General features: G+C 66.6%; 102 protein-coding genes, 1 tRNA gene and 1 pseudogene (1 of these 104 cut by a window edge). 38 read left to right on the top strand and 66 right to left on the bottom strand.

The genetic code is table 11. The annotated features are described in order from the left end of the window. Nucleotides 1-5 precede the first annotated feature (5 nt). Complete coding sequence (locus Rhe02_RS15830; RefSeq protein ID WP_203908977.1) at nt 6-1370, bottom strand: pyridoxal phosphate-dependent decarboxylase family protein; 1365 nt, start codon at nt 1368-1370, stop codon at nt 6-8. After that, the gene (locus Rhe02_RS15825) at nt 1357-2127 is read right to left on the bottom strand and encodes a methyltransferase domain-containing protein (RefSeq protein WP_203908976.1); all 771 of its coding nucleotides are present in this window, start codon (nt 2125-2127) and stop codon (nt 1357-1359) included. Before Rhe02_RS15825 ends, Rhe02_RS15830 begins: the two co-directional genes overlap by 14 nt. Nucleotides 2128-2159: 32 nt before the next feature. Between Rhe02_RS15825 and Rhe02_RS15820 the strand changes: the two genes are divergently transcribed. Next, nucleotides 2160-4025: a PQQ-dependent sugar dehydrogenase gene (locus Rhe02_RS15820; protein ID WP_239123847.1), complete on the top strand. Its 1866-nt coding sequence runs from the start codon at nt 2160-2162 to the stop codon at nt 4023-4025. Here the strand turns inward: Rhe02_RS15820 and Rhe02_RS15815 are convergent. From Rhe02_RS15815 to Rhe02_RS15800, 4 genes are read right to left on the bottom strand one after another with little or no spacing between them, the layout of a single operon-like run. Further along, nucleotides 4022-4555 (bottom strand): SRPBCC family protein, encoded by a 534-nt coding sequence (locus tag Rhe02_RS15815; RefSeq protein WP_203908993.1) that lies wholly within the window; start codon nt 4553-4555, stop codon nt 4022-4024. The two genes, Rhe02_RS15820 and Rhe02_RS15815, sit on opposite strands and share 4 nt — an antisense overlap. After that, nucleotides 4555-4866, bottom strand: coding sequence for an ArsR/SmtB family transcription factor (locus Rhe02_RS15810; RefSeq protein ID WP_203908975.1), 312 nt, complete (start codon nt 4864-4866; stop codon nt 4555-4557). Before Rhe02_RS15810 ends, Rhe02_RS15815 begins: the two co-directional genes overlap by 1 nt. 32 nt (nt 4867-4898) lie before the next feature. After that, on the bottom strand, nt 4899-6104 hold the full coding sequence (gene ligD, locus Rhe02_RS15805) for a non-homologous end-joining DNA ligase (RefSeq protein ID WP_203908974.1): 1206 nt from the start codon (nt 6102-6104) through the stop codon (nt 4899-4901). 9 nt (nt 6105-6113) lie between these two features. Further along, complete coding sequence (locus tag Rhe02_RS15800; protein ID WP_203908973.1) at nt 6114-7145, bottom strand: DNA polymerase IV; 1032 nt, start codon at nt 7143-7145, stop codon at nt 6114-6116. An 80-nt stretch (nt 7146-7225) separates the two neighbouring features. On the opposite strand from Rhe02_RS15800, the gene Rhe02_RS15795 reads away from it, so the two are divergent. Genes Rhe02_RS15795 through Rhe02_RS15785 form a run of 3 tightly spaced genes read left to right on the top strand, consistent with a single transcriptional unit; the run spans nt 7226 to nt 9934 of the window. Continuing rightward, nucleotides 7226-8416: a GNAT family N-acetyltransferase gene (locus Rhe02_RS15795; protein WP_203908972.1), complete on the top strand. Its 1191-nt coding sequence runs from the start codon at nt 7226-7228 to the stop codon at nt 8414-8416. Nucleotides 8417-8430: 14 nt separating this feature from the next. Then, nucleotides 8431-8820 carry a DnaJ family domain-containing protein gene (locus Rhe02_RS15790; protein ID WP_203908971.1) on the top strand — a complete coding sequence of 130 codons (390 nt, stop codon included), beginning with the start codon at nt 8431-8433 and terminating at the stop codon, nt 8818-8820. Between the two features lies 1 nt (nt 8821). Next, nucleotides 8822-9934, top strand: a complete 1113-nt coding sequence (locus tag Rhe02_RS15785) for a geranylgeranyl reductase family protein (protein ID WP_203908970.1) — start codon at nt 8822-8824, stop codon at nt 9932-9934. On the opposite strand, the gene Rhe02_RS15780 is transcribed toward Rhe02_RS15785, so the two are convergent. Further along, nucleotides 9931-11142, bottom strand: coding sequence for an LCP family protein (locus Rhe02_RS15780; protein ID WP_203908969.1), 1212 nt, complete (start codon nt 11140-11142; stop codon nt 9931-9933). The genes Rhe02_RS15785 and Rhe02_RS15780 overlap by 4 nt on opposite strands. Nucleotides 11143-11503: 361 nt before the next feature. Further along, nucleotides 11504-12025 (bottom strand): annotated as a pseudogene (locus Rhe02_RS15775) (M23 family metallopeptidase); the annotation flags it as partial. A 134-nt stretch (nt 12026-12159) separates the two neighbouring features. On the opposite strand from Rhe02_RS15775, the gene Rhe02_RS15770 reads away from it, so the two are divergent. Then, nucleotides 12160-13443 (top strand): hypothetical protein, encoded by a 1284-nt coding sequence (locus Rhe02_RS15770; RefSeq protein WP_239123846.1) that lies wholly within the window; start codon nt 12160-12162, stop codon nt 13441-13443. Here the strand turns inward: Rhe02_RS15770 and Rhe02_RS15765 are convergent. From Rhe02_RS15765 to Rhe02_RS15745, 5 genes are all read right to left on the bottom strand, one after another. Then, the gene (locus tag Rhe02_RS15765; RefSeq protein ID WP_203908967.1) at nt 13428-13781 is read right to left on the bottom strand and encodes a hypothetical protein; all 354 of its coding nucleotides are present in this window, start codon (nt 13779-13781) and stop codon (nt 13428-13430) included. The genes Rhe02_RS15770 and Rhe02_RS15765 overlap by 16 nt on opposite strands. Nucleotides 13782-13837: 56 nt before the next feature. Next, nucleotides 13838-14320 (bottom strand): hypothetical protein, encoded by a 483-nt coding sequence (locus tag Rhe02_RS15760; protein WP_203908966.1) that lies wholly within the window; start codon nt 14318-14320, stop codon nt 13838-13840. Between the two features lie 74 nt (nt 14321-14394). After that, nucleotides 14395-14664, bottom strand: a complete 270-nt coding sequence (locus tag Rhe02_RS15755; RefSeq protein ID WP_203908965.1) for a hypothetical protein — start codon at nt 14662-14664, stop codon at nt 14395-14397. Nucleotides 14665-14668: 4 nt separating this feature from the next. Beyond that, nucleotides 14669-15301, bottom strand: a complete 633-nt coding sequence (locus Rhe02_RS15750; RefSeq protein WP_203908964.1) for an acVLRF1 family peptidyl-tRNA hydrolase — start codon at nt 15299-15301, stop codon at nt 14669-14671. Continuing rightward, nucleotides 15301-16335 carry an aminotransferase class V-fold PLP-dependent enzyme gene (locus Rhe02_RS15745; protein WP_203908963.1) on the bottom strand — a complete coding sequence of 345 codons (1035 nt, stop codon included), beginning with the start codon at nt 16333-16335 and terminating at the stop codon, nt 15301-15303. Before Rhe02_RS15745 ends, Rhe02_RS15750 begins: the two co-directional genes overlap by 1 nt. A gap of 25 nt (nt 16336-16360) precedes the next feature. Here Rhe02_RS15745 and Rhe02_RS15740 point away from each other — a divergent pair, with 25 nt between their 5' ends. Beyond that, nucleotides 16361-17026 carry a DNA alkylation repair protein gene (locus Rhe02_RS15740; protein ID WP_239123845.1) on the top strand — a complete coding sequence of 222 codons (666 nt, stop codon included), beginning with the start codon at nt 16361-16363 and terminating at the stop codon, nt 17024-17026. Here the strand turns inward: Rhe02_RS15740 and Rhe02_RS15735 are convergent. From Rhe02_RS15735 to Rhe02_RS15660, 16 genes are all read right to left on the bottom strand, one after another. Beyond that, complete coding sequence (locus Rhe02_RS15735; RefSeq protein ID WP_203908962.1) at nt 17013-17336, bottom strand: hypothetical protein; 324 nt, start codon at nt 17334-17336, stop codon at nt 17013-17015. The two genes, Rhe02_RS15740 and Rhe02_RS15735, sit on opposite strands and share 14 nt — an antisense overlap. Continuing rightward, a complete protein-coding gene (locus Rhe02_RS15730) occupies nt 17336-18253 on the bottom strand; it encodes a pre-toxin TG domain-containing protein (protein ID WP_203908961.1) in 918 nt (305 codons plus the stop codon). The genes Rhe02_RS15735 and Rhe02_RS15730 overlap by 1 nt, the downstream gene beginning before the upstream one ends. Further along, entirely contained in the window at nt 18250-19437 is a 1188-nt protein-coding gene (locus Rhe02_RS15725) for a hypothetical protein (protein ID WP_203908960.1), read from the bottom strand. Before Rhe02_RS15725 ends, Rhe02_RS15730 begins: the two co-directional genes overlap by 4 nt. Next, nucleotides 19382-20026 (bottom strand): DUF6789 family protein, encoded by a 645-nt coding sequence (locus Rhe02_RS15720; RefSeq protein WP_203908959.1) that lies wholly within the window; start codon nt 20024-20026, stop codon nt 19382-19384. The genes Rhe02_RS15725 and Rhe02_RS15720 overlap by 56 nt, the downstream gene beginning before the upstream one ends. An 85-nt stretch (nt 20027-20111) precedes the next feature. Further along, nucleotides 20112-20831: an HAD family hydrolase gene (locus Rhe02_RS15715; protein WP_203908958.1), complete on the bottom strand. Its 720-nt coding sequence runs from the start codon at nt 20829-20831 to the stop codon at nt 20112-20114. Between the two features lie 76 nt (nt 20832-20907). After that, nucleotides 20908-21531, bottom strand: coding sequence for a LysE/ArgO family amino acid transporter (locus Rhe02_RS15710; RefSeq protein ID WP_203908957.1), 624 nt, complete (start codon nt 21529-21531; stop codon nt 20908-20910). 126 nt (nt 21532-21657) lie between these two features. Next, nucleotides 21658-22470, bottom strand: a complete 813-nt coding sequence (locus Rhe02_RS15705; RefSeq protein ID WP_239123844.1) for an N-acetyltransferase — start codon at nt 22468-22470, stop codon at nt 21658-21660. Between the two features lie 285 nt (nt 22471-22755). Beyond that, nucleotides 22756-23139, bottom strand: coding sequence for a metal-sulfur cluster assembly factor (locus tag Rhe02_RS15700; protein ID WP_373320637.1), 384 nt, complete (start codon nt 23137-23139; stop codon nt 22756-22758). Continuing rightward, nucleotides 23091-23531: a Fe-S cluster assembly sulfur transfer protein SufU gene (gene sufU / locus Rhe02_RS15695; protein ID WP_203908955.1), complete on the bottom strand. Its 441-nt coding sequence runs from the start codon at nt 23529-23531 to the stop codon at nt 23091-23093. The genes Rhe02_RS15700 and sufU overlap by 49 nt, the downstream gene beginning before the upstream one ends. Nucleotides 23532-23533: 2 nt before the next feature. Further along, nucleotides 23534-24805 (bottom strand): cysteine desulfurase, encoded by a 1272-nt coding sequence (locus Rhe02_RS15690; RefSeq protein WP_203908954.1) that lies wholly within the window; start codon nt 24803-24805, stop codon nt 23534-23536. After that, entirely contained in the window at nt 24802-25560 is a 759-nt protein-coding gene (gene sufC, locus Rhe02_RS15685; RefSeq protein ID WP_203908953.1) for a Fe-S cluster assembly ATPase SufC, read from the bottom strand. The genes Rhe02_RS15690 and sufC overlap by 4 nt, the downstream gene beginning before the upstream one ends. Continuing rightward, a complete protein-coding gene (locus tag Rhe02_RS15680) occupies nt 25557-25874 on the bottom strand; it encodes a non-heme iron oxygenase ferredoxin subunit (protein ID WP_203908952.1) in 318 nt (105 codons plus the stop codon). The genes sufC and Rhe02_RS15680 overlap by 4 nt, the downstream gene beginning before the upstream one ends. Further along, entirely contained in the window at nt 25871-27013 is a 1143-nt protein-coding gene (gene sufD, locus Rhe02_RS15675) for a Fe-S cluster assembly protein SufD (RefSeq protein WP_203908951.1), read from the bottom strand. Before sufD ends, Rhe02_RS15680 begins: the two co-directional genes overlap by 4 nt. Then, on the bottom strand, nt 27013-28425 hold the full coding sequence (gene sufB, locus Rhe02_RS15670; protein ID WP_203908950.1) for a Fe-S cluster assembly protein SufB: 1413 nt from the start codon (nt 28423-28425) through the stop codon (nt 27013-27015). Before sufB ends, sufD begins: the two co-directional genes overlap by 1 nt. Beyond that, complete coding sequence (locus tag Rhe02_RS15665; RefSeq protein ID WP_203908949.1) at nt 28418-29104, bottom strand: helix-turn-helix transcriptional regulator; 687 nt, start codon at nt 29102-29104, stop codon at nt 28418-28420. The genes sufB and Rhe02_RS15665 overlap by 8 nt, the downstream gene beginning before the upstream one ends. Nucleotides 29105-29248: 144 nt before the next feature. Then, nucleotides 29249-29836, bottom strand: coding sequence for a hypothetical protein (locus Rhe02_RS15660; protein ID WP_203908948.1), 588 nt, complete (start codon nt 29834-29836; stop codon nt 29249-29251). 476 nt (nt 29837-30312) lie between these two features. On the opposite strand from Rhe02_RS15660, the gene Rhe02_RS15655 reads away from it, so the two are divergent. The 4 genes from Rhe02_RS15655 (at nt 30313) to Rhe02_RS15640 (ending at nt 33934) form a co-directional block, all read left to right on the top strand. Then, the gene (locus Rhe02_RS15655) at nt 30313-30825 is read left to right on the top strand and encodes a SigE family RNA polymerase sigma factor (RefSeq protein WP_203908947.1); all 513 of its coding nucleotides are present in this window, start codon (nt 30313-30315) and stop codon (nt 30823-30825) included. Continuing rightward, nucleotides 30822-32207 (top strand): PD40 domain-containing protein, encoded by a 1386-nt coding sequence (locus Rhe02_RS15650; protein ID WP_203908946.1) that lies wholly within the window; start codon nt 30822-30824, stop codon nt 32205-32207. The genes Rhe02_RS15655 and Rhe02_RS15650 overlap by 4 nt, the downstream gene beginning before the upstream one ends. A 64-nt stretch (nt 32208-32271) precedes the next feature. Then, nucleotides 32272-33150, top strand: coding sequence for a COX15/CtaA family protein (locus tag Rhe02_RS15645; RefSeq protein ID WP_203908945.1), 879 nt, complete (start codon nt 32272-32274; stop codon nt 33148-33150). Nucleotides 33151-33217: 67 nt separating this feature from the next. Next, the gene (locus tag Rhe02_RS15640) at nt 33218-33934 is read left to right on the top strand and encodes a hypothetical protein (protein ID WP_203908944.1); all 717 of its coding nucleotides are present in this window, start codon (nt 33218-33220) and stop codon (nt 33932-33934) included. Nucleotides 33935-33975: 41 nt separating this feature from the next. Here Rhe02_RS15640 and Rhe02_RS15635 read toward each other — a convergent pair whose 3' ends face one another. The 3 genes from Rhe02_RS15635 to Rhe02_RS15625 form a co-directional block, all read right to left on the bottom strand. Continuing rightward, on the bottom strand, nt 33976-34875 hold the full coding sequence (locus Rhe02_RS15635; protein WP_203908943.1) for an ATP-grasp domain-containing protein: 900 nt from the start codon (nt 34873-34875) through the stop codon (nt 33976-33978). A 40-nt stretch (nt 34876-34915) separates the two neighbouring features. Next, the gene (locus Rhe02_RS15630; RefSeq protein ID WP_203908942.1) at nt 34916-35236 is read right to left on the bottom strand and encodes a hypothetical protein; all 321 of its coding nucleotides are present in this window, start codon (nt 35234-35236) and stop codon (nt 34916-34918) included. A gap of 167 nt (nt 35237-35403) precedes the next feature. Beyond that, nucleotides 35404-36282, bottom strand: a complete 879-nt coding sequence (locus Rhe02_RS15625) for a heme o synthase (RefSeq protein WP_239123854.1) — start codon at nt 36280-36282, stop codon at nt 35404-35406. Between the two features lie 140 nt (nt 36283-36422). On the opposite strand from Rhe02_RS15625, the gene tkt reads away from it, so the two are divergent. Genes tkt through pgl form a run of 6 tightly spaced genes read left to right on the top strand, consistent with a single transcriptional unit; the run spans nt 36423 to nt 44492 of the window. Continuing rightward, the gene (gene tkt / locus Rhe02_RS15620; protein WP_203908940.1) at nt 36423-38519 is read left to right on the top strand and encodes a transketolase; all 2097 of its coding nucleotides are present in this window, start codon (nt 36423-36425) and stop codon (nt 38517-38519) included. Nucleotides 38520-38523: 4 nt separating this feature from the next. Further along, nucleotides 38524-39642: a transaldolase gene (gene tal / locus Rhe02_RS15615; RefSeq protein ID WP_203908939.1), complete on the top strand. Its 1119-nt coding sequence runs from the start codon at nt 38524-38526 to the stop codon at nt 39640-39642. Beyond that, a complete protein-coding gene (locus Rhe02_RS15610) occupies nt 39635-41215 on the top strand; it encodes a phosphoglucose isomerase-related protein (RefSeq protein WP_203908938.1) in 1581 nt (526 codons plus the stop codon). The genes tal and Rhe02_RS15610 overlap by 8 nt, the downstream gene beginning before the upstream one ends. After that, complete coding sequence (gene zwf / locus Rhe02_RS15605; RefSeq protein ID WP_203908937.1) at nt 41212-42729, top strand: glucose-6-phosphate dehydrogenase; 1518 nt, start codon at nt 41212-41214, stop codon at nt 42727-42729. Before Rhe02_RS15610 ends, zwf begins: the two co-directional genes overlap by 4 nt. A gap of 6 nt (nt 42730-42735) precedes the next feature. After that, a complete protein-coding gene (locus tag Rhe02_RS15600) occupies nt 42736-43728 on the top strand; it encodes a glucose-6-phosphate dehydrogenase assembly protein OpcA (RefSeq protein WP_203908936.1) in 993 nt (330 codons plus the stop codon). Beyond that, on the top strand, nt 43725-44492 hold the full coding sequence (gene pgl / locus Rhe02_RS15595) for a 6-phosphogluconolactonase (protein ID WP_203908935.1): 768 nt from the start codon (nt 43725-43727) through the stop codon (nt 44490-44492). The genes Rhe02_RS15600 and pgl overlap by 4 nt, the downstream gene beginning before the upstream one ends. Here the strand turns inward: pgl and secG are convergent. The 11 genes from secG to uvrA all read right to left on the bottom strand — a co-directional run bounded on the left by secG (nt 44476) and on the right by uvrA (nt 57853). Continuing rightward, nucleotides 44476-44775 carry a preprotein translocase subunit SecG gene (gene secG / locus Rhe02_RS15590; protein WP_203908934.1) on the bottom strand — a complete coding sequence of 100 codons (300 nt, stop codon included), beginning with the start codon at nt 44773-44775 and terminating at the stop codon, nt 44476-44478. The two genes, pgl and secG, sit on opposite strands and share 17 nt — an antisense overlap. Before the next feature lie 55 nt (nt 44776-44830). Continuing rightward, on the bottom strand, nt 44831-46513 hold the full coding sequence (locus tag Rhe02_RS15585; protein ID WP_203908933.1) for an ABC transporter substrate-binding protein: 1683 nt from the start codon (nt 46511-46513) through the stop codon (nt 44831-44833). A 112-nt stretch (nt 46514-46625) separates the two neighbouring features. Continuing rightward, on the bottom strand, nt 46626-47405 hold the full coding sequence (tpiA, locus tag Rhe02_RS15580; protein WP_203908932.1) for a triose-phosphate isomerase: 780 nt from the start codon (nt 47403-47405) through the stop codon (nt 46626-46628). Between the two features lie 5 nt (nt 47406-47410). Further along, on the bottom strand, nt 47411-48577 hold the full coding sequence (locus Rhe02_RS15575; protein WP_203908931.1) for a phosphoglycerate kinase: 1167 nt from the start codon (nt 48575-48577) through the stop codon (nt 47411-47413). Beyond that, a complete protein-coding gene (gene gap / locus Rhe02_RS15570; protein ID WP_203908930.1) occupies nt 48577-49581 on the bottom strand; it encodes a type I glyceraldehyde-3-phosphate dehydrogenase in 1005 nt (334 codons plus the stop codon). The genes Rhe02_RS15575 and gap overlap by 1 nt, the downstream gene beginning before the upstream one ends. Nucleotides 49582-49663: 82 nt before the next feature. Then, nucleotides 49664-50644 carry a DNA-binding protein WhiA gene (whiA, locus tag Rhe02_RS15565; RefSeq protein ID WP_203908929.1) on the bottom strand — a complete coding sequence of 327 codons (981 nt, stop codon included), beginning with the start codon at nt 50642-50644 and terminating at the stop codon, nt 49664-49666. Between the two features lie 44 nt (nt 50645-50688). Next, nucleotides 50689-51615 carry a gluconeogenesis factor YvcK family protein gene (locus Rhe02_RS15560; protein WP_239123843.1) on the bottom strand — a complete coding sequence of 309 codons (927 nt, stop codon included), beginning with the start codon at nt 51613-51615 and terminating at the stop codon, nt 50689-50691. 3 nt (nt 51616-51618) lie between these two features. Then, nucleotides 51619-52494: an RNase adapter RapZ gene (rapZ, locus tag Rhe02_RS15555; RefSeq protein WP_203908988.1), complete on the bottom strand. Its 876-nt coding sequence runs from the start codon at nt 52492-52494 to the stop codon at nt 51619-51621. Nucleotides 52495-52549: 55 nt separating this feature from the next. Next, complete coding sequence (uvrC, locus tag Rhe02_RS15550; RefSeq protein ID WP_203908928.1) at nt 52550-54436, bottom strand: excinuclease ABC subunit UvrC; 1887 nt, start codon at nt 54434-54436, stop codon at nt 52550-52552. Between the two features lie 30 nt (nt 54437-54466). Continuing rightward, complete coding sequence (locus Rhe02_RS15545) at nt 54467-54922, bottom strand: Rieske (2Fe-2S) protein (protein WP_203908927.1); 456 nt, start codon at nt 54920-54922, stop codon at nt 54467-54469. Nucleotides 54923-54958: 36 nt separating this feature from the next. Next, nucleotides 54959-57853 carry an excinuclease ABC subunit UvrA gene (gene uvrA, locus Rhe02_RS15540; protein ID WP_203908926.1) on the bottom strand — a complete coding sequence of 965 codons (2895 nt, stop codon included), beginning with the start codon at nt 57851-57853 and terminating at the stop codon, nt 54959-54961. A 116-nt stretch (nt 57854-57969) separates the two neighbouring features. Between uvrA and Rhe02_RS15535 the strand changes: the two genes are divergently transcribed. Next, entirely contained in the window at nt 57970-59013 is a 1044-nt protein-coding gene (locus Rhe02_RS15535) for an LCP family protein (protein WP_203908925.1), read from the top strand. Here Rhe02_RS15535 and rsgA read toward each other — a convergent pair. Continuing rightward, the gene (gene rsgA, locus Rhe02_RS15530; protein WP_373320636.1) at nt 58958-60022 is read right to left on the bottom strand and encodes a ribosome small subunit-dependent GTPase A; all 1065 of its coding nucleotides are present in this window, start codon (nt 60020-60022) and stop codon (nt 58958-58960) included. The two genes, Rhe02_RS15535 and rsgA, sit on opposite strands and share 56 nt — an antisense overlap. A gap of 130 nt (nt 60023-60152) precedes the next feature. Beyond that, nucleotides 60153-61214, bottom strand: a complete 1062-nt coding sequence (gene gsmA / locus Rhe02_RS15525; RefSeq protein ID WP_203908924.1) for a sporangiospore maturation cell wall hydrolase GsmA — start codon at nt 61212-61214, stop codon at nt 60153-60155. Between the two features lie 87 nt (nt 61215-61301). On the opposite strand from gsmA, the gene typA reads away from it, so the two are divergent. From typA to Rhe02_RS15495, 6 genes are all read left to right on the top strand, one after another. Beyond that, nucleotides 61302-63170, top strand: a complete 1869-nt coding sequence (gene typA / locus Rhe02_RS15520) for a translational GTPase TypA (RefSeq protein ID WP_203908923.1) — start codon at nt 61302-61304, stop codon at nt 63168-63170. Nucleotides 63171-63329: 159 nt separating this feature from the next. Further along, a complete protein-coding gene (locus Rhe02_RS15515; RefSeq protein WP_203908922.1) occupies nt 63330-64097 on the top strand; it encodes a hypothetical protein in 768 nt (255 codons plus the stop codon). Between the two features lie 132 nt (nt 64098-64229). Beyond that, complete coding sequence (locus tag Rhe02_RS15510; RefSeq protein WP_203908921.1) at nt 64230-64838, top strand: lysoplasmalogenase; 609 nt, start codon at nt 64230-64232, stop codon at nt 64836-64838. Next, nucleotides 64831-65625 carry a serine hydrolase gene (locus Rhe02_RS15505; protein ID WP_239123842.1) on the top strand — a complete coding sequence of 265 codons (795 nt, stop codon included), beginning with the start codon at nt 64831-64833 and terminating at the stop codon, nt 65623-65625. The genes Rhe02_RS15510 and Rhe02_RS15505 overlap by 8 nt, the downstream gene beginning before the upstream one ends. Nucleotides 65626-65629: 4 nt before the next feature. Beyond that, on the top strand, nt 65630-66775 hold the full coding sequence (locus tag Rhe02_RS15500) for a mandelate racemase/muconate lactonizing enzyme family protein (protein ID WP_203908919.1): 1146 nt from the start codon (nt 65630-65632) through the stop codon (nt 66773-66775). After that, a complete protein-coding gene (locus Rhe02_RS15495; protein ID WP_203908918.1) occupies nt 66772-67428 on the top strand; it encodes a C40 family peptidase in 657 nt (218 codons plus the stop codon). The genes Rhe02_RS15500 and Rhe02_RS15495 overlap by 4 nt, the downstream gene beginning before the upstream one ends. Here the strand turns inward: Rhe02_RS15495 and Rhe02_RS15490 are convergent. Beyond that, on the bottom strand, nt 67402-68415 hold the full coding sequence (locus Rhe02_RS15490; protein WP_203908917.1) for a TerC family protein: 1014 nt from the start codon (nt 68413-68415) through the stop codon (nt 67402-67404). The two genes, Rhe02_RS15495 and Rhe02_RS15490, sit on opposite strands and share 27 nt — an antisense overlap. 227 nt (nt 68416-68642) lie before the next feature. Between Rhe02_RS15490 and Rhe02_RS15485 the strand changes: the two genes are divergently transcribed. The 3 genes from Rhe02_RS15485 (at nt 68643) to Rhe02_RS15475 (ending at nt 70187) form a co-directional block, all read left to right on the top strand. Next, complete coding sequence (locus tag Rhe02_RS15485; protein WP_203908916.1) at nt 68643-68936, top strand: antibiotic biosynthesis monooxygenase family protein; 294 nt, start codon at nt 68643-68645, stop codon at nt 68934-68936. Nucleotides 68937-68996: 60 nt separating this feature from the next. Next, the gene (locus Rhe02_RS15480) at nt 68997-69656 is read left to right on the top strand and encodes an alpha/beta hydrolase (RefSeq protein ID WP_239123841.1); all 660 of its coding nucleotides are present in this window, start codon (nt 68997-68999) and stop codon (nt 69654-69656) included. A gap of 72 nt (nt 69657-69728) precedes the next feature. Continuing rightward, a complete protein-coding gene (locus Rhe02_RS15475) occupies nt 69729-70187 on the top strand; it encodes a hypothetical protein (protein WP_203908915.1) in 459 nt (152 codons plus the stop codon). 48 nt (nt 70188-70235) lie between these two features. Here Rhe02_RS15475 and Rhe02_RS15470 read toward each other — a convergent pair whose 3' ends face one another. Beyond that, nucleotides 70236-71087 (bottom strand): winged helix-turn-helix transcriptional regulator, encoded by an 852-nt coding sequence (locus tag Rhe02_RS15470; protein ID WP_239123840.1) that lies wholly within the window; start codon nt 71085-71087, stop codon nt 70236-70238. Nucleotides 71088-71139: 52 nt separating this feature from the next. On the opposite strand from Rhe02_RS15470, the gene Rhe02_RS15465 reads away from it, so the two are divergent. The 3 genes from Rhe02_RS15465 to Rhe02_RS15455 are packed head-to-tail and all read left to right on the top strand — an operon-like array spanning nt 71140 to nt 73540. After that, nucleotides 71140-72330, top strand: coding sequence for an MFS transporter (locus Rhe02_RS15465; protein WP_203908914.1), 1191 nt, complete (start codon nt 71140-71142; stop codon nt 72328-72330). A gap of 56 nt (nt 72331-72386) precedes the next feature. Further along, on the top strand, nt 72387-72854 hold the full coding sequence (locus Rhe02_RS15460) for a hemerythrin domain-containing protein (protein ID WP_203908913.1): 468 nt from the start codon (nt 72387-72389) through the stop codon (nt 72852-72854). Beyond that, entirely contained in the window at nt 72854-73540 is a 687-nt protein-coding gene (locus tag Rhe02_RS15455; RefSeq protein WP_239123839.1) for a hemerythrin domain-containing protein, read from the top strand. The genes Rhe02_RS15460 and Rhe02_RS15455 overlap by 1 nt, the downstream gene beginning before the upstream one ends. 226 nt (nt 73541-73766) lie before the next feature. Here Rhe02_RS15455 and uvrB read toward each other — a convergent pair whose 3' ends face one another. Further along, the gene (gene uvrB, locus Rhe02_RS15450; RefSeq protein WP_203908912.1) at nt 73767-75893 is read right to left on the bottom strand and encodes an excinuclease ABC subunit UvrB; all 2127 of its coding nucleotides are present in this window, start codon (nt 75891-75893) and stop codon (nt 73767-73769) included. 1066 nt (nt 75894-76959) lie between these two features. Here uvrB and Rhe02_RS15445 point away from each other — a divergent pair. Both Rhe02_RS15445 and Rhe02_RS15440 read left to right on the top strand, forming a co-directional pair. Beyond that, nucleotides 76960-79044, top strand: a complete 2085-nt coding sequence (locus Rhe02_RS15445) for an NPCBM/NEW2 domain-containing protein (RefSeq protein ID WP_203908911.1) — start codon at nt 76960-76962, stop codon at nt 79042-79044. A 79-nt stretch (nt 79045-79123) separates the two neighbouring features. Continuing rightward, nucleotides 79124-80584 (top strand): hypothetical protein, encoded by a 1461-nt coding sequence (locus Rhe02_RS15440; protein WP_203908910.1) that lies wholly within the window; start codon nt 79124-79126, stop codon nt 80582-80584. Here the strand turns inward: Rhe02_RS15440 and coaE are convergent. Further along, a complete protein-coding gene (coaE, locus tag Rhe02_RS15435; protein ID WP_203908909.1) occupies nt 80577-81179 on the bottom strand; it encodes a dephospho-CoA kinase in 603 nt (200 codons plus the stop codon). The genes Rhe02_RS15440 and coaE overlap by 8 nt on opposite strands. Next, the gene (locus tag Rhe02_RS15430; RefSeq protein ID WP_203908908.1) at nt 81172-81432 is read right to left on the bottom strand and encodes a hypothetical protein; all 261 of its coding nucleotides are present in this window, start codon (nt 81430-81432) and stop codon (nt 81172-81174) included. The genes coaE and Rhe02_RS15430 overlap by 8 nt, the downstream gene beginning before the upstream one ends. Nucleotides 81433-81542: 110 nt before the next feature. On the opposite strand from Rhe02_RS15430, the gene Rhe02_RS15425 reads away from it, so the two are divergent. Further along, a complete protein-coding gene (locus Rhe02_RS15425) occupies nt 81543-81809 on the top strand; it encodes a hypothetical protein (RefSeq protein ID WP_203908907.1) in 267 nt (88 codons plus the stop codon). A gap of 50 nt (nt 81810-81859) precedes the next feature. On the opposite strand, the gene rpsA is transcribed toward Rhe02_RS15425, so the two are convergent. Beyond that, entirely contained in the window at nt 81860-83344 is a 1485-nt protein-coding gene (rpsA, locus tag Rhe02_RS15420) for a 30S ribosomal protein S1 (protein WP_203908906.1), read from the bottom strand. A gap of 122 nt (nt 83345-83466) precedes the next feature. Here rpsA and Rhe02_RS15415 point away from each other — a divergent pair, with 122 nt between their 5' ends. Further along, on the top strand, nt 83467-84345 hold the full coding sequence (locus Rhe02_RS15415; RefSeq protein ID WP_203908905.1) for a class I SAM-dependent methyltransferase: 879 nt from the start codon (nt 83467-83469) through the stop codon (nt 84343-84345). On the opposite strand, the gene Rhe02_RS15410 is transcribed toward Rhe02_RS15415, so the two are convergent. Together Rhe02_RS15410 and Rhe02_RS15405 are read right to left on the bottom strand one after the other, a co-directional pair. Further along, entirely contained in the window at nt 84342-84764 is a 423-nt protein-coding gene (locus Rhe02_RS15410; protein ID WP_203908904.1) for a PIN domain nuclease, read from the bottom strand. The two genes, Rhe02_RS15415 and Rhe02_RS15410, sit on opposite strands and share 4 nt — an antisense overlap. Continuing rightward, a complete protein-coding gene (locus Rhe02_RS15405; RefSeq protein ID WP_203908903.1) occupies nt 84761-84970 on the bottom strand; it encodes a type II toxin-antitoxin system VapB family antitoxin in 210 nt (69 codons plus the stop codon). Before Rhe02_RS15405 ends, Rhe02_RS15410 begins: the two co-directional genes overlap by 4 nt. A 106-nt stretch (nt 84971-85076) precedes the next feature. Between Rhe02_RS15405 and Rhe02_RS15400 the strand changes: the two genes are divergently transcribed. Further along, complete coding sequence (locus Rhe02_RS15400) at nt 85077-85367, top strand: hypothetical protein (protein ID WP_203908902.1); 291 nt, start codon at nt 85077-85079, stop codon at nt 85365-85367. Here Rhe02_RS15400 and Rhe02_RS15395 read toward each other — a convergent pair. From Rhe02_RS15395 to Rhe02_RS15375, 5 genes are all read right to left on the bottom strand, one after another. Then, nucleotides 85364-87127 carry a cation:proton antiporter gene (locus tag Rhe02_RS15395; RefSeq protein WP_203908901.1) on the bottom strand — a complete coding sequence of 588 codons (1764 nt, stop codon included), beginning with the start codon at nt 87125-87127 and terminating at the stop codon, nt 85364-85366. The two genes, Rhe02_RS15400 and Rhe02_RS15395, sit on opposite strands and share 4 nt — an antisense overlap. Nucleotides 87128-87438: 311 nt before the next feature. Next, on the bottom strand, nt 87439-88284 hold the full coding sequence (locus Rhe02_RS15390; RefSeq protein WP_239123838.1) for an alpha/beta fold hydrolase: 846 nt from the start codon (nt 88282-88284) through the stop codon (nt 87439-87441). A gap of 59 nt (nt 88285-88343) precedes the next feature. Further along, nucleotides 88344-88928, bottom strand: coding sequence for a TetR/AcrR family transcriptional regulator (locus tag Rhe02_RS15385; RefSeq protein ID WP_203908995.1), 585 nt, complete (start codon nt 88926-88928; stop codon nt 88344-88346). 65 nt (nt 88929-88993) lie between these two features. Next, nucleotides 88994-91651, bottom strand: coding sequence for a glycoside hydrolase family 3 N-terminal domain-containing protein (locus tag Rhe02_RS15380; RefSeq protein WP_239123837.1), 2658 nt, complete (start codon nt 91649-91651; stop codon nt 88994-88996). A gap of 186 nt (nt 91652-91837) precedes the next feature. Next, complete coding sequence (locus Rhe02_RS15375) at nt 91838-92827, bottom strand: ArsR/SmtB family transcription factor (protein WP_203908899.1); 990 nt, start codon at nt 92825-92827, stop codon at nt 91838-91840. A gap of 466 nt (nt 92828-93293) precedes the next feature. Between Rhe02_RS15375 and Rhe02_RS15370 the strand changes: the two genes are divergently transcribed. Beyond that, the gene (locus Rhe02_RS15370; protein ID WP_203908898.1) at nt 93294-94391 is read left to right on the top strand and encodes a nucleotidyltransferase family protein; all 1098 of its coding nucleotides are present in this window, start codon (nt 93294-93296) and stop codon (nt 94389-94391) included. A gap of 121 nt (nt 94392-94512) precedes the next feature. Here the strand turns inward: Rhe02_RS15370 and polA are convergent, their stop codons facing one another. The 8 genes from polA to Rhe02_RS15330 form a co-directional block, all read right to left on the bottom strand. Continuing rightward, nucleotides 94513-97200 (bottom strand): DNA polymerase I, encoded by a 2688-nt coding sequence (polA, locus tag Rhe02_RS15365; protein WP_203908897.1) that lies wholly within the window; start codon nt 97198-97200, stop codon nt 94513-94515. Nucleotides 97201-97209: 9 nt separating this feature from the next. Next, nucleotides 97210-98526 (bottom strand): amino acid permease, encoded by a 1317-nt coding sequence (locus Rhe02_RS15360; RefSeq protein WP_203908896.1) that lies wholly within the window; start codon nt 98524-98526, stop codon nt 97210-97212. Between the two features lie 41 nt (nt 98527-98567). Continuing rightward, the gene (locus tag Rhe02_RS15355) at nt 98568-99278 is read right to left on the bottom strand and encodes an ABC transporter ATP-binding protein (protein WP_203908895.1); all 711 of its coding nucleotides are present in this window, start codon (nt 99276-99278) and stop codon (nt 98568-98570) included. Then, nucleotides 99268-100050 carry an ABC transporter ATP-binding protein gene (locus Rhe02_RS15350; protein ID WP_203908894.1) on the bottom strand — a complete coding sequence of 261 codons (783 nt, stop codon included), beginning with the start codon at nt 100048-100050 and terminating at the stop codon, nt 99268-99270. The genes Rhe02_RS15355 and Rhe02_RS15350 overlap by 11 nt, the downstream gene beginning before the upstream one ends. Next, nucleotides 100040-101200 (bottom strand): branched-chain amino acid ABC transporter permease, encoded by a 1161-nt coding sequence (locus Rhe02_RS15345; protein ID WP_203908893.1) that lies wholly within the window; start codon nt 101198-101200, stop codon nt 100040-100042. Before Rhe02_RS15345 ends, Rhe02_RS15350 begins: the two co-directional genes overlap by 11 nt. Beyond that, on the bottom strand, nt 101197-102153 hold the full coding sequence (locus Rhe02_RS15340) for a branched-chain amino acid ABC transporter permease (protein WP_203908892.1): 957 nt from the start codon (nt 102151-102153) through the stop codon (nt 101197-101199). Before Rhe02_RS15340 ends, Rhe02_RS15345 begins: the two co-directional genes overlap by 4 nt. Nucleotides 102154-102256: 103 nt before the next feature. Then, a complete protein-coding gene (locus Rhe02_RS15335) occupies nt 102257-103414 on the bottom strand; it encodes a branched-chain amino acid ABC transporter substrate-binding protein (protein WP_203908891.1) in 1158 nt (385 codons plus the stop codon). Nucleotides 103415-103590: 176 nt separating this feature from the next. After that, nucleotides 103591-104205, bottom strand: a complete 615-nt coding sequence (locus tag Rhe02_RS15330) for an ANTAR domain-containing response regulator (protein ID WP_203908890.1) — start codon at nt 104203-104205, stop codon at nt 103591-103593. A 108-nt stretch (nt 104206-104313) separates the two neighbouring features. Between Rhe02_RS15330 and Rhe02_RS15325 the strand changes: the two genes are divergently transcribed. The 3 genes from Rhe02_RS15325 to Rhe02_RS15315 form a co-directional block, all read left to right on the top strand. Then, a tRNA-Leu gene (locus Rhe02_RS15325) sits at nt 104314-104399 on the top strand. Nucleotides 104400-104431: 32 nt separating this feature from the next. Then, nucleotides 104432-105184 carry a transcriptional regulator gene (locus tag Rhe02_RS15320; RefSeq protein ID WP_203908889.1) on the top strand — a complete coding sequence of 251 codons (753 nt, stop codon included), beginning with the start codon at nt 104432-104434 and terminating at the stop codon, nt 105182-105184. A 76-nt stretch (nt 105185-105260) separates the two neighbouring features. Continuing rightward, a protein-coding gene (locus Rhe02_RS15315; protein WP_203908888.1) for a M14 family metallopeptidase crosses the window boundary here: on the top strand, nt 105261-105407 show its beginning. It continues 2949 nt past the right edge of the window; only the first 147 of its 3096 coding nucleotides appear in the window; it begins with the start codon at nt 105261-105263; the stop codon falls past the right edge of the window.

Raw genomic sequence — 105407 nt, 5'->3', positions numbered from 1 at the left:
TTGCTTTAGCGCGCGCCAGAATTACAGCGCAAGATGGCTGCCACCGATTTGTCCACATCGGAGTCGGTGGTGGCCGCGCTGGAGACCGAGATGCGCATCAGACGACGCCCGTGCCAGGTGGTCGCGCCCATCCAGCAGGTGCCGTCGCGCTGAATGGCGTCGATGACCCGCTCGGTGCGCTCGTCGTCGCCGAAGCTGACCAGAACCTGGTTCAGCACCACGTCATTGGCCACCTCCAGCCCGGCATCGCGCAGTTTGTCGGCGAAGCGGCGGGCCAGCCGGCAGCAGCGCTCTATGAGTTCGGCGACCCCATCGCTGCCCAGCTCGCGCAGGGCGGCCCAGGTCGCGAAGCCACGCGCACGGCGGGAGGACTCCAGCGTGTAGTCGGCCGCGGCCGCCATCTCACCCGTCCCCACCAGGTAGGCAGCGGTGTAGGAGACCGCGGCCGCGTGCACCTGCGGGCGGGAGCAGAAGGCGAAGCCGGAGTCGTAGGGCACGTTGAGCCATTTGTGGCCGTCACAGGCCCATGAGTCGGCCAGCTCGATGCCGTCGACCAGCTCCCGCAGCTGTGGGCTGGCCGCCGCCCACAGGCCGAAGGCGCCGTCGACGTGGACCCATCCTCCGCGCTCATGGACCAGATCGCAGGCGGCGCGCAGGTTGTCGCACGCGCCGGTGTTCACGTTGCCCGCTTGCAGGCAGACGATCGCCGGACCGTCGGGCAGCGCCCGGGTCAGCGCGTCAATGTCGATGGCGCCGTTGCTATCGGCGGCGACCTGGGTCAGACCGGCCGTGCCGAAGCCGAGCAGGCGCAACGCCCGGTCGATGGTGGCGTGCCGCTCGGCGCTTGCCAGCACCGGCACCCGTGGCGCACCGCCGAGCCCGTCGGTCTCGACATCCCAGCCCAGCTGGGCAAGCACCTGGTGACGCGCAGCGGCCAGGCCGACCGTGTTGGCCGCCTGCCCGCCGGTGACGAAGCCGACCGAAGCCGTATCCGGTATGCCGAGCAGCTCTTTGAGCCAGGTGCCCGCCGCCTGCTCCGCGGCCACCGCCGCGGGGGCGAGCAGGCCGTTGAACGCGTTCTGATCCCAGGCCACGGCAAGTATCTCCGCCGCTGTGGCGGAGCGCAGGGAACCTCCCACCACGAAGCCGAAGAAGCGCGGCCCGGTGGTGGCCACTATTCCGCCCTGGGCCGCGTGCACCAGCTCGTCGAGCACCTTGACCGGGTCTGTGCCGCGCTTGTTCAGCGTCCCGCCGAACGCAGCGCGCAGCGCGGCCGCATCGGCGGGGCGGCCGACCGGGGCCTGCCCCACCCACGCCCGATAAGCGATCGCGTGCTCCGCGGTCCGGCGAAAGAGCTCACCCCACGTCACTACCCGAACCTACTTGAGCGATAACCATCACGAGCGCGAACGTCGCAAAGAAGGCTCCGGACTCCAGCCGGGCGAGCCACTTCGACGCGTCAGCCTCGGATATCGCCCCCTGGGTCACCGCGCGTTCGGAGTTGCGGCGCAGGCCGAGCAACTGCTCGGCGGAGCCGAAGTCGTCGAAGACGACCGGGTTGACGATCACCTGGCGGGCGGTCAGCCCGGCCTGCGTGGCGAGCCGCGGCAGCCGCCGGCCGATGTCGGGGTTGCGCACCTGGCCGGCCAGGAACCGGCTGAACGCCCGGCTGAGGTCGACCTGCTCGTCATCGATGACTAAGGTGTCCCAGTCGGGCTCGGCCATGCCCACCAGGCCACCGGGGCGCACGATGCGCGCCAGCTCGCAGACCACGGCCTGCGGATCTTCGACGTGCTGCAGGATCCGGTCGGTACGGGCTCTGTCCACGCAGGACGGATCCAGGTCGAGCTGGTGGGCGTCGCCGGAGCGCACGTCCACATTGGAGTTCGTCGCGTAGCGCCGTTGCGCTACGTCGATCATCTCCGGGTTGCTGTCCAGCCCGATCACCTTGCCGCCCGGGGCGACCAGCTCCGCCATCGAACCGATGTCGGCGCCGGGGCCGCATCCGACGTCAGCGATGACCAAACCCGGCTCCAGGCGGAGTTCTTCCAGCAAGCGCCGCTTATAGCTGCGGCCCGCACGCGACCGTGCCGCCGCGTCCAGGTACTCGACGTGTGAGACCAACATCCGTCAAGCAGAACACATCTATACTCATCAACGTGACTCAATCTCTTCGGCGGCCCGTCGTGGCCGGGATGGTGGCGCTGCTCATCGCCGCGCTCGTCACCGCCTCCCCGGCCACCGCCGCGCCGGTGCTCTATGAGGCCGAGAATGCCACCATCATCAACGGACTCGTCGAGAGCAACCATGCCGGATTCACCGGCACCGGCTTTGTCAACGCCGCCAACGCTGTCGGCTCGGCGGTCGAATTTTCCGTGCAGATGCCGGCGGCCGGCAGCCGCAACCTGCTGTTTCGTTACGCCAACGCGTCAAGCGCCAACCGGCCCGCGAGCCTGAGCATCAATGGCGTCAACCACTCCACCGTCCTGTTCGCCCCGACCGGCGGGTGGACCACGTGGATCTCGGCGGCGGTCAACGCCGTCGCGCTGAGCAACGGCACCAACCTGGTGCGCATCAGCGCCAGCACCTCCAACGGGCTGCCCAACCTGGACTCGCTCACCGTCGATGACGGCGTCGGCGGTGGTGAGCAGCCCATCGAGGACCCGATTCCGCAGAATCCGATCGCCTCGGGCCTGGGCCTGGTGCTCACCGAATATGCGACCTTCCCCCAGTCGCAGCCCGTACCCACCCCGACCGACCAGCGACTGGTCCGGCGGGCCCGGATCAACGCGCTGGGGGAAATCCCCGGGACCACGGGACGGCGTTTCGTCCCCGACCTCAACGGCAAGCTCTACGTCCTGCCCGCCGGTGGCGGCACCCCGGCCACCTATCTGGATGTGCGGCAGGTCGTGGGCGCGAACTTCTTCTCCGGTCGCGGTTTGGGCAGTGGCTTCGGTTTCGTCGCCTTCCACCCTGAATTCGCCACCAACGGCCGGTTCTACACCGTGCACAGCGAGGCTTTCAGCGGTGGCCTGGGCATGCCGACGGATTGGACCCAGACCGGCGCGGTCGTGCACAGCATCCTCACCGAGTGGACGGCCACCAACCCGGCCGCGGCCACCTTCAGCGGAACCCGCAGACCGTTGCTGCGCCTCGGTTTTGGCACCTACATCCACGCCATCCAGCAGATCGACTTCAACCCCAACGCGACCCCCGGCAGCGCCGACTACGGAATGCTCTACCTGGCCGTCGGCGAGGGCGGGCGGGGGCTGAACACCACCCAGCCGCAAGCGCGCAACCTGCCCTTCGGCAAGATCTTGCGGATCGATCCGCGCGGCACCAACAGCACCAACGGCCGCTACGGCATCCCGGCGTCGAATCCCTTTGTGGGCCAGGCGGGAACGCTCGGCGAAATCTACGCCCTGGGCATGCGCGACCCGCACCGCTTCAGCTGGGACCGCGGCGGCACCGGCCGCATGTTCCTCGGCCACATCGGCGAGCACAGCATCGAAAGCGTCTACGACGTGCGCGCCGGGGACAATTTCGGATGGAGCCAGCGCGAGGGCAAGTGGGTCTACCGCAACTCCGACCCTTGCAACGTCTACACCTTGCCCGCCAACGACTCCACGCTCGGCTTCACCTACCCGGTGGCCGCCTACGACCACAACCCGCCCACCGACTGGAATTGCAGCAGCGACCTGGGCCGAGCCATCGCGGGCGGCTTCGTCTATCGCGGCAGTGCCCTGCCCGCGTTGCAGGGCAAGTACTTCTTCGGCGATCTGGTGCAGGGCTGGGTCTTCTACACCAATGAGTCGGCGATGGTGCGCGGCAGCGCCACCCTGGCCCCGATCTACCAATTGAAAATCTTCACTTCGTCGGGTACCCAGACAAGCATGCCCACGCTGGCCGGAGACGCTCGGGTCGACCTGAGGTTCGGCACCGACCGCGCGGGCGAGCTCTACGTGCTGTCCAAGGCGAACGGCAAGATCTGGAAGGTGACCGGGGTCCAGGGCAGCGCGCCCTAATCCTGTTCCTTCAGCTCACGCTCGTAGGCCTCGTTCAGCTCATTCCATCCAAAGTGGACAGCATCTGCTCCGCGGATCGGCCCGACCGGGTCGCCGTCGAGCAGATGCTGTGCCACATCGAGGCAGAGGTGCCAGCCGGCGGCCACCTTCGGCAGCCACTCGCGGCCCTGCACGGTGTGCCGCAGGGTCAGCCGCGTTCCCGCCCCCGCGGGTTCCAGCTCCCAGCGCAACAGGTCTTCTCCCCACGTGTACTCGAGAAGTCGTGGCGGCTCAGCACGAATCACCTGCGCCGCCGTGACATCAACGGTCTCACCATCGATCATCGTCAACGCGGCATTGCCCAGCTCGCTAAGGTCGCGGTCGGTGGTGAAGGGCGCCCATTGGCTCAGCTGGCCCGGCTCGGTCAGCGCGGCCCAGACCTTCTCCGGCGGATGCCGGAAGTCGCGCACGAAGACCAGCATCCACTTGTAGTCGCGAATATCGTGGCTGACATCGGCCAGGGGCGAAGGCGTAAAGGACGAACGATCCATCACTGCTCCAGGTTGTCGAGGTGACGCTCAAGCGCATCAAGATGCCGATCCCACAGGCGGCGGTAGGGCTCCAGCCACTCGTCGATCGCCTTGAGCCGGCGCGGCTCTATCCGGTAGATGCGCTGCTGCGCCGCTATTCGCGAGGTGACGAAACCAGCCTCGCGCAAAACCTTCAGGTGCTTGGAAAGCGCGGGCTGGCTCACCTCAAGCGCCTGCACCAGCTCATTGACGCTGGTGTCACGCAGGCGCAGCAGGTCGAGGATCCGACGCCGGGTCGGCTCGGCCACCACAGCGAACGCGTCAACGGGCACTCCCCTAATATGCCTCTCGCGTTATATGCCTGTCAAGGCTTAAACCCTGCCCACGGGTCGTAGTCGACCTCCAGCTCTTCCTGCGGCGGGCGCTCGGCCTCCGGCACGTGCTGCAGGTTCACGCGAATGCGGTACCACAGAGAGCTTCGCCCACGCATCCCGTCGACCAGCACGTCGGCCGGTTGCAGCAGCTGCGCCACCTTGGGGTGCTTGGCTTTCCAGCTTTCGAACCCCGCCATCGCCTCCGGCCTGGTCTTGGCACGGGCAATTTCGATGAGCGGCATCGTCGACTCGCGGCGGCCCGTGCCCTTCTTGGGCGGCTTCTCGGCCGGGCCAAGCCGCTTTGCCAGCTGGAGCAAAGGCTCCAGCGACCCGTGCGAGGACTCGATCCCGCGCCACGGGTCGCCGATGTCGGCAAAGCGGCGCTGCACCGTGCTCAGGGTGTGCTCCTCCATCCGGCAACCCGGCACCTCTTCCCAGGTCAGCGGCGTGGAGACACGGGCATCCGGGGTCGCTCGCACCGAGTAGGCCGAGGCGACCGTGCGATCCTTGGCGTTCTGGTTGAAGTCGACGAACACGCCCTCCCGCTCCTCCTTCCACCACTTGCTGGTGGCCAGGTGCGGCGCTCTGTTCTCCACCTCGCGGGCCACCGACTCGGCGGCCAGCCGAACGTCGTGATAGGACCATTGCGGCTCGATGCGCGTGTAGATGTGGAAGCCCCGCGAGCCGGAGGTCTTCGGCCACGCGGTCAGGCCGTGGTCCTCCAGCACGGCCTTGGAGACCAGAGCCACCTCGACGATCTGCTCCCAGGTCACCCCGGGCATCGGGTCGAGGTCGATGCGCAGCTCGTTGGGGCGATCCAGGTCCTCGGCCAGCACCGGATGCGGGTTGAGGTCTATGCAGCCCAGGTTGACCACCCACGCCAGCGCGGCCGCGTCGCGCACCACCACCTCGGCCGCGGAGCGCCCGGAGGCGTAGTGCAGCTCGGCAACCTCAATCCATTCCGGCCGGCTGTCGGGCGCCCGTTTCTGGAAGAACGCCTCCTGATCGATGCCCTTGACGAAGCGCTTCAGAACCATCGGGCGGCCGTAGACGCCGCGCAGCGCGCCATCGGCCGTGGCGAGGTAATAGTTGACCAGATCGAGCTTGGTATGGCCTGCTTGCGCAAAGACCACCTTGTCCGGATTGGTGATGGTCACCTCGCGCCCTGCTACTTCCAACACCTTCGACTTCGACACAGGAACAGCCTATTCCGATGAGCTGTCGAACTCGGCGCGGACGCCGAGGAGTCTGACCGCTCGCCGGGTGGTGAACTTCTCCAGGGCTGCGAGCGCCGCGAGCTCCAGGGCCGCAATGTCGTTGGTCGGCTCGGGCAGCGCCTGGCCCCGGGTGCGGGTGGTGAACGGCACGAAGCGAACCTTCACCACCACCCGGGCGACCGGGCGCTGCTGGGCCGCCGCGTCCGCCCCAACGCGCTGCGCGAGCACGACCACCTCGCTTCGCACCTTCTCCCATTCCTCGATGTCCTGCTGGAACGTGGTCTCCCGGCTGCACGACCGCGGGATCCAGCGCTCCGCGCTCACCTGGGAACTGCTCTCGCCGCGGCCCAGACTCACCAGCCACGGCCCGATCGCGGGCCCGACGTGTTTGGCCAGCTCCGCCGGATCCGTTTCGGCGAGCTGGCGTACCGAGAAAATATTAAGGGCTGCAAGCTTTTTGGCGGTCTTGCCGCCGATCCCCCAGAGCGCCTCGGTGCTTCGGTCGCCCAGCACCTCGAACCAGGTCCGGCCGCTCAGCTCGAAGATTCCGGCCGGCTTGCCAAAGTCGGTGGCCAGCTTGGCCTGCAGCTTGTTGTCCCCGATGCCGACCGAACAATGCAGCGAGGTCGCCTCCAGCACCCGTCGCTGGATGTCGAGCGCGAGCGTGCGCGGATCGTCGCCGTCGTAACCCACGAACGCCTCGTCCCAGCCGAGCACTTCGACCACACAACCCGTGGCGCGCAACGACTCCATCACCTTGGCCGACACCGCCTCGTAGGCCTGGGCGTCCACCGCGAGGAACACCGCTTCCGGGCATTTGCGAAGCGCCAGCCGCAGCGGCATTCCCGAGTGCACCCCGAACTCGCGAGCCTCGTAAGAGGCGGTGCTGACCACGCCCCGCTTGGCCGGATCGCCGTCACCACCGACGACGACCGGTCTGCCCCGCAGCTCGGGACGGCGCAGCACCTCGACAGCGGCGATGAACTGGTCCATGTCGACGTGCAGCACCCAGCGGGTCACCTCCCCATTCTGGCCCTAACCGACCTGGCCGATTCCTAAATTGTTTTCGCTACCGGAAAGGGCGGTGACAGGATAGGCGGATGCGCTACGAGGTAAGACCGCTGACATCGCAAGATCAGGCCGCCGCCTGGAAGCTCGGCAGCCTCGCCTTCGGCTATCACGACCGCCCGATGCCGGAGGACTGGAATTCCGATTCCCCGGGGCGCTACACCCTGGGCGCTTTCGACGATTCCGGCCGCCTCGTGGCCAAGGCCGTCGATCGGGCGCAGCAGCAGTGGTTCGGCGGCCGGGCCGTGCCCACCAGCGGGGTGGCCGGGGTGGCGGTGGCACCGGAGCTGCGGGGCAAAGGCTTGGCCCGCTTGGTGCTCACCCGCCTGCTCGGCGACGCGCGGGACCGTGGCGCGGCGATCAGCACGCTGTTTCCCACCGTCCCGTTCCCCTACCGCCGCCTGGGATGGGAGGAAGCGGGCTGGCTGACCTACCTCGCCCTGCCCACCTCGGCCCTGTCCGGCATCCGGCCCGCACCCGGGATAGCGCTGCGGCCCGCCACCGAGGGCGACATGCCCGCCATCTTCGAGCTCTATCGCGACGTGGCCCGCGCCGGAAACGCACTGATGGAACGCTCGGGCCCGCTGTGGAACAGGACAGCGACCGAAATCCTGGAATCCTTCGACGGGATGACCGTCGCCGTGACCACCGATGGCGAGGTCGTCGGCTACGCCAGCTGGGAGCGAGGCCCCGGCTACGACTCGAGCGGCAAAATCACCGCCTACGAACTCATCGGCAGCACCCACGACGCAACGAGCACCCTGCTGGCCATGTTCGCGGGCTGGGCGAGCGTCGCGCCGACCGCGGTGCTGCGACTGTCCACATCAGACCCGGCGCTGTACGAGGTCGCCACCTCCAGCATCCGGATCGAGTCGCAGCAGCCGTGGATGATCCGCGTGGTCGACGCCGCCGCGGCGATCGCGGCCCGCGGCTGGCCGAGCCACCTCAAAGGCAGCGTCGACCTCGACCTGGCCGACGTCGAATGCCCCTGGAACGAAGGCCGGGTAAGGCTTGTGCTCGACAGCGGGCAAGCCGCCCTTGAGCCCGGCGGCAGCGGCGAGGTGCGGATGACCTCGCGCGGGCTCGGCGTCTGGTACGCGTCCGCGGCCAGCCCGGCCGTCCTGCGCCGCGCGGGCTTCCTCAGCGGCGGCGACGCCGAAACCGACAGCTTTCTCATGGCCGCCACCGCCGGCCCAGCCCCCACCCTCCTCGACTACTTCTGACATAAAATCTCCTTATGCAGGACCGGTACGAGTCGCCGATCGATCGCCAGATCCGGGAGGCGCAGGAACGCGGGGAGTTCGACAACCTGCCCGGCTTCGGCAAGCCGTTGCCGGGCAGCGGGCAGCCACTGCACGACGACTGGTGGCTCAAGGAAATGGTGCACCGCGAGCAGATCGGCAGCGGAGGTCTGCCGACCACGCTGCGGTTGCGCAAGGAGTGCGAAGACGTGGCTGATCTGGTGGCGACGCGCAAGTCGGAGGCACAGGTGCGCGCCTACCTGGCCGACCTCAACGAGCGCATCCGCAAAGCCATGCGCGGCCCGGTCGACGGCCCGCCGATTGTGCTCAAGCCGCTGGAAGTGGAGCAGGTTGTGCAGGAATGGCGAAACCGCCGGGCCGGCTGACATGCATGACGTGGCCATCGTCGGCGCCGGGCCGGCGGGCGCGGCCGCCGCGCTCGCCGCGGCCCGCGCGGGAGCGAGGGTCGTGCTGCTGGACAGGTCGGATTTCCCGCGGGACAAGGCGTGTGGCGATGGCATCGCCCCGCAGGCACTGGCCGTGCTGCGCGAGCTGGGTGTGTCCGATGTGGAGGATGGGTTCCCGCCGATTCCGGCGCTGAGCATCACCGGGCCGTCCGGCGCCCATGCCGCGGCGGCGCTTCCCGAGCCGGTAAGGGTGATCCCGCGTGAGATCTTCGACGCGCGGCTGGTCGCGGCGGCGCTCGCGGCGGGCGCGACCCTGCATCGCCATCAGGTGCGCAGCCTGCGAAGCGAGCCCGATCGAGTCATCATCGACGGGCAGATCGAGGCGAAGGTGGTCATCGGCGCCGACGGCGCTTCCTCGGTCGTGCGCCGCCATCTCGGCCACGAGCCCAACCCGGCCGGGCACCTCGCCATCGCGATCCGAGGCTACGCCCCGCATCCGCAGGGCCGGCTGGAACAGCAGATCATCATGAGCGAACGGAACTGGCCCGCTTACGGGTGGTCGTTTCCGATCGGCGACGGCCGGCGCAACGTGGGGTACGGACAGATGTTGCGCGGTGCGCCGGTCAGCCGGGCCCATCTCCTGGACCGCCTGGCCGACCTGTTACCCGGGGTGGATCTGGCCGCCACCACGGGGCTTCGAGCCCACCACCTTCCGCTTTCCACCCGCCGCCCGCCAGCTGGACGGGGTCGCGTGCTGCTGGCCGGCGACGCGCTCTCGCTCATCAATCCCTTTACCGGCGAAGGAATCTTCTACGCGGTGGTGTCCGGAGCGCTCGCCGGTGCGGCGGCCGCGCAGGGCGGGCCGCAGGCGGGGGCGGTCTATCGCGCCGCGTTGCGGCGGCGGTTGCACCGCCATCTTCGGCACACCGCAGCTGTGGCGAGGCTTTCCTCGTACCCACAAATAATCGACGCGGGGATAAGGGCGGCCGGAACCGATCGGCGGGTGTTCAGCTCCTTCGTCGAGCTGGGCCTGGGTGATGGCCTGCTGACCCTGCCGGTGCTCGGCTCGGTTGCGCGATCGCTGCTGCGCTAGCTGTCCCGGTTGATCCAATCGGAGTTAAGGAAGAGGAAGTCGTCGATCTTCCCGGTGCGCAGCGCCTGGAACATTTCCTTGCTCTGCTCCGACAGCGCTTCGGCTGAGGTCCCCGAGACGGGTGCGGGATTGTACTTACCGGCGTTCGTCTTGATCATGGTGACGTTGTTGGCCGCGACGTCCTTGAGCGTCAGGAACCAGTCCGCGAGCTCTTCGTTGTTCGTCCACATGTTCACGGCGCCGCCGACCGCCTTGACGAAGCTGAGCGCCTTGGGCAGGTTGGTGGTCAGGCCCTGTGCCTTGGCCTCCTGCACCAATGCTTTGATGAACTGCTGCTGATGACGCTGGCGACCGTAGTCACCGTCACCCAGCTCCATCCACTCCCGCTGACGCGTGTAGTCGAGCGCCTCCTCCGGCGTCAGCCGCCGGGTGCCCTTCTCAAAAACGCGCCCCTTGCACGCCTTGATCGGATAGGCCACCCCATTGCCGTCGAAAAGCGCTGGGACGCAATGACTTCCGTCGGGATAGAAACCGTAGTGCACCGAAGTCACGCGCTCATCGATGTACATGGTCACCCCGCCGAGCACCTTGACCGCGGCGGTGAAGCCGGTGAAGTTCACCGTCGCCGCCGCGTTGAAGGTGATGCCGGTGACGTCCTTGATGGTGCGCATCAACAGGTCCAGGCCGCCCGCCTGGCCCGGCCCGCCACCCCTCGCATCGCCGAAGCCCGCGGTGTAGGCCTGGTTGAGCTTGCCCGAACCGCCGCCGTATCCCGTCTTGGGGTACTTGGGGATCTTCACCCATAGATCACGCGGCAGCGAGACGAGATAACCGCGATCGTGGCTCGCCGGCACATGCAAGATCATGATTGAGTCGGCGCGGGTGGGCTCCAGCTTGCGCTCGTCGACCCCCTCCACCCGGCCGTCGTCGATGCCCACGAGCAGGATGTTGAGCGCTCCGACCAGGGCATGGCCCTTGACCACCGAGTCATTGTCGGTGCCGGGATTGATATCGATCTGGCCCACGTTGCTGACAGCACTGCTGAAAAGCACCTTTATCGTGATCAGCCCTCCGCCGCTGACCACGATGAGAACGGCGCCGATGATGACGGCCAGACGCATCCACAAGGGATCGCGTGCTTTCCTCGTTTTGTCCGGGATTGGTTCGTCGGTTTCAGGTGGACGATCGATCACGGACGCAGCGCTCATGCCGCCCAGCCTAACCGCTGGCAGGCGGCGGCGGGTACCACGCGGAGGGCCGGCGGCAGACTAGACCTGCCACCGGCCCTGCGCAAGCCCCAGAGGGCTAACAGGTTGGCACGCCGGGCAGGACAGCGGCCGGGTGGTCGATGTAGATGTTGGTCATGTAGCCGGGCGGTGACTCGAGCCGCGCCCACCAGCTGTTGGTGTAGCCCTCGGCAGTCACCGTGTCACCCTGCTTCTGGCAGAGCACCTTCACCTGCGTCGGCCCGCCCAGGACCCCGACGATGGAAGCCGCGACCCGGGCGTCGCTGCGCACGTTCACGCCACTGCCCCAGGTCATGAAGAAGGTGCCGCCGTTGGTGCACGCGTTGTCGCTGGTGTACGACTTGGCGCCGTAGCTGCCCGGATACGGCGCAAGGGAAACGCCGTTGAACCGGATGGTCTGGCCGACTCCATTGAGCAGCTGCTCATAGTGGATGTGGGCGCCGGTGGAGTTACCGGTGCTTCCGGTCACTCCGATCTGCTGGCCTTGCGAGACCGCCTGGCCGTTGGCCACCGAATAGGCGGACAGGTGGAAGTAGTAGGTCTTCCACCCACCGCCGTGCTCGATGGCGATGTAGTTTCCAGCTCCACTGGGCTGGGAGTAGCGGTAGGCGGTGCCTCCGGCCGAAGCCAGCACCGGGCTGCCGTTGGTGGTGCCCCCATCGTTGCGGATGAAGTCGAGGGCCAGTCGCACCTCGGCGCTGTGGTGGCTATAGGTCCAGCGCTGGCCGCAGCGGTACGGTGCCTTGAAGTTGGGCGCCGCCATGGCTGGTGCTGGCGCGCCGACCACGACCACACCGGCCGTGAGCGTCACCAGGGCAGCGACTATCGATCGCCGAACTCGCATGGGTTTCCTTCCCTAGGAGGTGCGATCACCATAAGAGTCGAAATTCATGAATTTTTGTATGCTTCGGTCCCTGCCGAAAATGCCCGGTGAGCCCCGCTCCCCAAGCAATGGCCGAGCGGGTTAGATTGCCAGGCATGCGGCTCCCCCTCGCCGTCATGCTGAGCATGACCACCGTGCTGCTGACCGCGCTGCTGGCCCCCGCTCCCGCGCAGGCCGCACCGGTCACCAAGCGGCTGGCCGTGGTAATCATCCAAAATGGAGACACCGATACCGAGCGCACGCAGCTGGCCGACACCACTTACCTGCGCAACATGTTCTTCGGCAGCTCCGGCTCGCTGGCCACCTGGATGCCCACGGTCACCCACGGCCTGCTCAGCTACACACCGGCCGGCGACGGCGTTTTCGTCGCCCCGCCGACCGCCGCGCTGACCGGCGCCGACAAGGCGGCATGCCATAGCGATCTGGCCCGCACCGACGCCCAGAACCACCTCACCTCGCTCGGCGTGACCTGGGACTCGCTTGCCGTCGTCTACGACATCTACGGGTGCGGATGGGGCGGGCTTGGCCAAATGCCGGGGCGTGTCACCTGGTACCCGCCAAGGCCGTCACTGTCGGCGATCGTTCACGAATTCGGGCACAACCAGGGCTACCCGCATCAGAGCAAGCGCGACTGCCCGGCCGGAAACCTGGCCTCCTGCAAGGCAAACGACTACAGCGGCAACACCCCGATGGGCTCGGGCGGCTCGGGCCGCGGCTACTCCTCGGTCGAGCTGCTGCATTCGGGCTGGCTGGAGGCGGGCTGGTATCAGCAGGTCAGCACGCCGGGCACGTTCACCCTCAAACCGTTGTACGCCCCCATTTCCACCACCGGGGTGCGCGTACTGGAGTACAAAGTGAGCAGCCGCCTGAGCTATGTGGTGGAAACCCGCGCCCAGGGGACGGCGGTGGACACCTCGGTGACCAATCCCGGCGTGCGGGTCTACGCCGTGACCAACCGTGACTACAAGAACGCCTACATGATCAATCCCGGAAACGCCCGCTATGTCCCGGCGTCCACTGTGCTCACCGATTCCGCCAACAAGATCACTATTACTGTCCGCTCATCATCGGCGTCGGGGGCGACCGTCGCGGTAGCCGCCATCGCCGCCGCCGCGACAACCCGTGCCAGCACTGTGCGCTCGGCGTCGCCGTCACCCTCGGTGTCGCCGGCCGAGTCGCTGCCGCCATCGCCGGAAGCCGAACCGTCGCCGATAGACAGCGACGGCGTCATCGCGGACATCACCGCGGACAAACCCCGCTCGCAGAACAGCAGCATCTATGCGGTCATCGCGGTCGGGCTGATCCTCGCGCTCGCGCTCGCCGCTGCCACCACGTTCCTGCTACGCGATCGCCACCGGCCGCGTCACCGGATGCGGTGACGGCGGATCAGCACGGTCACCGCGACCGCGGCGCTGAACACGGCGAACACCCCGAAACCGGCTATCCCCTGGGCATGCCAGGACACTTGCCAGAAGCCGCTTTCCAGCAGCAGGGCGACACCGGTCGACACGATGGCCATCGTGAAAAAGGCGATCGGTGTGCCATAGCGGACAGGCTTGGGCGGCGGGGTGGTCTTGCCCTCCAGCCTGTCCAGCACGATGCGCATCGCGTTGTCGATCCGCACGGTCTCCACAACATCGGTGGCCAGGATCTGCTCAAGCTGATCCGGCTGGAGGTTCACGGTCGGCCAGCGATCCGGATCATCCTGTTGTCGCATGTCCATCACGCTCCTTGGCCGGCCGGCCCTCGGGGGAGGACCGGCCGGCGCCGCAATCATTCGGAGTCGCCGCCGAGACGGTGCTTACGCCTGCGGTATTTTTCCCAAAGCTCCAGCGGCACGAAGATCAGTGTGATGACCGCCGCGCCCACAATCGCCCACAGGATCACTTGCCCTGGTGCGAGATGTTGCACACCAAGGCTTTCCTTCCACGTCGGGTCCAGGCCGAGCAGCGGGAAGCCCTCCCAGAACAGGAACCACAGCAGCGGGCCAAGGCCCATGGCGACGCCGTATGCCGTGAAGTGGCCCGCTTTGGAGAACACGATGCCCAGCAGGGCGGCGAGGATCAGATAGACGATGACAGCTGTCTGCTGAGCTCCCTGGCCCGGGACGTGGTCCCAGAGATAGGTCCACCCGCCCTCGATCGCGTCGAGAACCTGCCTCCAGAACACGGCAAGCAGCACAATGGCAGCGACTATGAGCAGCGCGATCACCAGACCACGCATAATCTTCGTCCCGCCACCTTCACCTTCGGCCACGGGGACCTCCAATATCGAGTTCGAGGGGTGTAAAGCGCATCGATCATCGCACCAGTACCCAGTGCGGTCGACAGCTAAGCGGCTTTAATCTCCCGTCGCATGGAATAGGTGACAGCGAAGAGGCGATGCGGCTCGCCGTGCATCAGCACAGCGTGACGGTCGTAAGCCTGCCAGCCGTCGGCGCCCGCCCGATTGAGGTGCCTGATGTCGTCAAAGCGCTCGTCTGTCCCCCATCGCTCCGAGCCGTCGGGGTGATGGAACGCGGCGTCCCAGTCCATATGCCGGTCCGTGCCAAGGGTTCCAGCCGATCGATATTCGAGCCTTGCGTACTCCCACCGAGTCATTGGTTCAGGGTACGAGATGTATGCGGATCATCTTGGCGGCCGACAGCGCCTCCTCCAGCACACTAAGACGCGGTTCGGGCACGTCGAGTAGGCGATCGTGGCGTTTGGCCAACAGCGGAGCCAGTCGCGGATCCGACAGAATCGCATCTACGCTTGCGCGGTCGCCACCGCAGACCAGAGCGTCCAGCTCGGGCTCGGCGGGCAGCAGGATCCGCGCCGCGATGTCGGCCGCCTCCCGGACCCCGGCCATGGCCTGATTGCCGCGCCGCCGCGCATAACGCTGCTGCGACCAGCCCCCGGCCGCGGTGCGTCCCTGAATATAGAAGCGCTCCACTTTGGAGCTGATCAGCTCGTCGCCCTGGGCGACCCCCACCGCCACCGCGCCCTTGCGGGCCAGCAGCAGGCCCAGCCTGCGCGGCAGTTTGAGCTGCTCCAGCAGTTCGTCGACGGTCTGCACCGGGGGCACGCCCGGCGGCGGGATCAGGGTCGCCTCATCGCCATTGGCCGCGCTCAGCAGCAGCCCGACCTCCACCGCGCCGTCGTGGCGCTGATAGAAGCCGTCCAGCCAGCCGCCGAGCCGATGCGGCGAGATCTCGGCCCAGCGCCCGCCACCCGCCGCGGGCTGCACCTTGACCATCACGCGAGGGCGTTCAACGCCGCGTCCACATCGGACTCAGTGCTGTAGACATGGAACGAGGCCCGCACCACGCCCTTGCGCACGGCAGCTCGAATCCCGGCCGCGGCGAGCTTCTCCTCCGCGCCCGGCACATTGACCGTGACGATCGCGCTGTTCGACGGCGGCTGGCCCAGACCGGTGAGAAAGCGGTTGGCCAGAGCCACATTGTGGCGGTGGATTGCCTCGACCCCGATCTGCTCAATCACTTCCAGCGCCGGAGCTGTCCCCACCCACGGATGCCAGGCCGGTGACAGGTCAAAGGCCCGCGCGTCGGAAGCCAGCCGCATCGGCAGCCCGTAGTAGGCGCCCGCCCCCTGATCGGAGGCGAACCAGCCGGCCACCAGCGGCCGAAGCTTCTCCCTGAGCGCTGGGGCCAGATAGCAGAAACCGGTGCCGCGCGGCGCCATCATCCATTTGTAGGCCCCGGCCACCACCACGTCGGCCAGCGTCGCGGTGAAGGGCAGCCAGCCGCAGGCCTGGGTCGCGTCGACCACCACGGTCGCGCCACACGCCCGTGCCGTTTCGCTGATCGCCGCAAGATCGGCTATCTCGCCGTCGGCCGACTGCACCAGCGAGAACGCCACTACGTCAACGTCGGAGTCGAGATGTTCGGCCAGCTTGGCCACCGGCGCTGTCCGGACAGTCACCCCCCGATCGGCATGAACAGCCCACGGGAACACATTCGAGGTGAACTCGATGTCGGGGACCAGCACCGTGGCGCCATCGGGCAGACCAGCGGCCACCGGCGCCAGCATCTGTGAGACCTGAGCGCCCACCGCGACGTCGGCCACCTCCAAGCCGTACAGCCGGGCGAAAAGGGCGCGCGAGGTCGCCACCGATCGGCCCCAGCCCTCCCAGCTGCCCTTGCCGGACCGCCAGTCGGCCAGGGCCGCCTGCAGCGCCTCCCACGCGGGCTGCGGCGGCAGGCCGTAACTCGCCGTGTTGAGCCAGCCCGGCTCGATCCTCCATAGGTGCCGCGCCTCAGCGATCTCCATAACGCGAGTATGTCAGGCTTGGCCGGTGACCTTGCGAGCCAATCTCGTTCTGGTGGACCGTATGCGGCAGGCCGCCGATCCGCAGCGCGCCGTGTCGATGTCGGCCTACATGCGCGACCAGTTCCCGTTCCTGGGCATCCCCAGCCCACAGGTCCGCCAGCTGATCCGGGAAACGCCATTGGCCAAGCCGACCGAGGCGCAGCTGCGCGAGGTCGCCCTGGATCTGTGGCAGCTGCCGGAACGCGAGTTCCAGTACGTCGCCTGTGTGCATCTGCGCCGTTACGTCAAGGTGTGCGGACCCGGATTCATCGACGTGGCAAGGCAGCTCATCGTCACCAAGCCGTGGTGGGACACGGTCGACACCCTCGCCTCGCACACCGTCGGGCCGCTCGTGCGGGCCCACCCCGAGCTGGTGGCCACCATGGACAGCTGGATAGACGACGAAAACATGTGGCTGGCCCGCACGGCTCTGATACACCAATTGGGATACAAGTCCGCCACCGATTCGGTTCGCCTTTTCGGGTACTGCCAACGGCGCGCAGATCATCCAGACTTCTTCATCCGCAAGGCAATCGGATGGTCGCTACGCGAATACGCGAAGACCAACCCGGAAGCGGTGCGTGCCTTCGTCCACGCGAACGAAGGCACGCTTTCCGGGTTGTCCGAGCGCGAAGCGCTCAAGAACCTCTAGCCTCGGCGGCCATCCGGGCCAGATCGCGCAACAGGTCGAGCACCGCGGGCCGGTTGGGCAGCGTGCCCGGCAGGTCCGTGTCGGCTTCCTGTACCAGCCGAGTCGTGATCTTGTCGAACGCCTCCGCACGCGCCGCCGGCGGAAGGTCGGCCAACCCGAGCCAGCCGATGTTCTCGTCGACGATCTCGCGCAGGTGCTGGCGCGCCGTTTCGTCGCTCAGGTCGCGGGCGAGCGACTCCAGCGTCCAGTCGAACAGCCAGCCCTGCGCGGACCAGCGCTTGTCGGGGGTGACCGCGATCGTTCCAGACATCAGTTGCCTACCAGAAATGCTCGTGGGCCGAGGCCGTTGTCGGTGATGAACTTTTGCACCTTAGCGATCTGGTCCGGGGTCCATTGCGACACGTCCACCGGAACGTAGTCCGCCTTGGCGAGATGATCGATGATCTTGGTTTGCAGATTCGGCCACTGCGCGTCGAAGTGCTGCTGAGGAAAGTTGCCGACGGCGTCGTAGGTCTTGCCGGTCGCGTTGTCCACCCAGTCCACGCTCGGGTCGGTGGACCGCGACAGAGTGGTTCCGGTCGCCTCCTCCACCCGCACCGCAGTATCGGCCTCGCCGGCCCGATACCGGCCCGTGGCGGGATCCATCCCGAGATCGCGCTTGTGTGCCTCGGCGGCCTGCGCCGCCCGCTCGGCCTCCCTCGCCCGCTCGGCATCACGGGCCGCTTCGGCCGCCCGCTCGGCTTCGCGGGCCGCTTCGGCCGCTCGTTCCGCCTCCCGCGCGTTTTCGGCGGCCCGCGCGGCATCGCCCGCCGCGTCCACCGCGTCGGCTGCCCGGTCAATGCCTCGCCCCACATCAGCGATGTCGTCGATGGCACGGCTGCCTTTGGAGATGGCCGCCGCCACTCCGGCCGCGCCACCGATCACCGGCACTATCCCCAGCAGCCGCTCCCACCAGGCCAGCTCCTGGCCGGTAACGAGATCCCGGCCGGTGATGGCCTCGATGATGCCCTTGACCGTGCCCACCACCGGTACGAAGTCCAGCGCCACGCTGAGCATGACTCCAAACAGGACAGACAATCCAACCAGCGCCGCAAGCGCGGCCGCAGCGGTGTTGTAGCAGTCGGACATGCTGCCGCAGTTGTCCGCGAAAGCCGCGCTGGGCAAGAGAAAGACAGCGGTCAGCGACCCCGCGGCCGCACCGGCCAGCAATCGTGCGCCGAGTCTCATTGCTCCTCCCCTTCCTCGCGCACATGCGGGCTGAGCAACGTCATCAGCACGGCCGCGATGATGGCGAGCAACAGGAACGGGAAGAAGCTCGTGCCATCCAGGAACAGCGGGACCAGGATGGCACCGAGCAGGTACATCGGAATCATCACCACGATCAGCCGCACGATGCGCGGGATGCGCGCCATGAACCGGGCGTAGCCGCCGAGGTTCAGCGGCAGCAGCGGGCTGGCGATCAGCTGGGCCAGGAACAGCACGGCGAAGGCAAGAACCGCCTGCCACATCGCCGCGTAGAGTCCAGCGAGCACCGCTGTCAGGATCGCGGCACGCACCAAAAGCCTTACCACCAAGCGCATTCTGCTGAGCAGAGGCACGATCGGCTGGTCGGTGCGGAAGCTGTTCTCCAGCTGGGTCATCCGGTCGCCGTCCGAGCCCGCAGCGCCGATCGGGTTGGCCAGCATCAGCTGAGCCACCGCCCGGCCGATCGCGGCCAGGATCGCCAGCGACACGATGAGCCGGCCCTGCACCTGGGTGGTGGCCATGGCCGCCACCGTGGGCCGGAAGTCGGCCCACACGAAGACCGGGCGCACCAGCAGCGGCGCCGACTGGGTCCAGACCCAGACCAGCAGGCCGCTGATGATGACCAGGGCACCGAGCCCGACCAGAGCGCGCAGCGCTCGTGGGGTTTGCGAAGGGAGCCGGAACTCGGCCGCGAAAGACTTGGCGGCCACCGGAACTCCGACGGCAAGCATGGCGAACAGCGCGTAGGTGAGCAGCATCGAACCGTACTGGGCCAAGGAGTCGAGCAGGAAGGTCTGGCCAAAGCGGTCCCACTGCGGATGGTCGCCCAAGGCCAGATCGCCGAGCACGAAACCCAGGGTCAGGTAGAGCCCGAGCCCTCCGCTCAAGGTGCCGATCACCGCCACGGCCACGATCACCCACAGCGCCTCGGTGAACACATAGTCGAAGCCGGGATGAAAGACGCCGATGATCAGGCCCAGCAGGAAGACGAAGATCGGGGCAACGAACCCGATCACCGGCTTCGCGGCCAGGTAGAGCCCGTCCACCGCGGAGACGGCCAGGCCGGTGGAAAACCGGCGAAGCCCCAGCGGTATCCCGACCCAGATCGCGTCAGCCGCTTTCGACAGAGGATCGTTGCCATGTTGCGGAAGAGGGGTTGCGGTCATCTTCTCCCCATCTGGAGCTACCAAGAAGGGACTTCGCCAGCCAGCCCAGCACGCTTCCGTAGACCAGGTGACCGGTGATGCTCACGGATAGAAATTCATCAAGTGCCTTGAGCCCGAGCCATCCCGGATAGACCGAGACCATAAAGGTTTCCAGCACCAGAGCCCAGACGATCCCGGCCCAGATGCCCTTACGTCCAAACGCGACAGTGAAGGCGACACCGAAGGCGATCCCGTTGCACACGTGAAAGGCGGTGCCGAGTACGAACGTCGCCGTTGACGTCTGCTCGGTCTCGGCCAGCGCCAGGCCGAACAGCCGCCACGCTTCGAACGGCTTGAGTTTGAGCCCGGCGAATTCGACCAGCGCCAGGCGCGCCGCGTCATAGGCAAGCGTGGCAACGAAACCGGCGATCGCGCCGATGACGATCCGGCGGGTGATCTTCGCCCGGCGCGCGGCGGGCAAGCGCCGGATCACCACGGTCGCCACGGTGACCCCGCCTACGACAAGAGCGAGGAAGGTCCAGCGCAGGGAAAGGCCGGCCAGAATATAGACCAGCAGCGCCGCGCCGCTGCCCAGAAAGACCGCAGCCACCAGCCACTCCGGGCGAACCGGTCGCCTCCCACCCCCAGCCACGCGATCACGCTAGATAGCGATGGGCCGATATCGCCGCGGTGTGTCAGCTAGACGACACCAGTGCCATCAGCCGATGTCCGTCCGCCACCGTCCAGTCGGCGTCGGGGTGCGGCTGGGACGCCATGAGAATGGCGCCACCCGCGCCGGCCTTGCGGGCGCAGGCGATGTCCTTGGTCACCTGATCGCCCACCATCCAGCACGCCGAAACCGGGACATCGATCTCACGGGCCGCCGCCCAGATCATCTCGGGATGCGGTTTGCACACCCCGATTTCATCGCTGTAGATCTGTGCGGCGATGGCCGAACCGACGCCCAGCCGGTCAAGCGCGTCGCGGTGAGCCCGCCCGCAGCGGGTGTTGCTGACCACCGCGACCGGCATGCCGATCCCGAGCGTCCACTCCAGCAGCCCGGCCATGCCCTCGACCAGCCGCCAGCTTGGGCGCATCGCCCACAGGTAGCTAAGGTCAGCGGCGTTGGCCAGCACTGCCTCGCGTGCCGCCTCCGGCCAGACATCGGCCACCAGCTCGCCCCAGAGCTGGGCATGGCTGAGCTCCAGGTGCTCCGAGCTGTTGTCGCGCAACTCGTCGCGCAGCTTGTCGGCCCGCCTCAGCTCGGCGAGGATCTCCTCCTCGCTCAGCACTCCGCGGATGAGCTGATGCACGCGAGCCACCAAGCCGGGCATCATCTCATCGGCGTAGGTGCGGGGCGAATCAACAATCACCCCACCAAAATCGAGAAGCAGGGCGCGAGGTGTGGGGAGCACCAGCTCACCCTATAGCCGCAGGCCGCCGATGTGGACCCCCTGCGCCCCCGCTGTTCTCGCCGGCCCGTGGCTCAAGCTACGAAAGCAGCACATAAATCGCAAGACCACCGATCATCACGCTGGAGCCGATGGCCGTGCCGAGTTTGCCCTTAGGGCTGCGCAACACCCGGCCCACCACCGCTCCTCCCCCGGCCAGCAGCAGCTGCCAGCTGGCCGAGGCGACGACCACGGCCGCCACCCAGACCGCCCCCTCGCCCCCGTCGTAGCTGCCGGAGCTCTGCCAGCCGAGCACCAATGCTCCAAAGTAGAGAATCGTTGCCGGGTTGAGCAGGGTCAGTCCGAGCAGCGCCGCGAAGGCCCGGCCCGGGCTGGTCAGCTCGGGTACCTCCCGGGCCTTGGTGGGATCGCGATAGTGCTTGATCGCCGAGGCCGTCGTCCGGAACGCCATGAAAAGCAGGACCGCAACGGCGATCCAGCGCAGCGGGGTCGATATCGGCTCGATCCACCGGGCGAGCGAGGCGCCGCCGAGCACCGCCACCAACGCGTAGATCCCGTCGGCCACCGCAGGGCCAAGGGCCGCCGCCGACGCGATCCTCCACGGAGTCCGCGCGCCGAGGCTCATCAGCAGCGCGCCGATCGCCCCGAGCGGAATCGCGACGCCGTAGCCGGCCACCAGGCCGGCCAGCAACGCGGCCGTCATGACAGGTCCGTCTGAACCGTTCCCTTCGGCTCCACCGGCTGCTGTCGCGAGGCACCCGTCGCCGCGGCGTTCGGGGGCGTCATGCGAAAGCAGTCAGGTGTCATGCCTGCACCCTAACCAGGCAGATCATGCAGCGCGAGCGGTTTTGTGGCGCACCCAGACGTTCGGCTCGACGTAAACCGCGTAGTTGTGTTCGACGTTGACGACCACCGGCGCGAGCGCCTTGGCCACATAGACCTTCCCCGAGGTGTCGAACGGCAGCCCGGTCCAGTCACGCCAATCGGCGAGCGTTCCCGGAATCACCATCGAGCGCGGCGCCACCCGGTCAATCCGCCCGCCCGCGCGCACATGCACCCGCAGCCAAGGATCCACCGGCAGCCCGTCTGCCCGTGTCTGGAACGCATACTGTTCCATCGGAAGATCAAGATCAGATTTGCCATTTGGTCGTACCGGAGCAACAAGCTCGCGGAACCCCAGCCGACCCGCATTGTCGCGCAGCGCCGCCAAAATCGTTCCGGACAGGCCCAGCCCGTGCGCGTCCGGCCGGATCGAAATCTCGATCGCGGAAATCATGTTCGGAGTGTCCCCGGCCAGCTTCGTGCGCAACGCGCGCCGGATAGCCCCATCCCAGCCGTCATCGGGCAGCTCTTCGCCGTCGGCAAGGTGGAACGGCGCGGAAAACGCCTTGGCCAACTGCTTTCCCACGGAGTCCTCGACCATCAGAATGCAGTCGGCGAACTGCTCCGCAAGCGCGTAATAGGTATTGCCGATCGGGTCATGCCTCATGAACTCCGGCCACGGCGACTCCATCTCCCACATCGTCTCGAGCAGGTCGGGCCGGTCGGCAAGCACAGAGATCTTCAGTTCCACACCCGCCATCCTTCCTCGTCCCCCACAAAATGTCGCCAGGTTTAGCCGGGGCTGCGCAGGCGCGGCCACGGCACCCGCGCCTCTGCATCAGCAGGGGCAAGCAGTCCGTGGCACCTACACCTCTGCATCAGCAAGGCGGGGCAGAGAAGTAGGTGCCGAGCTGCGCCGGGGGCCGGGGTCGCGGAGACGTGGGGCGGAGGGTGGGTAGGTGTGGCGGGGCATGGGGCGGCGCGGGGGCGGCAGAGGTCGATGCCGGCGGCAGCGGTTGGCTCGGGGACGAGCTGGCATGTCCGGTGGGGCGACATCCGTGGGAAGGCTGCTTCCCACGGATGCGTGAGCACGCCGCGGGTGGAGCTAGACGTTGAAGCCGAGCGAGCGGAGCTGATCGCGGCCGTCGTCGGTGATTTTGTCCGGGCCCCACGGTGGAATCCAGACCCAGTTGATGCGGAAGTCGGAGACCAGGCCACCGCCGGGGCCTCCGGTGAGCGCTGCTCGGGTCTGGTCCTCGATGACATCGGTCAGCGGGCAGGCGGCCGAGGTCAGGGTCATGTCGAGGGTGGCGATGTTCTCCTCGTCGATGTGCACGCCGTAGACGAGGCCGAGGTCGACGACGTTGATGCCGAGTTCTGGGTCGACCACGTCCTTCATCGCCTCGTTGACGTCATCGATCGATGTCTTCGCTTGCTCGGTCATGATTTTTCCTCCACCCGGGCGACGGCGTCCTTGAGCGCCATCCATGACAGCAACGCGCATTTGACGCGCGCAGGGTACTTTGCCACGCCGGCGAAGGCGATGGCGTCGCCGAGCACGTCCTCGTCGGGCGTGATCTGGCCCTTGCCGCCCATCAGCTCGACGAAGGCGGCGTGGACGGCCATCGCCTCGGCGACGCTGCGGCCGACGAGCAGCTCGTAGAGCACGCTGGCGGAGGCCTGGCTGATGGAACAGCCCTGGCCCTCGTAGGAGACGTCGACGACCCGGTCGCCCTCCAGCTGGACCCGCAGGGTGACCTCGTCCCCGCAGGTCGGGTTGACGTGATGGACCTCGGCGGCGAACGGGTCCCGGAGCCCCCGGCCCTGCGGGTGCTTATAGTGATCCAGGATGATGTCTTGGTAGAGTTGATCGAGCTGCATGGCTAGCTGAACATCCTCTTCGCCTGATCGAGCCCGCGCACCAGAGCATCGATCTCTGCCGTGGTCGTGTAAAGGTAGAACGAGGCGCGCGTCAGCGCGGGCACCCCGAAACGGTCGCAGGCGGGCTTGGCGCAGTGGTGCCCGACCCGCACCTGAACGCCGAGGGAGTCAAGCACCTGGCCTACATCGTGGGGATGGATCTGGCCCAGCGTAAAGGAAATGGTGGCCCCACGACCGACCGGAACCTTCGGGCCATAGATCTTCAGACCCTCCACTGTGGACAGTGCATCGAGCGCGTAAGCGGTCAGCTCCTTCTCGTGCCAGGCGATGGCCTCCATCCCGATGGAGTTCAGGTAGTCGACCGCCGCGCCGAGGCCGACCGCTTCCGCGATCGGCGGCGTTCCGGCCTCGAAACGCGCCGGAGCCTTGGCATAGGTGGTGCCGGTCATCTTGACGGTCTCGATCATCGAACCGCCACCGAGGAACGGCGGCATCGCGTTGAGCAGCTCCTCGCGCCCCCAGAGCACACCGATGCCGGTGGGGCCCAGCATCTTGTGCCCGGTGAACGCGATGAAGTCCACGTCGTAGTCCACCACGTCGAAGCCGCGGTGCGGCACCGTTTGTGAGCAGTCGAGCATCAGCAGCGCCCCGACTTCGCGGACGCGGGCCGTTATCCGGGCGGTGGCGTTGATGGTACCCAGAATATTTGAAGTGTGAACGAGCGAAACTATCTTGGTGCGCTCGTTGACGAGCTCGTCCAGATTGGACTCATCCAGCCGGCCGTGCTCGGTGAGGCCGAACCAGCGCAGTGTGGCGCCGGTGCGCTCGCAGATGAGCTGCCACGGCACGATGTTGGAGTGGTGCTCCATCTCCGAGATGACAACCTCATCGCCCGGCTTGAGCTGGCCGCCGATCGAGTTCGCCACGATGTTGAGCGCCTCGGTGGCGTTCTTGGTGAAGATCACCTCGTTGGCGCTGGGCGCGTTGATGAAAGCGGCCACCTTCGCCCGCGCGTTGTCGTAGGCCGCGGTCGCCTCCGCGCCAAGCGCGTGCACAGACCGGGCCACGTTGGCGTTGTGGTAGGCGTAGTGCAACGCCATCGCCTCGATGACCTGTTGCGGTTTCTGTGAGGTGTTGGCGCTGTCGAGGTAGACCAGCTTCTCGCCGTAGACCTCCCGGCCCAGGATGGGAAAGTCGGCGCGCACCCGCTCCACATCGAAGCGCGGCACATCGCCATATTGCGGCATGCCTTCCGGGATGGTCACAGCGGTCATCGCAGTGCGCCGTACCTTTCGTAGCCTTCGGCTTCCAGTTTGTCGGCGAGCTCCGGGCCGCCCTCTTCGACGATGCGGCCGCCGACGAAGACGTGTACGAAGTCTGGCTTGATGTAGCGAAGGATTCGCGTGTAGTGGGTGATGAGCAGGACGCCGATGTCGCTGTTGGCGTGCACCCGATTGACGCCCTCGCTGACGACCCGCAGCGCGTCGACGTCCAGGCCGGAGTCGGTCTCGTCGAGGATGGCGATCTTCGGCTGGAGCAGCTCAAGCTGCACGATCTCGTGCCGCTTCTTCTCGCCGCCGGAGAAGCCCTCGTTGACGTTGCGCTGGGCGAAGGCCGGGTCCATGCCCATCTTTTCCATGGCGCCCTTGAGCTCCCCGCCCCAGGTGCGCAGCTTGGGCGCTTCGCCGTCGATGGCAGTTTTCGCGGTGCGCAGGAAGTTGGCCACGGAAACGCCTGGAACCTCGACCGGGTACTGCATGGCGAGGAACAGGCCGGCTCGCGCCCGCTCGTCGACGGTCATCGCCAGCACGTCGGCGCCGTCGAGGGTCACCGTTCCGGCCGTGATCTGGTACTTGGGGTGGCCCGCGATCGAGTACGCCAGCGTCGACTTACCGGAGCCGTTCGGGCCCATGATCGCGTGCGTCTCGCCTGAGCGGACGGTCAGGTTCACCCCGGACAGGATCGGCTTGAGCTGACCCTCGGGCAGCTTCACGGAGACCTGGAGATCGCGAACTTCAAGGACACTCATTGCTTAGCTCCATTTACATCGACGTATATTTCGCCGTCACGGATTTCCACTGGGAAAACTTGGACCGGGTAGATGGCGGGAAGCCCGGTCGGCTCGCCGGTGCGTAGGTCGAAACGCGAGCCGTGCAGCCAGCATTCCAAGGTGCACCCGTCAACTTCGCCGTCGGAAAGCGGGACAGCCGCGTGCGAGCACTGGTCATAGATGGCGTAGAACTCGTCCTCCGCGGTGTGCACCACCGCGACCGAGACGCCGTCGACCTCGACCGCCATCGCCTTGCCCTTGGGCAGGTCCTCGACCTGCGCGACCGGCTTCATGCGCCGGCCTCCGCCAGCCGGGCCTCGATGGCCACGCCGAGGCGGTCGCGCAGCTCCTCGACCGGGATCTTGCCGAGCAGCTCGGCGAAAAACCCTCGCACCACAAGCTTTCGCGCCTCGTCCTCACGGATGCCACGCGACATCAGATAGAACAGATGCTCGTCGTCGAAACGGCCGGTGGCCGAAGCGTGCCCGGCGCCGGTGACTTCTCCCGTTTCGATTTCCAGATTTGGTACCGAATGAGACTGCGCCCCATCCGAAAGCACCAGATTCCGGTTGATCTCGTAGGTGTCAGTCCCGGTCGCCTCGGCGCGGATGAGCACATCGCCCACCCAGACCGTGCGCGCGTCATCGCCTTGCAAGGCACCGCGATAGCCCACGTAGGAACGGCAGTCCGGCACCGAGTGGTCGACCAGCAGCCGGTGTTCCAGGTGCTGACCGGCCCCGGCGAAGTAAAGGCCCCACGCCTCGACGTCGCCACCGCGCCCGGTGTAGTCCACGCTCGTGTACTGCCGGACCAGGTCGCCGCCCAGGGAAACGTGCACGTGCACGACCCGCGCGTCGCGACCCACCTGGAACCGGACGTGTTGCGCCTGAACGGCGTCGCGCTCCCAGTCGGCCACCGTGACAAAGGTCAGCTGGGCCCCATCGCCGACGACCACTTCGACGTTGTCGGCCAGTGTCGCCGAGCCCTTCTGCTCAAGTACCAGAACGGCTTGCGCGTGCACCCCGACCTTGACGAAGGTGCGGGCGAAGGCCAGGCCCTCTCCCCCGCCGATCACGTTGATGATGGCGGGGCTCTCCACCACTCCGTCGACCTCGATAAGCGTGACGCCGGAAGCCTTTTCGAAGGCCAGCGCGCTGATCCGGTCGAACGGGGTGAGCACCGGGCCGGCACTGTCCACAGTGGACACCTTGACCCCGGCGGGCAGGTCGTACTCGTACGACAGCTTCGCCGACGCGTCCTCGGTGGTCGTGGCCAGCCCGCGCAGGCGCTTGAGCGGAGTGAAGCGCCACTCCTCCTCGCGCCCGTGGAGCGCGGGAAAATCGGCGACGTTGAAGGACCGCAGTGCCTGGGACTTGGTCTTCGGCGGAATACTGTCCTTGAGAACAGCGTTCCGCTGAACTTCGGTGGTCATTAGCCGACTGCGCCTTCCATCTGCATTTCGATCAAGCGGTTGAGCTCGAGCGCGTATTCCATCGGGAGTTCCTTGGCGATCGGCTCGATGAAGCCACGCACGATCATCGCCATCGCCTCGTCCTCGGACAGACCACGGCTCATCAGATAGAAGAGCTGGTCGTCGCTGATCTTCGAGACGGTCGCCTCGTGCCCCATCGACACGTCGTCCTCGCGGATGTCGACGTAGGGGTAGGTGTCCGAGCGCGAAATCGTGTCCACCAGAAGCGCGTCGCACTTCACGGTCGACTTCGAGTGGTGCGAGCCCTCAAGAACCTGGACCAGACCCCGGTACGACGTCCGGCCGCCGCCACGCGCGATCGACTTCGAGATGATCGTGCTGCTGGTGTGCGGCGCGGCGTGCACCATCTTGGCGCCCGCGTCCTGGTGCTGGCCCTCGCCGGCCATCGCCACGCTCAGGACTTCGCCCTTCGCGTGCTCACCGGTCATGTACACGGCCGGGTACTTCATGGTCACCTTGGACCCGATGTTGCCGTCGACCCACTCCATCGTGGCACCCTCGTGGGCCACAGCGCGCTTGGTCACCAGGTTGTACACGTTGTTCGACCAGTTCTGGATCGTCGTGTACCGGCAGCGCGCGTTCTTCTTGACGATGATTTCGACCACCGCGGAGTGCAACGAGTCGGATGAATATATGGGTGCGGTGCAGCCCTCGACGTAGTGCACGTATGAGCCCTCGTCGACGATGATGAGCGTCCGCTCGAACTGGCCCATGTTCTCGGTGTTGATGCGGAAGTAGGCCTGCAGCGGGATCTCGACGTTCACCCCCGGCGGCACGTAGATGAACGAGCCACCCGACCACACGGACGTGTTGAGCGCGGCGAACTTGTTGTCGCCCACCGGGATCACCGTGCCGAAGTACTCCTTGAAGAGCTCCGGGTGCTCCTTGAGCGCGGTGTCGGTGTCGAGGAAGATGACACCCTGCTCCTCGAGGTCCTCGCGGATCTTGTGGTAGACCACCTCGGACTCGTACTGCGCGGCCACACCCGCGACGAGCCGCTGCTTCTCCGCCTCGGGGATGCCGAGCCGGTCATAGGTGTTCTTGATGTCCGCGGGCAGGTCCTCCCAGGAGGCGGCCTGCTTCTCGGTCGAGCGGACGAAGTACTTGATGTTGTCGAAGTGGATGCCGGACAGGTCGGCGCCCCACGACGGCATGGGCTTACGGCCGAACAGCCGCAGGCCCTTGAGCCGTAGATCGAGCATCCACTCGGGTTCGCTCTTCTTCGCGGAGATATCCCGCACGACCGCTTCAGAGAGACCGCGCTGGGCGGCCGCGCCTGCGACGTCCGAGTCGGCCCAGCCGTACTCGTAGGTGCCAAGCCCGGCAAGCTGGTCCTGAGCTGTCTCAGTCATTGCTTTTCCTCACTATCGGCAGACCTGGGATGTGCGTTGTGCACACCCCGTCTCCATGGGCGATCGTTGCGAGACGTTGCACGTGGGTGCCGACCAGGCGCGAAATCACCTGGGTCTCGGCCTCACAAAGCTGCGGGAACTCGGCGGCGACATGTGCCACCGGGCAATGGTGCTGGCAGAGCTGGCCGCCTGAGGCGATCGTCGACGCGCTGGCAGCGTAACCTTCCGCGGTCAGGGCGCTGGCCAGCGCCTCTGCCCGAGCGAGAGGATCGTCACCCGCGTCGCGCATCGCGGCTTCGCACCGCTCCTCCAGCTCGGCGACCTGCGCCGCGGCGAAGGCTGCGACCGCGTTGGCCCCACCCTGGCCGGCTATCCAGCGCAGTGCGGTCGCGGCGAGGTCGTCGTAGGTGTGCTTGCCGAAGCCGTCACGAGCCGCGTCGGTCAGCACATAGATCTTGGCCGGGCGTCCTCGCCCTCGCGGACCGCGCTGGCGGCGCTCCCGCTCGGTGACCATGCCTTCAGCGAGCATGGCGTCGAGGTGACGCCGGATCGCCGCGGGGCTGAGCCCGAGATGGGTGCCCAGCTCGCTGGCAGTGGCGGCGCCCTGAGACAGCAAGGCGATGACCCGATCCCTGGTGCGCAGATCGGGCGCCTCGTGCAGCACGGCGCTCTTTTTCACTACACCAGTGTGACTTAATTCCGGACGGCAGGGCAAACCACCTCGCCGGTGATCCAGCCCACCTCAAGTTAGGCTACCCTAACAAAATAGGCCACGGACGGCATCTCTGCCGTCCGTGGCCCTTTTTCGGGGGGTGGGTTTGGCTTACTTCCAGAGGGCGGAAACCAGGGTGGTCGCGTCATCCATCTGGGTGGCGTACCGGTCGGGGAAAGCGGACACCTGAACCTTTTGGGCCACATCGCCGGCGTTCTTGGTCTTCCAGCTGTCGTGGGGGTGCAGCTCGACCATCCGGTCGAGGAACGCGTCGGTGGCGTAGGCCGGGTTGACCAGCTCGGTGGGCTTACCCCAGCCCGAGGACGGGCGCTGCTGGAACAGGCCCAGGCTGTCGTAGTCAACGGCCTTGTTGTAGTTGTGCAGGTTCGTTTCCACGATGGTGGTGGCCACGGCGATCTTGGCGGCCTTCTCGTCCATGCCGCGGGCCTTGACCTGGTCGACGACGGCGCGGGCACAGGAGACCTGGTAGCCGTCGACCTTGCCGAGGTGGTCGCCGTTGAGCTTGGGCGTCACGTCCTTGGCAATGTTCTTGTCGGCGTCGGTCACGCCCTGCGCGGCGCACGGCACGGTGGGAATTGAAGCAGCATGCGCGGGTGCGGAGTGGGCTAGCTGTACTCCGAAAGTCACGGTGGCTGCGGCGATGGCGGTCACGATGGCGGCTCGGGTGTACTTAAGCAAAACTTGCTCCTTTGCAAGGTTCTGCCCAACCCCACAACGCTGGAGGACCGGGCAGAAGATGACGGGAATTTGTTTCCCGCTGTCTGCCCTCCAGTCTTCCGGGCCAGGGGGTACTCCCACCTCTGTCGCAGGTCAGCAGTCACCCCTGACGAAAGTTAGGGATACCCCTGCGAAGGTGCGAAGGAAATAGAGAACCCACGCGGCTCCGGATTCCCGGGTCGGCTGGACAAGGGCCGAAACTGCCACGTGGGTTCTTGGTAGCTGTTGAGTCGCCAACCGCTTCACACGGTTCTCGACCAGGCTTTCTGTCAAGGACAGCGGCTAACGAACAGCCACCTCATGAGTCCCGTTGCTATCCAACTTAGGATCACCTCCTTTCGCCGTGTACAGGGAACGTTAGTCACCTCACCCACAGATCGACAAGCGATTACCCACCCCGGCACAACCGAGCGCACCTGAGCCCCCATCCTTCAGGTGTGCGAGCTGATGACGAGCGCGACTACATCCAGTACGTGCAAAGCCGCATCATCGCCCTGCGACGGACCGCGTTCCGCCTCTGCGGGGACTGGCACCACGCCCATGACCTGGTGCAAAGCGCGCTCATCCTGCTCTACCGGCATTGGCGTCAGGCAGCGGCCGCGGAGTCGCTGGACCCGTACGTCCGCAAGATCCTGGTCAACGTCTACCTCGAGGAGCAGCGGCGCTGGTGGGCGCGCAAAGTCCGGCCCAGGCCCGAGATCTCCGCGCCGCCCGAGCCGGGCGTGGCCGCCGCGCATGAAGGGCTGGACCTGCGCGCGGCTCTGAACAGGCTGTCCGCGGGCCAGCGCGCCGTGATCGTGCTGCGCTACTGGGAGGGGCTCGACGTGAACGAGACCGCCTCGGCGCTGGGCTGCTCCCCCGGCACGGTCAAGAGCCAGACCTCCTACGCGATAGCCGCGTTGCGGCGGCTGCTGCCCAACTATGTCAGCGAGAGGCTGGAAGTGAAATGACCGACTACGAGCTGACCACGATGTTGCACGAGCTGGACCAGCCGGAGCCGCCCTTCCCGCCGCGCCACCTCGAACAGACCCTGGTGCTGGCCCGCGCCAAGGCCCGCCGCCACCGGTTCACCCAAACCGTGACCTCATTGGCGATCCTGACCCTGCTTGGCGTCGCGGGGTTTGTCCTACCCGGACAGATCCCGTCCGGCGGCGGAGGCGCACCCGGCGCCTCGATCGTGCTTCCCGAACAGATTGCCGGGTACGACGTGCTGACCGCCGATGTCGCGAAGCATCCGGCCGGGCAGGCGCTCATGCTGTTCAACTCGGGCAGCTGGGAGACCTTCACCACGGCGCAGGCGCTAACCCTGCACACCGATGGCTCCAGCTACCGCAAGGTGGAGGCGATGAAAGGCCCGCGCGGCCCGGTCAACCGGCAGGCGTTGCTCTCCCCCGATGGCAACTCGGTGCTCATGGCCGAGGAACTCCGCGCTACCAACGCTTTCACCCTCCTCGACCTAACCACCGGCGAGTCGCGGCAGCTCCCGTTGCCGCAACCGGCCGGTGTCATGCTGCACGCCTGGTCGCCCGACGGGAAGTCGGTGGCTTTCAGCCAGCTCCCGTGGAGTTCTGATGAGCCCTCCAACGCGCTCGAGCTGGCCCTGCGCGGCGGCGGCGTGCTGAGCATCCTCGACCTGCCGACCGGCCGCAGCACCACCTTCCCGGAGGTGGTGCCCGCCGCGGCCGCCTCCTTCGGGCCGGGCGGCGACCAGCTCGCTGTCCAGGTGCGCGACCAGATCTGGGTGCTGAACCTTCCCGACGGCAAACGTCGCCAGTTCGGGATCCACCCGCCCGAGCCGGGACTGGGCATCCAGCCCGGGGTCGCCTGGTCGCCGGATGGGCGCTGGCTAGCCCTGATCGCCTGGCGCGACAACGGAACCCAGGCGCTGCAACCGATGACGCAGGAGTGGGCCGATACCTACGGCAAACTCACCTTCGTCGACGCCACCGGGGCGGGCCGGCTCGCGCCCGACCCTATTCAGGCAGGCGACATGCTGGGCTGGCGCACCCCGGCCAGTGTGCTGACCCTCGATCAGCGGACAGGGCAGATACGGGAGTTCTCGCTCGACACCGGTGAGGTGAAAGCGTTGAGCGCCTTCGAAAAACCGCACACCTGCGAGCTTTGGACGCAACGATGCGGCTTCTCCAAAGTCCAGGTCGCCACCGAACTCCTCGGCTCGATGACCATCAAACCGGCCGAGGTGCCCCAGCGCGGGCCGGCGCCGGGGTGGCTGCAGCTGGTCACCGCCGCGGCCACCGTCCTGCTCGGGTTCGTGGTCTTCAGGGTGGTGCGGCGCGTCACTTCCGGCGTGCGCGCAGAGGCTTTGCCGTGAACGAGCGCTCGTCTTAGGGCGTACAGAGTTCGGTCGCCATTTCTGACCTCGCTATGCTCGCCAGGTGCTCGTCCGCAGTCTGACCCTGGCCAATCTGATCGCCAACGTCGCCATCGTCATCACCGGCGGCGCGGTTCGCCTCACCGGCTCGGGGATGGCCTGCCCCACCTGGCCCGAATGCGTTGAGGGTTCCTACGTGCCGACCTCCGCTGCGCCGCAAAACGTCGGCATCGAATTCGGCAACCGCCTGCTGTCCATCATCGTGGGCATGATCGCGGTCGGCACCGTGCTCGCGCTCTGGCGGCGGCCACAGCGCGCGCTCGCGCTCTGGGTGCTTGGCGGTGTCCTGTTCCAGGGTCTGCTCGGCGGCCTGACCGTGCGCTTTCACCTGAGCCCCTACTTCGTCGGGCCGCACTTCCTGATCTCGATGGCGCTGATCGCCGTGGCCTATCGGCTGTGGCGGCAGACCAACCCGTCCTTTGCTCCGGCCGAGCCGCGTTTGCGGCCGCTGGCGTGGGCGCTCACCGCCGCCAGCGCGCTGGTGGTGCTCATCGGTGTCGTGGTCACCGGCAGCGGCCCGCATTCGGGAGACGCTGAGGCCGTGCGCACCGGGCTCGATCCGGAGATGATCTCGCAGCTGCACGTGGACGCCGTGTTCCTCCTCTTCGGGCTGACCATCGCCATGTGGTTCGCGGCCCGAGCGGTCAAGGCCCCAAGCGTCGCACGGGCGACCTTTGTCCTGTTTGGAGTCTCGCTAGCCCAAGGCGCCATTGGCTTTGTGCAATATTTCACCGGGCTTCCCTGGGTACTGGTCGGCTTCCACCTCGCCGGAGCTTGCGCGGTTTGGCTCGCCACGCTTGGCGTTCACCGGACCACGGCCGCGCCGGGCGCGCTCCCATCGGCGTCCCAAGCCGATCCGGCCCGCGAGATGGTCACCGTCTGATAACTGGCACATTCCGATCCGGTACCCAGACAGCCTGCTCGGGCCTTGGCAGCGCCATGATGTGCTGGTGTCCTCCCCACTGCGTCGCGTGCCTCAGGCACGCCCTGCCGATGTCCTCGCGGGTGCGGTGACCGAGACCTTCACCACTTCCGGCTCCCTGGACTACTGGGCCACCGTGCGGCAAGCCGAATCCGCCGCGCCTTTGGCCGAAGAGCTCGCCACGATGGTGCGCACCGGGCGGTCGCGGCCTGCGCTCGCTCCGCTCGCCACCGCCATCCAGCTTCTTCTATCCACTTTGGACTGTGCCGACGACACCGCGGGCACCCTCGACGATCTGCTCAACCTGCTGCTCGCCGTGCACGCCGAAGCGTGCCGCCAGGTGCCCACCCCCGGCCTGTCCGACTGGCTGCTCAACGTGCAGTTCGAAGCCGGGCGCTGGTGCCCGATAGACATCTCCGAGTACGGCCCGGCGCTGTCCCGCGCCGAGCTGGAACGTTACCGCGCCGGGGTTCGCAGGCGGTGGGCTGCGGACCCCGGCGACCTAAGCGCCCGCGACGCGGTGGAACGCTTGGCCCGCTGGGAACACGACACCACCACCCTGATCGAAGTGATCGGCGGCGACCTGCGCCACGCCGCCCAATACGGCCGCCTCGCCCGCGCCCTGGCCGACATCGGCGAGAAAACCTCGGCCCAAGAATGGGCCCGCCGTGGCCTAGCCGCCCACCCCGAAGACCCACCCGGCGCCGGCCTCCGCAGTTTTCTCTCTAATTCTGGCGCGTGCTAAAGCAACGCGCAGGCAGCGCCGCTTCAAAGCCGGCGTCGCAACTACAGCAATCCTGCTATCGCTGCAGCGAAGCGGGCGGGGGCGCCGTCGCTGTGCTCGAGGAAGAGTGAGGGTTCGGTTAGCTCGACTTCTAGCAGCACCGGGTTGCCGTCGGGGTCGGGGATGAGGTCTATTCGGGCGTAGAGCAGGCCGCCTGGCAATGTCATCAGGACGGCTTCGGCTACGGCGAGCTCTTCCTGGCTGGGGACGCGGGCGCTGATGGTTTCCGGCTTGTAGAGCCCCTCGACGCCGACGTCCGGGCCTTCGAGCATGGGGCCTTTGCGGATGGCGTGGCTGAAGATGAGGCGGCCGCTGGCCGGGTCGGCGAAGTAGAGCAACGCGGTCTCGCCGTAGGTGTCGACGGCGGAAAGGTAGGGCTGCACCATGACCACGCGCCGGTCGCGCTGCAGGCGGCTGACATGGGCGATGGCCTCGTCGCGGTGACCGGGGCCGTAGCGGCCGGTGTCCTTGCTGCCCGCGCTGATCGAGGGTTTGATGACGTATTCGCCGTCGGCGGTGGGCGGCAGCCACATCTCGCTGGGGGCGATGAAAGTGGTTGGGGTGACTGGGACTCCGGAGGCCGCCAGCTCGCCGAGATAGCGCTTGTCGGTGTTCCACTCCACGACGTCGACACTGTTGGCCAGACGCGGCACCCGCCGGGCCCATCGCACGAACTCGTCGCGCCGCGTCGCATAGTCCCACGGCGAGCGGAGCACGGTCGCGTCGAAGGACGGCCAGTCGACCGCCGGGTCGTCCCAGACGGCGGCGACGGCTTCGATGCCCAGCGCCGCCAAGGCGGGGATGACCAGCTGGTCGTCGGGCTCCAAGGCTGGATATTCAGCGCAGGTAACGAGAGCGACCCGGGCGTTAGCCCGGGTCGTGGATGGGGAAGGGGTTGTCACAAGATCACGATATCAGCGTGTTGCTTCGCAAACGCCGATATCACCGAGACAACGTCCGCTTGGACATGGAACGCCAAAGATCGTTGGTTGGGCGCATCAGCTCCACCAGCTCACGCTCCCACTCGTTCTCAACGGTGACTCCAGCTTTTTCGCAGGCCTGCCGCGCCACGGTGGTGCTTTCGGCGAACTGGTCGCCCCACTCACCGTCTTTTCCCACCAGCACGATTCGTGCTCCACGCCGGCCCACGTATTCGATGACGGCCTTCGCACCCCCGTGCGCGCCGACGAACTCCTTCAGACCAGTGACGAGACCGGCGTTGGGATGTTCAATCGTCGCCGTCGTATCAGAACCATCTGCCATAGGAAGCACCCTAGTCACACCAAGGACTATCGGCCCGCCACCGCGAAATGAATTGTGACCCCGGTTACCCGGAGAGCGGGTTGTTTGTCCGAATAAATGGGTATTTAAGTGGCACGATTTCTAGCCGAAATCTAGCGAAAGGACAAACAGGGCGTGTCGTGCCTCTATCAGATAAACACGTCCACAGCGGCTGCAACGAACACGATAGTGAGATAAGCCGTGGACCAGTGGAAAAGGCGCATGGGCTTGACGGGCTCGCCGAGCTTGGTGCGCGAGTAGAGTCCGTGCGCCTCGAGGATGAACATGCCACCGCAGATCAGCGCCGGGATGCCATAGATCGTCGACATTCCCAGCGGCCAGGCGGCCAGGGAGACCGCGACGGTGAGCCAGGAGTAGATGACGGCATCCCGGGCCACGTGCATGGGGGTCGCCACCACCGGCAGCATCGGGATCCCGGCCCGCGCGTAGTCGTCCTTGAATTTGATGGCCAGTGCGTAGAAATGCGGCATCTGCCAGAAGAACACGACGCCGAAGAGGAGCCAGGCGAGCGGAGCGAGCGTGCCGGCGACGGCGGCCCAGCCGATCAGGACCGGCATGGCCCCGCAAACACCGCCCCAGAAGGTGTTGTGCTTCGTCGTGCGCTTGAGCCACGCGGTGTAGATGAGGTCGTAATAAACGATCGCCGCGACGGTCAGACCCGCCGCGAGCGGGTTGGTGAACGCGGTCATCAGGGCGGTGGCGACAACGGCGAGGATCAGGCCGAAGATGAGCGCGTTTCGCGGCGCGATGGTGTGGGTCACCAAGGGCCGGCGTGACGTGCGTCCCATCAGCGGGTCGATGTCGCGATCGAGGTAGCAGTTGATGGCGCTGGAGCCACCGGCCGCCAGCGACCCCCCGACCAACACGACGGCCATCAGCCACGGCGACGGCAGGCCGCCTTCGGCGAGCATCATCGCGGGCACGGTCGTCACGAGCAACAGCTCGACGATGCGCGGCTTGGTCAGCGAGACGTAGGCGCGCACGCGCGGAAAGCGTTGCTCGGAAATAAGAAGTTCGGGGGTTTCTGTGGCCGTGTCTAGGGCCGTAGCCGTGCTCACCTGCACAGGCTACGGCAGCGCAAACACCGTGAGCGTTTAGGGGCGGGTTCACACATGGGTGGTGCGCGCAGTGGGTAGGGTCAACTAGCGTGGAGCAACTCACTTGGTCCGATCTCGACCGCCGTGCTGTAGACACCGTTCGCGTGCTCGCGATGGATGCTGTGGAGAAGGCCGGCAACGGCCATCCAGGCACCGCGATGAGCCTGGCCCCCGCCGCCTACCTGCTGTTCCAGCGGGCCATGCGGCACGACCCGGCCGACCCGGACTGGCCGGGGCGCGACCGCTTCGTGCTGTCGTGCGGGCACTCGAGCCTCACCTTATACATTCAGCTCTTTTACTCCGGTTACGGTCTGCAGCTCGAGGACCTGAAGGCGTTGCGGCAATGGGGCTCGCTGACGCCGGGCCACCCGGAGCACGGTCACACGCGCGGTGTCGAAACCACGACAGGCCCGCTCGGGCAGGGGCTGGGCAACGCGGTCGGGATGGCCATGGCGGCCCGCCGCGAGCGCGGTCTGATGGACCCGGACGCGGCGCCCGGCGCCAGCATCTTCGACCATCACATCTTCGCGTTCGTCTCAGACGGCGACATCGAGGAGGGCATCTCCCACGAGGTCTCCTCGATCGCGGGTCACCAGAAGCTGGGCAACCTCATCGTCATCTACGACGACAACGAGATCTCGATCGAGGACGACACCAAGATCGCCAAGTCCGAGGATGTCGTCGCCAGGTACGCCGCCTACGGCTGGCACACCGAGAAGGTCGACTGGACCAAGACCGGCCAGTACGTCGAGGACGTCGACGAGCTGTGGGCCGCGATCCAGCGGGCGCGCGAGGCCACCGACCGGCCGAGCTTCATCGGCCTGCGCACCATCATCGGCTGGCCCGCGCCGAACAAGCAGAACACCGGCAAGATCCACGGCTCGGCGCTGGGCAAGGAGGAGCTGGCGGCCACCAAGGAGGTTCTCGGCTTCGACCCTGAAGCCAGCTTCGAGGTCGCCCCCGAGGTGCTTGAGCACGTGCGCGGGGCGGTCAAACGCGGCCGCGAGGAGCACCAGCGATGGGACGAGCAGTTCCAGCGCTGGGCCGAGGCGAACCCGGAGGGCGCTGAGCTCTTCGCGCGGCTGTCCACCCGTACCCTCAAAAAGGGTTGGCAAGACGTGCTTCCCACCTGGCCGTCAGATCCCAAGGGCATCGCCACCCGGGCGGCTTCCGGTGAGGTGCTCAACGCTCTCGCGCCGGTGTTGCCTGAGCTGTGGGGCGGCTCGGCCGACCTTGCCGAGTCGAACAACACCACGATGAAGGGTGAGACTTCGTTCGTGCCGGTCGAGTTCTCGACGAAGGAGTTCTCCGGCAACGAATACGGCCGGGTGCTTCACTTCGGCATCCGCGAGCACGGCATGGGCGCCATCCTCAACGGCATCGTCCTGCACGGCGGCACCCGCCCCTACGGCGGCACCTTCCTTGTCTTCAGCGACTACATGCGCCCGGCGGTGCGCCTCGCCGCGCTGATGAAGCTCCCGGTCATCTACGTGTGGACGCACGACTCGATCGGGCTGGGCGGGGACGGCCCCACCCACCAGCCGATCGAGCACCTTTGCGCGCTGCGGGCCATCCCCGGCCTGGACGTCGTGCGCCCGGCGGACGCCAACGAGACGGCGCATGCTTGGCGTATGGCGCTGACCCACACGGACAGGCCGACCGCGCTCTGCTTGACCCGGCAGAACGTGCCCACGCTCGACCCGAAGTCGATCACCGACTTCGCCAAGGGCGGTTACGTTCTCGCCGAGGCGAGCGAAGGCCGGCCGCAGGTCATCATCATCGCCACCGGTTCCGAGGTCTCCCTGGCGCTGCAGGCGCGGGAGCGCCTGGAAGGCGAGGGCCATCGGGTGCGGGTGGTGTCGATGCCGTGCCGCGAGTGGTTTGACGCCCAGGAGGAGAGCTATCGGCACAAGGTGCTGCCGCCGGAGGTCAAGGCACGCGTGAGCGTGGAGGCGGGCATCGCGATGCCGTGGCGCGACCTGGTCGGCCCCTACGGCGAATGCGTCAGCATCGAGCACTACGGCGCGAGCGCGCCGGACAAGGTGTTGTTCGAGAAGTTCGGCTTCACGCCGGACAATGTGGTCGCCGCGGCTAGGGCGACGCTTTCCCGTACGGCTCAAATTCAGGGTGAAGCGACAGGGAACTGAGACCATGACTGACAAACTTGCCGAGCTTTCCGCCGCGGGCGTGGCGATCTGGCTCGATGACATCTCCCGTGAGCGCCTGACCGAGGGCGGTTCACAGACCAATTTGGACAAAGTTCGCCGCGAGAACCATGTCGTGGGCGTGACCAGCAACCCGACCATCTTCCAGCTCGCCATCGCCAACAGCGACGAGTACACCGAGCAGCTCAACGACCTGGCGACCTGCAAGATCGGGGTCGAGGAGGCGATGCGCCTGATCACCGCGTTTGACGTGCGGAAGGCCTGCGACGTCATGCGGCCCGCCTTCGACTCGTCGTCCGGAATGGACGGACGGGTCTCCATCGAGTGCGACCCGCGCAAGGCGGACAACACCTCCGCCACCACGGCCGAGGCCAAACAGCTGTGGTGGCTGGTGGACAGGCCCAACCTGTTCATCAAGATCCCGGCTACCAGGGCCGGCCTGCCCGCCATCACGGCCACCCTGGCCCAGGGCATCAGCGTCAACGTGACACTCATCTTCTCGCTCGACCGCTACCGCGAGGTGATGGACGCGTGGCTTTCCGGGCTGGAGCAGGCGCAGCAGAACGGTCACGACCTGTCCAAGCTCCAATCGGTGGCGTCGTTCTTCGTGTCGCGAGTGGACACCGAAATCGACAAGCGTCTCGAGAAGATCGCCACCCCGGAGGCGCTTGCGTTGCGGGGCAAGGCAGCTGTCGCCAACGCCCGCCTTGCCTATGAAGCGCACCAGAAGGTCCTGCAGAGTCCGCGTTGGGTCAGTCTGCGGGGGTTGGGCGCACAGCCGCAGCGCCCGCTGTGGGCATCGACGGGAACGAAGAACCCCGACTACTCCCCCACCCTGTACGTCGACGAGCTGATCGCGCCCGGTGTCGTCAACACGATGCCGGAGAAGACGCTGTGGGCGGTGGCGGAGAAGGCCAGCATCTCGCCCGACACGATCACGCCCAACGTGGCGGCCGCGCATGAGACGATGGCGGCACTCAAGGCGGTTGGGGTGGACTATGACGACGTCGTCGAGGTCTTGGAGCGCGAGGGCGTGGAGAAGTTCTCCACCAGCTGGCAGGAGCTTTTGACCCAGGTGCAGTCCGCATTGGAGAGCCATGTCTGAGGTCTGGTCGGCGGCCGGGTTGACCGTTCAGGTCGCCGAGCCCGCGCAGGAAGTCTACGAATCGCTTGTGGCGCAAGACGCCCCGGCGAAGCTGGCGGCCAAGGACCCTACGCTGTGGGGTCCCGACGCCCAGCCCGAGGCCGCTGTCCGCCTCGGCTGGGTGGACACCTTCGAACGCAGCCGGGCACTCATTCCTCAGCTGGCCGAGCTGCGTGACGAGCTGGCCGATCTGGACCACGTGGTGCTCGCCGGGATGGGCGGCTCCTCGCTGGCGCCCGAGGTGATCACCCGTACCCTGGGCAAGGCGTTGACCGTGCTCGACACCACCGATCCCGGGCAGGTCCGGGCGGCGCTGGGCGACCGTCTGGAAAGGACGGTGGTGGTGGTCGCCAGCAAGTCGGGTTCCACCATCGAGACCGACAGCCACCGCCGCGCCTATTGGCAGGCGTTCCTCGACGCGGGTCTGACCCCAGCCGAAGCCGGCCGGCACTTCGTCGTGGTGACCGATCCCGGCTCGCCTCTTTCCGCTGTGGCGCAAGAGATGGGGGCCTTCGTCATCCTCGCCGACCCCGACGTGGGCGGCCGCTACTCGGCGCTGACCGCCTTCGGTCTGGTGCCCAGCGCCCTGGCCGGTGTGGACATCGCCGAACTCATCGACCAGGCGGCCGAGTTCGCCCCGTCGATCGGGCAGGCCGAAGAGAACCCGGCGCTCGCGTTGGGCGCGGCCCTGTCCCGGGCACACTATGCGGCCCTCGCCGATGACGGCTCCGGCCTGACCGGCCTCGGCGACTGGGCCGAGCAGCTCATCGCCGAGTCGACCGGCAAGGAGAGCAAGGGCCTGCTGCCGGTGGTCATCGAGACGCCGACCAGCCCGATCGCGAAGACCGACCACACCGCGATCGTGACGATGGGCGGATCCCTTTACGCCAAAACGATTCCGGGCAGCGGGGTGCAGCCCGACATCTCCGTCAACGGCCCGCTGGGCGCGCAGTTCCTGTGCTGGGAGGCGGCCACCGCCTTCGCCGGAAAAGCGTTGTCCATCAACCCGTTCGACCAGCCGAACGTGACCGAGTCCAAGGAGAACACCGCGCGCATCCTCGAAAGTGGACTGCCCTCGGCGGAGCCGGACTTTGTCGACGGCGCGGTCATCGGTTACGGCGTGGGCGGCAGCCTTGAGGCGGCGATCCGGCTTCTCTTCACCGATCAGGGTTACGTGGCCATCATGGCCTACCTCGACCGCTTCGCCGATGCGGAGATCGCCACCCTGCGCGAGCTTGTCGCGACCGAGTCCGGCCTGCCCACCACCTTCGGCTGGGCTCCGCGGTTCCTGCACTCGACCGGCCAGTTCCACAAGGGCGGCCCCCAGGTGGGCGCGTTCCTGCAGATCACCGGAACGCCTGCCGAAGACCTTGCGGTGCCGGGCAAGCCCTACACCTTCGGCCAGCTGCAGGCCGCCCAGGCCGCCGGCGATCGCCTGGCCCTGGCCAGCCGGCAACGGCCCCTGCTCCACCTGCACCTGACCGACCGCAACGCGGGAATTAAACAGCTGCTCGGAGCTCTGAAGTCGTCATGACGAATCCGCTCCGGGATCCGCAGGATCGCCGCCTTCCCCGGGTACCAGATCCCTGCGCGCTGGTCATCTTTGGCGTGACCGGAGACCTGGCCCGCAAGAAGCTGCTTCCCGCCGTGTACGACCTGGCCAACCGTGGGTTGCTGCCGCCCGGTTTCGTGGTGCTCGGCTTCGCGCGGCGCGACTGGGGCGACGGCGATTTCGAGGAGCTGGCCCGCAAAGCCGCCCAGGAACACGCGCGCACCCCGTGGCGCGAAGAGGTGTGGGGCCGGCTGTCGGGCAACATCCGCTTTGTCGGCGGCTCGTTCGACGACGACAACGCCTTCGACCAGCTGGCCCAGACCCTCGACGAGCTTCGCGACACCCACGGCATCCCCGGCAACGCCGCCTTCTACCTGTCCATCCCGCCGACGGCGTTTCCCGTGGTGCTCAAGCAACTTGAGCGCACAGGCATGGCCGACAACGAGAAGTCGGGTGGCTGGCGGCGGGTGGTGGTGGAGAAGCCCTTCGGCACAGATCTGGGCTCCGCCAAAGCCCTCAACGACCTCGTCGACGACGTGTTCACCGGCGAAGATGTCTTCCGCATCGACCACTACCTGGGCAAGGAGACCGTCCAGAACATCCTGGCGCTCCGGTTCGCCAATGCGCTGTGGGAACCGTTGTGGAACACCAAGTACGTCGACTCGGTGCAGATCACCATGGCCGAGGATGTGGGCATCGGCAGCCGGGCGGGCTTCTACGAGAGCACCGGCGCCGCCCGCGATGTGCTGCAGAACCACCTCCTTCAGCTCCTGGCGCTGATCGCGATGGAGGAGCCGACCACCTTCGAGTCCACCGAGATCCGCGCCGAGAAGCTCAAGGTTTTGCGCGCTGTGGTGTGCCCCGAGGACATCGCGGCCGACACCGTGCGGGGCCAGTACACCTCGGGCTGGGTGGCGGGCGAGCGCGTGCCGGGCTACAAGGAAGAGCCGGACGTGTCCCAGGAGTCCACCACCGAGACCTATGTCGCGGTGAAGCTGGGTGTGCAGAACAGGCGCTGGGCCGGGGTGCCGTTCTACATCCGGGCGGGTAAGCGGATGCCGCGGCGGGTGACCGAGCTGGCGGTGCTGTTCAAGAAGGCGCCGCACCTGCCGTTCCGCTCCGACGACGCCGAGCTACTGGGACACAACCAGCTCATCGTGCGGGTCCAGCCCGATGAGGGCCTGATGCTCAAGTTCGGCTCCAAGGTGCCGGGCACGGCGATGGAGTTGCGCGACATCACCATGGACTTCGCCTACGGCGAGACGTTCACCGAGGCGAGCCCGGAAGCCTACGAGCGCCTCATTCTCGATGTGCTCATCGGCGACCGGACGCTGTTCCCCGACGCGGCCGAGGTCGAGGAGGGCTGGCGCGTGGTCGATCCGCTGGAGGCGGCGTGGGCCGGCACCACTCCATCTGCTTATCGCGCAGGCGAATGGGGGCCTCGCGAGGCCGACGTCATGCTGGCGCGGCACGGCCACACCTGGCGAAGGGCCTGAGACGAGATGCTTGCGCTGTGGGACACCAAGGGTTCAGAGGTCGTCAAAAAGCTTGCCGCGGAAAGGCGGAACACCGGCGGTGGGGCCAGCGGGCTGGCGCTGACCGTGGTGGCGATCGTCGATGACGCACGTATCCGTGAGGTCGAGGAGGCGGCCACCATCGCCGCTTCGGCGCACCCGTGCCGGCTGCTGGTAATCAGCCGCGGCCCCGTTTCCGGACCGGATCCGGAGACAGCCAACGCGAAGGACAGGCTCGACGCCGAAATCATCGTCGGCGGGCGGCTCGGCCCGTGCGAGGCGGTCATCATGCGCATGCACGGCCGGCTTGCCCTGCACGCCGAGTCGATCGTCATGCCGCTGCTGGCGCCCGACGTGCCGGTGGTGACCTGGTGGCACGGCCCACCGCCGGAGCGGCTGGCCTTCGACCCGCTTGGCGTGGTGGCCGAGCGGCGGGTCACCGACATCTCCCAGTGCGCAGACCCGGCTGCTTCGCTCATGCAGCGCGCTGTCGACTACGCGCCCGGCGACACCGACCTCGCCTGGACGAGGCTGACCGGCTGGCGCGCACTGCTCGCCAGCGCGCTGGACACGGGCAGCACAGAGGTTCGCGACGCGATGGTGACCGGTTCCGTCCAGGACCCGGGAACGGCGCTGCTGCGCGGCTGGCTCACCAGCCGGCTCGGCATCGGCACCAGGCTCGCCGAGGCACCGGCACTGACCGCGGTGGAGCTGGAGCTCGCCGATGGCAGTCACATCGGCGTGCGCACCCTGGGGGACGGCACAGCCCTGGTCTCCCGCACCGGGGTGGGCGACCGGATCCTGCCACTGATCAAACGCCGCCTCGGCGACGATCTGGCCGAGGAGCTGCGCCGCCTCGACCCCGACCAGCCCTACGGCTGGGCGTTGCAGGCGGCCACCGGCATCGCTGATCTCAACGACCGCCCTGCCGTGCGCACCCACGTCTGGCAGGACCCTGCCCTGGTGGGAGTCCGCCGATGACCGTCGACGTGGTGGTGCATGCGGATGCGCAGCTGCTCACGGAGGCGGCTGCGGCTCGGCTCATTGTGAAGCTGATTGACGCCCAGGCCGCCCGCGGCGAGGCGGCGCTGGTGCTGACCGGCGGCCGGATAGCTGCTGCCATCTACCGGGCGATCGGCGGCAACCCGGCGCGAGATGCCGTCGACTGGTCAAAGGTCGACATCTGGTGGGGTGATGAGCGTTTCCTGCCGTCCGGGGACCCCGAGCGCAACGAGACCCAGGCGCGCGCGGCGCTGCTGGACACGGTGGCGCTCGATCCGGCGCGGGTGCACCCCATGCCCGCAAGCGATACGGCGGGCGGCTCAGATCCGGAGCTGGCCGCCTCCCGGTACGCCGACGCGCTCGCGCGTGCGGCCGCGCCGGGCTCCGCCCAGCTGCCCCACTTCGACGTGCTGCTGCTCGGCATCGGCGAGGACGGGCATGTGGCCTCGGTGTTTCCGGAACATCCGGTCGCCTACGAGACGCGCCCGGTCAGCGCGGTGCGGGGCAGCCCGAAACCGCCACCGATCCGCATCACGATGACGCTGCCCACCATCAACACGGCCGAAGAGGTGTGGCTGCTCGCGTCGGGAGCAGACAAGGCCAAAGCGGCGGGAATGGCGCTGGCCGGCGCCGGGGCGGTGCAGGTGCCCGCCGCCGGCGTGCGAGGAGTGGAACGGACGGTCTGGCTCCTGGATCGGGCCGCCGCCTCCGAGGTTCCGCTGAAATCTAGAACGTTGCGCTGATCGCGGCGCGGAGCGCTTCCGGCTCTGCGCCCTCGGCAAGCTCCAGCTTGAGCCACAGGCCCAGGCCGACGATGCAGGCGAACCACACGATGCCCACCAGCACGGTGTAGCGATCGAGGTTCTTCTCGGCCACCGACGAGCCGGCCAGGCTCGTGGACACGCCACCGCCGAACATGCTCGACATGCCGCCACCCTTGCCCCGGTGGAGCAGGACCAGCAGTGTCAGCAGAGCGCTCGTGATGACCAGAAGGACGATCAACACGTACGCAAACCAGTTCGGCATGATCAAATTCCTCGACTGAAGTTGGGGCAGGCTGGACAAGGATACCTGGTCGATTTTAGGACGGTGACCCACCCGGGTTCAAAAGGCCTAGAGCAGCCAGATCGGGCATTCCAAACCCGGCGTGGATGAACGCCCCGGACACGTTGGAACCGTGCAGGCGGATCGCGTTGCTGTAGAGGATCGGGATGCTGGCGGCCTTCTGGGAGATCTTGCTGTCCAGCTCGCCCCAAAGCTTCCACTGCCGCTCGATGATGCTTTCCTGCATCGCGTCGTCGATCCCCTTGTCGATCTCGGGATCGGTCAGATAGGCGTAGTTGGAACCACCCCGGGTCAGCGGCCCGGTGGCCACCTCGGAGCTCTTGAACAGCGGCGGGATCACCGCGGAGCCGTTCGCCCAGTCGGGGATCCAGCCCGCGTACGACATGTCGATCTCCGACTGGATCTCGAACGTCTTCAGCTTGTTGAAGTACTCACCCGGCGGGATCGGCCTGAAGATGACCTGGATGCCGATCAGCACGTAGGCGTCGGCCACCGTCTTGACGTAACGGTTGTTGGTGGTCGGGCTGTCCGAGAAGGCGATCGTGATCTTGTCCGGGCAGGGCTGGCCGGCGTCCTTGGCCTGCTTGATCAGCTCTTCGGCTCGCTTGATGTCGCCGTCGCCACCATTGGTCTTGGTCCCGTAGTGGTCGAACGGCTGGTAGGCACGCAGCGTCGGCGGGATCATCGTGGTGGCCAGCTCGCCCAGCAGCGAGCCGCCCATCGCCTGGCGGAACTTGCGTTTGTTGAAGGCGAAGCTCAACGCCTGACGGCACTTCTCATTCGTGATCTTCTTCGTATTGATGCTCATGTACCGCACGGCGTTGGACGGGCCGACCGCGGTGCGCTCCTGCAGGGTCGTGTCCGTCATGACCTGCTGGACGAAGTTGGGCGCGACGTCCTGGTTGAGCGCGATGGTGTCACGCGCCTCGCCCTGGTTTTCGATCAGCGCGTTGGTCAGCGCCGGGACGTTCTTCTCGACCTTGAGGACGATCTGGTCCGGGTAGGCCTTGCGGATCTTGTCTGTGTCGCGGGCCCAGAACTCGTTGCGGACCAGCGTCATCTCGGTCTCGGTGCGGCTGCCCGGCTTGACCTTGTACGGCCCGCTGGCCAGCGGCGCGAGGTTGAACTCCGCGTCGGGCCGCTCAGCACCCGGCTTGACCGGGGCGAAGACGGGCAGGCTGACCGCGTAGTTGAAGTCGCCGACCGGCTGCTTCAACCGGTACTGGATGGTCTTGGTGTCGATGCACTGCACCGAGTCCAAGCCTTCGTTCGTGCCGATGTAAGGCCCGCCGTAGGGCTTGGCGTTGTCCTTGAGATAGGTGCGCGCGTAGGGCAGGCCGTCGGAGAGCGAGTAGTAGTTGCGCTCGGCGCCGAACTTCACGTGCTGGCAGGTGATCGCCGAACCGTCTGCCCACTTGACGCCGTCACGCAGCCGGAACTCCCAGACCGTGTTGTTCTCACTGGGACGGCCGAGGTCGGTGGCCAGATCGGAGGCAAGCTCGCCGCTGGCCTTGCCCGGCTCCGACTTGAACGTCGTCAGCGTGCGCGAGATCAACCGGCTCACATTGGCATCCAGCGCGGCGCTGATGCGCTGCGGGTCAAGGCGGGAGGGCAGCGCGTTCACCGCGACCCGCAAGGTGCCTCCCTGCTGCATGCCCGGGGGCTCATCAGCGGCAGAGTTGCAGGCAGCTGCGGTCATGGCGAGGACGGCAGCTACACCTAACGAGGCAAGACGCGAGGGGTGACGCATGGGAACACACTCTAGGTGGCCTACCCGCTCTTGGAGAAGCGGGGTAGGCCACTTACCTTCGCTATTTACCGAGGCGGCAGATTTTTGCGAACTCTTCGGAGTCGAGGCTCGCCCCGCCGACCAAGGCGCCGTCGATGTCGGCCTCGTTCATGATTTCACCAACGTTGCTGGCCTTGACCGAACCGCCATAGAGGATCCTTACCGCCTGGGCGACGGTCTCGCCCTGCGTCTCGGCCAGCCGGGCCCGGATCGCCCCGATGACCTCCTGGGCGTCGGCCGGGGTCGCGGTCTTGCCGGTCCCGATGGCCCACACCGGCTCATAGGCGACAACAACCTTTTCCACCTGGGTACCGGTCAAGCCGGCCAAGCCGCCGTCGAGCTGGCTGAGCGTGTGCTCGACATGGTTTCCTGCCTCGCGCACCTCGAGCCCCTCGCCGATGCACAGGATCGGGGTGATGTCGTTGGCCAGCGCCGCCTTGACCTTCGAGTTGACCAGCTCGTCGGACTCCGAGTGGTACTGGCGGCGCTCGGAGTGCCCGACCACCACATAGGAGCAGCCGAGCTTGGCCAGCATCGGGCCGGAGACGTCGCCGGTGTAGGCGCCGGACTGGTGCGGCGAAAGATCCTGCGCCCCATAGGTCAGCAGCAGCTTGTCGCCGTCGACCAGGGTTTGCACGCTGCGGATGTCGATGTAAGGCGGAAGGATGACCACGTCCACGTCGGTGAGCTCCTTCTCGCTGAGGCTGAAGGCGAGCTTCTGCGTAAGCGAGATGGCTTCGAGGTGGTTGAGGTTCATCTTCCAGTTGCCGGCCATGAGCGGCCGGCGTTCTGCTGTGGTCATAACTGTTATGCCTCCAGTGCGGACAGACCCGGCAGGACCTTACCCTCTAGATACTCGAGGGACGCTCCGCCACCCGTGGAGATATGGCCGAAAGCTTCGTCTTGCAGGCCAAGCGCGCGCACGGCCGCCGCGGAGTCGCCGCCGCCGACGACGGTGAAGCCGTCTACCTTGGTGATCGCCTCGGCCACGCCGCGGGTGCCCGCGGCGAACGGCGCGAGCTCGAACACGCCCATCGGGCCGTTCCAGAACACGGTCTTCGCCCCGGCGAGCGCGTCGGCGAACTCCTGCACCGAGCGCGGCCCGATGTCCAGGCCCAGCCACCCCTCCGGAATCGCTTGCGCGTCAACGGTTTGCGTCTGCGCGTCGGCGGCGAACCTGTCCGCCACCACGATGTCGGTGGGCAGCACGAGCTTGTCACCGGCCCGCTCCAACAGATCGGCGCAGGTCTGCACCATCTCTTCCTGCAGCAGCGAACCGCCCACCGAGTGGCCCTGCGCCTTGAGGAAGGTAAAGCACATCCCGCCACCGATGAGCAGTCTGTCCGCTTTGGACAGCAGCGCCTCGATGACCGCGAGCTTGTCCGAAACCTTGGAGCCGCCCAGCACCACGACATAGGGGGTGGCCGGATCTTCGGTCAGCTTCTTGAGTACGTCAACCTCTTGCGACACCAGGAAACCCGCGAAGTGCGGGAGCCGGGAGACGACGTCGTATACGCTGGCGTGCTTACGGTGCACGGCCCCGAACGCGTCATCGACGTAGACGTCGGCGAGCGCGGCGAGCTGGTCGGCGAAAGCTCCCCGCTCCGCTTCGTCCTTGCTGGTCTCGCCCGGGTGGAAGCGCAGGTTCTCCAACAGCGCGACCTCACCCGCGGCCAGCTCCGGCGCGGTCATGTCACCGGTGAAGGCCACCGGTGCCCCGAGCAGCTCCGTGAGCCGGTCGGCGACTGGCTTGAGGGAGTATTTCGGGTCGGGCGCGCCTTTGGGCCGGCCCAGGTGCGAGATGACCACCACGGACGCCCCGGCGTCGCGCAGCGCCTGGATGGTCGGCAGCACCGCGCGGATCCGGCCGTCATCGGCGATGACGCCCGGTTGATCCTTCAGGAACGGGACGTTGAGGTCGGCGCGCAGAAGCACGCGCCGACCCGCGACGTCCTCAGTCGAGAACACCCGCATCAGAGGCTGGCACCCACGTACTTCACCAGGTCGACCAGACGGTTGGAGTAGCCCCACTCGTTGTCGTACCAGCCGACGACCTTCACCTGGTTGCCGATGACCTTGGTCAGGCCGGCGTCGAAGATGCAGGAGGCCGGGTCGGTGACGATGTCGGCCGACACGATCTCGTCCTCGGTGTAGACGAGGATGCCCTTCAGGTCGCCCTCAGCGGCCGCCTTGATGGCCGCGTTGACCTCTTCGACCGAGGTCTCGCGGCCCGCGGTGAAGGTCAGGTCGGTGGCCGAGCCGGTCGGGATCGGCACCCGCAGCGCGAAACCGTCGAGCTTGCCCTTGAGCTCGGGCAGCACCAGGCCGATGGCCTTGGCGGCACCGGTCGAGGTGGGCACGATGTTCAGCGCCGCGGCCCGCGCCCGGCGCAGGTCGCTGTGCGGGCCGTCCTGCAGGTTCTGGTCCTGCGTGTAGGCGTGGATGGTGGTCATCAGACCCTTTTCGATGCCCACGGACTCGTTGAGCACCTTCGCCATCGGCGCCAGGCAGTTGGTCGTGCAGGAGGCGTTCGAGATGATCGTGTGGGCGGACGGGTCGTACTTGGTGTGGTTGACACCCATCACGACCGTGATGTCCTCGCCCTTGGCCGGGGCGGAAATGATGACCTTCTTGGCACCGTTGTCCGCATGCACCCTGGCCTTGTCGGCACTGGTGAAAAGGCCGGTCGACTCGATGACGACGTCGGCGCCCAGGTCGCCCCAGGGCAGCTTGCCCGGGTCGCGCTCAGCGAAAGCCTTGAAAGACTTGCCGTTGACCGTGATTTCGTCGTCGGTGGCCTTCACCTCGTAGGGCAACCGGCCCAGGATCGTGTCGTACTTGAGCAGATGCGCCAAGGTGGCGTTGCTCGTCAGGTCATTTGCCGCAACCAGCTCGATGTCGGCTCCGGACTTGAGGAGCGCCCGATAGAAATTCCGACCGATGCGGCCGAAGCCGTTGATGCCAACCCGGATGGTCACAGGTTCCATCTCCTCGCTAAGCGCCGGCAGCTTGCCGGCGGCCGATAAAGATAAGCCGGCGCCGTCGCCGTATCCCCCGACCCTACACGGAGAGCATTTCCGCAGTAACAGCAGCTTCCGTGTCGGGAATGCCCAGGTCACGGGCGCGTTTGTCGGCCAGTGCGAGCAATCGCCTGATCCGGCCCGCGATGGCGTCCTTGGTCAATGGCGGGTCGGCCAGACCACCCAGCTCTTCTAGGGATGCCTGTCGATGCTCGAGGCGCAGTCGACCCGCGCTCGTGAGGTGGTTCGGCGCGTCCTCGGAAAGGATCTCCAAGGCGCGGGTGACCCGCGCTGCTGCCGCCACCGCCGCGCGCGCCGAGCGGCGCAGGTTGGCATCATCGAAGTTGGCCAGCCGGTTGGCGGTCGCGCGAACCTCGCGGCGCACCCGCCTTTCCTCCCACGCGAGCACACTGTTGTGGGCGCCGATCCGGGTGAGCAGAGCGGCGATCGCGTCGCCGTCCTTGACCACCACCCGATCGACCCCGCGCACCTCGCGCGCCTTGGCCGAGATGCCCAGCCGCCGCGCCGCGCCCACGAGCGCAAGCGCCGACTCCGGCCCCGGGCATGTGATCTCCAGAGCGCAGGACCGGCCCGGCTCGGTCAGCGAGCCGTGCGCGAGGAACGCCCCACGCCAGGCCGCGACCGCGCAGCAGACCAAACCGTTCACAACGTTTTGCGGCAACCCGCGCACCGGACGGCCGCGCACGTCGAGCAGGCCGGTCTGGCGGGCCAGCGCCTCGCCGTCCTTGACGATGCGCACGATGTAGTGACTGGCCTTGCGCAGCCCCCCGGAGGCGAGGATGTGAACCTCGCTCGGGTAGCCGAACAGGTCGGCGATCGCCGTGCGCAACCGGCGGGCGACCGCGCCGGTGTCGAGCTCAGCCTCGACGACCACCCGACCCGAGACGATGTGCAAGCCGCCGGCGAAACGCAGCAGCGCGGCCATCTCAGCCCGCCTGCAGCACGGTTTGGGCACGTCGACCCGGCTCAGCTCGTCTTTCACCGCTGCGGTCATCGCCATCGTGTCGTCACCTCGGGGCCGGGTCTACGGAAGTTCGTCTGTGCTTAACGAGCGGTGCCCAATAGTGGCACCAGCGCATGGCCCATTCGGACCGGATCGTGTCTTGCTGTTCCATCTTGGACGGCCACCGAAGCCAACGCGATCCTGGCTCCTAGAGACGCTGCCGCCCTGGCAACCGGATCGGGATCTGGCACGACGTGGCTGTCGACAAGAACAATATCTACCCGCAGATCCGGGAGATATCGGGCCAGGGCCCCCAGGTGATCCGGAAGGGACAGACCTGCGGTTTCGTTGTCAGCAGCCAGGTTCAAGGTGACCAAACGGCGGGCCGGGCTGGCCACGATCGCCGTCCCGAGTTCCGGGACGAGCAGATGCGGAATGACGCTGGTGTACCAGCTGCCGGGCCCGAACACGAGCCAGTCCGCCTCCGCGATCGCCTTGAGCGCCTCGGGACAGGCCGCCGGCGCCGCTGGAGCGATCCTGACCTCCAGCACCCGGCCGTTGGCGACCGCGACCTCGTGCTGTCCCCGGATCGTGGTCACCTTCCCGTCCTCTTCGAGGTCGGCCTCGATGCCCAGCGGCTCGCACGCCATCGGCAGCACGCGCCCCACGGCGCCCACCATCCCCGCCGCGTGATCCAGCGCCAGCACCGGGTCGCCCACGAGCTCCATCAGCCCGCAGAGCACCAGGTTGCCGACCGGATGCCCGGCCAGCGCGTCATCGCCCGGGAACCGGTATTGGAACAGGGCCGCGTTGCCCACGCTGAGCTGGTCGGGCCCGGCCAGCGCGGCAAGCGCCTGACGCAGGTCGCCAGGGGGCAGGACGCCGCGGTCGTGGCGCAGCCGGCCGCTGGAGCCGCCGTCATCCGCAACGGTGACCACCGCCGTGATCTCCATGGGGAGACCACTGGACCGCAACGCCCGCAAACAGGCGCCCAGACCGTGCCCACCGCCGAATGCCACTACCCGCAAGAGCTACTCCCGTCCCAGATCCCGATGCTGTGCGTGTGCCACCACCCGCTGCTCACGTAGCCTGCGCGCCAACTCCTCGGCGATGGCCACGCTGCGGTGCTTGCCACCGGTGCAACCGACGGCGACGGTCAGATATCGCTTGCCTTCACGTTCGAAACCAGGCGCGGTGGTGACCACCAGCCGCGCGTACGTTTCGACGAAACTACTCGCTCCACGCTGGCCAAGCACATAGCCACTGACAGGTTCGTCACGCCCGGTCAGATCGCGTAGCTCGGGAACCCAGAACGGATTGGGCAGGAACCGTGCGTCGAGGACGAAATCGGCATCCGGCGGAAGCCCGTATTTGAACCCGAAAGAGAGCACGGTCACCCGCAACTTGAGCGCTTCGGGGCTCGCGAAGAGCTCCTCCACCCTGGTCCTGAGCTGGTTGACGTTGAGGTGCGAGGTGTCGATGAGCACATCGGCCTCCTCGCGCGCCTCGGCCAGCAGCGCCCTTTCCGCGGTGATGCCGTCGGAAAGACGTCCCGTGCCCTGCAGCGGGTGGGACCGGCGCACATTTTCGAACCGCCTGATCAACACCTCGTCGTCAGCGTCGACAAACACGACACGCGGCTCGAAACCGCGCTCGCGCAGCTCCCGGATGGCTCCGGAGAGATCGGTGGAAAACGCACGGCTTCGTACGTCGAGCACCATTGCCGTCTGCTTCGCCGGGCCGCCGGCTTTCGCCGCCAGCTCGGCCATCTGCACCATCAGCGCCTGAGGCAGGTTGTCGACGACGTAATAGCCGACGTTTTCCAATGCCCTGGCCACGGTGCTGCGACCGCCACCGGAAACCCCGGTGACGATCACAAGATCTGTGCCTAGTGCTTCTTCCTCCACGTCTTCCTCGACGGGAGTAGCTGCCGCAAAGAGGTCCGCCCCCACCTGCGATATCTTAATCAGCTGGTTTTACGGGCTGGTTCGTGAGTGCGTCCAGAACCATCTGGGCCGTCCGTTTGCCGATGCCGGGCACTTCGGCGATCTCCTCCAGACTGGCCGCGGCAAGGCGTTTGACCGAGCCGAACTGGCGCAGCAGGGCCTTGCGGCGGGTGGACCCGATGCCCGGCACACTGTCCAAATCGGAGGCGGTCATCCTGGCCGAGCGGCGCTGGCGGTGGAAGGTGATGGCGAAACGGTGGGCCTCGTCGCGTACCCGCTGAAGCAGATAAAGCCCCTCCGAGGTGCGCGACATGATCACGGGCATCGGGTCGTCGGGCAGCCACACCTCTTCCAGGCGCTTGGCCAGCCCACAGACCGCCACGTCGGTGACCCCCATCGTGGTCAGCACCTCTGCCGCGGCGTTGACCTGCGGGCCACCGCCGTCGACGACGACAAGCTGCGGCGGATAGGCGAATTTGCGCGGCCTCCCGTCTTCCTCGGTCTTCTCCTCGTCGGTGAGCAACCTGTGGAACCTACGCCGGATCACCTCGCCGATCGCGGACACGTCGTCCGTCGCGCCCTTGATGACAAATCTTCGATAGTCGCTCTTCCGGGCGACACCGTCTTCGAAAACCACCATGCTCGCCACCACGTCGGTGCCCTGGATCTGAGAGATGTCAAAGCATTCGATGCGCAGCGGGGCCGATGCCAGACCGAGCGCGTCCTCAATCTCCTCCAGCGCCCGGCCCCGCGCGGTGAGATCGCCCGCGCGGCGCAATTTGTGCTGTGCCAAGGACTGTCCGGCGTTGCGGCCCACCGTCTCCATGAGCGTCTTCTTGTCGCCGCGCTGCGGCACCCGGATCGCCACCTTCGACCCGCGCCTGTCGCACAGCCACTCGGTCAGCGCCTCCACGTCATCGGGCAGCTCAGGCACGAGAAGCTCGCGTGGCACATCCGACGCCACGGCTTCGTCTCCATAGATCTGGCTGCAGAAGTGGTGCACCAGGTCGCCGATGGTCAGCTCCTCAGTCTTCTCCACGATCCAGCCGCGCTGGCCACGCACCCGCCCGCCGCGCACATGAAAAACCTGTACCGCGGCCTCCAGCGGATCGTCGGCAAACGCCACCACGTCGGCGTCGGTGCCGTCACCGAGCACAATGGACTGCTTCTCCAGCGCCCGGCGCAACGCCACCAGATCGTCGCGTAACCGGGCCGCCAGCTCGTATTCCTGTTCCTTGGCGGCGGCATACATCTGCTTTTCCAGCCGCCGCTCCATCGCGTCGGTCTTGCCCGCCATGAAGTCGCAGAACTCGTTGACGATCGTGCGGTGTTCCTCCACGCTGACCCGGCCCACGCACGGGGCCGAGCACTTGCCGATGTCGCCGAGCAGGCACGGCCTTCCGATTTGGCCGGCCCGTTTGAAGACGCCGGCCGAACAGGTGCGGGCGGGAAAGATGCGCAGCAGCAGATCGAGTGTCTCGCGGATGGCCCAGGCATGGGAGTAGGGCCCGAAATAGCGCACACCTTTGCGTTTGGCGCCCCGCATCACCTGCAGGCGCGGGTAATCCTCGTCGAGGGTGACCGCGAGGTAGGGATAGGACTTGTCGTCGCGATAGCGCACATTGAACCGAGGGTCGAACTCCTTGATCCAGGAGTATTCGAGCTGGAGCGCCTCGACCTCGGTGCTCACCACGGTCCAGTCGACACCGGCGGCCGTGGTCACCATCTGCTGCGTGCGCGCGTGCAGGGTCCACGGGTCGGCGAAGTAGGAATTCAGCCGGCTGCGAAGGCTTTTCGCCTTGCCGACGTAGATGATCCGCCCGGAGGCGTCACGGAACCGGTAGACGCCCGGCGCGTCAGGAATCGAGCCTGAAGCAGGACGATAGGTGAGCGGATCAGCCACGTCGGCAAGCGTAGTACGCGACTACGACGCTCAGGCGAGGCTGATGTTCTCGCCCTCGATCTTCAGATCAACCTTCGGCAGCGACCGGTTGGCCGGACCGTTGAGCACCCGGCCGTCCTTGGCGGAGAACTCGCTCTGGTGGCACCCACACTTGATCGTGTCGCCCTTGATGTTGGTCAGCACACACTCCTGGTGGGTGCAGATGGCGCTGAAGCCGATGAACTTGCCGGCGGTGGGCTGGGCCACGATCACCCCGTCGGCGCCGAAGGATACCGCGCTCCCAACGGGGATCTTGCTCTTGGTGGTCAACGGGGCCGGGGAGGTCGGGGGCTTGGCGCCGCCGGTCGTCGGGGCGGCGCCCGGCGTTGTGCCGGACGAGCTGGGTGGCGGCTGATCATCCCCGCCACAAGCGGCGAGCACCCCCGTGAGGCTGACAGCGCCGGCCCCGGCGATCAGGGCACGGCGGGACGAATGTGGGTCGTTCATCCTGGAACCTTCCATGTTCGGACGTTGGTTGAACGGTCACACTTTAGCCTTAGCTCTCGTCTTTTTTGCAGCCGTGACCGTTGCCGAAGATCTCTGCACCATTGCCCGCAAGTACTGCCCGGTGTGGCTGTCATCGATCTCAGCCAGCTCCTCCGGGGTGCCCGTGGCGATCACCATGCCGCCCTTGTGCCCGCCCTCCGGACCCATGTCGATCAGGTAGTCGGCCGACTTGATCACATCAAGGTTGTGCTCGATGACGATCACCGTGTTGCCCTTGTCAACCAGCCCCTGCAGCACCAGCAGCAGCTTGCGGATGTCCTCGAAGTGCAGACCGGTCGTGGGCTCGTCAAGCACGTAGACCGTGCGCCCGGTTGAGCGCTTCTGCAGCTCCGAAGCGAGCTTCACCCGCTGGGCCTCACCACCGGACAGCGTCGGCGCGCTCTGCCCGAGCCGGACATAGCCAAGGCCGACGTCGACCAGGGTTTTGAGGTGGCGGTGGATGGCGGGGATCGCCTCGAAGAAGCCGGAGGCCTCCTCGATCGGCATCTCCAGCACCTCCGCGATGGTTCGGCCCTTGTAGTGAACCTCCAAGGTCTCCCGGTTGTACCGGGCGCCCTTGCATACCTCACATGGCACGTACACATCGGGCAGAAAGTTCATCTCAATCTTGATCGTTCCGTCGCCCGCGCAGTTCTCGCAGCGGCCGCCCTTGACGTTGAAGGAGAACCGGCCCGGCCCGTAGCCGCGCACCTTCGCCTCGGTGGTCTCGGCGAACAGCTTGCGGATGTTGTCGAACACCCCGGTGTAGGTGGCCGGATTGGAGCGCGGGGTGCGCCCGATCGGGGACTGGTCGACCCCCACCACCTTGTCGACGTGTTGCAGCCCGGTGACCCGGGTGTGCCGGCCGGGGACCATGCGGGCGCCGTTGATCTGGTTGGCCAGCACGGTATAGAGGATGTCGTTGACCAGAGTCGACTTGCCGGAGCCGGAAACCCCGGTGACCGCGATGAACTGCCCGAGCGGGAAGCTCACCGTCAGGTTGCGCAGGTTGTGTTCCCGCGCCCCCACCACGGCCAGCTCGTGGCCGGAGATGCGGGGCCGCCGCTGCTGCGGGACCGGGATGTGCTTGCGCCCGGCCAGGTAGGCGCCGGTCACCGACTCCTTGTTGGTCAGCAGCTTCGCGTAGGAGCCGCTGTGCACGATCTTGCCGCCGTGCTCCCCCGCGCCCGGGCCGATGTCGACCACCCAGTCGGCGGTGCGGATGGTGTCCTCGTCGTGCTCCACCACGATCAGGGTGTTGCCCAGATTCTTCAAGCGCACCAACGTCTCGATGAGCCGGTGGTTGTCGCGCTGGTGCAACCCGATCGACGGCTCGTCGAGCACGTAAAGCACGCCCACCAGGCCCGAGCCGATCTGGGTGGCGAGCCGGATCCGCTGCGCCTCACCGCCGGACAGCGACCCGGATGGCCGGTTAAGGGAGAGGTAGTCGAGGCCGACGTCGAGCAGGAACTTCAAGCGGGCGTTGATTTCCTTGAGCACCCGCTCGGCGATGAGCCGCTGCCGGTCGCTGAGCTCCAGCTCGCCCAGCACCACGGCGGCTTCGCCCACCGAGAGCGAGCACAGCTCCGAGATGCTTTTGCCGCCCAGGGTCACCGCGAGCACCTCGGGCTTGAGCCGGGAACCGCCACAGGCCGCGCAGGGCACCTCGCGCATGTAGCCCTCATACTTCTCGCGCGACCACTCGCTGTCGGTGTCGGCGTGGCGGCGCTCCAGCCAGGGCACCACTCCCTCGAAACCGGAATAGTAGGACCGCTCCCGGCCGTACTTGTTGCGGTAGCGCACATGCACCTGGTTCTCCGCGCCGTGCAGGATCACCTTCTGCGCCCGAGCCGGGATCTTGCGCCACGGGGTGTCCATGTCGTAGCCCTGCTCCTCGCCGAGGGCCTCGAGCAGGCGGCCGAAATACTCCATGGTGTGGCCGTTGGCCCAGGGCGCGATCGCCCCTTCCGCGAGGGTCTTCTCCGAGTCGGGGATCAGCAGCTCGGGATCGACCTCCTTCTTCGTCCCCAGACCGGTGCACTCCGGGCACGCGCCATAGGGCGAGTTGAAAGAGAAGACCCGGGGCTCCAGGTCTTCGATGCCCAGCGGATGGTCATTGGGACAGGCAAGGTTCTCCGAGAACTTGCGCTCGCGGTGCTCGTCGTCTTCGGGCAGGTCCACGAAGTCGAGCAGGACGATGCCGCCGGCCAGCCCGAGCGCGGTTTCCACCGAGTCGGTCAGGCGCTGCTTGGCGCTCTTCTTGACGGCGAGCCGGTCGACCACCACCTCGATGGTGTGCTTCTGCTGCTTGTTGAGCTTGGGCACCTCGGTCAGCGGGTGCACCACCCCGTCGACCCGGGCCCGCGCGAAACCCTTGGACTGCAGCTCGGAGAAAAGGTCGAGATATTCACCCTTTCGGCCGCGGATCACCGGGGCCAGCACCTGGAACCGGGTGCCCTCCTCCATCGCGAGCACGCGGTCGACGATCTGCTGCGGCGTCTGCTTGCTGATCAGGTGACCGCAGGTCGGGCAGTGCGGCTCTCCGACCCGGGCGAAAAGCAGGCGCAGATAGTCGTAAACCTCGGTGATCGTGCCGACCGTCGAGCGCGGGTTGCGCGAGGTGGACTTCTGGTCGATCGACACCGCCGGGGAAAGGCCCTCGATGAAGTCGACGTCGGGTTTGTCCATCTGGCCAAGGAATTGGCGCGCATAGGAGGACAGCGACTCCACGTAACGCCGCTGCCCCTCCGCGAAGATCGTGTCGAACGCCAGGCTCGACTTGCCCGACCCGCTCAGACCGGTAAAGACGATGAGCGCGTCGCGCGGAAGATCCAGGCTGACATCGCGCAGGTTATGTTCACGCGCACCACGAATGATCAGACGGTCGGTCACGGCGCAAGCCTAGCCGTGGGGTATGACAAGACGCTTTGGCCTGCCTTTCGAGGGCTCGCTGTCCGGTCGGCGACAGCTTTTCGTGCCAGAGATCCAAACGTGATTGAATCCGCCTCATGTCCGACCCCGAACCCTCAGCATTGCCGATTAAGCTGGTCGCGCCCGATGGCAAGAAGCAACCGCGCTTTCGCCACCTTCTGTATGTGGTGAGCATTCTTACCGGGATCATGTTGCTGCTCTGTGGGGGGATCGCAGGCGGGCTCTGGCTCTACGCCGGCTCGATCGAAGACAAGATCGACCGGGTGGACGCCTTCACCGGCATCCCCGACGCGGCACGCCCCTCCAAGATCACGCCGCAGGCGATGAACATCCTCCTTTTGGGCAGCGACTCCCGCGCCAACCGGGTGGAACAGGACAGCGGTGACACCGGCGCCCGCAGCGACACCATCATCGTGGTGCACCTTCCGGCCGACCGGCAGCGGGCGCAGCTGATCTCGATCCCGCGCGACACCTGGACCACGATTCCGGGACACGGCAAAGCAAAGATCAACGCCGGGTACGCCCTGGGCGGCACCCCGCTGACCGTGCGCACCGTGGAGGAGTTCACGAAGGTCCGCATCGACCACGTGATCCTGATCGACTTCGCCGGCTTCAAGGAGGTCATCGACGCGATCGGTGGCATCGAGATCGTGGTCGAGCAGACCTTCAAGTCGATCCACAAGCCCTACCGCACCTTCCAGGCGGGAGCCCAGCACCTCAACGGGGAAGAGGCGCTGGACTATTCGCGCCAGCGGTACCAGTTCAAGGACGGCGACTTCCATCGGATCGAAAACCAGCAGCAGGTGATGAAGGCCGTGATGGAAAAGGCCGCCTCCCGCGATCTGCTCACCGATGCGGCCAAGCTCAACGCGTTCGTCCGGGCGACGGCCGACTCGCTGACCGCCGACCATGAGCTTTCTGTCTTCGATCTCGCGCTCGAGCTGCGCCACCTGCGAAGCGCCGACCTGACCTTCCTCACCAGCCCGTCCAAGGGGACGGGCATGGAGGGAAGTCAAAGCGTGGTCTACACCGATCCGCAGCAGGCCGGCGAGCTCTACGCCGCGGTCAACTCCGACCGTGTCGGTGCCTGGCTGTCCGCCAATCCGCAATTCGCGAATTAGAGCGGGCCATCCGGTTTCGCTGCCGTCGCTGTTCGAACTCAAGCTCGCGCAGCAGCTTCAGCCAGCTTGCCCAGCGCCGGTGGGCCAGCTCGCCGGTGGCCAGCGCGGCGGCGATGGCGCAGCCGGGCTCGCCTTCGTGGTGACAGTCGTGGAAACGGCATAGCGTGGCCAGCTCGGTCACGTCGGCGAAGGCGCGGTCGAGACCCGCGGCGCCGTCGAGGAGCCCGACCGCGCGCAGCCCCGGGGTGTCCAGCACGGCGCCGCCGCCTATCACCGGTACCAGCGCGCGATGGGTGGTGGTGTGCCGGCCCTTGCCGTCGACCCGCCGGATCGACTGGGTCGCCATGACTTTGTTCCCGGCCAGCGCGTTGACGAGGGTTGACTTGCCCGCGCCGGAGGCCCCGATCAGGCCCAGCGTCCGTCCAAACGCGACAAAGGGGCGAAGGGTTTCCAGCCCGTCGCCGCGCTCCGCGCTCACCGCCAGGGCGGGCACCCCGGGCGCGATGTCGGCCAGCTGTTCGGCCACGGTGCTCGGGTCGGCGACGAGGTCGGCCTTGGTGAGGATCAGGTAGGGCCGGGCGCCCGAGTCCCAGGCCAAGGCCAGCAGACGTTCGATGGTCTGCAGCTCGGGCGTGGGGTCCAGGGACGCCACCACCGCGGCGACGTCGACGTTGGCGGCCAGGATCTGACCGCTCGCGTCCTTGTCCGCGGTGCGGCGGATGATCGCGCTGCGCCTGGGCAGCACCGCTTCGAGCGTGACCCGCTGGTCGGGCCAATGGCGTAACGCCACCCAGTCCCCCGCGCAGGGTAACGCGAGCGGATCGGACGCGGCAGCGGCGAGCAGGTTGCCGCCCATCCCAGCCCGTACGTCACCGCTGGCGGTGAGAACGGTGCTGATGCCCCGGTCCGCGCGGATCACGCGGCCCGGTTCGTGGTCGGGTAGGGACAACCGCGGGTAGCCCGCGGCGAAGGAGTCTTCCCAGCCTAGGGAAGCCAGGGTGATGGTCAAGTGCGTCCTGTTCTCTTACGGATATATCGAGGTTGATGGCCTTACCAGGTATGGCATTTCCACCACCTCCTTACCCCGTTGATCGACTAGACGCGTCTGGCCATGACGGTAACCCTCCGGCCCCGCCTCCTCAACCCATTTGAGCCAGGTCATACCGGTAGAGGTTGTGCTGCTTCATAAGATCGATGAGCTTATCTGCGTAGGTGGAGCCGGTCGCGTAGCCGGCCAGATGGATCTCGCGGGCGAACCGGTCCGGTTCGGCGGTGTGGCGCATCGCCTCGGCATAGCGCGAAAGCGTGGCCAGCTGCTTGCCGTGGTCGACGTAGGAATCGGCGTCGTCGCGGTAGGCCCGGAACAGCGCGTTGGTAGGAAAGCAGTCCTGGCCCGAGCACTCGTGGGTGGCGTAGTCGCGACAGCCCAGCGCCACCGGGCCCGGGTCGCCGAAGCACTTCATGCCGAAGTAGTTGTGGTCGTCGCGGGTCAAAGTGCTTCGGCCCCAACCGGATTCGAGGATCGCCTGGGCGATCGTCACCGAGGCGGGGACCTTCGTGGCCCGCTGGCTCTCCTGGGCCGGCCCGACCGCCGAGGCGATGAACGCCGCGGTGTCGGCGGGCGCCACCACCACCGCTTCCTGGCCGCACCAGGGCAGCCACGGCTTGCGCGGCGCCCAGGCGACGTAGCGGTCGGACACGAAACGGCCGTCGCCAACCCGCGCCCACACGGAGTTTCCCTCCACGTCGCTGCCCCACGCCTGACAGGTCACCTCGACCGCCGCGCCCGAAGGCAGCTGGCTGAGCACACCGTGCCCGAAACCCGGACCCGAGCGCACATTCAGTGCCGAGGCATCAACCGTGGCGTTCGCCGCTCCGCTTTCGGCGCACCACGGCACCGACGGCCGCGACGGCGCCCACGCGATGAAGGCGTCCGCGACGTAACGCCCGTTGCCTATCCGGTCCCAATAGGGCGAGCTGCGCTGGGTACCCACGATGCCTTGACCCCACACCTGACATTCCACGGTGATGGCCGCATCGTCGGGGAGCGTGGTGAGGATCGGCTTGTCCGTGCCCGCTCCCGATCGGACGTTGAGAACTGTCTGCGAGTCGACGCTGCCAGATGCGGGGAAAGCCAGAGCTGGGGCCGCGCCATAGAGCAAGATGAGAATGAAGGCGAGCGAGGCGGATAAGACCGGCATAATCGAATATAACGGACGTCTGTGTCGCAAGACACCATTGAGCACCCCGACAACAGCTGTTTACCCATCTAGGGAAGGATGTAGCGCATGCCAACCCGCCCCGATCTGCGCAACGTCGCTATCGTCGCCCACGTCGACCACGGCAAGACCACCCTTGTCGACGCCATGCTGACGCAGGCCGGCGCGTTCCACGCGCGGGCAGCCGCGGCCGATCGGGTCATGGACTCCATGGATCTTGAGCGGGAAAAGGGCATCACTATCCTCGCCAAGAACACTGCGGTCAACTACCTCAGCACCAACGGCGACAAGACCGTGATCAACATCATCGACACCCCCGGCCACGCCGACTTCGGTGGCGAGGTCGAGCGCGGCCTCACCATGGTCGACGGCGTGATCCTGCTGGTCGACGCCTCGGAAGGCCCGCTGCCGCAGACCCGTTTCGTGCTGCGCAAGGCGCTTTCGGCCCGGCTGCCGATCATCCTGGTGATCAATAAGGTGGACCGGCCCGACGCCCGCATCAAAGAGGTCGTCGACGACACCTATGAGCTCTTCCTCGACCTCGACGCCGACGAGCAGCAGATCGACTTCCCGATCATCTACGCCTGCGCCCGCGACGGCATCGCGTCGCTGACCCAGCCCGTCGACGGCTCGGTCCCCACCGACTCGCCCAACCTGCGGCCGCTGTTCCAGACCCTGCTCGACACCATCCCCGCACCGTCCTATACGGAGGGTGCGCCGCTGCAGGCACACGTCACCAACCTTGACGCGTCACCGTTCCTGGGCCGCCTCGCGCTGTGCCGGGTGCGCGAGGGCGAGATTCGCAAGGGCCAGACCGTGACCTGGTGCCGCACAGATGGTTCGCAGCAGAAGGTGCGCATCTCCGAGCTGCTGATGACCGAAGCGCTTGAGCGCAAGCCCGCCGAGAAGGCCGGGCCCGGTGACATCATCGCGGTGGCGGGCATCCCCGAGATCATGATCGGCGAGACCCTGGCCGACGCGGAGACCCCGATTCCGTTGCCGCTCATCAGGGTTGACGAGCCGGCCATCTCGATGACCATCGGCACCAACACCTCCCCTCTGGTGGGCCGGGCCAAGGGCAGCAAGGTCACCGCTCGCATGGTGAAGGACCGGCTCGACAAGGAGCTGGTCGGCAACGTCTCCCTGCGCGTGCTGCCCACCGAGCGCCCCGACGCGTGGGAGGTGCAGGGCCGCGGCGAGCTGGCGCTGGCCATCCTCGTCGAGCAGATGCGCCGCGAACAATACGAGCTGACCGTCGGCAAGCCCCAGGTGGTCACCCGCGAGATCGACGGCAAGCTCTGCGAGCCGGTCGAGCGCCTCACCATCGACGCGCCCGAGGAATACCTGGGCGCCATCACCCAGCTGCTCGCCACCCGCAAGGGCCGCATGGAGCAGATGGTCAACCACGGCACCGGCTGGATCCGCCTGGAATGGCTCGTTCCCGCCCGTGGCCTGATCGGCTTCCGCACCGAGTTCATGACCGACACCCGCGGCACCGGCATCCTGCACCACGTCTTCGAAAGCTACGAGCCGTGGTTCGGCGAGCTGCGCACCCGCGCGTCTGGTTCCCTTGTGGCAGACCGCGCCGGGGTCGCCACCCCGTTCGCCATGATGAACATCCAGGAGCGCGGCTCCCTGTTCATCGAGCCCGGTTCCGAGGTCTACGAAGGCATGCTCGTCGGCGAGAACTCCCGCTGGGACGACATGGACGTCAACATCACCAAGGAGAAGAAGCTCACCAACATGCGAGCCTCCACCTCCGAGGAGACCGAGAAGCTGATCCCGCCGCGCAAGCTCTCCCTGGAACAGGCCCTCGAGTTCTGCCGCGAGGACGAGTGCGTCGAGGTCACCCCGGCGGCGGTGCGCATTCGCAAGGTGGTGCTCGACCAGACCCAGCGCGCCCGGGATACCGCCCGCCGCAAGCACGCCAGCCAGTAAAAGCTTCAAAACCCTTATATACGCCGGTCCGTCGTGGTCGCCCGCCGCATCCTCCCGGGCGGCGACGAAGGTCCGTGCTCCCCCACCCCGGCGCATGCGCCGGGCACGGCATAGCTGCGGTATAGAAAACAAATAGATTCGCCGCTGAGCATCAGCGGAATGAGGCACCCCTATTTGACTGTGGCCGTTGCCACCGTTCTCGCTCTGGTCGCCACCGCCGGGCCTGCGGCGGCCGCACCCCCGCCGTCCATGTCCTACGAAGAAGTACGCGCCGTCGTCAACAACCCGGACGGCACCACCACCGTGTCCATCTGGACCCCGGCGCAAGGCGTCGGCACAGCCGGCCTTTACCGCAAACTCAAAGCGGCCGGCGTCGCCGGTCTGATCGACCCGGCGAGCGCGAAGGTCTCCCCCGCCGAAGTCGATTGCAGCATCCAGGGCGCATACGCCCTCGCCCGGTTGTGCGGCATCAACAGATATCACTGGATCGGCAGCCACCCCGCGGTCTACTTCCTCGACCACACCGGTTCCCTTTGGCCTGTCTACGAATCAGTGGTCAAGTGGAACGAGTCCACCGCCATCGACTCCGGATACCGTTTCAGCTATTCATGCCCGAGCAGCGCTCATTGCGTCGACGTCTACGACGGCGACTTCGGCGCCACGGGCTGGGTGGGCGGCACCTACTACACCTTCAGCGGGCTATCCATCACCGCGGCCGTGGTCGACCTCAACGACCATCAAGGCACCGGCTACATTCCCACCAACGACGCCAAATGGCATCGCGAAACCACCTGCCACGAGCTGGGGCACGCGCTCGGTCTTGACCACAACCTGTTCGAGACCAGCTGCCTGCGGGCCGGGCACACCGCGAACCGTTCGCAGTACCCGGGCCCCGGCGACTGGCTGATGCTCGACAGCATCTACTGATCCGCCGCCCGTCCCCGATCACGCTTCGGTTCGCGCGTGATCGGGGACGGCGCACCTTGCCCACGGCAGCGGGCTGATCCGGTGTCCACGTGCGGGCTATGCGGCTGACCTGCGGGTGTGTAGGCTGCGCCGATGATCCTTCCCCTCTATGCCGTGCTCTGCGTGCTGAACCTGGTAGCGGGTGCGACCGACACCACGTGGCTCGTGTGGGTGACCAAGCCGTTGCTGTTGCCACTGCTCGCGTTCTGGGTGTGGCGCAAGGCTCCGGCCGAGAAGGGGATCATCGCGGCGCTGCTGTTCTGCGCGGCCGGCGACATCGCGCTGCTGCCCGACGGCGAGCTTTGGTTCATGCTGGGCATGGCGCTCTTCCTCGGCGCGCACCTCTGCTACATCACGACGTTCTGGCGCCACGGCGCCCGGCCGAAACCGTTGGCGGTACTGGGTTATGGCGCCGTCCTGGTGGGCGGGCTGGCCTGGCTGTGGAGCGGGCTTGGCGCGCTTGCCATCCCGATGAGTTTCTACGGGCTGGCGCTGGCGAGCACGGCCATCCTGTCCGCGAGCTTCGGATGGCGGGTCGGTCTGGGCGGCGCGCTCTTCATGCTCTCGGACCTCCTGCTCGCGGTCGAGATCGCGGATGCGGCGCAGCTGCCGGGGCCGGCTATCTGGGTCATGCTCACCTATGTGCTGGCGCAGGTGCTCCTCGCGACCGGCTGGGTGCGGTACCGTCAGCGCCGTGATTGAAGAGCTGGATTCGTTCCCCGGCACCGCTTCTGTCTGGTTCGGCCCGCTCGGCGGCCCGGCTCACTACACCCGCGCGGAAGATGTGCCCCATTACGCCGCAAGCACGATGAAGGTCGGCGTGATGGTGGCCGCCTATCGCGCGTTCGCCGATCTTGACCAGCAGGTGCTGGTGCACAACAACCATCGCTCGGCGGCCGCGGGCGCGGAGGCGTTCCCCAACGACAGCGAGGAGGACGGCGATCCCGAGGTGTGGCAACGGCTGGGCACGAACGTGCCGTTGCGCTGGCTCGCCCGCCGGATGATCGTGCGGTCGTCGAACCTGGCGACGAACCTGTTGCTGGGCCAGCTCGACTACGACCGGGTGAACCGGGTCTGGCGCGACGCCGGAGCCGTGCATTCCCACACCGATCGCGGCATAGAGGACTATGCGGCACGCGAGCTCGGCGTCACCAATGAGGTCACCGCGGCCGACCTGGCCGCGCTGATGAGCCGTCTGGCGATGGGAGACCTCGCCGATCCCGAGCGGACAGCCGAAATGCTCGGCATCCTGTGCGCACAGGAATACCTCGACGACTTCGCGCAGGGGTTGCCCCCGGGCACCCGCATGGCGAGCAAGAACGGCTGGGTCACCGGCGTGCGGCACAGCATCGCGGTCATCTATCCGCCCGACGCCGCCCCTTACGTCCTCTCCGTGTGCACCACCGGCGACCTGCCCGATCCACAGGCCTGCGCGATGCTCGGGCAGCTGGCACAGGCCAGTTGGCGGCTGCGCAAGGAGTTAATCTAGCGCGGTGCCCATCGCTGCCATCCGGACTCACCGGTTCTCCGCTCCCCTGCACACCCCCTTCGTGACCTCGCTGCGCCGGGCCACCTCGGTCGACTCCCTGCTGGTCGAGGTGATCGATAGCGACGGCCGGTCCGGCTTCGGGGAAGCGCCCCAGGTCTGGGCGGTCACCGGCGCCAACATGGCCGGCTCCCAGGCCGCCGTGGAGGAGATGATCGGCCCGCGGCTGATCGGCCGAGACCCGGACGACCTCAACGCCAACTGCGCGATAGTCGCGAAAGCCGTGGTGGGCAACGAAGCCGCCAAGGCGGCCGTGGACGTGGCCCTGCACGACCTGGCCGCCCGCCGCCTGGGCATCCCCCTCCCCCGCCTCCTCGGCGCCCCCGCCATCACCGCCGCCACCTCCAGCGCGGCGGCAAACAGCGCGGCTGATGGCGACGGCGCTGGCGCGGGGCCGGGGCGTGGCGTGGTGGTGGCGACGGATGTGACGTTGGCGGCCGGGGCGGCGGAGGCGCTGGGGGCGGCGGCGAAAGAGCGTGTGGCGGAAGGGTTTCGGGTCCTCAAGGTGAAGGTGGGCACCGACGCCGAGGGTGACCTGGCCCGGATCCGGGCGGTCTGCGACGCGGTGGGCGGCGCAGCCAAGGTGCGCCTGGACGCCAATCAGGGCTGGACTCCGCGCGAGGCTATCCGCATCATCAACGGCATTTCCGAGGAGGGTCTGCCGGTCGAGTTCGTTGAGCAGCCGGTGGCCGCCAAAGACCTCGACGGGCTCGCGCACGTGTCGCAGCGCGTCGACATTCCGATTATGGCGGACGAGTCCGTTTTCGGGCTTCGTGACCTGGTCGAGGTGATCCGCCGGCGCGCAGCCGACCTCGTCAACGTGAAGCTCGCCAAGTGCGGCGGGTTGGGCGTGGCAAGGACTCTTTTGGTCCTGGCCGAATCACACGGGCTGGGTACGTGTGTCGGGTCCATGATGGAAGGGCCGGTCGGGCTCGGTGCGGCGGCCAGCCTGGTCGCGGCCTACCCGACCAGTGTGGTGAGCGATCTCGACGCGGCCTGGTGGCTCAGCGAGTCGCCGCTCCAAGGTGGACTCAGATACATCAATGGCACGGTGGTGCTGCCCGACACTCCTGGATTGGGGATCGACCTATGATCACGGCGACCGTCAGCGCCCCCGTTGCCACGCTCTGGCGCCGGCCCGACGCACCGCGGCCCAGCATCGACGCGGCAGCCCTTGCGGCACAAAGCGATCCGCAGGCGTGGGCGTCCGGTTTGGACGATGTCGGGCGTTACTACGACGGTGTGCTCACGCAGCTGTTGCAGGGCGAGCCGGTGCTGATCGAGGAGATCAGCGACGGCTGGGCCCGGGTGGTGGCGACCGCGCAGCCCGCCGCCAAGCTCGATCCGCGCGGCTATCCGGGCTGGCTGCCGGTGGAGCAGCTCCGGTTCGACGATGTGCTGGAGGTGGCGCGCGGCTGGATCGGGACCCGATATGTCTGGGGCGGCTTGACCTCGCACGGCATCGACTGCTCAGGACTGGTGCATCTGGCGTTTCGCAGGGTGGGTCGCACCATGCCGCGCGACGCCGACGACCAGGCCCGAGCCACCACGCCCGTGGCGGCCGGAGAAGAACGCGTGGGCGACCTCTACTTCTTCTCGGCGAAGCCGCAGAAGGTCACCCACGTCGGTTTCGTCACCGGCCCCGATCAGATCCTGCACGCCTGTGGCGACAAGGGATTCGTGGTCGAGGAGCCGATGCCGCAGGAGCGGCGGGAAACCCTAGTCGGCATCCACCGCGTCGACTGACGCCTTGGCCTTCTTCGCATCGCGCGAAGACTTGATCAGGCTGGCGATGGTCGCTATGCCCAGAATGCCGATGATCACGGCGAGCGAGACCTGGATGCTGATGTGTGGCACGCCCGGAATCGGCTCGCCGCCGTTGATGAACGGCACGTTGTTCTCGGCGAGAGCGGTGAGGATGAGCTTCACCCCGATGAAGCCGAGCACCGCCGCCAGACCGAGGTTGAGGTAGACCAGCCGATCGAGCAGCCCGCCCAGCAGGAAGTAGAGCTGCCGCAGACCCATCAGCGCGAACACGTTGGCGGTGAAGACCAGGTACGGCTCGGTGGTGAGCCCGAAGATGGCCGGGATCGAGTCGAGCGCGAAGATCAGGTCGGTGGTGCCTATGGCGATCATCACGATCAGCATCGGCGTGAAGATCCATTTGCCGGCCGAGGTGTGGGTGGTCAGCCTCGCCCCGTCGTAGTCCTTGCTGATCGGCAGCACCCGGCGTGACCAGCGGATGAGCAGGTTCTCCTTGAAGTCCGAGTCGTCGGCTTCGCCCTGCCGCGTGAACGTCCACGCCGTGTAGATCAGGAACAGGCCGAACAGGTAGAAAACCCAGACGAAGCGGGTCACCAGGGCGGCGCCCGCGGCGATGAAGATGCCGCGCATCACCAGCGCCAGCACGATGCCGATCAGCAGCACCTTCTGCTGATAGATCCGCGGCACCTTGAACCGGCTCATGATGATCACGAACACGAAAAGGTTGTCGATGGACAGGCTGTACTCGGTCAGCCAGCCCGCGAAGAACTCCTGCCCGTACTGGTGGCCGTAGCTCATCCAGATCCAGGTGCCGAAGGCTGCCGCGAGCAGCACATAAAAGACGACCCAGCTGGTCGCTTCGCGGAACGAGGGTTCGTGGGGTCTGCGACCGATGATCAGCAGATCGATGAGCAGGACGGCGATCAGACCGCCGAGAGTGACTCCCCACACCAGCGTGGACACGTGCACGGTAACCTCCGGTAGGCAGCATCAAATGGCCCCGGAGGTCTCTCCCGCCGCTGCCTGCGCTCTCGCGCAGCCTCCCCGACGACCGACGGTGCCGGGAACACCCCAGCTAGCTGGAGTGAAACCGTGCTGACGACACCGCCGCGAGGGAATACTCCCCTCCCGTTACACCAGTATTGTTCACCATCCTCCCCAGTGGCGGCGTGCCGGGTCGTGAAATGATCCCCGGCATGGTTCTGGAGGTAGCTCTCATAGATGTGTTACCCGGGCAGGAGGAGGCCTTCGCCGTGGCCTATGGCAAAGGTCACGAGGCGTTGGCCACCACCCCGGGCTGCCGAAGCGTGCGGATGACCAGAGGCGTCGAGTCTCCGTCAAGCTTCGTCCTTCTTGTGGAATGGGACTCGATTGATGCCCACATCGAGAACTTCCGCAACACCGAGCGCTTCAACGTGTGGCGCGGGCTGATCGGTCCATATTTCGCCGCGCCCCCGGTGGTAGAGCACTTCATCGATGTCCTTGCTTAAGACCTCCGATGGGTACTGATCTCGGCCCACCACGATCAATCGGCTGGCGACCTGGCGATCGTGGTGGCACACGGCTTCACCGGCTCATGGCGGCGCCCGGCGGTAAGGCGGGCCGCGTCGATCCTCACCGACTTCGGCGGAGTGGTCAGTTTCGACTTCCGCGGGCATGGCTCCTCAGCGGGGCGTTCGACAGTCGGTGATCGCGAAATCCTGGATCTTGAAGCGGCCGTGGCCTGGGCGCGCAAGCTGGGCTACGCGAGGGTGGTCACAGTCGGCTTCTCCATGGGCGCCTCGGTGGCCGTCCGGCACGCGGCCTTGCGGCGCGGCGTGGCCGCGGTGGTTTCGGTCAGCGGGCCGGGCCGCTGGTACTACCGCGGCACGACCCCGATGCGGCGGGTGCACTGGGTGGTCGAGAAGCGGTTGGGGAGGCTCGTCGGGCGGGTCGCGCTCGGTACCCGGATAGCAAAAGGCGGCTGGGATCCCTTGCCGGAGCCGCCGCACGCGGTCGCACCACTGATCTCGCCCGCGCCGCTCTTGGTCGTGCACGGCGACGCCGACGCCTACTTCCCGCTGGAGCACGCCCATCAGCTCTACGACGCGGCCAAGGAGCCCAAGGAGCTGTGGGTCGAGAAGGGCTTCGGCCACGCCGAAAATGCGGCCCCGCCCGAGCTGTTGCGGCGCATCGGCGCTTGGATCACCTCGCACTCCAACGGGCTCTAAGAACCGGGCTGGAAAGCCAGAGATAGGCGAGCTACTATATCGACCACTGACGATCAGTCCAGGGAGGTCGACATGCGTGACATGTTAGCTCGGGTGATGATTGTGTTGTTGGCGGCGTGCGCCGCGTCGTATGTGCCAGCCGCGGCCCAAGCGGACTCCGGCGTGCCCAGCAGGCCCTTGGCCACACCCTACGGTCCGCTTGAGGCTTACCTGCAGGAGTCATCGACGCCCTACGGGCTCTACGGCCGCGCCGCGATGCGAAGCCTCATCAACGGCAACCTCAGCTACGTCAGTGGTTGGCTTCCCGAGGGCAGCAACGCCTACATCCAGACAGCTACGGCAACCGACGGCGTGGTCGGATACTTCGGCGGCAGCAGGATCCTGGCAACCGATTACGGGCCGGCATCTTACGGCGTCCAGCACAACGCCCCGAGCAACGGCACCTACGGGCGCTTCGGTTGGTTCAACGGGCTCACCCAACTGTTCTATCCGGACGGTAGCGGCTGGTTCCCGCTCTACTTCGGCGGCTAGGAGCATCATGCATAGGGTCATGTGGCCGTCGAGCCGGACAGGACGCTCCTAGGCTTGAGCGAGGGCCCAGTCGATGGCGGCGGGAATGTCGGTGATGGGGAAAAGTGCTGACCGCACAGTCCGATCCGCGCCGACGATGAGGATGAAGCGGCGCAGACGAGGCATCTCCGCGGCACGGAAGGTGGGCAGCCGCAGAGCCGCGGTCAGCAGCAGCTCGATGTCGGACAGGAGCGGAAACTCGACCCCCTCGGCGTAGGCGAAAGCCCGCTGCTCATCTGGCCGCTGGGTGCTCACCCCTCTAAGGGCCAAGTTCCTTTCCTTGATTTCTGGGTACCGGTCGCGAAAGAGCCGATTTTCCAAGGTGCACCCGGCCGCGCCCGGAATCCGCGACCATCCTTCCGGCGCCGCGGTCGTGACCGTCATCGGATATCCAAAGAGGATGGTCGAGCGGCCCGGATCAACAACGTCCAGCAACCCTCCGGTCGTCGCGGGCAGCTCGATTTCGGGAACGGTTTGCCCGACCAGGTCGTGCAGGCGCGCCTCGGCATCGGGGGTGGCCAGCCCGGTGGCCTCGCCGTCGCCGAGCACCCAGCGGTCACCCCAATCCTGCAGCCCCACCAGCACGGGAACCAGGGCCGACCCGGCCGGGCTCAGCCTGTACTCATAGCGGACCGGTGCCTGCTGATAGGCGCGACGGTGCAGCAGGCCGTGCTCTTCGAGCCGGCGCAACCGCTCGGTCAGCACCTTGCGCGAGATGTTCAGCTCGCCGGCCAGCTGGTCGAAGCGCAGATGTCCCCGGGCCAGCTCTCTGATGATCAGCAGATCCCAGGAGTCTCTGAGCACGGCGAGAGCCTGCGCGACCGCGCAGTGCGCTTCGGGAATCCAGCTTGCGTGTGGCATGGCCCTCCCATAAGTTCCCTTTAGAAACTTACCACCGTCGGGGGGCAGCTACATGATTTGGAAGAGTCTTCGCGAGCTGCCGGTGTGGATGCGTTTCTTCACGCTGGGCCGGTTGATCAAATCAACCGGCTCACTGGCTTGGCTGTACATGGCCGTCTACCTGGTCCAGGAAAGAGGGCTCGAGCCGGCGATGGCCGGATTCATCGTGGGCGCCAACGGCGTGGGCATCATCGCCGGCAGCCTCAGCGGCGGCTGGGTGGGCGACCGGTTCGGCATCAGGCGCACCATCATCGTGTCCAACATCGGCTCCGCGATCGGGGCCGTCCTGGTGCCGCTGGTCCCGGTGGGCGCGCTCGGTTTCGTCACCGCGACAAGCGGATTCGTTGGCGCGATGGGCTTTCCACTCGGCATGGCACTCGTGGCCGGGTCGATCCCGCCCGCGCAGCGGCGCACCGGCGTGGCCCTGTCCCGCGCCGCGATGAACGCGGGAGTCGTGCTCGGCCCGCCGCTGGGCGCCCTGGCCGCGAGCTATGACTTCCGGATCGTGTTCCTTATGGAATCCGTGGCCGGTCTGGCGATGGCCTTCGTCATCTGGCGTTTCGTCCCCCGCCCGGCGGCCCCGTCCACCCTGAACCCGGGCGGCAGCAGCCTTTGGCGCGCGGTCGCGGCGGACCGGACCATCTGGATGCTGCTGCTGGCTGTGCTTCTGGTCGACGCCGCCTATCGCCAAATCTTCACAGCCCTCCCGCTCATGCTCACCGACACCGGTACCCGTCTGATTGGTTATAGCGCTCTGATCTCCCTGAGCAGCGTCCTGATCGTCATCGCCGAGACGCCGTTGGCGGTGAAGCTCGCCAACCGCCCGGCGCTCAAAATCATCCCGATCGGGTACCTCTTCATCGGCTTGGGCTTTGTCGCCCTGGTGTTCTCGCCCACCTACGCAGGCGCGGCGCTGTGTATAGGGCTCATCACCCTCGGCGAGATGCTCTACAAGCCGACCTCGGCCGCCTATGCCGCCGACCGCGCCCCCGACGGCATGCAGGGGCGCTACCAGAGCCTCTACTCGTCGGCGTCGATCGGAGGCATGGTCATAGCCCCACCCCTGGGCGGGTACGTCTACCAGCACGCCCCCGGGCTGCTGTGGCCCATCTGCGCCAGCCTCGCCCTGCTCGGCGCTGCCGCGTTTTTCCTCCTTACCCAGCCGCGGGTGGTCATCGCGGCCGACACCGAGACGCTCGCCTAACGAGGGTTACCAATTATCTCGATTGGGTAAAGCTGGTCCGGAATGGAGGACCCGCAATGACTACCCAGCCGAGTGTCGTCGCCGTGTTGTCCGACGAGCATCTGCAGCTGGCCAAGCTCACCACCGAGCTGGCCGAAAGCTCAGGACCGCTCGATGATCTGGCCGAGACCGTGGCCTCGATCGTGAGCCGCCACCTTTTCGCCGAACAGCGCTACCTCTACCCGACCGTTCGCAAACTGCTGCCCGACGGCGAACAGCTTGCTGAGCAGGAACTCAGCCGACACCACCAAATCCTCAGCCAGATAAGCGAACTGCGCGCCACACCGTCGCACACCGTGCGTTTCCGCGAGCTTGCCAACCAGCTCAGGTCGCATGTGACCCACCATGCCAAGTGCGCCGCGACCGAGATCTACCCGCGGCTGATGGAAATGACCACTCAGGAGGATCTCGTCAAGCTCGGCGGGCACCTGGCCGGAGCCATGGATCGCTTGCAGGGCAAGGGCTACCGCCCTAAGGGCGGCTGATGAGCTTCGACTTGGGCTGTTTCGGCCGCGACGGTCACGGGTACCTGGAGCCTATGATCCCCAGCCTGCCCCCGCTGCCGCCGCTCCCCGGCGAGAACGACGAATTGAACTATCGCCCCGGCGGCCGCAGCATCATCGCCGTCCTCGCTGACGAGCACCAGCAGCTGACCGAGCTGGCCGCCGAGCTGGCCCGCTCGTCCGAGCCGACGCAGGAGCTGGCGGACGTGGTCACCGCCGCGGTGTCACGGCACCTGTCTTCCGAGGAGCAGTACCTCTATCCGACGGTCAAGGCCTTACTGCCAGACGGCCAGCAGCTCAGCGAACGCGAAATCGAGCGGGACACCCAGATCCTCAAACAGCTTGCCCTGCTTGAAACCCTGCCCCGGGACAGCACCGCCTTCACCGAGCTGGCCTCGGCCATCGACACCGACCTGCACCACCATCGCGAAGCCTGCGCGGCCGATATCTTCCCCCTGCTGCGGGACCTGGCCAGCGAGGCAGAGCTTATCCGCTTGGGCAACCGGATAGAGGTGGCCCAGGAGGCAGCCCCGACCCGACCCCATCCCGACTCGCCGATGTCGCCCCCGTGGAACAAAATCACCGACCCGGCCCTCGGCATCGTCGACAAAATCCGTGACGTGGTTTCCGGGCGCACGACCTATCCGGAAGACCTTCCCGGCAAGTAACTGTCGACCCTCAAGACCAAGCTGCTCGGCGTTGTCTCCCCCGACGCCGGGCAGCTTCGCCTCACCGCACCCTGGCTTGGCCGCTGCCTCACCCCGCCCGGCCTCGCGCTCGCCGCGCTTGACCTCTGCCTCACCGCGCTTGACCTCTGCCTCGCCGCGCTTGACCTCTGCCTCACCGCACTTGGCCTTGGCCCACCGCACTTGGCCTTGGGCTCGCTGGCTGGGCTTAGGACGCTTCGCTCATCTGGCGTAGCTCGCGCTTGAGCTCCTTGATTTCGTCACGGATGCGAGCCGCCAGCTCGAACTGCAGCTCGGCGGCCGCGGCTAGCATCTGATCGTTCAGCTCGCCGACCAGCCCGACGAGTTCCTTGCGGGCCATGCCTTCGCTGCTGGCTTCGATGCGGCCCCGGTCGCGCGAACGGGTGCCCGGCGTGGGTGCCTTGCCCCGGCTCATCTGCCGGCCGGACCCACCGATGATCGACCCGCCCGGGCCGTGCCCGGCCAGCGCGCCCTCGGTGTCCTCGGCCTCGCGGTAGATGTCGTCGAGGATGTCGTGAATCTTTTTGCGAAGCGGTTGCGGGTCAACGCCGTTGGCCAGGTTGTGGGCCACCTGTTTTTCCCGCCGCCGGTTGGTCTCGTCGATCGCCTCGGCCATCGACGGCGTCATCTTGTCGGCATACATGTGGACCTCGCCGGAGACGTTACGGGCGGCGCGGCCGATGGTCTGGATCAGCGAGCGCCCCGAACGCAGGAAGCCCTCCTTGTCGGCGTCCAAAATGGAGACCAGCGAGACCTCCGGCAGGTCGAGACCTTCCCGGAGCAGGTTGATGCCGACGAGCACGTCGTAGTCGCCGATGCGCAGCTCCTTGAGCAACTCGACCCGCCGCAGCGTGTCCACCTCCGAATGCAGGTAGCGGACCCGGATGCCGTGCTCCAACAGATAGTCGGTCAGGTCCTCGGCCATCTTCTTGGTCAGGGTGGTCACCAGAACCCGCTCGTTCTTGTCGGTGCGCAGCCGGATCTCGTGCATGAGGTCGTCGATCTGGCCCTTGGTGGGCTTGAGCACGACCTGCGGGTCGACCAGGCCGGTCGGGCGGATCACCTGCTCGACGAACTCGCCCTGAGCCTGCCCCATCTCCCACGGCCCCGGCGTCGCCGACAGGAACACCATCTGCCCCACGCGCTCGAGGAACTCGTCGAAACGCAGCGGCCGGTTGTCTTGCGCGCTCGGCAGGCGGAAGCCGTGGTCGACCAGAATGCGTTTGCGCGAAGCGTCGCCCTCGTACATGCCGCCGATCTGCGGGATCGTCACGTGCGACTCGTCGATGACGGTGATGAAGTCGTCGGGGAAGTAGTCGATCAGACAATGCGGTGGGCTGCCCGCCTCGCGCCCATCGATGTGACGCGAATAGTTCTCGATGCCCGAGCAGAACCCGACCTGCCGCATCATCTCCACGTCGTAGCTGGTGCGCATGCGAAGCCGTTGCGCCTCAAGCAGTTTGTTCTGCTGCTCCAGCTCGGCGAGGCGCGCCTCGAGCTCGGCCTCGATGTCGCGCAGCGCGCGCTGCATGCGCTCGGGGCCAGCGGTGTAGTGGGTGGCCGGGAAGATCAGCAGCTGGTCGACCTCGCGCACCACGTCACCGGTCAGCGGGTGCAGGTAGGACAGCTTGTCGATCTCATCGCCGAAGAACTCGATGCGGATCGCCAGCTCCTCATAGGCCGGGATGATCTCCAGCGTGTCGCCCCGAACCCGGAACGTGCCCCGGCTGAACGCCAGATCGTTGCGCGCGTATTGGATGTCGACCAGGCGGCGCAACAGCTTGTCGCGCTCGATCTCCTCGCCGACCTTCACCCGCGCCGTGCGCGAAAGATATTCCTCGGGCGTGCCCAGACCGTAGATCGCGCTCACGGTGGCCACCACGACCACGTCGCGCCGCGTCAACAGGGACATCGTCGCCGAGTGGCGCAGCCGCTCCACCTCCTCGTTGATCGAAGAGTCCTTCTCGATGTAGGTGTCGGTCTGCGGGATGTATGCCTCGGGCTGGTAATAGTCGTAGTAGCTGACGAAATATTCCACCGCGTTGTTGGGCAACAACTCGCGGAACTCCTTGGCCAGCTGGGCGCAAAGGGTCTTGTTGGGCGCCATCACCAGAGCCGGGCGCTGCAGCTGCTCGATCAGCCAGGCCGTGGTGGCCGACTTACCCGTGCCGGTCGCCCCAAGCAGCACCGTATGCCGGTCTCCCCGGCGCACCCGCCGCGTAAGATCTTCGATGGCCGCGGGCTGATCGCCGGCCGGGACGAAATCACTGACCACCTTGAAGCGGCCGTCGAGACGGGGAATGTCCAACACCATAGAAAGAACCTAACTCGCAGGTGTGACAACTGCCCGATTGCGCCTCTTTCAGCAGCTCAGATCACGCTAAGTAAGTGACCAACTCCGATGTAGTGATTGTGTGAATATGGTCACCACGCTACCGTCGTGGAGTAGGCCGCTCGCGGCGGCCGCCCCGCGATGGTAAACCGGTCGCGGCCGGACCTCCACACCGGCCGGCCCGCGACTGGCGCACCGGTAGCTGCCCCGATCCGCCCCACCGCAGGATCGGTGAGCGCACCGAGTGCGAACCCATACCATCGCGCTGGAGCCTGTCGCGGGCGGTCTTAAACACCCAAACGCCCTGACACCTGGCGATCGCCCCAAACCTCAGAAGCCAGGCCTTCGCGCAAATTCCCGAAGCCGCGCCCTCCCACACACCCCTCAAACCGCGCCCTCCCGCACATTCCTAAAGCCACGCCACCGCACACTCCCTGAAACCGCGCCACCCACACTCCCTGACACCGCGCCACCGCACATCCCCTGAAGCTGCGCCACCCACACTCGCTGACACCGCGCCACCGCACATTCCCTGAAGCTGCGCCACCCACACTGCCTGACACCGCGCCACCGCACATTCCCTGAAAGCCGCGCCGCCGCACACTCGCTCAAGCCGCGCCACCCACTCTGCCTGACACCGCGCCACCGCACATTCCCTGAAGCCGCGCCGCCGCACACTCGCTGAAGCCGCGCCACCCACACTCCCTGACGCCGCGCCACCGCACATTCCTGCAGTCGCGCCGCTGTCGCCCGCGCGAAACGAGGTGCGCCGGAAGCGCAGGCCGCCATAGGCGCTACCCCATGATCAATGTGCGCCAATGGGTGCAGAGCAAAGGCGCGCCGCAAACACACCGCCCCGCCGCGTTTCAAGGTCGTCGCGTTTTTCACGGAAATCGTTGCTACGCCTGGAGTTGATCGCACTATCTCCCGGAATTCGCGACGATCAACCCCCGCCCGCGACGCTCGCGAACGTTGGATTGTGAGGAACGGTGTTCGAAAAGGTTTTCAATCGGTAAATTTAAATATTCCTTACCGATTGGAGCTGATCGTGCCTAAGCCTCTTGCCGCGCTGGTTGCCGCGCTCACGGTAGCCGCCGCATCGCTGGTCGCCTCCGCGGCGCTGCCGAGCCCGGCCACCGCCGCCACACCGGTGGTGCCGATCGCCGCGCCGCCGATGGGGTGGAACAGCTGGAACCGCTTCGGGTGCAACATCGATGAGAACCTGATCAAGCAGACGGCCGACGCGATCGTGGCCAACAATCTCGACGATCTGGGCTATTTCTATGTGAACATCGACGACTGCTGGATGGCCTCCACGCGCGACGCGCAGGGCCGGCTGCAGCCACACGCCACGCGCTTTCCCTCGGGCATCAGGGCGCTGGCCGACTACGTACACGCTCGCGGCCTGAAGCTCGGCATCTACGAGTCGGCCGGAACGGCCACCTGTCAGGGGCTGCCGGGCAGCCTCGACCACGAGGTGATCGATGCGCAGACGTTCGCCGGCTGGCAGGTCGATTACCTCAAGTACGACAACTGCAACAACTTGGGCCGCAACGACTTCGCGCGGTACAAGGCGATGGGCGACGCGCTCAAAGCGGCGGGACGGCCGATCGTTTACAGCATCTGCAACTGGGGGCTCGCCGAGCCGTGGATCTTCGGCCCGCTTGCGGGCGGGAGCCTGTGGCGCACCACCGGGGACATCTCCGATTCGTGGGGCAGCATGACCTCTTTGCTGGATCAGCAGAACGGGCTGGAAACGTTCGCGCGCGGCAACGGCTTCAACGATCCGGACATGCTTGAGGTCGGCAACGGTGGCATGACCGCCACCGAGTACACCGCCCATTTCAGCCTGTGGGCGCTGCTGAATTCGCCGCTGCTGCTGGGCAACGATCTGCGCTCGATGACGGCCACGACGCTGAACATCATCCGCAACGCGGAGGTGGTCGCGGTCAACCAGAACTTCAGCGGCACCCAGGGGCGCAAGGTGCGCGACTTCGGTGACACCGAGGTGTGGGCCAAGCCGATGTCCGACGGGAGCGTGGCCACGGTGCTGTTCAACCGGAGCGCGGCGGCCGCCACCGTGAACACCAGCGCCGGCGAGCTGGGTCTGGCCGGGTCGAGTTCCTACTCGCTCCGTAATCTGTGGACCTTCACCAACTCCACCAGCACCGGGGCGATCTCGGCCAGCGTGCCCGCACACGGCGCGGTGATGCTGCGGGTGACCCGGGCCGGAAGCCTGGCTGCCGCCCCGGCCGCGGGCACCTATCAGGTCAGCGATATGGCTTGGGCCGCTTCGAGCAACGGCTGGGGACCGGCCGAGCGCAACCTGTCCAACGGCGAGCAGGCCGCCGGTGACGGCCGGGCGCTGGCCATCAACGGCACCACCTTCGCCAAGGGGATCGGCGTCCACTCGGAAAGCTCGGTGCACCTGTATCTGGGCCGGGCCTGTCCCCTCTTCACCGCCCAGGTCGGGGTCGACGACGAGACGACCAATGCGGCCGCCTCGGTACGTTTCGCGGTCTACGGCGACGGCAAGCTGCTGGCCTACAGCGGGGTGAAGCGGGCCGCGGACGGCCCGACCAAACTCGCCGTGGCCACCGGCGGATACTCCACATTGGAGCTACGGGTGAGCGATTCGCGTGACGGGATCACCCATGATCACGGGGACTGGGGCGCGGCAACGCTGGTGTGCACGGCGGCCGGCACCGGTACCCACACAGGATGGGTCAATGCCAGCAACGGCTGGGGACCGGCGGAGCGGGATCAATCCAATGGCGAACAGGCCTCCGGCGACGGGGTGGTCGCGACGATCGGCGGCGTCAGCTATGTGCGGGCGATCGGCACCCACGCCACCTCGGACGTGACGATCAGCCTGGGCGGCGCCTGCGAGCGCTTCACCGCGATCGGCGGAGTCGACGCCGAGGTCAGCTCGGCGCAGGCAAGCGTGGTCCTCTCGGTGATCGCCGATGGCGTCACGCTTTACACGAGCCCGGTTCTGGGCGCGGCCAGCACCCCGGTGACGATCGACCTCAATGTCACCGGACGCACCACGCTGCACCTGGTCACCGGCGATTCCGGCAACGGTGTCGACTACGACCACGCCGACTGGGCCGACGCCCGCCTGTTGTGCTGAGCGGTCACGCTCGCCCGGCCGGAGGACCACGGCCGGGCGAGCGAACGTCACCTACCGTGGGGGCAGGCGTTGGAACTGCGTGCGGATAGTCAGACTGGTTCTCGCGGCTGCCCTGGTGACTTCCATCGCGGCGTGCACGGCCACCAAATCCGACGGCACAAGGCCGTTGACCAAGGCCGAGCTCAATCGCCTCGCTTCGATGCGGATGCACAACTACAGCGACGGCAGGACCGGCATCACCGGCACCATCGGCGCACCCGGCAAGCAGACCTCGGTCAGCGGCTGGGTCGACTGGCAGCGCGCGGTGATCTACCTGTCCGCCTACGCGGCCGGGTCCAGCGTTCTGGTGCAAGCCAAGCCCGGCGTGGTGGCGCTGCGTCCGGGTGACCCGAAAGCGCCGATCAGCGGACCGCCGCCACTGCAGCCGCCGGCCGATGGGTGGCGGGTGAAGCCGATCGCGCTTTCCGGCGACCAGAAGGCGCCTTTGGACAATCTGCTGGCCTTCCTGTTCCTGGTGGCCCGGGATCAGCCGGACCGGACAGATCTGTTGAGCCCCTTGAAGAATCAGTGGATCAGGAAGGACAGCGCGCAGGGCACCGACGTCGATGTGTTGCTGGGACCGGCGCTGATGCCCGAGTCGGAGCTGGCCGGCACCCCCAGCCCCAGCCCGAGCCCGGATCCGAGCCCCGATCCGAGCGCCAGCCCGGCCAAGCCGCTGGATCCCGCCGACCTCGACGCCCATGGCGGGGCGGTCGGCTACTGGCTGGACGCCAACGGCCGCATGCGCCGGGTGGAAGCCGTTCTCGCCGAAGGCATGCCCACGACGATCGACTTTGTGCGCGAGGACAAGCCGGACTTCACCGTCATCGATGCGCTCGGCGGCCGGGACATCTCGCCCCGCGAGGTGAGCGACCCGGAGGCGACGCTGCTTTCCGCGCTGCGCCAGCGCAACTACCGGGCCAACACGGCATCTGTCGCGGTCACCCTTCCGGTGGCGAAGGGCGCCTTGCGTAAGGCCCGCGGCTGGCTCGATTGGCAACGGGGCCTGATCTATCTTTCCGTACAGGACGTGGACGATCCCACCTACGACGTCCTGCTCCATGCCAGCCGAACCGCGGTCGCCATCCGCAAGCACGGCTCGAGAGCGCCGGACACCCCCACTCTGCCAGCCCCCAAGGGCGGCTGGGAGAAGGTGGCGTGGAGCGAGCTGAGCGGCACGCCCGAGCTGACCGAGCTCGACATGCTTGTCTACGAAGCACTTTCCATGGGCGCCAACCAGCTCGACGACGCGAAACGGATCAAAGCCGGGGCGCGGCGGCTGCGCGTCGACGTCCTCAACGGCGTTCCGGTCGGGGTTTTCGAGCTGCCGGGCGTGGTCGAGCAGCAGCTCACCGCACCGGGGCAGGCACGCCTGCGGTACTGGGTGGACAACTCAGGAGTGTTGCGGCGACTGGAAATCCGCATCGCGACGGGCGGCTTCGCCCAGCTCGACCTGGAGCTCGGGGTCAAGCTGCCCAGCCTGCCGTCGTCGGTCAGCTGACCTTCAGCTGTTCCCAGATCGCGTCGACCTGTGCATAGAGCTCTTCCAGCGTGCCCTCGTTGACGATTTCGAAGTCGGCGACGGCATGGCGCTCTTCATCGGTGGCCTGGGCCGCGATCCTCGACCGCGCCTCGGCTTCGCTCATCCCGCGCGCGGTCACCAGGCGGGCGACCCGCAACTCCACGCTGGCGAAGACCACGATCACCGCCTGGTACTGGTCTTTGAGCCCCGCCTCGACGAGCAGCGGCACATCGTTGACCACCAAGGTTCCCGGTGGCACTGCCGCCGCCCGTGCCACGAGCTCTTCGCGCACCCGCGGATGGATGATGCCTTCCAGCCGGCGGCGGGCGGCTTGGTCGCCGAAGACGCGCCGCCCCAGCTCCGCGCGATCGAGCTCACCGTTGGCCCCGACGATGGAAGGGCCGAAGGCGGCCACGACCTCATCGAAGCCGGGGGTGCCCGCGGCGACCACCTCTCGGGCCATCAGGTCGGAGTCGAGAATGACCGCGCCGAGCTCGGCAAGGCGTTTGGCGACCGAGCTTTTGCCCGAGCCGATGCCTCCGGTCAGCCCGACCCAGCTATAGGGCTCAGCCATGTTCCTCGTCCAGCAGTCCGTAGGCCTGCGGCAGCTCGGAAAGCACCGCACGACGCTCATCTGAGGGCTCAGCCTTGGCGAGCCCCTCGAAGATCTCGGTGAGGCGCAGCCGTTCCTCGTCGGAGAGGGCATCGAACCTATTGACCACTTCGAATTGAATTGCGTCGGCGAAGTCTGGATCGATCTCGTCGTCGGAACCCATTTCGATCGCCACTAGCACCTCAGCGAGAGCGGCAACTACTCGGTCTAGCATGAAATCACCACCGGGCGGGATCTGATCACTCGAACGGCCTTCAACTTAGCAGGGGCAGGAGTCGGCGCGCCTAGCACGAAAGGCCTAAAACAGCCCATATGGTTCGCGGCGTGGAACAGCTCAACCTCGTCATCTCCCACCGGCGTCGCGGCCCCCGCCATGGGGCAGGCACCCCGGGCACGGTTCCTTACCGCTCACGGACCATCGACAACACGCGCCCGCGCCGTTCAAAAGCGCGCCACCTCAAACGAACCGCGCGGCGTATAGCTGGGTCGCAGATCGCTCTCGCCTTGGCCGCTGCGACAGCCTTTGTCCTGCTTGTCCTAAGTGGATATCAGGCCGCCGAGGGAGCGGCCATCGTGCTGGGCATGTTCTGAGCAACGCAAAAGGGCCGCGGCATCGCGCCGCGGCCCTTTTGTCTGTGCTGCTAGTTACCGCCGCCGGCGAGCTTCTCACGCAGAGCCGCGAGAGCCTCATCGGTGGCGAGGGTGCCGCTGGGCTCCTCCGCCGCCTTGGCCGGGGCCGGGGTCGAGGTGGACACGTTGCCGGTGGCCGGAGCCTCCGCCGCGGCGACAGCGTCGGCCGCGCGCGAGGTCTGCACCTGCTTGGTGTGCGCCTCCCAGCGCTCGCGGGCAGCCGCGTACTGCGACTCCCACAGCTCGCGCTGCTTGTCGTAACCCTCGAGCCACTCGCCGGTCTCCGGGTCGAAGCCCTCGGGGTAGATGTAGTTGCCCTCGTTGTCGTAAGTCGCAGCCATGCCGTAGAGGGTCGGGTCGAAGTGCTCTTCACCCTCGACGAAGCCCTCGTTGGCCTGCTTGAGCGACAGCGAGATGCGACGGCGCTCCAGGTCGATGTCGATGACCTTGACCATCACGTCCGAGCCGACCTGCACGACCTGCTCCGGGATCTCCACGTGGCGCTCGGCCAGCTCGGAGATGTGCACCAGGCCCTCGATGCCGTCCTCCACGCGAACGAACGCGCCGAACGGAACCAGCTTGGTGACCTTGCCCGGCACGATCTGGGTGATCGCGTGGGTGCGGGCGAACTGACGCCACGGGTCTTCCTGGGTCGCCTTCAGCGACAGCGAGACGCGCTCGCGGTCGAGATCGACGTCGAGCACCTCGACCTCGACCTCGGTGCCGACCTCGACAACCTCGGACGGGTGATCGATGTGCTTCCAGGACAGCTCCGAGACGTGCACCAGACCGTCGACACCGCCGAGGTCCACGAACGCACCGAAGTTGACGATGGAGGACACGACGCCCTTGCGAACCTGGCCCTTCTGCAGCTTGTGCAGGAACTCGGTGCGCACCTCGGACTGCGTCTGCTCAAGGTAGGCCCGGCGGGACAGAACCACGTTGTTGCGGTTCTTGTCCAGCTCGATGATCTTCGCCTCAAGCTCGCGGCCCACGTAGGGCTGAAGATCGCGCACGCGGCGCATCTCCACCAGGGAGGCCGGCAGGAAGCCCCGCAAACCGATGTCGAGGATGAGACCACCCTTGACGACCTCGATGACCGAACCGCGGACGACGCCGTCGTCTTCCTTGATCTTCTCGATGGTGCCCCAAGCGCGCTCGTACTGCGCGCGCTTCTTGGAGAGGATCAGGCGCCCTTCTTTGTCCTCCTTCTGGAGAACCAGGGCCTCGATGTGATCACCGACTGTGACAACCTCAGCTGGGTCCACGTCATGCTTGATCGACAACTCACGAGAAGGGATAACCCCCTCGGTCTTGTAGCCGATGTCGAGCAGGACCTCGTCCCGATCGACCTTGACGACGGTGCCTTCGACAATGTCGCCGTCATTGAAGTACTTGATGGTTTCGTCGATGGCGGCGAGGAATGCTTCCTCTGAGCCGAGATCGTCGACGGTAACCTTGGTGGCGCTCGAGGTGGCCTCGATGCTGCTCGTCATGTGGACTGTTGCTCCGGTTGAATGGTGTCGCATTGACTCCTGGGCGCGCGTCCGTTTGCCTACTGACGGATCTGCTCCCTGCCGAGAACCGCTAAACATACGAACGCCTCGAACAGCTTACCGTGCCTATTACCACATGGCGCAACCCCACCCCTGTGGTGACGCACCTCTCCAACCGCCCATATCCTCGGCGGGTGGAGATCACTGGGGAGCCTGGCGCAACCCGCAGAGAGGTCGGTTCGCACGAGAATCTGCGCGCCTCCCGCTCCTGGTGGGACCTTGACGCCGACAACTACCAGGCAGAACACGGTGACTTTCTGGGTGAGGTCGACTTCGTCTGGTGCCCCGAGCGCCTGCGCGAGGCCGATGCCAACCTGCTCGGCGATGTTCGCGGTAAGCGCATTCTGGAACTGGGCTGCGGGGCTGCCGCCGCAGGCAGATGGCTCATGACACAGGGCGCTAAAGTGATCTCCTTGGATCTGTCTGGTGGCATGTTGCGCCACGCCAAAGATCAAAATCTCTCTTCCGGGGTACCGCTTACGCTCGTCCAAGCCGATGCCGCGAACCTTCCGTTCGGCACCGAACAGTTCGACATCGTCTGCACCGCTTTCGGCGCCGTTCCCTTCATCGAGGACTCGGCGCGCGTCATGCGCGAGGTGCACCGCGTGCTCAAGCCGGGCGGGCGCTGGGTCTTCTCGGTCACCCATCCGATGCGCTGGATCTTCCTCGATGATCCGACCGAGCACGGCCTGGTGGCCGTGCACTCGTACTTCGATCGGCGTCCCTACGTCGAGTACGACGAGACCGGAGCGGCCACCTACGTCGAGCACCACCGCACCCTCGGCGACCGGCTGCGCGAACTGATCGCCGCCGGGTTCACCCTCGTCGATCTGGTCGAACCCGAGTGGCCGCCTGGACACGACCAAACCTGGGGCCAGTGGTCCCCCCTTCGCGGCCGCCTCTTCCCGGGTACCGCCATCTTCTGCAGCGTGAAGAGCTAAGGCACCGAACCCGCGGGCACGATCCACCTCGTGGGCTGACCTGTGAGCTCGGCGATCACGTCGTAGTCGCGGTCATAGTGGACCACCACCGCGCCATGGACTTCAGCCGTGGCGGCGATCAGCAGATCCGGCACACCCGGCCCCCGATGCTTGCCGTTGCGCACCAGCTCGCGCTGCACCTGGCGGGCCCGATCGGTGATCACCCGGGTGAGGGGCAGCTCCTGGAACAGCGCGCGACGGTCGGCGTCCACCGAGTCGAACTCGGCGAGATTTCTTGCGGAGTAACCGATTTCGAGCTCCACAATCGGGCTTGTCGCGAGGACGCCGGTGTCGTCGAGATCGGCCAGCGCGGCCTGTACGGAAAGGTGCTGTGCCACCCGTGCCAGCGCGCTCTTGTCCAGCAGGTACAGGGTGCTCACTTCCAGGCGCCCGACATCACCTTCTCGTCACCCAGGTCAGGCCCACCCGCGCTGTTGATCAGCCTGCGTCGCCGCTCTTCCTTGCGCTCCGCCTCCGCGATCGCGGCCCTCAGCGCAGCGTGCACGGTATCTTTCTTGGTGTGTGTGCCTAGCACTTTCGCGGCGGCATCGGTCAGTTCCGGATCCAGATCAATGACTGTCTTCATGCGGCCCCCCTTGGATCGTATACACATCATATATACGACCAAACGCCAGCGCGACCGGTGATCCCTGTCTAGCCTGAGGTGACCTATTTGTTGAGAGGTGACCATAATGGGCTGCTTGTTCATTTTGTTTGCGGGCCTGTTTCCCCGGCTCGCGCTCATCATCTTCTGGATCCTGCGGCCCAACCTCATGGACGCGGCCTTCAGCAGCTGGCTGTGGCCAATACTCGGGTTCCTCTTCCTGCCCTTCGCCACCCTGATGTACGTGCTGCTGTGGGTGACCGGTGGGCCGCTGGACGGCTGGGAGTGGTTCTGGGTCGGCCTCTGTGCCCTGCTGGACATCGCCCACTGGGGTTCGGGCGCCTTCCGCCGCGGCCGCCGCACCACCGTGGTCGCCTAAGCGCCAGCCGGCCCGAGCAGGATGAGATCGTCGCCGGGCCTGGCGTCGGGCTCCGCAGTACGAGTCACGGGGATCAGCTGGCCGTCGGCGCGGATGACGAAGAGGACGTCGTGTCCGACCAGCGCCGGCGCGGGGCCGCTGGCCTGGCGGGTGAAGATCCGGCTGCCGGCGGAGTAGCGCTGCGCGATGGCAGCGCCGGAAAGCTCTGGCCCGAAAAGGATTTCGCCTCCGAGGTAGGGCGCCACCACCCCGTGGCGGGGATGCGGCGGCGCCAGGCGGTAGACCGGGCCGTCCACGCCGTCGTGCATCATGACCGCGGCCAGCGAGTTGAAGTCGTCCTCGTTGGTCAGCAGCAGCACCGCGGTCACGCCCTCGATCTGCACCCCTTCGCCGGTGGCCGCCGCGACCACCTCGCCGGGGGCCAGCTCCAGGCCGGCCGCCTCGATCTGCTCGCGCTGCTGGTCCGATCCGGCCCACATCAACACTTCCAGTCCGCGGGCCTGAAGCAGGCGGCCCAGATCGAGCACCCAGGGGTCGCCGCCGATGAGCAGTGGGCGGGTACGGGCCGGGCGGGTGACGCCCAGCCGCTTCGCCATCGGGGCGGCGGTCAGGCCGTAGATGGTCACGGTTGCCACGATGACGAGGAAGGTGGCCGGCAGGATCTTTTCCGCGCCACCGATCCCGGCGGCGGCCAGCGTGGCCGAGAACGTGGAAGCGGTGACGGCGGCGACGATCCCGCGCGGCGCCATCCAGCCGACGAAGAGCCGCTCACCCCGACTGAGGTCGGTACCGATCGATGCCAAGAAGGCGATCAGCGGCCGGGCGACGAGCACCAGCAGGGCCACCAAGCCAAGAGTGGGCAAAACCAGATGGCGCAACGACTCCGGGGTGATGGTCGCCGAGATCGATATGAACAGCACGCCGAGGATCAGCTGCACCGTGGTCTCCAAGAACGGCCGCCGTGCCGGGATGTCGAAGCGGGGCAGGTTGGCCACGGCCAGCCCGATGACGATCGCCGCGGTCAGCCCGGTGTCGTCGCGCACCACATTGCAGGCCGCTGCCACGCCGATGACGGTCGCCAGCTGGGCCGAGGTGCCGAGCACCTCGTTGAGCTCAAGCTTGCGCAGCAGAAACCAGAGCACGACGGTGCCGATCGCGCCGCCGATCACGCCCACGGCCAGGCTGAGCAGAAACTGGCCCAGGCCGTGGAAGCTCGCCCCGTCGTGGGTGGCCACGATGCCGCCGAGCACAACCGTGCCGAGGATGACGCCCACCGGGTCGATCAGCGTGCCCTCCCAGATGAGGATCCGCTGCAGGTGTTCGGCGGGCCGGACGAAATTGAGCAGCGGGCCGACCACGGTAGGCCCGGACACCACAAGGATGGTCCCGAGCATCAGCGCGGCCGGTTTGGACATCCCCAACAGGACAGCCGCGCCGGCCGCGGCCAACACGAGCGTGATGGGGATCCCGTAGGCGATCAGGCGGATCACCACATGGCGAAGGTGGCCCTTGAGCCGGCGCAGCTCCAGCGTGAGACCGGCGTCGTAGAGGATGACCGCCACCGCAAGCGACACCAGCGGCTGGAATGCCGCGCCCAGCAACAGATCCGGGTGGATGGTGTCGGTCAGCGCCCCGGCCAGGAATCCCGCCGGGAGCAGCACGATGAGCGCGGGTATGCGCAGCCGGCTCGCCAGGATCTGCGAGCCGACCGCGAGCACCAGGGTCAGCCCAACCCCGATCAGAATCTGGTCGCCGGTCACGCACTGAGCGTATTGACCTTAACGGTCAAAATCGGCACAAACTCGCCCACCACGGCCACGCGGTTCACCGCAGCCTGGGTCACCTCGAGGCCCCGGGAAACTCGCCACTACGGCACACGGTTCCACCGCAGAGTGGTCACCCGAGGCCCAGGAAAACTCGCCCACCACCGCCGCGCGGTTCCACCGCAGAGTGGTCACCCGAGGCCCAGGAAAACTCACCCACCACCGCCGCGCGGTTCCACCGCAAAGTGGTCACCCGAGGCCCGGGGCAAACTCGCCCACCACGGCCACGCGGTTCACCGCCTGCGTGGTCATCTCGGAGTCCCGGACGAACTTGCCATAGCGGCGACGTGATTTACCGCTCGCGTGATCACCTCGGGGTCGCTGAGGATGCGGCGGTGTCCTAACCCGACAGTGGACAGCAGCTCGGCGCTGGGCCAGGCCATCGCCAGCTCCTGGCCATCGCGATAGTGCACCTCGCGATCCTTGCGGTCGTGCACGACCAGCAGCGGCGGCAACGGTGTCACCTCGGTCTCACGCGCCCGGCTCAAGACGTCGAAGTCGCCGAACGCTCGGCCCACCCGTTTCTCCAGCCGGCGCAGGAAACCCGACCGGATCCGCTCACCGAAACCCAGCCAGCGCGCGAACTCCACGGTGTAGGGCGCCGGATCGCCCATCGCGGAAATGAGCACCGCCTGCCCGACCGGCAGGCCGTCGAGCATCGCGATGGCCGCTGCGGTGCCGCCCAGCGAATGGGCGATCAGGCCGTGCGCCGGGCCGGCCACCGCCACCGTGGCCGCGAGCGCCTCGCTGAACTCGGTGAGCAGGCCGCGCCGCGGGCCGAACGTGCCCGGCCCGGACTCGCCATGGCTTGGCGCGTCAAGGGAGATGACGCGATGCCCGGCCGCCACCAGCGGGGCCACGAACGGGTCGAGCTGACGGCGGCTGCCGCCCCAGCCGTGCATGAGATAGACCGCGGGGCCGTCGCCCCACGCCTCGGCCACGACGTGGACACCGTTGACGCGCACCGTGAAGCGCTCCCCCGGATCGGCGGCGGCCAGCTTGGCGCTGCCCGGGATCGTGCACCAGAGACGTTCTGCGAGAACTGCTCCTGGTTTTGGGGCGGCTCTTTCCAGTACCCAGAAAAGAAGGTTCATAGAACGAACGATCGTGCTTTTTTCGAAGGCCATGACGGTCACTCCTGAGGATCAAAGGGTCAGCTTTTCGCTTGGCTCAGCAGGTTTTCGAAGGCACGCCGGGTCCGCCGTTCCGCGGCCGGGTCCTGAATGAGGCGCAGGGCATGGAAATAACCCAGCATGACGGCATAAAGGTCGTGGGCGAACTGCTCGGGATCGGCCTGCTCGCTGAGCTGGCCTTCGCTGACCGCGGCGCGGAACATCTGCGCGATCGACTCCATCAGATCCTTGTGGTCGCGCACGAGCTGGTCACGCACAGAACCGGGCTGGTCGTCGAACTCGGTGGCGGCGGAGACGAACAGGCAGCCGGGCGCCGACTCACGCGCCATGACCAGCCAGCGCTCGAAAAGCGTGCGCAGCCTGGGCTCGCCACGTTGGGCGGCCACCGCCGGACGCACCACCTGGTCGGTGAAACTCTCCCGAGCGTGCTGCAGCACCTGAATCTGCAGCTGCTCCTTGGACTTGAAGTGCGCGAAGAGCCCGCTCTTGGACAGCTCCACCTGATTGGCGAGCGAGCCGATGGTCAGCCCGGCCAGCCCTACCCGGCTGGCCACCTCGACGGCCTGGTCGAGCACGGCCTGCCGGGTCGACGCACCTTTGCTCACGCGACCAGAATAAGCACGATCGTGCTGTCGGCGCAAGGCCAACCGCACGATCGTGCTATCGGTGCTCAGCGCTGGAACTGGAACCAGTTGATGTTGGCGAAATCGCCACCGGATCCGGTGAAGGTCAGATAGACGGTGTGAACGCCGGTGGCCGAGCCGGACAGGTTGGTGGTGGCCGTGGTCCATGCCTGCCAGCCGCCGGTGTTGTTCACCGCGACACTGGCGATGATAGGCCCGGTGGTGCTGTCCAGCCGGTACTGGATCGTGCCGGTAGCCGTTGCGCCAGAAGCGATCCGGGTCAGCACCGACAGCGCCGTCGGGATCCCGAAGTCCACATTGGAGTATGCGGCCCAGTCGCCGGGCGCGATCCAGCCGATGTTCTGCCCGCCACCGGTGTCGGTGGTGGTCTCGGTCTGGATGCCCGACTGCGAGCTGAACGACTCCGCCTGCCGCACGTTGTAGGCGTTCGGCATGCCTGAACCAGCCTGGAACTGCAGCCAGTTGATATTGACGAAGTCGCCACCGGTACCGGTGAAGGTGAGGTAGACCAGATGGTCGCCGGTCGCTGAACCCGACAGGGTGGTGGTGGCCGAGATCCAGTTCTGCCAGCCGCCCGTGCTGCTCACCGGAACGCTGGCGATGATCGGGCCTGTCGTGCTGTCCAGCCTGTACTGGATCGTGCCGCTAACCGTTGCGCCAGAAGCTATCCGGGTCACCACGGTGGCCGGTGAGGTGGAGCCGAAGGCAAGGTTGTAGGCGAGGTTGTCGCCCGGCGCGATATGCCCGACGTCCTGCCCGCCGCCGGTGTCGGTGGTGGTCTCCAGCTGCGTGCCCGACTGCGTCGTGTAGCTCTCAGCCTGGATCTGGCTGAACGCGCTCGGCGGAGGCTGGGTCGTGCCATAGGAAAGCCCGAACCCATAGGCGAAAAGCGGGGCCTTGCCGTCGCCGTCGTTGATCGGCTGCTGGCTCGCACTGGACATCCACGTCATCGGCAGCTTGCCGGTCGGCGCTGCCACGTTGAACAGCACATCGGCCACGCCTTGCCCCTCAGTGCCGGGCAGCCACGCCGCCATCAGCGCGTTCCAGTTGGGCAGCTGCGACGCGATGTCCAGCGGGCGCCCGGATACCAGAACGACGATGACGGGCACCCCGGAGGCCCGCAAAGTGTTGATGGTGTTCAGATCCGCGGTGTCCAGCCCCATCGCCCCGGGCCGGTCGCCGGCGCCCTCGGCGTAGGGCGTCTCGCCGACCACCGCGATGGCGGCCCGGTAACTGCTGTCGATGCCCGCGCCGCTCTGGTTGTAGGTGACCACCGTCGAGGCCGCGACCGTGTTGCGGATGCCTTGCAGGATCGAGGTTCCGGGCGTGACGTTGCCGCTGCCGCCCTGCCACGAGACGGTCCAGCCGCCGCTTTGATTGCCGATGTTGTCCGCGCTCTTGCCCGCCACGAAGATGCGGTTGTTGGCGGTGGCCAGCGGCAGCACGTTGCCCGCGTTCTTCAGCAGCACCTGCGACTTCTGCACGGCCTGGCGGGCCAGGCTGCGGTGGGCCGCGTTGCCCACGGTCGAGGTGTAGGTGCGGTCGGTCAGCGGACGTTCGAAAAGCCCAAGCTCGAACTTCTTGGTCAGGATGCGCCGGTTGGCGTCGTCGATGCGGGCCATGGTGACCCGGCCCGCCTGGACCTCGGTGCGCAGCAGCGAGATGAAGTTGCGCCAATCATTGGGCACCATCACCATGTCGATGCCCGCGTTGACGGCTGTGCGCACCTCGGTTGCGGTGAAACCGGCCGCGCCGTCGATCTGGTCGATGCCGTTCCAGTCGGAGACGACAAAGCCGGAGAAACCCAGCTCTCCCTTGAGGACAGTCGTGATCAGGAACTGCTGGCCGTGCAGCTTCACGCCGTTCCACGAACTGTAGGAGATCATCACGGAGCCGACGTTGCGCCGGACCGCCTCCTGGAACGGCGGAAGGTGGATGGCGCGCAGCTCCGCCTCGGTGAGCTGGGTGTTGCCCTGGTCGGTGCCGTTGGTCGTGCCGCCGTCGCCGACATAGTGCTTGGCGGTAGCCATGACCGAGGCCGGGCCGTTGAGCGCGGAGCCCTGCAGGCCCGTGATGATCGAAGCCATCTGCGTGGGCAGCTCCGGCTTCTCCCCGAACGACTCATAGGTGCGGCCCCAGCGATCGTTGCGCGCCACGCACAGGCAGGGCGCGAAGTCCCAGTCGATCCCGGTGCCCGAAACCTCCTCGGCCACCGCGCGGCCGATGCTTTGCACCAGCGCCTGGTCGCGGGTGGCGCCCAAGCCGATGTTGTGCGGGAAGATGGTCGCGCCGATCACGTTGTTGTGACCGTGTACCGCGTCCACGCCGTAGACCATCGGGATGCCAAGCGGGGTGGCCAGGGCCGCGTTCTGGAAGTTGTCGTACATGTTCGCCCACGAGGTGGCGTTGTTGGGTGAAGGCGCCGAGCCACCGCCGGACAGCAGCGACCCGAGCCGGAAGTTGGTGATGTCGGCGTTGCTGACCGCGGCGCGTTCGGCCTGGGTCATCTGGCCGAGCTTCTCGTCGAGGGTCATGCGCGGCAGCAGATCGGCGACCCGGGTCGCGACCGGCAGGGACGGGTCTTGGTAGGGAAGGGCGGCAGCGGTGGCCGGAACAAAGCCAACGCTGGCCATGGCCACGGTCAATGCCGTGAAAAGACTGATGCGCCATCCTGATCGGATCATGGCGATTCCTTAGGGACGTAAAAATGGGGAGCGGCCATTTTGTTGTGCCCGAAAACATATCGAAGTAGCCACGTATTTGTAAACGTCGCTGCTCTGCCAGCATCTTTTTCGGGTACGGAAAGCACGTTGTCGCGAAGCGTCCTGGTGTTAACCCCGCACGGCTGGGCTGGTGACAGGCGACTGCCTTCAGCCCAGCCGCCCGGTCAGCAGTGACTGGCCCAGCGTCGACAGCGTGTGATGGACCCGATTGCGGTCGCGGCGGCGGATGACCAGACCGGCATCGCTGAGCACCCGCAGATGCTTGCTCGCCGCCGATGCGGTGATGCCCAGCCGACCGGCGATCTGCGAAACGGACATGGGAGATGAGGCCAGCTCCAGCACCTCGGTGCGGACCCGGCCGAGCAAGGCGACCAGCGGCTCCCGGCGGCTCTCCGCCTCGATCCGGATTCTGTTGTCGAGCGGGCAGACCAGAACCTGTGGGAGGCCGGAGTCGGCCAGGGCCATCAACGTGTGCTGCTGTTTGAAGTAGGACGGGATCAGCACGAGCCCTCGCCCGTCCAGATACACATCGCGTGTGGTCCGGAAGTGTGGAAGCTCCAACACCCCGTCGCGATAGCGGCACATGGGTTGCAAGCTGGCCAGCATCGCCTCGGGCCCGGCGTCGGCCAGGACCCGCGCTCGTTCAGCCCTTTCGGCCCCAAAGGAAATCATGATTCTTCCCCAGATCGGGGCCAGCGCCAGCTCGTGGTAGCGGCGCAACGCGCTTTCGAGCCGGCGCAGCTCGCACGGCACGCCTTCCCTTATCCCATCGAGCAATCCGGCCGCCCGGGAGGCGCGGCCGGCCAGCTGCTCAACCTCCATGGCCAGCCGGGCTTTCGGGGTGGAAAGCACGGCATCCAGACCGGCATCGAAGCCTTCGGCACTTTCCAGCGGCGTGAGAAAGTCGGGAAAGTATCCGGTGTGAGGGTTGAGGGCCAACGGCAGCACCATGTCTTGGCGGAACGCCCCACCAGCGCGCAGCCGCCGGATCATCTGCTGCCGCCACGGCCCCAGCCACGGGCTTTCAGAGGGCTCATGCAGAACGTGCATGCTCAAAACCAGCTCCCACAGCGGATCCGGCTGCGACGCCAAGCGCAGCCGGGCGAGGTCGGCCAGCGAAAAATGGATCCGCAGCACCGCGCCCTCCCCCCAGGGTCATCGATCTCATCCCGCCCCGAGGGTATCAGTCCTGAATGGACAGTGCTGCCCACAGCCTCCGACAGCGCCGCAGGGAAAGGCCGGAAGTGCCGTCAAGGCCCGACCAGTGGCAAGGCGACCCCCGAGATGGCTGCAGCGGGAAGCACGGACCTGACAGGCACGGACCTGACAGGAATGCCAACGCAGTCTGACCGGTGCGGCGGAAACATTCGGCTCTTCCCCTGTGGAAATCGAGGGCCACCTTCCGGTTGTAACGCGTCGCCTTCCAGCGGGCACCTCAGCTGGCGCACCTCTGCCCATATTCCATCAAGCATCTTGCGCCGCACAGGGGGTGCCGCTGGTTGTGATTCGGCCGAGAGTCCACTCCTCCACAGTGAGCTACGGCGCGCGCAGATGAGTTCTGAGGGCGCTACTCTTTACTGCTATGGCTGGCCACACTGAGCGCGTGATCATCGTGCGCATAGACAAGCTTAGAAGGCATTCTGAAATACTGCGCCAGATTCACAGCAACAAAGCTTTTAAGTGTGAGCGGCGTCAACGATTGATCACATTAGCAACAATGATCGCGGCAGCCGCAACGGCATTCTTCGCTTTCCTCGGCTTTGACAAAATCCACAATCAGCTAAAGGGACTGTGGAACGTTTCGGAACAAGCCGTCGAATTATCTTACAACACATTGGTGCTCGTGGTGCTAATTGCTACCATCGCCAACCTGATCTACAGGCTTCCTGAACGAGCGGCCGAACACCATCGCGCTATTCACAGCCTGACCGCATTTATCAGGGACGCAGAGGACACAGTAGAACTGGCTGATGCAGGGCTGGTCTGCCTGACGACAGCTGACCTCGAGAAAATACGCGAACGATACAAGGGCATGACCTCGTCACTCCCGCCAAGTACAGACAAGGAGTTTCTTCGCAGCAAAAAGGACTATGCCGCCAAGAGAAGGAGCAGTGCCGCTATCAATCAGACTCTTATGGACAACGGGGGGCCCAATACAACCACTGACAATAGGGGCCGTCTCATTGAAATTCTCAGGCTGAGCCACGATAGGTTGGAGCTACTGCATGTTGTAGAGACCGCTGGAAACAACCTGTGGATCACCGGTGGATTTATTCGCAATGCGGTATGGGATCATCTGCACGGATATCGAGTCTCGACGCCCTTGGATGACATCGATGTAGTGTACTTCGACAGAGATAGCAAAGTAGATTCTCACGACAGCGTTTTAAGGCTGCTTCGAACTAATGCACCCAATATCGACTGGTCCTTAAAGAACCAGGCCGAAATGAGGGATCCGTGGCTGCCCACGCCGCCGCCATCTCTGGAAGATGCTTTGCGCCGTTTCACGGATACCGCAACAGCAGTCGCAGTGAGGAGCGTCGACGGCAGTCTCGAAGTACTTGCACCCTACGGCCTTGAAGATCTTTTCAATTTGGTTGTTCGGCCAACGCCCGGCTTTGACGCGTCGACCTATAACGCGCGCATTGAGAAGAAGAATTGGGCTCAGACATGGCCCAACCTCACGATACACAGGGCCTGAGTCGACGGGCGCCCGAAGCCCACGCGGCACGGACCTGGCAGGGAAGGGCCGCCGAGGCCCGACCGGTGCGGCGGGAGCGCTCGGACAGCGCCCCCGACGGACCGGCGAAATGTCTTGGTAGTTAATGCTCTGCGGCGTTCCAATCGCGACCGGTGCCGATGGAGACCTCCAGCGCGACGGTCAGCTCGTGGGCGTGGCCCATCTGGTCGCGCACCAGCTGCTCGAGCTGCTCGCGCTCGCCCGACGCCACCTCGAACACGAGCTCATCGTGCACCTGCAACAGCATGCGCGACTTGAGCTTCGCCTCCCGGATCGCCTTGTCGACGCGCAGCATCGCCACCTTGATGATGTCGGCCGCCGAGCCTTGGATGGGGGCGTTGAGCGCCATCCGCTCGGCCATCTCGCGGCGCTGGCGGTTGTCGCTGTTGAGGTCGGGCAGGTAACGCCGCCGGCCCAGCACGGTCTGGGTGAACTCGTCGCGGCGGGCCTGGTCGACCACCGCGCGCAGGTAGTCGCGCACCCCGCCGAAGCGGGCGAAATAGTCTTCCATCAGGCTGCTGGCTTCGGCGGTGGAGATGGTCAGCTGCTGCGAAAGCCCATAGGAGGAAAGGCCGTAGGCCAGACCGTAGGACATCGCCTTGATCTTGCGGCGCTGGTCGGCGCTCACCTTCTCGGTGTCGAAAACCTTGGCAGCAATGGTGGAATGCAGGTCTTCACCGGAAGCGAACGCCTCGATCAGGCCGGCGTCTTCCGAGAGGTGCGCCATGATGCGCATCTCGATCTGGCTGTAGTCGGCCGTCATCAGCGACTCGCAGCCGGGCCCGACGACGAAGGCACGCCGGATGCGGCGGCCCTCCTCGGTGCGGATCGGCACGTTCTGCAGGTTGGGGTCGGTGCTCGAGAGCCGGCCGGTCGCGGCGACCGTCTGGTAGAAGGTGGTGTGAATGCGCCCGTCGTCGCTGACCGACTTGAGCAGACCGTCCACAGTGGACTTGAGCTTGGCCACATCGCGGTGGCGCAACAGGTGCTCCAGCACGGGATCGCCGGTCTGCACGAACAGGCTCTGCAGCGAATCGGCGTCGGTGGTGTAACCGGTTTTGATCCGCTTCGTCTTGGGCAGCTTGCGCTCCTCGAAGAGGATCTCCTGCAGCTGCTTGGGTGAGCCCAGGTTGAACTCGCGCCCGACGATCGAATACGCCGCCTGGGCCGCCGCCTTCACCTCGCCGGCGAAGAACGACTCCAGCTCGGAGAGGTAGTCGGTATCGGCGGCGATGCCGGTGCGTTCCATGTCGGCCAGCACCCGGGCCAGCGGCAGCTCAAGCTCGGCGAGCAACCGGTTTCCGCCGTGCTCCCCCGCCTTGTCCAGCTCGGCCGCCAGCGCGTCGACCAGGTCGAGTGTCGCCCTGGCCCGCAGCATCAACCCCTCTTCGACGGCGGTGTCGGGTTTGCTGTCACCGAAGTCGAGGGCGAGCTGGCCGTTTTCGGCGGCCGCGCTCGGCTCGGTGCGCAGCTCGCGGTGCAGGTAGCGCAGCGCCAAATCGGCCAGGTCGTAGCTGCGCTGGTCGGGCCGGGCCAGATAGGCCGCCAGAGCCGTGTCGCTCGCCAGCCCTTCCAGCTGCCACCCGCGCTCGGCGAAAGCCCACATGGCGGGCTTGGCATCATGGATCACCTTGGGGCGCTGGGGATCGGCGAGCCAGGTGGCCACCGCGAGCTCGTCGGCACTGTCCAATGCCGACGGATCGAACCAGCAGGCCGCCTGCTCGCCGCTTGCCAGGGCCATGCCGGTGATCTCGCCGGTGCCACGCCCGAACCGGCCCGCGATGGCGACGCCCACCATGGTGGCGGAATTGGCTTCCAGCCACGCGGCCACGGCGCCCGGCTCGGTGAAGATCTGGCCATCGACGTCGAAGCCGGCATCGGCCTCGGGGCGCTGACCCTCCAGATAGTCGTAGAGCCGATCGCGCAGCACCCGGAACTGAAGCGTGTCGAAGACCCGGTGCACCGCCTCGCGATCCCAACCGGGCCAACGGGTTTCGTCGATCGGCAGGGGCACCGCCATGTCATCGACCAGCCGGTTGAGCTGATGGTTGCGCATGACCCCGGCCAGGTGCTCGCGCAGGCTGTCGCCGACCTTGCCTTTTATCTTGTCGGCATTGGCGATGACGCCGTCGAGCCCCTCGTATTGAGCGATCCACTTGGCCGCGGTCTTCGGCCCCACCCCCGGCACGCCCGGCAAATTGTCGCTCGACTCGCCCACCAGAGCCGCCAGATCGCGGTAGCGCGCGGGCGGCACGCCGTATTTCTCGGTCACCGCGGCGGGCGTCATGCGGAACATCTCGGAGACCCCGCGCACGGGGTAGAGCAGAGTCACGTCGTCGGTCACCAGCTGCATGGCGTCGCGGTCACCGCTACAGATGATCACCTTAAGGCCCGCCTCGGTGGCCTGGCGGGTCATGGTGGCGATGATGTCGTCGGCCTCGAAGCCTTCGACCTGCACGTGGCGCACCCGCAACGCGTCGAGCACCTCCTGGACCAGGCTCACCTGCCCCTTGAAGTCGGTCGGCGTCTCGTTGCGACCCGCTTTGTACTCCGCGTACTGCTCCGTGCGGAACGATCTGCGCGAGACGTCGAAGGCGACCGCAATGTTGCTGGGCCGCTCATCGCGCAACACGTTGATCAGCATCGAGGTGAAACCGTAGACGGCGTTGGTCGGCTGGCCGGTGGAAGTCGAGAAGTTTTCTACCGGGAGGGCGAAGAACGCCCGGTAAGCCAGAGAGTGGCCGTCGAGCAGGAGCAGAGTCTCGGTCACTCGGGAAGCTTATGCCCTGCCTCCGACATTCTCCGCGCCGGACCTGCGGGCTTTCATCCACACATAAACCGGTACGCCGGCCAGCAGCATAAGCAAACCTTCGAAGACCGTCGTCTCGCCGCCACCGATGATCATCCAGTAGGAGAACGCCAGTGCGAGCAGGGCCACCACGAAGTCGAACGGCCGCCCCGGCCGGCGTCCCTCACGCAGCAGCCAGTAAAGCTGAGCCGCGGCCGAGAACAGGTACGGGATGGTCACCGTGAACCCGGTCAGCAGGGCGATCGCGGTGAACGTGGCGGTCAGCCCCTCGGTGAAGTTGGCGATCGTCAGCAGCGAGGCCAGCAGCGCGGCGACGATCACCCCGAGCCACGGCACATCGCGGCGCTGCAAGCCGAACCAGGCGGGAAACACCCTGTCGCGGGCCGCGGCGAGCGACATCTCCGCGGTGACCAGGGTCCAGCCGACAAGCGCGGTGAAGCCCGAGATCACGGCTGCCGCAGCCATCAGCTTGCCGCCCAGCGAGCCGCCGAACATCGCGTTCATCGCGTCGGCGAAAGGCGCCGTGGAATCCTTGAGCGCGGTCGTGCCCACGGTGCCGAAAACCGCAATGGTGCCAAGGAAATAGACCACCGCCGCGGCCAGCGTTCCGGTGACGGTGGCCCGGCCGACGTTGCGGGCCGGGTCGCGCACCGCGCCCGCCGCGATCGAGGCCGACTCCACACCGATGTAGCTGAAAAGGAGTACGGCTCCGGCGGCGGAGAAGGCCGCCCACACGCTGCCGCCGGTCGCGTTGAACGGCCCGAAGTTGGCCCCGTCGATGAAGAACAGGCCGACGACACCGATGAACAGCAACGGCACGAACTTCAGCACGGTGCCGACCACCTGGAAGCCGCCGACGTTGCGCAGGCCGCTGAGGTTGACCAGCGCGGGCAGCCACAGCCCCACGATGGTGGTCAGGACGGCGCTCCAGACGTGATCCAGCACAGGGATGAAGACATCGACGTAGCCCACCCACGCCACGGCGATAGCGGCGTTTCCGGCCCAGCCCGAGATCCAGTAGGACCAGGCGGCCAGGAAACCGGCGAACTCGCCGAAGGCGTCGCGGGTGTAGACGTAGGGGCCGCCGGTGTTCGGGTCGCGCGCCACGAGCCGGGCGAACACCAGCGCCAGGGCCACCGCCCCGACTGTGACCGCGACGAGCGCCACCAGGCTGATCGTGCCGAAGGGCGCCAATGCTGCCGGCAGGGTGAACACGCCGGTGCCGATGATGGTGCCCAGGACGAGGGCAGTGGCCGCCGGCAGCCCTAAACGCGATCTATCCCCCACATCGGACATAGTCCCATATGGGGGATAGATAACGTGCAGTGTTACGCAACGCCCAGATAGGCTGCCTTCACCGCTGGATCGTGCAGCAGGTCAGGACCCGTGCCGGACTTGACGATGTTGCCCGTCTCCAGAACGTAAGCGCGATGGGCCCGGGAGAGGGCCTGCTGCGCGTTCTGCTCCACCACAAGCACCGTCGTGCCCTGCTGGTTGATCTCAGTGATGATCGTGAAGATCTGCTGGATCAGCATCGGGGCCAGACCCATCGACGGCTCGTCGAGCAGAAGCAGCTTCGGCCGGCTCATCAACGCCCGGCCCACGGCCAGCATCTGCTGCTCGCCACCGGAAAGCGTGCCGCCCTGCTGCCGCTCCCGCTCCTTGAGCCGTGGGAACAGGTCCATCACGCGATCAAGGTCCTGCGCTATCGCGGCCGAATCCTTACGCGTGTAGGCGCCCATGTCCAGGTTCTCCCGCACCGTCATGCCCGGGAAAACGCCCCGGCCCTCCGGTGACTGGCTGATCCCCCGGATCACCCGCAGATCGGCCCGAACATTGCTGATGTCCTCGCCCTCGAACATGATCCGGCCCGAGGCGATCGGGCGCAGACCGGAGATCGCGCGCATGGTCGTCGACTTGCCCGCACCGTTGGCGCCGATCAGCGCCACGATCTCGCCCTGCTCGACCTGCATGCTGATGCCGTGCAAGGCCTGGATGCGCCCGTAGAGCAACGTGATGTTGTCGATCTCAAGCAGCATCGGGTACCCCCAGATAAGCGCCGATCACCTTCGGGTTGTCCCGCACCTCGGCGGGCAGACCGTCTGCGATCTTCCGGCCGAACTCCAGCACCACGATCCGGTCGGTCACGCCCATCACCAGGCGCATGTCGTGCTCGATGAGCAGCACGGTGACGCCGGTGTCACGGATCTTGCGGATCAGGTCCAGCAGCGACTGCTTCTCGGCCGGGTTGAAGCCGGCGGCCGGCTCATCCAGGCAGAGCAGCTTGGGCCGGGTGGCCAGCGCCCGAGCGATTTCGAGCCGGCGCTGGTCGCCGTAGGGCAGGTTGCGGGCCAGCTCGTCGGAGCGGGCCGTGATCCCGACGAAGTCCAGCAGATGCTGGCCGAACTCGCGACCGTCCCGCTCCTCCTTCCAGTGCCGCGGCAGCCGCAGCAAGGCGCTCGGAATGCTGGTCTTGTGGTGCGCGTCCGCGCCCACCGCCACGTTCTCCATCGCGGTCATCTCAGGGAAGAGCCGGATGTTCTGGAACGTGCGCGCCAGGCCCATCTTGGTGATCTTGTAGCGCTTCTTGTCGCTCAGGGTCTGGCCGTCGAAGAGGATCTCCCCCTCGGTCGGCCGGTAAACCCCGGTCATCGCATTGAAGCAGGTGGTTTTGCCCGCCCCGTTGGGGCCGATCAAGCCCAGGATCTCGCCTTCGTACAGGGTGAAGTCGACCTTGTCGAGCGCCACCACGCCGCCGAAGCGAAGCGTGACGTTCTTGACCTCCAGCAGCGCTTTCTTCTCAGACGACACCGACGGCCACCTCCTTCGCCCTGTCCTTGTACTCCTCGACCCGGCGACGGTTCGGCCAGATACCACCCGGCTTGAAGATCATCATCACCACGAGGATGATGCCGAAAACCAGATAGCGGTACTTGTTGACGTCGATGCTCTCGGGCAGGAAGGGAAGCGAGCGCAGCCACTCTGGGACATACACCACGAGGAAGCCACCCAGGATCGCGCCGCCGATGCTGCCGGCGCCCCCCAGCAGCAGAGCCGCCAGCACGAGGATCGAATTCTCCAGGCTGAACGTGCTGGAGTTGACGAACGAGTTCTGCCCGGCCCACAGCGTTCCGGAAAGCCCGCCGATCGACGCGCCCATGGCGAAGGCCCACAGCTTGAACTTGAACGTCGGCACGCCCATCAGCTCGGCAGCGTCCTCGTCCTCGCGAATGGCGATCCAGGCCCGGCCGACCCGGCTGCGCACGAGGTTACGAGAAACGAAGATCACGAGGATGATCAGCGTCAGGCCCAGCCAGTAGTACGGCCGCGTGTCGAGGATGCCGAAGATGGCCTTTCCGTCCGACCACTTGCCCGGCGGATGACCCACCCGCGTGATGCCCCGGTCGCCGTTGAGGATCCAGTCCTGGTTCCGCGCGATGATCCGGATCACCTCGGCGAAGCCGAGCGTGACGATCGCCAGATAGTCGCCGCGCAACCGCAGGGTCGGCCAACCCAGCAGCACACCGGAAAGCAGCGCCAGCGACACCGCGATCGGCACGGTGACCAGCCATGGCCACGGGCTTTCCAGCCAGTGGTACTCGGTGATCAGCTTGCTGTCCGGCGACGTCAACAACGCCACGGTGTAGGCGCCGACCGCGAAGAACCCGAAGAACCCGAGGTCGAGCAGACCGGCGTAGCCACACACGATGTTCAGGCCGAGCGTCAGCAGAATCATCCAGGTGGCGAAGAACAACGCGGATGGGAACTCGACACCCGTGGTGTAGAGCGGAATCCAGACACCGGGGATGTTCAGGTACTCGTAGAACTCTTTGTTCGGAAGGATGTAAAGGAACGCGACGAACAGAAGCGTCGCGAGAATCCGCACCCACTTGGGCATACCCCGCCAGGCGCTGCCGACGGTATTGCTGGTGCGCTTCCACCAATTCTGTGCGCTCGTCATGCCCGTGCCCTTCCCAGCGACTCACCCAGTAGACCGGTCGGGCGGAACATCAGCAGCGCCACCAAGACCAGGAAGGAGATCGCGTCTTTCCATTCTGTCCCGAACAGGGCCGCGCCGTAGTTCTCAATCAAACCCAGCAGCAAACCACCGAGCAGCGCGCCGCGCAGGTTGCCGATGCCGCCCAGCACCGCCGCGGAGAACGCCTTGATGCCCAGGAAAAAGCCGATGTTGAAGCGGGTGTAACCGGTGCGCATGCTCGCCAGCACGGCGGCCACACCGGCCATGAGCCCGCCCAGAAGGAAGACCAGGAGGATGACGCGGCTCTTGTTCACGCCCATCAAGGCCGCGGTGTTGGCGTCCTGCGCCACGGCCCGGATGCCGCGGCCGAACTTGGTCTTGTTCACGAACCAGTCGAGGCTGAACATCATCACCAGCGCGACCACGATGGTCATGAGTTGCAGCGGATTCACTTCCCAGCCGCCCACCGAAATGATCGGGGCGGTCGGCAGCATGGGGGGCATGCCTATCTGGCGCCGGTCACTCATGAACGGGAGTGCCATGAACTCCAGCAGCACGAAGGAGGCGCCGATCGCGGTGATGAGGAACGCCAGCGGGGGCGCGTTACGTTTTCGAAGCGGCCGATAGGCGCTGACTTCAACCAGCATCGCCACGCCTCCGGACACCAGCGCCGCGAAGACCATCGCCACCAGGATCAGCAACAGGGCCAGCCAAACCGCGGGCCGCGAGCTGTCGGCGTCGAAACCCATCACGCCCCAGATCCAGACCGCGGCGAAGGTACCGAACATGAAGACTTCGGAGTGGGCGAAGTTGATCAGCCGCAGCACGCCGTAGACAAGCGTGTAACCGAGCGCCACAAGGGCGTACACCGAGCCTTGAGCCAGGCCGGTGATCGTGAGTTCCTCGAACCCACGAAATAGATCATCAAAGTTCAACGGGCGCTCCCGATTGGATTGCAATCAAGACGATGCGGCCGGGAATGGTTCCCGGCCGCACCGGCACTGTCTATCCAGTTAGGACTGTGTCCTAGGTCTTGCGTCAGCCGCGCGGGGCCTCAGCCAGCGGGTTCCAAGCCCCACCCTTGACCTCGAACACGTAGACCTTGACCTGGTCGGGAGCAAGCTCGCCCTTGGCGTCCCACTTGTAGGTGACACCCGAAGCCGAACCGGCCTTGTTGTAGCTCTGCAGGAACGAAAGGATGTCAGCGCGGCTGGACTTGCCAGCCTTGATGGCCTCCAGGTAGATGTTCGCCACGTCGTAAGCCACGTCAGCGTAGACACCGGGGTCGTTGCCGTAAGCCTTCTTGAAGTCGGCCACGAAGGTGCCCTTGGCCGCGGTGGCCGGAGCACACGGGCAGGTCGCCAGAACACCCTCAGCGGTGGTGGCACCCGGAACCGAAATCATGTTGGCGTCGTTGATGCCGTCGCCACCCATGAACTTGCCGGTGTAACCGCCAGCGCGGAGCTGCTTCAGGAACGGCGCGGCCTCCTCGGTGTAACCACCGTAGAAGAGCACGTCGGCGCCCGAGGTCTTGACATCGCTGACCACGGCCGAGAAGTCCTGCTGGTTGTCGGTGACCTTGGTCGACTTGATGACCGCGGTGCCCAGGGTCGACTTCACCTTGTCGGCGAGGCCGGCACCGTAAGCGGACTGGTCGTCCACCACGAAAACCTTGGTGGACTTGATGACGTCCTTGATGTACCGAGCGGCAGCCGGGCCCTGCGCGTCGTCGTTACCGACACCGCGGTGGAAGATCTTCAGGCCTGCGCTGCTGAGGCTCGGACGGGTGGCAGACGGGGTGATTCCCGCCAGGCCAGCCTCTTCGAAAATCGGGTTGGCAACCTCGGACTCGCCCGAGAAGGCGGGGCCGATCATCGCGACGATCTTCGTGTCAGCCACGGCGCTCTTAGCCAGACCACTGGCGTTGGTGGGAGCGCCCTGCGAGTCGAACGGCGCAACCGTCACCTTGCAGTTGGGGTTCTTCTCGTTGTATTGCGCCACCGCGAGGTCAGCACCCTGCTTGATCGGGGTGACAAGACCGGCGTCAGCACCGGTGATGGCGCCGAAGAAGCCGATCTTCAGGTCGCACGCGGCCGAGTTAGCTGGTGTCTCTTCTTTCTTACATGCCGCTGCACCGGCGGCGACGAGCGCGACAAGCGCGACGCCCCCGAGCACACGCGTAAACCGCTGCCTCAAGGCTAGAGCCCTCCTCCATCCGGGGATCCGGAGCCACCCCGAGCCGATTGGCTCTTGCGGGAAACAGCCCGGACCAGACCGTTGTCTCGGTCTGGCCGGGGACGTTATCCCACTTCGAGCCCAAGTGGTAAGACCTTCGGCGTGGCGTTGACACAAACGTTACGTAGCTGATGAGATCAGGTTTCGTTACTCTCCGCATCCGAAGCTTCCTGAATAATCCGTTCGGCTACCTCACGCATAGTCAAGCGGTGGTCCATCGCGGTCCTTTGGATCCACTTGAACGACTGCGGCTCGGTCATGCCGTACTGGGTCATCAGCGCCCCCTTGGCGCGCTCAACCGCCTTGCGCGTCTCCAGCCGATCGGTCAGCCCCGCGACCTCGGCCTCCAGCGCGGCCACCTCAGCGAAACGGGACATCGCGATCTCAATCGCCGGGACCAGGTCGGTCTGCTGGAACGGCTTGACCAGATAAGCCATCGCCCCCGCCGCCCGCGCCCGCTCCACCAGGTCACGCTGGCTGAACGCGGTCAATATGATCACCGGCGCGATCCGCGAACCCGCGATCTTCTCCGCCGCCGCCAGCCCGTCCATGATCGGCATCTTGATGTCCAGGATGCAGAGATCAGGCCGCAGCTCCTCCGCCAACTTCACCGCGGTCTCGCCGTCGCCGGCCTCCCCGACAACGTCGTAACCCTCCTCACCGAGCATTTCGGCAAGGTCGAGCCTGATCAGCGCCTCATCCTCCGCGATCAGCACCCTCTTGCGTGTCGTGCCCGCCTGCACCTCGGTCACCGAACCACAACCCCTAACCAGAACGTCGTTGCCTACCCGGCAGCCTAGTCGGGTAGAGTGTGCGGGGCTTGCCGGGTGGTCCAAAATGACGCCTGGTGGGCTTGCCGGGCCGGAGTGGTGGAATGGCAGACACGATGCTCTCAAAAGGCATTGTCCGAAAGGGCGTGCGGGTTCAAGTCCCGCCTCCGGCACCAAAAATGTCGTACTCACGTTCGAAGATCTCCCCATGTACCCGATCGTCCTGCGGGCGCAGGCGCGAGAGCTGCATGGACAAGGGATGGCGTTACGGGCCGTCGCACGAAAGCTGAGCGTGCCCTACCACTGCATCCGTTACTGGTGTTCCATCACTCGAACGCCTGACTCATTTCATGATTACCGTGGTGAGTGCCCTCGATGCGCCGATCCCCCACGGCATCCCGCAGACGCGCAGCGTTACGCCTATTTACTAGGTCAATATCTCGGCGACGGATATCTGGCCCTTAGTCCGCGAGTGCCGGTGCTGCGGATCGCCTGCGCCAATGCCTATCCGGGGATCATGGACGAGTGCGAAGAGGCGATGCGAAGCCTGGTCGCCAAGTCCGTGCAGCGCGTGTCCCGGGACGGCTGCACCTACGTGCAGGCTGTTTCCAAGCATTGGCCGTGCCTGTTTCCTCAGGCGGGGCCGGGCAGGAAGCACTCGCGGACGATCGTGCTCGAGCAGTGGCAGCGACAGATTGCGGAGGCGCACGCCGGGCGGCTTGTCCGCGGACTGTTTCATTCGGATGGAACCCGGGTCGTCAACAGGGTGACGGTGAAGGGGCAGGTATATAGGTACCCGCGCTACTTCTTCTACAACGAATCATCTGAAATTTTAGGTATTTGCGGTGACGCGCTCGATCGGCTGGGCGTTGCGTGGCGGAGGAATCGGCGCAATTCACTGTCAGTGGCCAAACGCGAGGCAGTTTCCACTTTGGACGGTTGGGTCGGCGCGAAACGCTGAAGTAGATCGGTTGATTGACATTCATCCAGGCTGTGTCAATGCTCCAAGGGGAATCGTCGCAGATAGAGGGGGCAACATGTTCAAAAGACGTGTCGCACTGGGTGGCGCGCTGAGCCTTGTGGCGGCGCTGGTACTCACGGCGCCGGTGCAGGCGCGGGCGCCGCAAGTGGGCTCCAATCGGGGCCCGGACAGCCCCGAGGTGTACGTCGGCCAGGTTCAGGTG

The sequence above is a fragment of the Rhizocola hellebori genome (genome assembly GCF_016862955.1).
Taxonomy (GTDB): Bacteria; Actinomycetota; Actinomycetes; order Mycobacteriales; family Micromonosporaceae; genus Rhizocola; species Rhizocola hellebori.
Note: the sequence above shows the minus strand (reverse complement) of the source record. Positions and strands in the feature narration are given on the sequence as shown.

What these genes read in the sequence shown, in the direction of transcription:
- Rhe02_RS15825 (WP_203908976.1), bottom strand. Translation starts at nt 2,127, where the DNA reads ATGTTGGTCTCACACGTCGAGTACCTGGACGCGGCGGCACGGTCGCGT.
- Rhe02_RS15815 (WP_203908993.1), bottom strand. Translation starts at nt 4,555, where the DNA reads ATGGATCGTTCGTCCTTTACGCCTTCGCCCCTGGCCGATGTCAGCCAC.
- Rhe02_RS15795 (WP_203908972.1), top strand. Translation starts at nt 7,226, where the DNA reads ATGCGCTACGAGGTAAGACCGCTGACATCGCAAGATCAGGCCGCCGCC.
- Rhe02_RS15790 (WP_203908971.1), top strand. Translation starts at nt 8,431, where the DNA reads ATGCAGGACCGGTACGAGTCGCCGATCGATCGCCAGATCCGGGAGGCG.
- Rhe02_RS15785 (WP_203908970.1), top strand. Translation starts at nt 8,822, where the DNA reads ATGCATGACGTGGCCATCGTCGGCGCCGGGCCGGCGGGCGCGGCCGCC.
- Rhe02_RS15780 (WP_203908969.1), bottom strand. Translation starts at nt 11,142, where the DNA reads ATGAGCGCTGCGTCCGTGATCGATCGTCCACCTGAAACCGACGAACCA.
- Rhe02_RS15770 (WP_239123846.1), top strand. Translation starts at nt 12,160, where the DNA reads ATGCGGCTCCCCCTCGCCGTCATGCTGAGCATGACCACCGTGCTGCTG.
- Rhe02_RS15765 (WP_203908967.1), bottom strand. Translation starts at nt 13,781, where the DNA reads ATGCGACAACAGGATGATCCGGATCGCTGGCCGACCGTGAACCTCCAG.
- Rhe02_RS15755 (WP_203908965.1), bottom strand. Translation starts at nt 14,664, where the DNA reads ATGACTCGGTGGGAGTACGCAAGGCTCGAATATCGATCGGCTGGAACC.
- Rhe02_RS15750 (WP_203908964.1), bottom strand. Translation starts at nt 15,301, where the DNA reads ATGGTCAAGGTGCAGCCCGCGGCGGGTGGCGGGCGCTGGGCCGAGATC.
- Rhe02_RS15745 (WP_203908963.1), bottom strand. Translation starts at nt 16,335, where the DNA reads ATGGAGATCGCTGAGGCGCGGCACCTATGGAGGATCGAGCCGGGCTGG.
- Rhe02_RS15735 (WP_203908962.1), bottom strand. Translation starts at nt 17,336, where the DNA reads ATGTCTGGAACGATCGCGGTCACCCCCGACAAGCGCTGGTCCGCGCAG.
- Rhe02_RS15730 (WP_203908961.1), bottom strand. Translation starts at nt 18,253, where the DNA reads ATGAGACTCGGCGCACGATTGCTGGCCGGTGCGGCCGCGGGGTCGCTG.
- Rhe02_RS15725 (WP_203908960.1), bottom strand. Translation starts at nt 19,437, where the DNA reads ATGACCGCAACCCCTCTTCCGCAACATGGCAACGATCCTCTGTCGAAA.
- Rhe02_RS15710 (WP_203908957.1), bottom strand. Translation starts at nt 21,531, where the DNA reads ATGACGGCCGCGTTGCTGGCCGGCCTGGTGGCCGGCTACGGCGTCGCG.
- Rhe02_RS15700 (WP_373320637.1), bottom strand. Translation starts at nt 23,139, where the DNA reads ATGGATGGCGCTCAAGGACGCCGTCGCCCGGGTGGAGGAAAAATCATG.
- sufU (WP_203908955.1), bottom strand. Translation starts at nt 23,531, where the DNA reads ATGCAGCTCGATCAACTCTACCAAGACATCATCCTGGATCACTATAAG.
- Rhe02_RS15690 (WP_203908954.1), bottom strand. Translation starts at nt 24,805, where the DNA reads ATGACCGCTGTGACCATCCCGGAAGGCATGCCGCAATATGGCGATGTG.
- sufC (WP_203908953.1), bottom strand. Translation starts at nt 25,560, where the DNA reads ATGAGTGTCCTTGAAGTTCGCGATCTCCAGGTCTCCGTGAAGCTGCCC.
- Rhe02_RS15680 (WP_203908952.1), bottom strand. Translation starts at nt 25,874, where the DNA reads ATGAAGCCGGTCGCGCAGGTCGAGGACCTGCCCAAGGGCAAGGCGATG.
- sufD (WP_203908951.1), bottom strand. Translation starts at nt 27,013, where the DNA reads ATGACCACCGAAGTTCAGCGGAACGCTGTTCTCAAGGACAGTATTCCG.
- sufB (WP_203908950.1), bottom strand. Translation starts at nt 28,425, where the DNA reads ATGACTGAGACAGCTCAGGACCAGCTTGCCGGGCTTGGCACCTACGAG.
- Rhe02_RS15650 (WP_203908946.1), top strand. Translation starts at nt 30,822, where the DNA reads ATGACCGACTACGAGCTGACCACGATGTTGCACGAGCTGGACCAGCCG.
- Rhe02_RS15630 (WP_203908942.1), bottom strand. Translation starts at nt 35,236, where the DNA reads ATGGCAGATGGTTCTGATACGACGGCGACGATTGAACATCCCAACGCC.
- tal (WP_203908939.1), top strand. Translation starts at nt 38,524, where the DNA reads ATGACTGACAAACTTGCCGAGCTTTCCGCCGCGGGCGTGGCGATCTGG.
- Rhe02_RS15610 (WP_203908938.1), top strand. Translation starts at nt 39,635, where the DNA reads ATGTCTGAGGTCTGGTCGGCGGCCGGGTTGACCGTTCAGGTCGCCGAG.
- zwf (WP_203908937.1), top strand. Translation starts at nt 41,212, where the DNA reads ATGACGAATCCGCTCCGGGATCCGCAGGATCGCCGCCTTCCCCGGGTA.
- Rhe02_RS15600 (WP_203908936.1), top strand. Translation starts at nt 42,736, where the DNA reads ATGCTTGCGCTGTGGGACACCAAGGGTTCAGAGGTCGTCAAAAAGCTT.
- pgl (WP_203908935.1), top strand. Translation starts at nt 43,725, where the DNA reads ATGACCGTCGACGTGGTGGTGCATGCGGATGCGCAGCTGCTCACGGAG.
- secG (WP_203908934.1), bottom strand. Translation starts at nt 44,775, where the DNA reads ATGCCGAACTGGTTTGCGTACGTGTTGATCGTCCTTCTGGTCATCACG.
- Rhe02_RS15585 (WP_203908933.1), bottom strand. Translation starts at nt 46,513, where the DNA reads ATGACCGCAGCTGCCTGCAACTCTGCCGCTGATGAGCCCCCGGGCATG.
- tpiA (WP_203908932.1), bottom strand. Translation starts at nt 47,405, where the DNA reads ATGACCACAGCAGAACGCCGGCCGCTCATGGCCGGCAACTGGAAGATG.
- Rhe02_RS15575 (WP_203908931.1), bottom strand. Translation starts at nt 48,577, where the DNA reads ATGCGGGTGTTCTCGACTGAGGACGTCGCGGGTCGGCGCGTGCTTCTG.
- whiA (WP_203908929.1), bottom strand. Translation starts at nt 50,644, where the DNA reads ATGGCGATGACCGCAGCGGTGAAAGACGAGCTGAGCCGGGTCGACGTG.
- Rhe02_RS15545 (WP_203908927.1), bottom strand. Translation starts at nt 54,922, where the DNA reads ATGAACGACCCACATTCGTCCCGCCGTGCCCTGATCGCCGGGGCCGGC.
- Rhe02_RS15535 (WP_203908925.1), top strand. Translation starts at nt 57,970, where the DNA reads ATGTCCGACCCCGAACCCTCAGCATTGCCGATTAAGCTGGTCGCGCCC.
- gsmA (WP_203908924.1), bottom strand. Translation starts at nt 61,214, where the DNA reads ATGCCGGTCTTATCCGCCTCGCTCGCCTTCATTCTCATCTTGCTCTAT.
- typA (WP_203908923.1), top strand. Translation starts at nt 61,302, where the DNA reads ATGCCAACCCGCCCCGATCTGCGCAACGTCGCTATCGTCGCCCACGTC.
- Rhe02_RS15515 (WP_203908922.1), top strand. Translation starts at nt 63,330, where the DNA reads ATGAGGCACCCCTATTTGACTGTGGCCGTTGCCACCGTTCTCGCTCTG.
- Rhe02_RS15510 (WP_203908921.1), top strand. Translation starts at nt 64,230, where the DNA reads ATGATCCTTCCCCTCTATGCCGTGCTCTGCGTGCTGAACCTGGTAGCG.
- Rhe02_RS15495 (WP_203908918.1), top strand. Translation starts at nt 66,772, where the DNA reads ATGATCACGGCGACCGTCAGCGCCCCCGTTGCCACGCTCTGGCGCCGG.
- Rhe02_RS15485 (WP_203908916.1), top strand. Translation starts at nt 68,643, where the DNA reads ATGGTTCTGGAGGTAGCTCTCATAGATGTGTTACCCGGGCAGGAGGAG.
- Rhe02_RS15475 (WP_203908915.1), top strand. Translation starts at nt 69,729, where the DNA reads ATGCGTGACATGTTAGCTCGGGTGATGATTGTGTTGTTGGCGGCGTGC.
- Rhe02_RS15470 (WP_239123840.1), bottom strand. Translation starts at nt 71,087, where the DNA reads ATGCCACACGCAAGCTGGATTCCCGAAGCGCACTGCGCGGTCGCGCAG.
- Rhe02_RS15465 (WP_203908914.1), top strand. Translation starts at nt 71,140, where the DNA reads ATGATTTGGAAGAGTCTTCGCGAGCTGCCGGTGTGGATGCGTTTCTTC.
- Rhe02_RS15460 (WP_203908913.1), top strand. Translation starts at nt 72,387, where the DNA reads ATGACTACCCAGCCGAGTGTCGTCGCCGTGTTGTCCGACGAGCATCTG.
- Rhe02_RS15455 (WP_239123839.1), top strand. Translation starts at nt 72,854, where the DNA reads ATGAGCTTCGACTTGGGCTGTTTCGGCCGCGACGGTCACGGGTACCTG.
- uvrB (WP_203908912.1), bottom strand. Translation starts at nt 75,893, where the DNA reads ATGGTGTTGGACATTCCCCGTCTCGACGGCCGCTTCAAGGTGGTCAGT.
- coaE (WP_203908909.1), bottom strand. Translation starts at nt 81,179, where the DNA reads ATGGCTGAGCCCTATAGCTGGGTCGGGCTGACCGGAGGCATCGGCTCG.
- Rhe02_RS15430 (WP_203908908.1), bottom strand. Translation starts at nt 81,432, where the DNA reads ATGCTAGACCGAGTAGTTGCCGCTCTCGCTGAGGTGCTAGTGGCGATC.
- rpsA (WP_203908906.1), bottom strand. Translation starts at nt 83,344, where the DNA reads ATGACGAGCAGCATCGAGGCCACCTCGAGCGCCACCAAGGTTACCGTC.
- Rhe02_RS15405 (WP_203908903.1), bottom strand. Translation starts at nt 84,970, where the DNA reads ATGAAGACAGTCATTGATCTGGATCCGGAACTGACCGATGCCGCCGCG.
- Rhe02_RS15400 (WP_203908902.1), top strand. Translation starts at nt 85,077, where the DNA reads ATGGGCTGCTTGTTCATTTTGTTTGCGGGCCTGTTTCCCCGGCTCGCG.
- Rhe02_RS15390 (WP_239123838.1), bottom strand. Translation starts at nt 88,284, where the DNA reads ATGAACCTTCTTTTCTGGGTACTGGAAAGAGCCGCCCCAAAACCAGGA.
- Rhe02_RS15380 (WP_239123837.1), bottom strand. Translation starts at nt 91,651, where the DNA reads ATGATCCGATCAGGATGGCGCATCAGTCTTTTCACGGCATTGACCGTG.
- Rhe02_RS15355 (WP_203908895.1), bottom strand. Translation starts at nt 99,278, where the DNA reads ATGCTGCTTGAGATCGACAACATCACGTTGCTCTACGGGCGCATCCAG.
- Rhe02_RS15345 (WP_203908893.1), bottom strand. Translation starts at nt 101,200, where the DNA reads ATGACGAGCGCACAGAATTGGTGGAAGCGCACCAGCAATACCGTCGGC.
- Rhe02_RS15320 (WP_203908889.1), top strand. Translation starts at nt 104,432, where the DNA reads ATGTACCCGATCGTCCTGCGGGCGCAGGCGCGAGAGCTGCATGGACAA.